This window comes from Epilithonimonas zeae (genome assembly GCF_023278365.1).
Classification (GTDB): Bacteria; Bacteroidota; Bacteroidia; order Flavobacteriales; family Weeksellaceae; genus Epilithonimonas; species Epilithonimonas zeae_A.
On sequence record NZ_CP075338.1, the window covers coordinates 3,574,721 to 3,690,063 of the forward strand.

Sequence of the window (115,343 nt, forward strand, 5' to 3'; positions counted from 1 at the left end):
TTTGGGTCAATCAGTATCACGCTTACCCTGCCGGAGCACCTTTCGGAGGTTACAAGCAGTCCGGAGTTGGTAGGGAAAATCACAAAATGATGCTCGACCACTACCGTCAAACCAAAAATATGTTGATATCCTACAACAAAAACAAATTAGGATTCTTCTAATAAGATTAGAATATTATTTCTCTCGCAGATTTGACAGATTTAGCAAATGAATGTCTCAGAATCTGCGCAATTTGCTTAATCTGCGAGAAATTATAAAAATAGTTGTGTTTTTTAAGGGCGTGCCCGCTTGCCTTGGCTTTGTCCGGGGCGGCGGTCGGGCTTTTTAGGGCTCCTCCGCCGCAGGCGTATCCGGTGCTCCGCTGCGCTGCGCACTCTCGCCTGCGGCGAGACCCTTACAATCCCTCACACAAATGACACATTGATAGAAATTTGGAACATCAAATAACAATAAAAACAACAATAATTAACCATTTAAAAAGCAAATTATGATTCCAAAAACAATGAAAGCGGCCGTTGTACAAGGTTACGGACAGCCATTGAAAATTATGGAAGTTCCGGTAAGAGAACCCGGACGTTATGAAGTATTAGTAAAAGTAATTACCTGTGGTGTTTGCCATACAGACTTACACGCTGTGGACGGCGACTGGCCTGCAAAACCAAAAATGCCATTGATTCCAGGACACGAAGGTGTCGGAATTGTAGTGGCTTGCGGTCCGGAAGCGATGGTGAAAGAGGGCGATGCAGTTGGGGTTCCTTGGTTGTATTCGGCTTGTGGATGCTGCGATTATTGTATCACGGGTTGGGAAACATTGTGTGAAGCTCAGCAAAACGGAGGTTATAGCGTAGATGGCGGATTTGCAGAATATGTGATTGCAGATTCCAGATATGTAGGACATTTGAAAGATAATGTGAACTTTCTGGAAATTGCTCCGATTCTTTGCGCTGGTGTAACTGTTTATAAAGGTCTGAAAGAAACCGAAACAAAACCCGGTGAATGGGTTGCCATTTCCGGAATCGGTGGATTAGGACACGTTGCTGTACAATATGCAAAAGCAATGGGAATGCACGTTGCAGCGATAGATGTTGCAGATGATAAATTGGAACTGGCTAAAAAACTTGGTGCAGATTTGGTTGTGAATGCAAAAGAAACTGATCCTGGAACTTATCTTCACAAAGAAGTTGGAGGAATGCACGGTGCGTTGATTACCGCTGTTTCTCCAATTGCTTTTAAGCAGGGGATAGATGTTCTTAGAAGAAAAGGGACTATTGCACTCAATGGACTTCCGCCAGGTTCTTTTGAACTTCCGATTTTCGAAACCGTTCTTAAGAGAATTACAGTGAGAGGTTCTATTGTTGGAACCAGAAAAGATCTTCAGGAAGCGCTTGATTTTGCAAACGAAGGTTTGGTAAAAGCTACCGTTACTTCTGCAAAACTGGAAGATATCAACGATGTTTTTGACAAGATGAAGGCAGGACAAATCGACGGACGTATCGTTCTGGATATTGCTGGACAAAATTAATTTATTGTTATTTGTGTTTTTGAGCCCGGCAGATTTTGTTTGTCGGGTTTTGTTAACTTAATGACTTGATTATAAATTGGGAATTAACACAAAGGCACAAAGCTTTCATTATAAATGGTTGTGTTTTAAGGCACAAAGTTTTTAACTTCGTTAACATTGAAAAATCTTTGATTTTTAGTGCCTTAAAACGAGTTTGAATAAATTAATCGTTGTTCCTTTGTGTTAAATTATCAATTAAAAAATAGAAAATATGGAAACCAAAGATAAAATCTCAAGACTTTCCGTAACCGAAAAAGCTTTGGAAGTTATTTGGGAACTGGAAAAAAAACACGGTGAACTAATGTTCTATCAGGCCGGTGGCTGTTGCGAAGGAACCCAGCCACAATGTTTCGAGAAAGGTGGTTATTTTCCGAGAATGAATGACGCTATGATTGGAACCATCAATGGACACGAGTTTTGGATAGACCGCGACTTATTCGAATATTGGAAGTACTCTCATTTCACTCTGGATGTTCTGGAAGGTTGGGGACCTGGTGGTTTTTCTTTGGAAACTCCTTTGGGCAAAACATTTAAAGTTCAGTATAGATTGTTTACGCCGGAAGAATTGCAGAATCTGGAACCAGTGAAGCGGAGTGAATAGTTTGCTAAAGATTTAGGAAGACACAAAGTGGCGAAATGTTGGTAGAAATATATATTTGCTATCAAAAGGTGCGAAGCACCGACATCAAAAAAATCCAGCGAATTGCTAACTAGCCCCGATGGGAACGGCATCCTTTTTTGTTTTCTGATTCTCATTTCTATCGGATTGACAAATGTTATGAAAACAAAAAAGATATAGTGGACAGCGGGATTTAGCTTCTAAAAAATTATACGATTTCAGTTTTCACAAATTTCGAGACAATCATACTGGCGAGAATATTCCCAACCGAGTTGAGAACAGTTGCTAGTGGGTCTACCAAAGTTCCGATAATAATAACTGCGGGGACAACATCGGGCGGGATTTTGTAAACCGAAATCATCAACATCTCGCCAATATAGCCGCCATTTGGGATTCCGCCGGCGACGGCGCTTACGAAAACTGTGATTCCGAGAGCCATTATGAGATTCATTGGTTCGAAGAAGTTCCAGCCAAGTAATTGGAAAGCAACATAAATCTTGATAATTGATGAAATGGAAGAACCATTTTTGTGAATGGTTGTTCCAATCGGAATGACGACATTAGCGATAGATGCAGGAATCCCCATTCTTTTGGCAGCCTCAATCGCGACAGGCATTGTTGCGAGACTGCTACAAGTACTAATAGCGGTTGCAGTTGGTAAAAGACTTTCTTTCCAAAAGGCTTTTACGCCATTTCCTGATTTCCAAATAAAAGCATAAAGACTAAAAAATACGATGAAGTAAATAGTTCCGGCGATGTAATATAACCCTAAAGGTTTGGCATAAAATCCGAACAGCTGAGGTCCGATGGTTCCTACTTGATAAGCGAAATAAGCGCCTAATCCAATTGGAGCGACTTTCATTATCAGTAACAAAAGCTGTTTCATTACTTCGTTGCCGGAAAGGATGAAGTTTTGGAATAGTTTTCCTTTTTCTCCCGACTTTCTGATGGATATTCCGACTAAAAACGAAAATACCAGCAATGCTAACATATTCTGTCTCGAGAACAAATGATAGAACTCGCTGACAGTGAAGAATCCTACAATCTGATCATTGATATTGGCATTGTTCTGGAGATTTTCTGATATGGTTTCGCTGATGTTTTTCGGTGTTTCGGTTGGAAAAAAGTAAACCATTATGATACAAAACGTAGCGGAAATCAAAATGAAACTTAAAAAAGTCAAAGCCATTGTTCCGATGATCTTGCCCAGTTGATTTTGTTGTTCGATGCCGGAAATGGCTGAGACAATCGCAAAAAATACCAATGGAATTACCGTTACGAATAACAAATTCAGGAAAATATCGCCAATAGGTTTCAAGTAGGTTACAAAATCAGGAGCGAAAATCCCGACAAGACTTCCAATGAAAATCCCAATGAGAAGCAGAATAATGTTGCTGTAGTTGTTCCAGAAAGATGATTTCATTCCCCAATTTTAATCAAAGATAATTATAAAATTGTTTGGAAATCAAATTGAGTTTGCTGGCCTGAGAATTAATGAAAATTGGAATGTTTTGTAATCCTCAGATAATCTTCTAAAACCTTCATTTGGTCTTTATTTCCTTTTTTGATTCTGCTTTCTCGGCTCAGGAGTTTGTCGTAGATTTTATTAATCAGTCTTTTGGTATTGGGAAAGGCATTTCTAAAGTGAACTTGTGGTATTTCCAGTCTTTTGCAAACTTCATCATCTAATAAAAACCAAGTACAGCTGATGTGCAGAGATCGTAGTATTTTCCTCTGAAAATTGAATTTAAGAATAGGATTTTCCAATGATTCATTCAAAAGAGAATGGGCTAGTAAAACTGAATCTTTATCAGAAGGCGGTTGGATTGCTGTCCACAAATAGAAATATTCGGTTGCTTGTTTTTTGTCGTCAGGTAAAAGGTTTTCGGGAATTCCCAGAAGATAACCCACGTATTTCCAAAGATGAAAAAGACCTTTTTCTTCCTCGTCAGAAACAATATTTTCCAATTTTTGAAGACTGTGAAGAAAAACCAAACTGAAACCAATGTAAGTCGCCATCATATCCCAGGAATTGATAGGCTCTCCCCAATTTTCTGTATCCCAATTTGTATAATGCTTTTTGATGGAAAGCCTGGCGTAAGAATGGATTAATCGTGTTTTTATTGCAAATTCGTAACCCTTTTTATGGGTTTCCAAAGCATTGTATCTGGTGACATTGACCCAGAAATCTAATGTTTCCGAAAGTCGTTTTACAGCTCCTTTTTTCAAAGCTTCTGTTACGATGAGAGGTTTGTTGAGGTAAGCATAATCGTAACCACCAATCAAACAATAATCCCGCAGAGAAATAAGAGAATCTACATTACTTCGCATACACAATTCTGCACCATATTTCAGAAGATTGGTATCTAACCATTTTGGAATGGTTTGCGTCTGTTGAAAAAGGTTTTGTACACTTTCCGGAACATCATCAGTTTCCGAAACTCCTTTCCTTATATACTGTTCAATTTCTCTGGATGCTTCCTGAAATGTTTTCGTGAAATAAACGTCTTTCACAACATTATCTCCAATTTGGTCAACGTGATAAAAGTAATTTGAGAATTTTTCAAAATCCTTAAAACTAACTTCAGCCCCGGAAAGATCAATCAGTTGTTTTCCGTTGCCTTTGGTCCAGAAATCTTTGAAATGGGGAAAATCTTTAAATCTAGGTTCTAAAATTGTATTTCTCATCGATATAAAATTACGGATTTTAAGACGATAAATAGTCGTAAGTGAATTATATCATAAGATTTTGAATTGAAATTTTCGATTTGATAAAAATGATAAATTCTTGATTAACTAATTGAATTATTTCCGAGATTTGTCTCTATGAAAACAGCAGTTCTGATTACTATCGGCGATGAAATCCTTTCTGGAAATACCGTGGATACCAACTCCAATTTTATTGCGACACAACTCAAAGAAATTGGAATAAAAGTGCTTTCTATTTTTACAATTCCGGATGAGGAGAAGGCGATTGTTTCCACCTTAGGAAAGGCTTTCGAGATGGCTGACGTCATTTTTACAACCGGCGGTCTGGGACCAACCAAAGATGACATTACTAAAAAGGCTTATGCAGAATTCTTTGAAGATGAAATGATTTTCTCTGACGAAATCTATGAACATCTACGAGCTTACCTAGAAAAAAGAAACCGACTCTGGATATTGGAACATAACAAAGACCAGGCAATGGTTTTGTCCAAGGCAAAGATCTTCCTCAACTATTTCGGAACTGCACCTTGTATGATTTTGGAAAAGAATGGAACTTATTGTTTTAGTCTGCCGGGTGTCCCTTACGAGGTAAAACCTTTGGTCAAAGACCAGATCGTTCCTTTCCTGAAAGAAAAATTATCACTTGACCATATCGTAACCAGAATAGTTTCTGTGGTTGATATCCCGGAAAGTATTTTGTCAGAAACGATTGAAGAATGGGAATTGGCTTTACCAAAACACATCAGCTTATCTTACCTGCCAGTTGGAACAAGAGTGAAATTGAGATTGACAGCTTCCGGAACTTCTCAGGAATTGCTGAATGCAGAACTGGAAAACGAAATCACAAAGCTGTTTCCTTTAATCGGAGAAAATATCATTGCTACACAGGAAGATAAAATCGAAAAAATCCTTGGCGAATTATTAGCGGACAAAAATTTGACAATCTCAGTTGCGGAAAGTTGCACAGGCGGAGAATTAGCTCATTTGATAACGTCGGTTTCCGGAAGTTCCAATTATTTCTTGGGAAGTGTTGTGACTTATGCCACCCAAAAGAAAATTGATCTTTTGAATGTCAATCCAAAAACGATTGAAGAATTCACGGTCGTAAGTGAACAAGTTGCTTCTGAAATGGCAATGGGTTGTCAGGATTTATTCAAAACCAATATTGCAGTTTCTACAACGGGAGTTGCTGGCCCATCAAAAGGCGAAGATGGAAAAGATGTCGGAACGGTTTTTTATACGATTAGAATCGGAAATGAAGAAGTAACTTCTAAGTTATTTCTGCCACATTTGGAACGGCTGGATTTTATGCATTTTATTTCGCAGAAAGTAATTCAGGATATTGTTTCATTATTGATCAAAAAATAAAAAAAAGACAGCTCAAAGGCTGTCTTTCTAATATCTGATTTCTATTTCAAAATTTCTTTCAAAAAAGTCAAAGTATGATTCCAGGCGCGTTTTGCCATTACTTCGTTGTAATCCGGAGATTCCGGACTGGTGAACGTGTGTTTTGAATTGGCGTAGGTGATGATTTGAAAATCGGTTTTTCCGTTTTTAAGTTCAGCAAGCAGATTAGTCATATCCTCTGGTTTCACGCTTTCGTCATCGGCAGGGTTTTCGACCAGGACTTTGGTTTTTATTGGGACATTCAGCCTGTCATTTCCTTTTGCCAATCCGCCATGAATAGAGATGACGCCAGCCACTGGAAATCCAGCTCTTGCAGTTTCCAAAGCACCGGTTCCTCCGAAACAATAACCAATCACGGCAATTTTATCAACATTCGCTCCTTGTTTTTTTAATTCTTCCAAAGCAACGGAAATCCTCTGCTGATAAGCTTTATAGTCTTGTTTGTATTGTCCTGCGATTTTAGCGGCTGCAGCGTTGTCAGCAGGAATGTTACCTTCGCCATAGATGTCGGCCACAAAAGCAATGTAACCTTGTTTTTCCAATTCTATTGCAGCATTTTTTGCTTCATTATCGATGCCTTTCCAGGCTGGTAAAATCAAAACTCCGGAAAGTTTTTTTCCTGCATTGGATGTCACAAGTCCATTCAGTTTTTGGTTTCCGTCTTTATAATCTACGGATTTTAATTGCTGAGCTATTCCGGTCTGGATGCCTAACAATACTGTTAATACTGTCAATGAGATTTTCATAATATTCTTTATTATTGATTTGAGTTTGATTTAAATGTTTTAAAGATATTCATCAAAAATACGATTAAACTGAAGATGACCAACTGTAACCCAACATAATGCCATCCGCCAGTTTCCCAACATTTCAAACCGATAAAAGTTCCAATCGCACCGCCGGCAAAATAGGATGTCATATAAATCGTGTTGATTCGGCTGTTCGCTTTTTGGTCTAGTCTGTAAATCAGCGCCACATTCGTCACTTGAATTGATTGAACACCAACGTCGATAAAAATCACAGCTAAAATAATTGATATTAAATAATTGGGGAACAAAAAGATAATCACCGAACCTGCTAACAAAATAATACTTGCAATCAATTGCGTTTTGCTGGAACCGCCTTTGTCACTTGCTTTTCCAATCATTGGTGCAACTAGAGCTCCCGCAATTCCCAGCATTCCGAAAAGTCCAATCGTGTCGGAACTGTATTGGTAAGGTTTTTCTACCAACAAAAATGTCAAAGTTGTCCAGAATGAGCAAAAAATGGAGAACGCAATTCCTCCCATTATTGCATATAACCTCAGCTGTGGAAATCGTTTTAACTGATAAAATGATGACGAAATCAATTTAAGATAAGAATCACTGAAGCTTGGTTTGACACTTGGTAATTTGAAATAGACAAATCCTAGAGAAAAAATCGTGAATCCTGCCGAAATGTAATACACCATTTTCCAGTTGCTCCATTCAGAAATATAACCGCTGAAAACTCTTGCCATCAAGATTCCGACAAGAATTCCTGTGAAAATAATCCCGACGTTTTTTCCTTTTTCATTACCTGATAATTCCGCTGCCATTGGTAAGATAACTTGTGCCGCTACAGCAGTCAAACCCAACAACAAACTGAATACGAAAATGAAATAGTAATTGGAAACGATTCCTATTCCTGCCAAAATACAGAATAAAATGGCTAATAAAATCAGGATTAATTTTTTACGATTGACTTTATCACCTAAAGGAACTAAGGTCAATAATCCCGCACCATAACCAACTTGTCCCAAACCAACCATAATTCCCATTTTACTTTCGGAAACTTTGAAAGTCTCTGCAATCTGATGCAGAATCGGCTGTGCGTAATAAATATTGGAAACACAAATCCCTGCTACGACTGCCATTCCGAGAACCTGAGCTTTGCTCAGCTTCGATTGTTCTTCTACCATTGATTATTTTGAAGCTTGATTAAGAATTTCCAAATCTTCCGGATCCAATTCCAACTTTGGCGCATCGAATATTGTCTGCAATTGTCTTTCGCTGGTTGCACTTACGATTGGAGCCGTAATCAATGGATTAGCTAATAACCAAGCCAAAGCTACAGTTGCAGGTTGAGATTGATGTTTCTCTGAAACTTTATCCAACGCAGCCAAAACTGCTCTTCCTTTGTCATCAAAATATTTCTTGATGCCGCCACCTCTTGTTGTGTTTTCAAAATCGGCTTCAGTTCTGTATTTTCCGGTTAAGAATCCTGCAGCTAAAGACCAATATGGAAATACACTCAAGCCAAATTTTTCAACCAACGGTGCATATTCCGTCTCGAATTTTTCTCTTTCCACCAGATTATAATGGGGCTGGAGCGCCACATATTTTGGAAAATTATTTTTCTCGGCCACCTCAAAAGATTCAATCAGTCTTTCAGGAGAAACATTGGAAGCCGCAATATATCTTACTTTTCCGGCTTTTACGATTTCGTCATAAGCTGATAAGGTTTCCTCAACAGGTGTTTTATTATCATCAAAATGCGTATAGTACAAATCGATATAGTCTGTTCCCAAACGTTGAAGAGATTCATCAACAGATTTCAGAATGTGTCTTTTGCTAATGTCAAAACCGTGTTCTTTGGTTTCTGAACCTACTTTTGTTGCCAGAACGATACCTTGGCGGTTTTTCCTTTCCTTCATCCATTTTCCGATGATTTCCTCAGATTGTCCGCCTTTTCCATTGACCCACCAAGAGTAGGTATCGGCTGTATCAATAAAATTGAATCCGCCTTCTGCGAATTTGTTCAGAATATTGAATGATTCTTTTTCATCCAAAGTCCATCCGAATACATTTCCTCCAAAATTAATTGGAGCGATTTCTAAGTCTGTATTTTTAATTAATCGTTTTTTCATTTTAAATAATCTAAATTAATTTGTTTTGTTGAACACAAATCGAAGATTCGACGTAGTCAAAGTCCGCAAGGTTTTTATTTAATTCAAAGTTTTTAGGTTCACAAAGGCGTAAACTTAGCAATTGGCTGACATTCTTATCGAAGCGAAGCGTCTTTGTGAGCCTAGATTTGGCATTAAATGATTAATTCTTTGTGAGCTCCGTGTTCAATACTTTTATTTTATGGTTTAAAAAATTCTGTGACAGGTTTGATGAATTGCTCAAAAACCTCGATGTGTGGAAGATGTCCCACATTCTCTATTTCTACCAATTTCGAACCTTTTATTTTTTGCTGAGTGGCTTTGCCTAATAAGTCGTAACGTCCCATCGATTCGGCTAATTTTTTATCTTTCACATTGGCTTTTCCAATCGCTGTTCTGTCTCTTGTTCCGATGATTAATAAAGTTGGAACATTCAGATTTTGAAATTCATAAACGACTGGCTGTGTGAAAATCATATCCGAAGTTTTGGCATTGACCAGAGCGACTTTTGGATAATCGGGAGATTTTGTCCAGCCTGTCAGCAGATAAACCCATTCGTCATATTCTGGTTTCCATTGGTTGTCATAATAGAAATTACTTTGATATTTTTTAGTGGATTCGTAATCGGCTTTAAGTTCGGGTTGGTAATTTTGGTCAATTGAACTGTAAGGCGCAACCAATTTCCAGTCTTCTAGCCCGATTGGATTTTCGAGGATTAATTTCTCAACCGTTTCGGGATACATCAAAGCAAATCTTGTCGCCAACATTCCACCCATCGAATGTCCCAAAAGATAAATTTTTTCTAGTTTTAATTCATCCAAAATCGCTTTGGTATTCTGAGCTAATTGCTGAAAACTGAATTGATATTCTGTAGGTTTTGAAGATTTTCCAAATCCAATCTGGTCAGGAACAATCACCCGAAATCCTTCTTTGCTCAAAGCCTGAATCGTTGTTTTCCAATACGCACCGTTGAAGTTTTTGCCGTGAAGCAGAACAACCGTTTTACCATTAGATTTTTCCGGCTTCACATCCATATAAGCCATTTTCAAATCCTGATTCTGACTTTTTAAATCAAGAAAATGAACATCATAAGGATATTGATAATTGGTCAACATTATATCCAAGACAGGACGATTCTGAGCCGATAAATAATTAAAGGATAAAATTAAAAAAGCGATTATTTTTAAAAACTTCATAATTTATTTTTAGAAATTAATGATTTGGAACAGGCTTATACTTTTCATAAAACCAAAGCAATCCACCCAAATAGACTGAATGCAACAATTGTGCTTCTATTGCACTCCAGTTTTCTATAGATGCACTTCCCAATATCAATAAGCTCATCAAAACCAATCCTGAATAAATCGCGTATTTAGTTTGGAATCCAATTAATAAAGCCAATCCAATTAGAAATTCTGCAATCGGTAAAAGATAACTGAAAGGTACAATCAGGAAACTCGGAATTGCAGATTTTTCCATTGTTGTTAGCATCCAATTACTGAATATTGCTAGCTTTGGCAATCGTACCAAGCCGTGTCCTAATAAGGAAATAGCTATTGGCAATCTTAAGAAGAAATACGTCGTTTTGAAATCTTTCATAACTTTTCTTTTATTTTAATAGCGAATTATTTTCTCGCTGATTTAAAAAAAATTGTAGATTTTTATAAGTTTAAGATCTTCGCTATCTGCAAAATCTTCGAGATTATTCTATCGTTACTTCAGATGACTATAAAAATCAGGCGTCGGATTCAGACTTTTATTTTTCCATTGATGCCAATAAGGATAAGTTGGTGGGACTTCGCTGGCTTTATCAAGTTTTTCGACTTGTTCACGGGTTAGATTCCAGCCGACAGCTTCCAGGTTTTGTTTTAATTGTTCCTCGTTTCTTGCACCAATAATAATGCTGGAAACGGTAGGACGCTGCAAAAGCCAATTCAATGCAACCTGAGCGACAGTTTTTCTAACTTCGCCAGCCACTTCTTCCAATGCATCAATCGTATTGTAAAAAATCTCTTCCTGAACAACGGCTTCCGGAACCGGACTTCCGCCTTGCGCAATTCTGCCATCTTGCGGAACAGGTTTGTTTCTGCCGTGTTTTCCACTTAATCTTCCCGAAGCCAATGGCGACCAGATAATCGAACCGACATTTTGGTCGAGTCCGAGCGGCATCAATTCCCATTCGTAATCGCGGTTGGCTAAAGAATAATAAACCTGATGCGCTACATATTTGCTCCAACCGTATTTTTCAGAAATCCCAAGAGACTTCATCAGATGCCATCCAGAGAAATTGGAAGCTGCTATATAACGGACTTTTCCGCTGGTTACCAATTCATCCAGAACTTTCAAAGTCTCATCAACAGGTGTATTACCGTCGAAGCCGTGCATATGGTAAATGTCGATGTAATCTGTGCCGAGCCGTTTCAGACTGCCTTCGATTTGTTTCAAAATATGAAGTCGGGAAGAACCTTGATTGTTTGGACCTTCGCCAAAAGTGAAAGTCGCTTTTGTAGAAAGAATCAATTGATCTCGCGAAATCCCTTCAATTGCTTTTCCCAAAACTTCTTCTGATTTTCCATCAGAATAAATATCAGCTGTGTCAAATAAATTAACACCTGCATCCAAACAAATATTGATGAGCTTTTTGGCTTCCTCTACCTGTGTGTTTCCCCAAGCTTTGAAGAAATCGCCTTCACCACCAAAAGTAGCCGTCCCGAAACTAAGAACAGGAACTTTCAGTCCCGATTTTCCTAAAAATCTATATTCCATTTTTTTTTCTTTTTTAATTAAATTTTTGTGATTATTATTTCGAAACACTTCGACATAGTTTATCTTGAGCGAAGTCAAAATGTTCAGTATGACAACTCTTGTTAGTCTGAGGCTCTCGAAGACTTTTATTTTACTGACTTTTCAGCTTCTTCATAAACTCCACAATCGCAGGTCTCAGTTCTTCAAACAAAGGATGTTGTTTATTCTTCAGCATCACTTCCGTGAAAAGTTTCAATCCTAAAGCAAATTCGGTGGATGTATTGTCGTCTTCGAAGATTTTCTTGGACTTGATTATTTCAAAAATATTAAACAAATCATCGTGATTATCAAATTCAAAACTTAATGTTTTTGTGCCTTCGGAGCCGTCTTTCAGTTTTATTTCTTTCAAATCTAATTGATAAGAATTGTTTCTTTTTTCCATTGTTTTTAATTCTAAGTAAAAGTCGCTATTTATATTATAAATCAGTGTGTAATATTTTGATAGATTATTGTAATTTTGGGTTATGAAGAAAAAACAGTTTAGCCCTTTGGAAATCGATTGTTTTGAGACTGAAGAATATCCTTTGCCGAGACACAGTCATACATACTATGAGTTGGTTTATATCTTCAAAGGCTGTGGGAATCATCATTTGAACAATTTGATAATGCCTTACAAAGCTGGAGATTTGTATTTGATTTCTCCCGAAGATGAACATTATTTCGATATCAAAAAACAGACGAAATTTGCTTTTATCAAATTCAATGACAGTTTTTTCGAAAGCAACAAACATCTTGCGCCGGATACTTTGATGACCGCTTCTCCGATGGATATTATGAGAAATCCAATGCTGAAGGAAATAAAACTCTGTTTCGATGAACCTTGCAAAACGATTCTGAGAAAAACGGTGGAAAATATCGTTGATTATGATAAAATCTGCGATGTGACGACTTCTCCGATTATGTTTTTCCAAGTGTTATCCTTATTTGGATTGATTCGTGAAGCATCTGCCAAGCTGAATGTCAGAATTGATAATGGTGTTCCGAGTCAGGAAGATTTGATTTCGTACATTCATCAGAATATCTATCGTCCGGAAACGATTAGGATCAAAACGATTGCTTCGCATTTTAATATTTCACCGACTTATTTCAGTGCTTATTTCAAACGAAATTTCGAGATGTCTTATCGCAATTACATCAACAATTACCGATTGGCTTTAATCGAAAAACGAATAGAATCAGGAAAAAATACCATTAAGCAAATTGCTTATGAGTTTGGGTTTACGGACGAAAGTCATCTTTCCCATTATTTCAAAAATAAGAAAAGCAAAACGCTAGGTTCTTATAAAGTGAAAAGTAAAAACTTAACTCAAAGCCTCGATACACAACTCACGAACATTCCATAATGTCAAAAATCTATTTATTTGTCATTGTAATGTCCCCAAAAAGAAAGCACCAAAACGATTATTTTTTCATCTTGGATTCTGTAAATTAGTCTATGTTTGTCGGAGATTCTTCTAGACCAAGTTTCGATTTTATAGTGTTTTAGCTTTTCTGGTTTTCCAGTTCCCGAGGTTGGATGTTCCCTTAATTCATCCAAAAGTTTATTGATTTTTAGAAGCGTTTTTTTATCTCCTGCTTTTTTGTGTTTTTGAATATCAGAGTGAGCATCATCAGTTAACTCTATTTCGTAACTCATAATCCTAAAAGCTCTTTTTGCTTATCTTTTGACAAGATTTGGGTTTTACCAGCTTCGGATTGTGCTATTGATTTATCAATTTTCGCATAAAAATCTTCTTCAGAAAGTTTTGGATTTTCTATTTCCGCAACTTCAAAACGAACTTTTAATTCTTCTAATAAAGATTTGAGCAAAGATTTTTGCTTCTCATTTTTTGGGTAAATAGTGATGCTTTCCATAATTCAATATTAAATTCTGATGATGTAGTTACAAAATTAATAAAATTAGATTCAAAACAATCATAATTAAATTCGGTATGATAAAAGATAATCGATGTCAGTATGAGCGGAGTCGAAGACTTTACACATTGTCAGATTGAATAACTTATAAAATACGCATTGTCAGGCTGAGGCTCTCGAAGCCTCCAGACAAATCACTTGTTAGACCTCATCGCTTTGACTTTTTTAACAAAACCATCTTTCAATAATTCTTGATATTCTTCCGACTCAGCGGGAACCAATTGAACTTTCGAATCCTGATTATGGAAAATCCCGAATCCATTTTTCTTCACCAAAGGCGAAGTCCGCAAACAAGCTTGACCTTTTGAGAAAAAATTTTGTTTCTCTTCTTCCAATTCTGAAGGCGAAATATCATTTCGTTCCGCAAAAATTTCGAAAAGCAATTCGTCAGAAGTATATTTCAGAGGATGTTTGGAAAGTTTCTCGTATTGATAATTGGCAATCGTCTTTTTATCATTCTTCACAGCCGGAATTACTGATGCAGAAACCGGAGAATCTTCAGCAATTTCTATCAAGGTGTTGGTGTAATTGGTGGTGTGGGTTTTCATCAGACTAATTTCAAACTTCTAGCCTTCACCAACCACAACCCAACAAAAGTCAAAAACCCATTCAGGATAATCAGTTCCACACCAATTCTGTAATCTGTGTTATTCGTTACCAGATAATTAATCAGATAAGTCACAACAGGCGCCAAAATCGTCACTGCCAAAATGGAATATTTCTTCGTGATTTGATATTTCGTCAAAATTCCGAAAGCAAATAATCCCAATAACGGACCGTAAGTATAACCCGCCACTTCCATTATCAAATAAACAATCGACTTGTCATTGATGGCTTTGAAAACCATTATCAAAACAAAGAAAATCACAGTGAAAGTCAAATGAACCTTCATTCTTAGATGTTTCTTTTGTTTCTCGGTTTTTTGCTGGTCTTCGTTCAGGTTTAATAAATCTACGCAATAAGAACTCGTCACCGCCGTCAAAGCACCATCAGCAGAAGGGAACAGAGCGGAAATCAAACCGATGATGAAAATCACGGAAAGTGCCATCGGGAAATGACCTTGAAGCGATAGAGCAGGGAAGAGGTCGTCGCCCATTATATTTTTGATTTGACCCGCAGAATCTTTGAAACCAAAAGTATTCGTAATCACTTCTTTTCCATCAACCATAGTTGATATTTGTCCATAATCTGCGCCGTGCTGTATTGCAAAAAGATAAAGCAAACCACCTAAAAATAAGAATGCTAGGTTCACGAAAAGCAAAGTTCCGGCAAAGGTCAGCATATTCTTTTTCGAGTTTTTCAGATTGTCAACCGAGATGTTTTTCTGCATCATTTCCTGATCCAGACCCGTCATTGCAATCGTGATAAACATTCCACCCAGAATCGTTTTCAGGAAGAAGGTTTTAGAATTCACATCCGTATTGATAAAGTGTGTGTATTGCTTCTGTTCAAGAATAGAAAATGCTTCTCCAAAAGACAGATTAAGATTTGATAAAATATATACAATGCAGGCAATCAGACTGATAATCATAAACGACGTCTGCAACGTATCAGTAATCACAATCGTTTTCACACCACCTTCAAACGTGTAAAGCAAAATCATTAATAACAATATAAAAGCCGTTACCCAAAACGGAACACCAAGCGCTTCCAATAGGAAAATCTGAAGAATATTCACCACCAGATACAATCTCGCCGTCGCACCAATCGCTCTAGAAATAATGAAAAATACGGACCCGATTTTATGCGCCTCCACATTGAAGCGTTTCCCGAGATAAGTGTAAATCGAGGTCAGATTCATCCGGTAATAAAGTGGGAGCAAAATCCCCGCAACTATGAAATAACCGATGAAAAACCCAATCACCATCATATAATATTCGAAGCCGCCAAACGCATAATCGCCCGCCGTCATCTTGCCCACCGTTCCCGGAACCGAAATAAACGTCACACCCGAAAGCGATGTTCCGATCATCCCAAACGCCACCAGCCACCATTTACTTTTTTTGTTTCCGATGAAAAAAGACTGATTGTCCGAGTTACGGCTTGTAAAATAAGAAATGACCAAAAGCCCGATAAAATAGGCAAAAACGAATAAAAGTAGAATAGTTCCCGGATTCATTGTTCAAATTTGAGTTGAACAAAAATAGTTTTTTTATTGGTTTGTGAGGGAATTAATTATTTGGGCAGCTATTTCCGCCTTCCGCTCCCAATCTTTTTTGCAGACCATTTCAAATTAAATAGAATTTCTGTACACGCAAAAAAGGATTTCCGCTCAAGTCGGGCTGCACATTCGGTATAAAAAAAAGATTACCCTAAAAACGCAATTTTGTCATTCCGTAGGAAGCCTAACGAAGTGGTTAGACGAAGTCAATCTCAATCTCGTAGCTGTTCAAATAAAAAAGTCAAAAAGTAAAGATGTAATTTGATATTCTTACGATGTGATTGGATATTGTTAAGATGTAGAAGAATATTTTTACGTTGTGCTTGGATATTCTTGAGATGTTGCTGAATATTTTCGCATTGTTGAGGAATATTCTCGCGATGTGAAATTATATTCTTACAATATGAAAGTATATTCTAGCTCCTGTAGGTTACATTCTCCAACCTATTAGACATATTCCCGACAAACTAGCTCCAGCGGAGCGTGCTGTTAATAGATTCCAAATATACCTTGTAACGAAGTGTCATAGGTGCGACCTGTTAACAATACAACTTCCAAAAAATTCTTATTCAAATCCCGATAATCTACTTCATTACAATCATTCTCTTAACAACCACATAAATAAGAATCGCTGACAAAGCCAAAACCGTAAACGAACCAACCCAAAGACTATCAAACCCAAAGTGGCTCACAACATAAGTCCCCAAAAACGGCGTGAAAATAAAGGAGAACGAAAATGCAATACCGTTCAGTCCCATATAAGCACCTTTGTTTCCTTTCTCAGCACGTAAAGCCGTAACGGTTGACATAAACGGAAGCACCCAAATCTCTGCAATAGACAAAATCGACATCGATAACAAAAGCAACGGAATGTTACTTCCAAAAAGTAGCAGCAGATAAGAAAAACCTGACATTATAATCCCAATGGACAAGATTTGCGGAATCTTCAAAACCCGTTCTGCTAGACTTACCAAAGGCATTTCCAACAATACGATAATGAATCCACTGTATCCTAAAATAAAACCAATCGTACTTTGATCCAATTTCGCAACGTCTTTATAAAACAACGGAATCGTATTGAAAAACTGGAAAAAACAAACAGCGAAAACTGCACACAAAAAGCTGTAAAGCAAAAATGGATAATCTTTGTAAGGCGATTTTGTAACCGCCTTTTCAACAGGTTTTATAGGTTCTAATTTCTTTTTCTCTCGGAAGATTTTATTTCTTCTTCGGAAAAATATAACGTAGATAATCCCTGCAATAACGGCTCCGATTGCATTCACAATGAAAAGGAAATTATAAGAAATCCCCGACAAAATTCCGCCCAAAGCAGGACCAATCGAAAAACCTAAATTAACGGCCATTCTGTTGAGAGAGAAAGCTTTAGTCAGATTCTCGGGTCTTGCATATTTTGTAATCGCCACCGAATTCGCAGGTCGAAACGTATCACTGATTGTACTTTGCAGAAAAATTAATAAAGCCATCATTTCCACACTTGAGAAAAACGGCATAATGATAAATATCGGCGCACTAAGAAACAGACTCCAACTTTGGATATAATATTCTCCAAATTTATCTGTCAAAAAACCGCCCAGCCAAGAACCTAAAACAGAACCGATTCCGTAAAAGCTTAAAACAATTCCTGTATTTTCCAAAGAAAACTTCAAATGGTCTGTCATATAAACACCCAAAAATGGTAAAACCATCGAACCGGAACGATTGATGAGCATCACGATGGACAACATCCAGGCTTCTCTGGACAGTCCTTTGAAAGTGTTGATATAGGAATTGAAAAGTTTCACAGGAATTTTTAGACTGCAAAAATATTGTTTTGTTTTCGAGATTCAGAATGAATTTTAAATTAAATAAAAAAGACTTATCAATTTTGATAAGCCTTTTCTAAATTAAAATTAGTTTTTAGGAATTGTTTTTTTGATCTCAGCAAGAGTCGCGGTATTTGGTAAACCTTGTACTTGTTTTTTGTTGCTCACTTGCTTTTTATTATTTACCGTTCTGCCAGGAATGCTTGCTTTCACAGCATAAATATCAGAAGTTCCAGGAATCGTTTTGCCAGAAGGAGCCGAAGCTTTATTCTGAGTTTTTGATTTTTGAAGACCTTCTTCCGATGCCAGACCAGTTCTCTCAACTTTCTTTTCTGCAGCTTTATCTTTGTAAGCTTTGGCATTGGCTTCTGTTACTTCTTTGGGAATTTCTTGTTTTTCCTCAGTAGTTTTGCTTTCCTGTGCCATAGCGAAAGATGTTCCTGCAATCATTAGAATTGCGATATATAAATTTTTCATTTTGTTTAAATTTTAAAATTATTTGATACTGATTAAAACATTGATTTTACCGATCTCTTTACCATCATAAGATTGCAAAGCCTTTCCAAGAACTTGTCCTACTTTTACTTTATTGATATCGGCCTTCATTGCTACTCCAGCTGTAGATGAGGTTACTAATAAATCTCCTCTTTTGATGGCGCCGCCTTCCAGACAAACTTTTGTAGGGATGACACCAATGACACCCATTGGAACTTTATCAGAAATATCCGTGTCGATATTTTCTTCTGTCAAAAGTACACCAGGTTTTGTAGCATAGACACCAGCTACAAGATTGGAATAAGGTGATGAGGATTTTTCTACAGTTCTGTCAGAATCGGTCGAAATTACAAGAATGTCTCCGGTTTCGTACTGTGAAATATGACCTTCCACATCAAATGCTTCGGCAATATCAGCTCCACTATTTTGAGTTCCTCCATTGAAAAAACCTCTTCCTGCTTTATTGATCCGGGCTACATTGGTACTACCGCTTTGGAATGTAGCGAGATTTCCAGACGCTCCAGTATGATTGATCAAGAGAGTTGATCCAGTTCCTGTTGTAGTAATATGTACAGTAGGTTGTCCATTGGAGTTGTTATAATTAGCAAATCTTCCTGCTTTTCCTGTTCCGAAGTTAGGCGTGAATCCTGATATTGCATTTCCTGCGCCATCCGCACTTGCTTCTATACCATCGCCACTTCCTCCTGCGTTTGCAGTAATTCCATTTCCATTACCTTCTGTAAGTGCTAATAGCGCAGGTCCATTTCCAGATGCGTTGCTTGCATAAAATAATCCGGCATATCCACCAGTCCCAGAAGAGAGTCCATAGATACCAGCAGTTCCGAAGTTGGCGAATTGAGAATTTACTTCACCTTTTACTGCTGGGGATGTTCCTGTTACCCGATCTACTTTAAAATTTCCTGCTGTTCCATTTCCAACAGTAGTAACAGTGATTACATCGCTCTCGTTATCTTCGTTAAAGTTATTAAATCTCCCTGCGCGACCTTCGGAAAAAGAAGGTACCCAAGCATACAGAGCGTTTCCAGTACCATCAACATTGGTTTCTATCCCGTTTCCGTCTTTTCCGGCGTTGGCTGTTATAGCATTTCCGTTCCCATCTGTTAAAGCAACCAAAGCGTGTCCATTTCCAGCTGGATTGGAAGCATAAAATAAACCGGCTCTACCGCCAGTTCCAGAAGATACACCGAAGATTCCTGCTGCACCAAAATTGCCGAAAATAGTATTCACCTCTCCTCGTACAGCGGCAGCAACGCTATTTGTATTATTAACTAAGAAAGATGCTGCATTTCCTTCTGTATTATCGGGAATATTGCCATTGCTATTGGTTTCTACTTCAAATGTGTTTCTTTCATTATTTGTATTTAGATTTTCAAATCTTCCTGCGCGACCTTCACTACCAGCGAGACCTACTTGACCGTAAACACCCACTCCTGTTCCTGAAGTATTTGTGGCAATAAATCCACGTACGCCATAACCGCCGCCATCGTTACGTCCAACAACAGCTCCAGCAATGTCACTCGTTGTTCTACCGACTATGGCTTCACCTGCTCCATTGTTATCTCCAACAATCCCCGCAGAGGTTAGCTGGCTTGTGATACCGTGGATAGCAAAGCCATTTCCTGTGCTGCTTTTGACACCATTACCATTTCCTGCTGTATTTACATTAATAACATCACCATTTCCGACGGTGTTGGCATTCAAAACATTGTTGTTGTTGGAATTACTGAATATTGAAATATTGGCAGGAATGCCTGCGCTGCTCGTTGCTGTAAGTCCTGTTCCGGTATTACTATTAGCATATACCCCTGTTCCATTGGCTGATGAGTTACCATAAACACCCAAACCATTTGGTGTAGAACCATAAACGCCCCAGCCTGATCCTGCCTGAGATCCCCAAACGCCAATGCCTAAGCCGCCAGTGCCACTGTTAATCCCTTTTACAGCGGTTGAAAATCCACCTGGAGTAGTATTGGTTACAATACCTCTTACAGCTGCAATATTAGAAGTAGTTGTGCTATTAGTTCCTTCGAGAGAAGTGCCGTCTCCATCATTGTTTATCGAAAATAGAATTGATGCATTGTTTTGTGTTGCTATGAAAGGCAGTGTCAAACTTCCGCTTCCTCCACTTCCGGAAGATTTTGCATACAAAGCATATGGAACACTTAACAATTGACTCGTTCCTGCGATAGTATAATTAGTTCCACCAGCTGGATCTGTTTCGGTTTTAAGATAATAAGAGTTTCCGCCCCAGTTGATGGTGTTGAATGTTCCGCTAAGAACTGTTCCTGAACCTATTTCCAAACTTACCAAACCATTAACATTAGTTGTTCCCGTGATTCTTTCGGAATAAACAGATGCTCCCGCTGCTGAACCTTGTAGAACGCTGACTCTCACAGCGACATTTTGATTAGCCAAGAGTTGTCCGGTATTATTTCTGATAATTGCCTGATAGCTCATTTTTTCAGGAGCTTGTGCAGAAACCATATAAGTTCCCAAGGCAAACGCTGCAATTAATACAATTCTTTTCATAAGTATTATTTTTTGATGATTTTAAATGTTCTGATGTTTTGGTTGTTTTGGAAAATCTGAATGATATAAACAGAAGTAGGCAAAAGAGAAAAATCCAGTTCGCTTTTCTGCTGATTGAGATTCCCTTTTTTTATCAATTTTCCTTGCGAGTCAAATAAGACGTAATTTGAATCCTGATAATTTTCTTTATTGAAATCAATAGACAAGAAATCTTTCACAGGATTGGGATACAAGAGGATATTCTTTGCTTTGTTATCCAAATCTTCTACAGCAAGGGTTATGATTTCATAAGCGTGCTGTACACCTTCCATTACCTGAGCATTGGCTCCTTTTTGCTGGTAATCTATTTGCCCGACAGTATAAGATGTGCTGCCACCACTTCCGCTGGCGGTTATCCCTGTTGATGCAATTGTCTTTTGCGCTTTCAATAATCCTGTTGGAGCAATGGATAGAATCAAAAGCTGAATGAGTATTTTATTTTTCATAGGGTGAATTTTTCTATTCCAAAGTTAGAATTACAACTCCTGATAAAAACTTATAATAGATAAACGACAATTTTAATAGACCAATGACATTTTATAATTAAATTAGTAGAAATTAAAGTGTTATGATTAAAAAACTACTTTTTTTTGTTTCATTTCTACCACTTCTTCTGTCTTGTCAGGAGTTTTCAAAACTTGAATTCTATAAGCAGGAGTTGAAGAAAAATCAATCTGATGAAAAACGGTTTCAATTACAACAAAATCTTGTTAATATTTATAGGGTTTACAATCCAGATAGTTGCTTTCTCTATACTGTAAAAAATTTTGAGCTTATCAAGAAAAATAAATGGTACTTGAGAAAAGGAAAATCACTTCTAGGGCTTGTAGGTTATTACGCAGAGAAAAATAACATCAAATCTGCTTTTAAATATAATCAGGAATCTTTCAAAATCAATACAAAAAACAATGACCAATATGCTTTGGCAGATAATTATTATATGTTCGGCAGGCTCTACCACCAGAAAGGTGAACATGCGCAAGCAGTCAAAAATTATTTGAAATCAATAGATATTGGAAACAAAAGCAAAAATCTTTGGATTGTAAGTTCAGCATACAGAAGTTTGGCTTTTTTATATCTTGATGAATCTAATAAAGAGAAATCTTACGAAAACATCAATAAGGGTCTAAAGATTGCGAAAGAGTCCAAGTCTCTCGAAGCTTCAGGTTTTTGTTATGGTGTTTTAGCAGAAATTGATAGAACTTTAGGAAAGCAAAAAGAAGCCCAAATTAATTTTATAAAGGCATACGAATATTTCAAAAAAACTCAAAATGAATATGGACAGGCTTGGCTTTATACCAACTGGTCGCTTTTGGATACAGACAAATTGGTTGAAAGCTATCTTATGCAGCTCAAAGCTCAGGACATATGGAACAAGATTTCTCCTAATCATTATATGTCAGTTGTCAATCATTACAATATGGCTTATTCCTACATGGATTTTTATAAACAATTTGGTAAATATCAAAAGCAATTACAATGGAATAAAAAACAGCTATTAGAAAAAGCCCAGAAAGAATTTGAAACCAGTAAAAATATTGCTGAAGCTAATAACAACAAACAATGGGTAATGTTTAATTATTTAGGAATGTCTGAGTTAAGTATGTTGAAAAGAAATCTTGATGATTATGCCAAATATACTCAGGAATATTACACCACAAGAGACTCTATTTATTCCCAAAGCCGAAAAAATGAAATTGCAAAAACCGAAAGCCGAAAAATTGTAGAACAAAAAAACAGAGAGATAGAATTCAATAAATTGATTATAAGAAATAAAGAGAAAGAAAGAGTATATTATATTTTGGGCCTTGTTGCACTTTTAGTAATTGGGTTCTTGCTTTTTTATCTTTACAAGCAATCAAAAAATAACAATAATCGGCTTCAAAAATTAAATGTTGAACTCGAAAAAGCCAACAAAACCAAAATGCAGTTTTTTGGAATCCTGAATCACGATCTCAGAAGTCCGGTTATTTCATTGATTAATTTTCTACATCTTCAAAAAGAGGCACCGGAGATGATGGATATAGAAACTAAAAATCGTCTTGAATTACAAACGACAATGGTAACCGAGCAACTTCTGGAACAGATGGAAGATCTCCTGCTTTGGAGCAAAGGACAGATGGAAAATTTTGTTCCATCGTTCAAAAATTATAAAGTAGAAGAGATTTTTTCTGATGTTAAGAGAGAATTCGTTTGGGTTAGTGATATTCAGATGTCATTTAATTATTCAGAAAATATGGTGGTTTTCACGGATAAAGAATATATGAAAACGATTATCAGGAATCTCATTAATAATAGTATAAAAGTGTTACAAGGAAAATCGGGAGCTCAAATAATTTGCAAAGCTTGGGAAGAAAAAAGTGAAAGTTTGATTGAAATCTCAGATAATGGAGGAGGAGCGAATATTGAAAAATTCAGAGCGTTGTATGATGATCATACAAGTATTGGAATTACAAAAGGTTTGGGATTGCACGTGATTCGAGACCTTTGCAAATCTATCAATTGTAATATCGAGGTTAAAAGCAATCAGATAATTGGTGAAACTCAAATCATTTTAAGAATCAAAAAAGCTTAAGTTTTCTTTGTAAGCTCTGCCAATTGGCAAATTGATATTACTATTGATAACCACTTCATAGCTGTTTTTTTTAGTAATAAGATGCTTTGGAACAGCATAGCTTTTATGAATTCTGATAAAATTTGAGAAATGGTTTTCTTTCAGGATTTGACCAATTGATGATAAAACACAATGTTTTTTTTGCAAAGTAATCAGTCTTGTATAATCTTTCAGAGCTTCCAGATAAATAATATCAGAAATTTTTATTTGTATGGTATTATGACCTTCTTTTATTTTTAGAAATTGAGATCCGGAGAGAATGTCAAAATATTCAGACTTTTCTTTCATACTGAAAAAATCTATCAATTTATGAATGGAATAATCAAAACGATCCTTTTTCAAAGGCTTTGAGATAAAGTCTAATGTATCAATTTCAAACGTTTCTATCGCATATTCCGGATGTGAGCTTATAAAAATACAAGCAGGGATATTTACATTCTTTTTCCTGAATTCTATTCCATTCATTCCTGGCAAATCAATATCCAGAAACAAAACATCTATATCAGAACTCAAATGATTAAGTGCTGCTTCCGCATTATTGAAATAAGCGACCAATTCAAGACTGTCACTTTGATTAATCAAATGCTGGAGAAGAAGTCTATCGACTTCTTGATCTTCTATGATTATGCATTTTAACTTTTTCATTTTCAAATGTGATTCTAACAAAATTACAAAAAAAATAAGCTTAAAATATTTATACTTTAATAAGATTTAAACGAAAAAAAACCTTTCCAAATTTTGGAAAGGTTTTTTTGATAAATTAAAATTCTTTTTTTACTGTAATTTAAAACCTCTTGTAGTAATTCTTCCGTAAGCATCTACATATTTCACCTGAACATTTCCTTTGTAGCCATTCAAGATTTTTTCAACATCTTTTTGAGAGTTAACCGGTTTTCCATTGATTTCCATTACGATATAATTATCCACAACACCAATTTTGTCCATTTCGCTTCCTTCAGTTACGTTTTTAGCAATTACACCACTTTCCAGACCATAATCAGTTTTTACTCTTTCGCTCAATGGTTCGAACTCAGAACCTATTTTTTCAGTTACAGTTAAGTCGTCTTTGCTTCTGGAAGAAGTTCCGCCTTTTTGGTCTTTCAGTGTTACACTTACGTTGTTAATTTTACCATTTCTGGAGTAAGTTACATTCACTTTATCACCAGGTCTTCTGCTTCCAATCGCAAGAGAAAGGTCAGAGAATCCGGAAATATCCGTGTTATCGATTTTTGTAATGATATCTCCAACCTGGATTCCAGCGTCCTCAGCACCACTTTTTTTCGTGATTTCTGTAACGTAGATTCCGTCTCCTGCTTTCAGATTTTTCTTTTCTCTTTGGTTATAAGCTGCAACTTGCATCTCGTTGGACAAATCAAGACTTCCTACACCAAGGAAACCTCTCTGTACCAATCCAAATTTCTTAATATCTTCAACAATTTTTCTTGCCAAGTTAGATGGAACTGCAAATCCGTAACCTTCATAATATCCGGTTTTTGACTGGATTGCTGTATTGATTCCAATCAAATCTCCATTTACATTCACCAATGCACCACCACTGTTTCCTGGATTAATTGCCGCATCTGTCTGAATAAAACTTTCAATCGGGGTTCTGGATTGTTGACTAAGGATATCGATACTTCTACCTTTTGCGGAAATAATTCCCGCAGTTACAGTAGAATTAAGTCCAAGCGGATTACCAACTGCTAAAACCCATTGTCCAACTTCTGTCAAATCTGAGTTAGCAAAGTTCAAATAAGGCAAACCTTTTTCTTCAATTTTAAGAAGAGAGATATCTGTATTGGGGTCAGTTCCGACTAAAGTTGCGATGTAAGATTTTTTATTACTCAAAACAACTTCTAGTTTATTAGCTCCGGCAACCACGTGATTGTTGGAAATAATGTAACCGTCCGGCGAAATAATAACGCCAGAACCTAAACCAGAAGGCATATTTTTAGGAGGTTGCTGTTGTTGTCTTTGCTGACCGCCGCCAAAAGGACTGTTGCCTGGACCAAAAAAGAAATCGAACATATCAGATTCTTGTGGTCTTTGTGTAGCTCTGTCCTGATAATTTTTGATAGTTACCACAGCCGGAACCGTAGCTTTAGAAGCTTTTACAAAGTCGTCTCCCACTGCTGTTCCCATTCCTACGAATGCAGATTTTTTGGAAGCTGTAGTGAAATATGAGAAATCTTCTCCATTATTTTCGTGGCTAAAGTATTGACTAGCTCCGAAAACCGTTGCACCAGATATAACTCCGGTCAATGCAAAAGGCATTAGTTTTTTTAATGTATTCTTCATCTTAATATTCATTTCTTTTTTGAGATTATTGTTAGACAAATTTAATGCTAAATTAGTATGAACTAAAAACTTAGTGTTACACTTTTAACGAAGTTTAACCATATTTAAAAAATCATTAATAAAATTCTTGATTTAATTACTCAAAGCTATTAGGCTAAATTATTGATAATTATTTGAAAATATTTGCTGTATTATGTTGATTACCAATTTTATTATGAAGTTTATGTTGAGTTAATTTCTTAGAAATCTCTATAGTGACTTTTTGTCATATTCTGTTTGTCATCATTTCCAATTTAATCTCTTTAGGAATCATTTCTTAAAATTTGGATAAAACTTTTTGGCAAAACTTTTGTTTTCTATATTGAAAATGAAAGAATATGAACAACAATGTAAAAATAGCTTTAGGAATTATCGCAGGCGGAAGTTTGGTTTTGGCAACTCAATTACTAAAATCAAAAAAGAGTAAAACTAAAGTTTTTACTGCACCAGATGGAAATTCTTACAAAGAAAATCAAATGTATAGAACTGCGCACGGAGAGATTTTCCAAAATGGGAAACAATTGCATTTTGAAACTCCCGAACTTCTTGCGGAAGCTAATCAATCTTTAGATTCTAATTATGGCAATGATAACTTTTCGAGAAGTAATCAAACTGTTCCGAGAAATACCAATTATCATCAAAAAGGTGTAAGACATCATTGATTTTCTAATTTTCAGAAAGTATTTAAAATAGTATTTAACAAAAGAATAAATTATGGAATCAGAGAATATAGTAGAAAGACTTACCAAATATGGATTTGATCATAGTAATCTTTATACGGGATTTAAGTCTGTAGGTGAGGCACGAAAATTTGCTGAAGAACGCAACGGAAGATTGGTTGAGGTTGGATTTTTGGATGGAAATGATAATCCAGTCGAAGATTCTTCCCAAAATCTCATCAATGAAAATAAATATTATAAAGCATTTGCCGGTCCAGATTATAGAATTCTACATTCTGCGGATGAAGGTTTTCAGGATATAGCGGAAAAGTTGAAAGAAAGAAAAAATGAGATTACTGAAAAAAGTCCCGATGAGAAATATTTTTCAGATTCAGACCCTTTATTAGAGGAAGATGCAGTGATTGTTCTTTTTAAAGATGAGGTACAGGAAGTCACTTCTCGTGAAAGGTCAAAATATCTGATGCACACCAAAGTTTATGAGTTGGCAGTTGAAGTTCCAAAAACATCAGAATAAATTATGGCAACGAAAAAATATTCAGACAAAGCGCAGGACAAAGTTGGAAAAGTAATGAAAGAGTTCAAAGAAGGAAAACTAAAGTCCGGCTCGGGTGACAAAGTCACAAGTAGAAAACAAGCCATTGCGATCGGAATCTCCGAAGCAAAAGAAGAAGGATTGAAAGTCCCGAAACAGAAAAAATCTAAATAAAAATAATCCGGCTCAGGTCGGATTTTTTGATGTTTGAAAGTTAAGTTTTAGAAAAATCCTTCATTTGGAATGATTTGGATTTTATTAATAACTTTGCAGACTTATGTCAAATGTCAATTCACAACCCAAAACCGTTGCTTTTCATACACTTGGCTGCAAACTGAATTTTGCAGAAACCTCGACTATTGCAAGGCAATTGACGGATGCTGGCTATCAGAAGGTCAATTTTGATGAACCTGCAAAAGTTTATATTATCAATACTTGTTCTGTTACAGAAAATGCAGATAAAGAATGTAAACTTCACGTCAAGCGCGCTACGAAAGCTAACCCAGAAGGTTTGGTAGCAATTATCGGTTGCTATGCGCAGTTGAAACCGGAAGAAATTTCCTCTATCACTGGAGTAGATTTGGTTTTAGGAGCTAAGGAAAAATTCAATATTCTGAGTTATCTGGATGATTTGGAAAAGTCTGAAAATTATGCTCAGATTCATTCTTGTGAGATTGATGAAGCCGATTTCTTCGTTGGTTCCTATTCTATTGGTGACAGAACCAGAGCTTTTTTGAAAGTTCAGGATGGTTGTGATTACAAATGTACTTATTGCACAATTCCTTTAGCACGAGGGATTTCTCGTTCCGATACCATTGATAATGTGGTTGCCAATGCCAAAGAAATTGCAGCGAAAGATATTAAAGAGATTGTTTTGACGGGCGTTAATATCGGAGATTACGGAAAAGGAGAATTCGGGAATAAAAAACACGAGCATACTTTTCTCGATTTGATTTCTGAATTAGATAAAGTTGAAGGTATTGAAAGAATCAGAATTTCTTCCATCGAACCCAATCTTTTGAAAGACGAAAGCATCGAGTTGGTTTCCAAAAGCAGAAGCTTTGTGCCACATTTTCATATTCCGCTTCAATCTGGAAGTGATGAATTGTTGAAGAAGATGAAGCGCCGCTATTTAACGAAGTTATATAATGACAGAGTTAATAAAATCCGAGAAGTAATGCCAGACGCAGCGATTGGTGTTGATGTAATTGTCGGATTTCCTGGGGAAACGGAAGAGTTGTTTATGGAAACTTATAATTTCTTGAATGATTTGCCAATCAGTTATCTTCACGTTTTCACTTATTCTGAAAGAGAAAATACGGAAGCAGCTGATATGCAAGGAGCGGTCCCTATTCCCGAAAGAAAAAGACGTAACAAGATGCTGAGAATCCTTTCCGAAAAAAAGAAAATGGAATTCTACAGAAATCAATTAGGGAAAAAACTGCCAGTTCTTTGGGAACACGAGAATAAGAACGGAATGATGTATGGCTTTACTGAAAATTATGTCAGAGTTTCAAAACCATTTGATGAAAAATCAATCAATCAAATAGAAATGATTGTCTTAGATAAAATAACAGAAGAAGGTAATGTTTCTATAAGAGAAATGCAGTTTGAAGATTTTTTGGCGAAAATTTAAACAAATATTATAATAAAAAGCCGCAAATCAAATTTGCGGCTTTTTATTTATCCTAAACCAAGACTATATTAGTCGTCTTTCGGTAATCTTGTTTCAGTTTTATAAAGCTGGAAGTTGAAAACAAAACTTCTGTCTTTGTATAAAGTTCCGTAGATGGTATTATCTCTTGCATAAGCAGCTCTTGACGGCACAATAATTACACCTTGCATATTATAATCTACGGCATTATCTTGGTTGAATGATTTAAAATATTTTAAACCTTCTCTTAATCCTTCAATCTCATAAAAATCTCTGCCTACAGTTGTATTATTTGCTTTGTTGTAAGCATCTAAAACTGATTGTTTAACATAATAGTACGCAGGATCAGGACTTGGATTTCCTGACGAGATACTATTTACAAAAGGTGATGAGGAACCAAAGTTAATTTTACCATCAGTATTTGTAGCAATATAGCTGTAAGTAGAATGGAAAAAGGTTAAAATGTCTTTTTCTCCAACTATTGTTCCTGGATCAGGTTGAGCGCCTGTTCTAATAATATAGATAACTCCAGACGGCAATGTTTCGTGAGGATAAGAAGATAATTTAGGGTAATTATCATCTGTAGTCACTGTATCATCAAATGCTGTAATTACACCTTTATCGTTGAAGTAATTAGAATCCATAAACTTTATTGCAGCAGCATCATCGTAAGCATTTTGATCTTCTATAGGAATAACTACAATTTCTTCCTCATCATGATCTTTTTTACAGCTTTGTAATACAGCTAAAGAAAGAGCAATTCCTAAAAGTATTTTCTTCATTTTTTATTTAGTGTTAAATTGCGATTAATTTTTAACGAGACAAAAGTATAAAAAATTATGAGAATAGATAAATTTTTATGGAGTGTGAGATTTTACAAAACTAGAACTCTTGCGGCAGATGAAATAAAAAAGAATAGAGTAAGTATTGGAGAAAATGCTGTGAAATCTTCCAAAGAAGTGAAAAATGGAGATATTATAAAAATCAGAAAAAATCAAATCGATTATAAAATCAAAGTTATAGATATACCGAAAAGCAGAGTAGGAGCCAAATTAGTTTCTATCTATGTAATTGATATGACGGAGAAAGACCAATATGAAATTCTCGCTATGAGAAAATCCTCAAAAGATTATTACAGACAAAAAGGCATCGGGCGACCTACCAAAAAGGACAGAAGAGATATGGATGATTATTCAGCGGGCGATTCTACCGAAGATATGGATAATGATGATTGGGATGTATTTTTCAATGAGAATAAAGACGATGAAGATTAAATTTTTAGAAGTGATATGATTTCGTCCGAAATCAAACTGGCACTTTTAGAATCTGTATCTACAGTAAAATGAGCTTGAGAATAATAAGGATTTCTCTCAAAAAGATGTTTAGCAATAAACTCGGGAACGTCAGAATCTTCTAATTTAGAAATCAAAGGTCTGGTATGTTTTTGTAAAAGGACACGTTCTGTCAAAGTTTTCACAGAGCCTCTTAAAAAAATACTTTTAGATTTCTCATTGATGATTTCCATATTATTATAGTAAACAGGAGTTCCTCCGCCAAGACTTAAAATAATGTTGTCTTCTGAATTTAAAATTTCTTCCAAAATCCTTTTTTCCTCTTTTCGAAAGAAGATTTCACCCTTGTTTTGGAAGATTTCTGGGATTGTTTGCTGGTGCTCTTCAGAAATCTTTTGGTCAAGGTCAATTAATGTGAAATTTATTTTTTGGCTCAAGTTTTTGGAAATGTGAGATTTACCACTACCCATATATCCCAATAGAGAAATAATCATAATTTTATTTTAAACAAAGTTCGAAAAAAATTTTGAGATTTTAAAAAAAGCCCTATCTTTGCACCACTCTAAACGGAACAACATATGTTGCTAAGTTTAAGAAGTGGCCGACCTGGTAGCTCAGCTGGTAGAGCAATACACTTTTAATGTATGGGTCCTGGGTTCGAATCCCAGCCAGGTCACTAGCAAATAAATCCGTAGCGATACGGTTTTTTTTTGCCTGCGTGGTGAAATTGGTAGACACGCCATCTTGAGGGGGTGGTTTCCTAAGGATGTGCTGGTTCGAGTCCAGTCGCAGGCACTGCAAAAATAATCGATAAAAGATAAGTCGGTAATTGATTTGTAATTTCTAATCATTTATCTCTCATCAATTATCATTCATCAAAGACCGACCTGGTAGCTCAGCTGGTAGAGCAATACACTTTTAATGTATGGGTCCTGGGTTCGAATCCCAGCCAGGTCACAATTTACGCAAGTAAATTTTTTTCATATTAATATTTTGTGATTTGGTGTAGAAGCTTCTTGTAAAAGAAGCTTCTTTTTTTGTTTTAAATCTTAATGTTAGTCCAGATGAAGGTTATCAATTAATCTTACGCTTCCAACGTTCACAACTATAAAAGCTCTGTAGTTTTTGTTTTCTGATAAAGAGTCAACCTCTTTTAAAGTTTCTTCGTCTGCAATTATAAAATATTCCAAATCCATTTCTCCCTGGTTGAAGATCTTTTCAACCCTTTCCTTAATTTCATAAACATTTAAAGTTTTTGTCCAGTCATTAACCTGCTTCAAAGACTTATATATAAGAGAGGAAGTTTCTTTTTCAGTTTCAGAAAGTCTCATATTGCGGGAACTCATAGCAAGGCCATTTTCTTCTCTATGAATTTTTACGCCGTGAATTTTAATTTTCAAATCCAAAACTTCAACCAGTTTTTCGATGATTTTCAATTGCTGAAAATCCTTTTCTCCAAAATACGCATTGTCTGGTTGTACTTGTCGGAATAATTCTTCTACGACTGTTCCAACTCCATCGAAGTGTCCTGGTCTGGCAGCTCCTTCCATTTCGTTTTCGATTCCTCCAAAATTGTAGCGTTTTCTCTCCATTCCGTTAGGGTAGATATCTTCAACTCTCGGAATATATACTGCATCTACAAGCTTAGAGTTTTCTAGTTTTTTAATATCGTCTTCAATAGTTCGAGGATATTTTTCAAGATCTTCAGGATTGTTAAACTGAGTAGGATTAACAAAAATAGAAGATATAACAATGTTATTCTCTTTTCTTGCTTCCTCATAAAGTGAAATATGTCCTGCGTGTAAAGCGCCCATTGTCGGCGCGAAACCTATTGATTTGCCTTGTTTTTTTTGAGTATTAATATAATTGGAAAATGAATTGTAGTCGTAGAAAACCTGCATTATTATATTGATGTTTATAGTTCAAAGGTAATAGTTTTTTTGGATTGATATTATTAGAATCTAGATAGTTTCATTCAAATCTAAAAAACATTTATAGAGTAAAATTGTAATTGAGTGACTTATAATGTTTAATAAACCCATTGTTTCATTTAGAAATTAACATTTGGTTATAATTAACTTGTTGATATATAATATGTTTGAATGTTAAGTATTAATATTAAGGAAAATAAATGTTTTGATTTAATTTTTTGTAATTTTGCAAAATGAAGTTTTTGTACTTCGTTTAAAGTAAATTTTATGCCTAATCAAAAGATTTTATACGTTACTACGGAAATGTTTCCCTACCAAGAGGAGACAAATATCGGGAGCTTGGTACACAAAATGGCGCTGAAAATGCACGGCGGAGGTAACGATGTAAGGGTTTTTATGCCTAGATTCGGACAAATCAGTGAAAGAAAATTCCAATTACACGAGGTAATCAGACTTTCTGGGATGAACATCATTATTAATGATCTGGATCAACCATTGATTATTAAAGTTGCTTCTTTACCTGGTGAGCGTCTGCAGGTTTATTTCATTGATAATGAAGAGTACTTCAAAAGAAAACAATATTATTTTGATGACGAAGGAGCACCATTTGAAGATAACAACGAGAGAGCTGTTTTCTTTGCAAGAGGTGTTATAGAAACTATCAAAAAACTAAATTGGGTTCCAGATGTTATCCATTTAAATGGATGGATGTCAGCTTTAATCCCGATTTATTTAAAAACTTATTACAAAGACGATACTTATTTCAAAGATACCAAAATTGTTCTTTCTGTGTATAATGAGGATGATATTCCGTTGAATGAAAATACCAAAGAAATTTTGGAATTCGATAATATTTCTGGTCTACAATCGTTAGATAAACCAAGCTTCTTGAATTTTGTTAATGCAAGTATGGATTATGTAGATGTCATCGTAAAAGGAAATGAATTTCTTGAAGAAAAACTTGAGGAGGCTTATGGGAAAGCAGATGCTGAAAAATCAGACTATCTGAATGCAGATTCTATAGCTCAGGTTTATTAATTACTATTGTTCATAAAATAATGATAAAAATAAAAACATTAATGAAGTTGCTTCCGTTCTTGTTGATGGGAGTAATTGTATTAAATTCTTGTGAAGGAGATTTAGATGATCTAGGGTCTCAATTGGTGGAAGGAGCAGATGGTGCGGATCAAGCATATAGTATTATCGCTTACAATATTAATAATAATGATGTTATCCAATCAGATGCTTCTAAACTGGATAGTGTTAGAATAGGTAATTTTGAAGAGGATGTTTTCGGAAGTCAGAAAGTATCATACCTTACTCAGCTAAGATTGGATACTTATAATCCTGATTTTGGAAAAAACCCTGTTATCGACTCTGTAGTGCTTACTTTGAAACCGAGATATGCAACAGCTACGGATTCTATTACAACTACTACTAATGAAGATTATGTTTATCCAGATGGTTCAGTTGCTGCTAAAAAGGTAGTTACGACATATCCTGTAAGCAAATACGGAAGAACCAAAAACGGAAAAGATAAATTAATAGTTAATATAAAAGTGAATGAAGTCACCGACTTTATGGGCGGAGCTTCAGATTCATTATCTTCTAATAAAGCTTTTGCGATAGGTTCGCAGATTGGATCTAAGTCTTTCAATGGGACTGTGAATTCAGTTGTAATTACTAAAGATTCAGATGGTTCAGAATTGTTGAACCGAAGCGTTTCTATGAGAATAAAACTGGATAGTGCATTTTTCCAAAATAAAATTATCGCTAAACAAGGTAATCAGGTTTTAAAGGATGCGGCTTCTTTTATCAGGTATTTTAAGGGAATCAGCATTTCTGTTGATGAGCCAAAAGGTTACCTTTTTTCTATGGCACCTAACGATGCAGGAATTGTAATTTATTATAAGAATGATGTTACTGCAACAGATGGAACCGTTACAAGGACAAAAGCACAAACTACTTTGAATTTAGGATCTGGTAATACTCATTTTAGTCATATTGTTTTTAATAAATCCTCAGATTATAGCAATGCTATGACTGCAGCAACCAATGTCAAAGATTTGGATAATCCTTTAGTACCACAGTATACAGTAAATCCTGCATCTAAAATATATATGCAAGGAATGGGAGGAAGTAGTATTGGTTTGAGAATTCCTGCTGGTACTATTTTAGCGCTTAAAAAACTATATAAGGAGAATAAAGTAGGAATCGTTTCTGCAAAACTTCGTTTATTCAATGATGATATAACTTGGAAAAATTCTTACAGAAAACCAAGCAGTTTAATCGTTCGTCAAAATAATGAAACTGGATTTTTACCAGATATGACAGAGTTGGCTAGTGCAGGCTATTCATTAATAAAAACAGCTAATCTTTCTACGGAAAATGCATCTTATGATATAGGAATTACTGCTTCTTTAAAGAAAATTATCGAAGATGAGACCTATGATGTTACAAAAGGAAAAGACTTTATTGTTAATGTCGGAAGTTATTTAAGTGATGCCTCTACTGGTCTTTTATTAGGACAAGCATATAATGACAGAGCTTATAACCCGTACCGTATCGTGCTTAAAGGAACAGATATAAATAATCTGGGTAATGCGGGTGAAAAAATATTAAATACTTCTAAGGTAGCTCAGCTTAGAATAATATATACTAAAAAATAAAAACATAAACTATGTGTGGAATTGTTGGATATACAGGTTTTAGAGATGCATATGATATAGTAATCAACGGGTTGCGTCGTCTGGAATATCGTGGTTATGACAGCGCTGGGATTATTTTAGAATCTCAAAAAGGAGATTTAGAAGTTAAAAAAACCAAAGGAAAAGTAGACGATCTTGTCGCAATTTCCAAAGGTTTGAAAGAAACTGCCAAATTGGGAATGGGTCACACAAGATGGGCTACACACGGTATTCCTAGTGATAACAATTCTCATCCACACCTTTCTAATAATGGTAAAATAGCGATTGTTCATAATGGTATTATAGAAAATTATGATACGATTAAAACAATGCTTATCAATAAAGAATACGAATTTAAATCCGAAACTGATACAGAAGTTTTAGTAAATCTTATCCAGTATTTTATGGATAAAGAGCCTACTTTAGACTTTCCAGAAGCCGTAAGATATGCTTTGAACGAAGTTTATGGCGCTTATGCGGTTTCTGTGATGCACGAAGATTTTCCGGGACAGTTAGTAGTTGCAAGATTAGGTTCTCCTTTAGCTGTTGGTATTGGTGAAAACGAATATTTTGTTGCTTCTGATGCTTCACCTTTTGTTGAATTTACAAAGGAAGCAGTGTATTTGGAAGAAGGTCACATGGCTACAATCTCTTTAGAATCTGGAATTGACATCAGAACTATTAAAGAAAATGCTAAAATCGAACCTGCTATTCAAGAGCTAAGACTTAATCTTGAACAAATAGAGAAAGGTGGGTATGACCATTTTATGTTAAAAGAAATCTTTGAGCAGCCAAAGTCTATTCATGATACAATGAGAGGCCGTCTTTTGGTTGATGAAGGAATCATTAAAATGGCTGGGATCTGGGATCATTTAGATAGATTAACTAATGCGGAAAGAATTATCATCATTGCTTGTGGTACTTCTTGGCACGCTGGATTAATTGGTGAATATCTAATTGAAGAATTTGCAAGAGTTCCAGTAGAAGTAGAATATGCTTCAGAGTTCAGATACAGAAACCCAATTATTAGTTCGAAAGATGTTGTAATTGCAATTTCGCAATCGGGTGAAACTGCTGATACAATGGCTGCTATCAAATTGGCTAAAGAAAAAGGAGCTTTCGTTTTTGGAATTTGCAATGTTGTAGATTCTTCAATTGCTCGTTACACAGATGCTGGTGCTTATACACACGCTGGACCAGAAATTGGTGTAGCTTCTACAAAAGCTTTCACAGCACAATTAACAATATTATCATTAATTGCAATTAAGTTAGGAAACCATAATGGAAATCTTGGAAAAGCAGATTTCATGAGATTAATTACCGAATTGGATGCTATTCCGAAAAAAGTAGAAGATGTTCTTAATTCTGTAGATGAAACAGTGAAAACAATTGCTTCCAAATTTGTTGATGCTACCAATTTCTTGTATTTAGGTAGAGGTTACAATTTCCCTGCGGCTTTGGAAGGAGCTCTTAAACTAAAAGAGATTTCTTATATCCACGCAGAAGGGTATCCTGCTGCTGAAATGAAGCACGGACCTATTGCTTTAATTGATGAAAATATGCCAATCGTTATTATTGCTCCGAAAGTTGGGCATTATGATAAGATTGTAAGCAATGTACAAGAAATCAAAGCTAGAAAAGGAAAAGTAATTGCAATTGTTAACAAAGGCGATACACAAGTTTCTGCAATGGCGGACTATATTATAGAGATTCCTGAGACTTCAGAATGTTTCTCTCCAATCTTAGCATCTATACCTTTGCAGCTGTTGTCATATTATATTGCTGTGGCTAGAGGAGCTAATGTAGATCAGCCTAGAAACCTGGCAAAATCAGTTACTGTAGAATAATTTTGTAGTTTGTGAAATATTCTTTAACAAATTACGTTTTCAATTAAAATTGATAATTATTCATAAAAAAAATTATATATTTACCGCTTAATTTCTTTAAAATAGGATGAAAAGGATATTATTTATATTGTTGTCAACTTCGGTTATCATTTCTTGTTCCAAAGGTGGAGGGAAAGGTATTACAGGTAACCCCGGAATCAAGGGTGAACTTGTTCCAAGAGGATCTTCAAAATCATTTATAGCAGAAAGACCTTATGGGATGGTTCCAATTCCTGGTGGATCTTTTGTAATGGGTATGGCAGATCAGGACTTTGCGAGTACACCGGAAAAAGCAATGCCAAAAACAGTGACCGTTTCTTCCTTTTTTATGGATGAGACAGAAGTTACAAACGCAGAATATCGTGTTTTTATCAATGCTGTTAGAGATTCAATTGCCAGAGGCTTATTAGCTGAAGCTGCTGGAGAAGGTGGAGGAGAAGAAGGCGGAAACGGCGGGTCTATTGCTGACTATGCTTATGCTTCTAAAAAAACTGGAGAAGATGCAAGTCCTTATCAGAAATTTTTGGAATCTCAGGGTGGTAGAGATGGTTACGATGAATCTAAAAAATTAGATAAAAAAGTACCATTAACTTATAATACTTCAGCTTATCCGGATGAGAAGTATGCAGAGGTTTTAGAATCTATGTATTTACCTGCTGAAAAGAGAATCAATAATGAAAGAATCATTGATTGGTCCAAGATTAAATATAATTATCAGTGGGAAGATGTTGCTTCTGCGGTAAAAGATAAAGATAGAGGAACAAAATATCTTAAAAAAGAAAGTATTGCCGTTTATCCAGACACCACAGTTTGGGTTAAGGATTTTAACTACGCTTATAACGAACCTTTGTTTGATCAATATTTTTGGCATAATGCTTATAAAGAATATCCTGTTGTTGGTGTAACTTGGGATCAGGCTAGAGCTTATTGTGATTTCAAAACTAAAATCAAAACAGATTATAACAACAGCCTTAAAAAGAAAAAGCAAAAAGCTATGAGATTCCGTCTTCCAACAGAATCTGAATGGGAATATGCTGCAAAAGGGGGAATCCAAAATGCTACTTATCCTTGGGGAGGACCTTATTTGCAAGATGACAGAGGTTGCTACTTAGCCAACTTCAAACCTAAAAGAGGTACTTATATTGAAGATGAGAAAAAAGGAACTTATACTTACACAGGTCCTGTGAAAAAATTCCCTAAAAATGGATACGGATTGTATGATATGGCAGGAAATGTTGCAGAATGGACAGAGTCTCCTTACAACAACTCAACTTACGAATTCTCATCAACTTTAAATCCATATTTATCTAACCAGGCTTACAGAGAAGTTAAGAAAACTGTAAGAGGTGGTTCTTGGAAAGATGTAGGTTATCTATTGATGACTGGATACAGAGATTGGGAAAGAAAAGATTCTGCAAGAAGTTATATCGGGTTCAGAACAATCCAGGATATTCCAGCTGGAGCAGGTAAATTCACGAGAAAAACAAAATAAATTATAAAATAAACTAACTTTTACTAACTAACTAAAAATTGAAAAAATGTTTAAAACTAAAGAATCAATAACTAACTTTGTTTATTCGTTTGGTGCAGCTATCGTAATCTTAGGTGCTTTATTCAAAATGACGCACTGGCACGTAGGACCTATTACTGGTAACGTAGCACTTGCTGCAGGTTTGATTACTGAAGCAATCATCTTCTTGTTCTTCGCATTCGATCCACCAGTAAAAGAAGAGCATTATGCTTGGGAAAACGTTTACCCAGAATTATTGGATGAGTCTGCTGAGAGACAACCAAGAAAAGTTGTTGCTAAAGTAGAAAATAAAGAATTGGAAGTTTCATTATCCGACAAGCTTGACAAAATGTTAGTTGATGCTAAATTAGACGTAAGCTTATTCGAAAGATTAAGAGGTGGAATTGATAAATTTTCTTCTTCTGTAGATCAAATCAACCAAACTGTAGATGTTTCTGCTTCTACTCACAAATATAACGAGCAATTGAATCTTGCCGCTTCTCACCTAGAGAGCATGAATGCTTTATATGCTTTACAATTGGAACAAGGACAAAAGCAGTCTGAGTTCAGCAAAAAATATGTTGAAGATATCCAGAAATCTGCAGCACAATCAGAAAAATTCAATGAGGAATTACAAGGTTTAACTTCTAATCTTAATAGCCTTAACAGAGTTTACGGTGGTATGCTTAGCGCAATGAAGTCTTAATCCCTATCATTTTAATTATTGTTTAACATTTAAATTATTGTATTAAAATGGCAGGAGGTAAACAGACACCACGTCAGAAGATGATTAACCTGATGTATTTGGTTTTCATTGCGATGCTTGCAATGCAGATCGATCAGGAAATCATCAGATCATATAAAGATACCAATCAATCATTAACTGATACCAGACTTACAGTTCAGGACAAGAATGATAAGATTTTCAAAAAGACTTTAGAGGCTAAAGCTGTTTCTTCACCAGAAACATATGGTCCATTGTTAGACCAGTATAAAGGCTTAGAAGGAAAAACTAACGAACTAGTTAATTTTATCGAAGACCTTAAAACTAAAATGAGCACCGAAGCTGAGTATAATCCTACTCTGGCTGTTGAAGAAAGTTTTACTGCTCTTAACAATACTGAGCCGGCTACTAATAATTTCTTTAAAGATGGTGATGAAAAAAATCCATCTAAAACAGCTACAGATCTTCAAGCTAAGATTAATGGCTTAAGAGATTTTATTGTAAGTTCTTTCGGAGCTAATCCTCAATTGAAAGATGTTGCTGAAAGAGCTAAGAAAACACTTGTCGCAGATTTTCCTAAGGGAGATAAAAGAGCTGCAAAAGGGTGGATCCAGTATAAATTTTATAACCAACCATTAGTTGCTGCACTTTCTAACTTAGAAGTTATACAGTCAGAAGCTAGAAACTTGCAGTCAGATGCAATCACTTCTATGCTTCAGGAGAAAGTGGATGCTGATATCAAATTTGATGCTTACGAAGCTTTAGTATCTGGACCAAGTTCAGTTATGAAAGGTGAACCAGCTCAAATTAAAGTGGCGATCGGAACTTTTGCTAGTTCAGTTCCTGGTTTATCAATCACTGGAGCGCAGGTTGTAAATGGACAAGGGGTTATTACTCCTAATACAGGTTCTACTGGAGAGCAGAAGTTCCAGGGAACTATTACATTCAATGACAAAAACGGAAAAGCACATTCACTTCCATATGCTCATACACTTAATGTCGTTTCTGGTGCAGAAGCACTTAAAGAGCAAAGTGGTGCAATCTTAGCAGCTGATAAGATGAATGTTCTTTATAGAGGACTTTCTAACCCTGTTTCGGGGTCAATCCTGGGTGCAGATCTTAGTGCAACTACTTTATCAGCAGCGGGTGCATCTGTAAGCGGAAGTAGTGGAAAATGGAATGTTACACCTGGTGCTGGTAATGAGGTTACACTTACAATTGCTGGAAAATCACCAAGTGGAAAAACAATTTCTCAGCCTTTCAAATTTAGAGTTAAAAATATCCCTCCGCCAAGAGGTGAAATTAGAGGTAAGGGTTATGATGTAATGCCTGCCAACATGATTTCAAAACAAACTTTAACAGCTACACTTAAAGATTTTGATTTCCCAGTTTCGTTTAATGTGGTAAGCTTTAAAGTTAAAGTACCTGGTAAGGCAGTAATGTCTGTAAACGGAAGTTCATTAGCACCAGTAGAGTCCTTAACAAAAGGTCTAAGATCTGGAGATAACGTAGCAATCTTTGATGTTCAGGCAACAGCTCAAGGATTAAGCGGAGTAGTACTTCCTAATATCAGCGGTGTAGTTATTAGTGTACTATAATTAAAAAAAGTTTTATCTGATTGATTTTATATTTCAATACTTATTATGAAAAAGATTATATATAGTTTAATTTGTCTTTCCTCAGCAATGGCTTTTGGACAAAACAGCATTCTGAATGCTAATTCTCCTCAGACATTCAGAGAAGATCGTGAGATCAAGAAAGATAGTATAACACCTCTTAAATATGGATTTATAGAAGATAAAGACATTTTGAGAAGTATGGTTGTATGGGAAATTATTGATATGAACGATAAAATCAATCAGCCTTTCTATCATAATGCTGATGGCTTGGTTTCTCAAAACAAGTCTCTTTATCAAATCTTATTAGATGCTGTTAATTCAGGTAAAATAAAAGAAGTTTATTCTGGTGATGATTTTACAACTAGATTAACCCCGGAAGGTATTGCAGCTGCTACATCTGTTCCAATGGTCGATGATTATTTCACAGAAATAATGAATGCCAATAAGATTGAAGATGCAGAAGCTCAAAGACTTTTAAAATATTTTACTTCTCTTAAAGGTGCTGGTAATAAGCAAGTTGATGGGATGTTTATGAAATATTCTACCAGACTTGCCGATGTTTTGGAGTATAACGGAGCTGCTCAGCCTGCCGCTACTGAAGAAACTGTAACTACAGGAAAAGGTAAAAAGAAAAAAACGGTTAAGAAAACAACCAAGGCTCCTTCTATAGAACCTGGAACGATGCTTGTTAACTTAGACGGTTCTTGGTATAAAATCAAAAAAAGTGATGTTGAAGCTAACGTTGGTTTTTCTGAAACTAAAACTGAGAAAGTTAAAGCGCTTAAGCTAATGGGAATGTGGTATATCGATAAAAGAGATACTCAGTTAAGATATAGACTTCTTGGAATTGCTGCTATGGGTGAAGATCCTAACTCCGCGATTTTGAAAGCTGAAAGAGCTAGACAAATGCAGGAATCAGGCGCTCCGGTTGATCCATCTATCCTAAATGAAGCTAGTGATTTAATCGATCTTTTCTGGATCTATTATCCGGATGCTAGACAGGTTTTAAGCAGTAATTATATCTTTAATGCTAAAAACTCTACATCTGATATCACTTTTGATGATGTTCTTAATGCAAGAAGATTTTCATCAGTAATCTACAAAGCGGATAATGGCTTAGGAAGAGGTGGAAGTGGTATTATTGACGAATACATTCCAAATGATGCAGAAGGACAATTGGAAGAAAGCGACAGAATCAAAGCACAGATTCTTCAAATGGAAAATGATATGTGGAATTACTAATATTTCTCATAGCCCAAATAAAAAAACCTGAGTATCTTTACTCAGGTTTTTTATTTTATGGAACACGTAGATTATATCATCGTTGGAGCTGGATATGCGGGAGTTTTTTTTGCTCATCAATTGATTAAGGAAAAGAAATCTTTCAAGATTTTTTATGATGAAAATATCTCCGCTTCTCAGATTTCTGCCGGCGTTTGTAATCCTGTTATTCTGAAGAGATTTAATACATTTTGGAAGTCTCAACAACAAATTGATTATCTGAATGTCATCTTCAAAGAAATTGAAGCTTATACTTCCAAAAATTATTTGATTGATGAAAATGTTGTTCGGATTTTTCATAATGATTCCGAGAAAGTGCAATGGACCAAAAATTCTCAGAAAGAAGATTTGAGGTCTTATCTTAACCCGGATTTTATAAAATTAGTGTCTGTTGAAAATTCTTTCGGAGCTGGAAAGGTCAATCAATCCTGCAGAATTGATGTTTCTAGTTTCTTTACAGATATATTGAATTATTTAGAAGACAACAATTATTTAATCAAAGAAAAATTCGATCATCAATTAATTGATACTGCAAACAATTCGTATAAAAATTTCACATTTAAAAATCTTATTTTCTGCGAAGGTATTGCAAGCAACACTAATCCATTTTTTAGTAATGTTCCAATTCAACCCAATAAAGGCCATTGTTTGAAAGTTAAGTTAAATAAAGTTCCAGACTCATACATTATTAAGAAAAAGCATTTCTTATTTAATCTTCAGAATGATGACTATTACTACGGTGGAACTTATGACCGTTTTGATAAAACTAATAATATCAATGATGAATCAGTCGAAGAATTAAAATCAGGACTTCAGGAAATTTATAAAAATGACTTTGAAATTCAGGATATCAATGTAGCCTTTCGTGCGACGGTTGCGGACAGAAGACCAATTTTAGGAAGGCATCAGAAATATCAGAATTTCTACATCTTTAATGGGTTGGGAGCAAGAGGTGTTTACAACGGAAGTTATTTTTCTAAAGTACTGTTTGATTTTATAGAGAATAATTTGAATCTTGAATCTGAAATTGATGTTAAAAGATTCTATTAATTTTTTAACGTATTTTAAATTATACTAATTTGGTCAAAATTGAATGAATTGTTAAATTTGTACCTGATTACATTGAATGATGGAGAACGAACTAAAAAAAACTTACCAGAAACTTATAGATGAAAATATTGAATCAAAATCGATAGAAGAAGTTCTGGAGATTCTGACAAATACTTTTCCCAATGAAGTTTGCTTTTCAACAAGCTTTAGTTTCGAAGACCAGGTTATCACAGACTTTGTCAAAAATTCTAGAATCCAGGTTTTCACACTAGACACAGGTCGACTATTCGAAGATACTTATAACACTTGGAATTTAACCAAATCTAAGTATCAACTACCTATCAAAGCCTTTTATCCAAATCCGGAAGAATTAGAACCTTTCATCCAGGAAAATGGACCGGATTCTTTTTACAGGTCTGTAGAGAATCGTAAAACTTGCTGTGAGATAAGAAAAGTTCATCCACTGAAAAGAGCTCTGAAAGGCAACAAAATCTGGATTACGGGACTCAGAGCAGAGCATTCAGTCGCAAGAGAAAATCTTTCTCAATTCGAATGGGATGAGTCGAACCAGATCATCAAGTATCATCCAATCCTATTCTGGACAACGGAACAAGTAAGAGATTACATTAAAAAAAATAATATTCCTTATAATGTTTTGCACGACAAAGGGTTCGTCAGCATTGGTTGTGCGCCTTGTACGCGTGCTATTCAACCAGGCGAAGATTTTCGTGCGGGTCGCTGGTGGTGGGAAGATGCCAGCAAAAAAGAGTGTGGTCTCCACGTTCACAAATAACAATTAATAAAAATTAAAATGTCAAAATATCATTTGGATTATCTGGAGCAGTTAGAATCCGAAGCCATCCATATTTTCAGAGAAGTCGCTGGTCAGTTCGAACGTCCAGCTTTACTTTTCAGTGGAGGGAAGGATAGTATTACGCTCGTTCATTTGGCACTAAAAGCTTTTCGCCCGGGTAAATTTCCTTTTCCATTGGTTCACATCGATACAGGTCATAATTTTCCCGAAGTTCTGGAATTTCGTGACCAATTAGCTGAGCAGATTGGAGAAAAACTAATTGTAAGAAAAGTAGAAGACACTATTAAAGAAAAGGGTTTGAGAGAACCAAAAGGAAAATTGCCGAGCAGAAACGCATTGCAAACTTTTACACTTTTGGACACGATAGAAGAATTCGAATTCGATTGCTGCATCGGCGGCGGAAGACGCGATGAGGAAAAAGCCAGAGCCAAAGAACGTATTTTCTCTGTTCGTGATGATTTTGGGCAATGGGATCCAAAACTTCAGCGCCCAGAACTTTGGAATACCTACAACGGGAAAATCCACAAAGGAGAACAGGTACGCGCTTTCCCAATCAGCAACTGGACAGAATTGGATGTCTGGAATTATATCTTGAAAGAGAATATCCAATTACCTTCAATTTACTTCTCACACGAGCGTGAGGTTCTTAATTTTGATAACCAATTCATCGCAATGAACGAGTTTGTTAATCTTGATGAAAACGATGTCGTAACCAAAGAAAAAGTTCGCTACAGAACGGTTGGTGATATGACTTGTACCGCAGCAGTATTATCTGAAGCGACCAATCTGGAACAAGTGATTGCCGAAATTATCACGACCAAAACCAGCGAACGAGGCGAAACAAGAATAGACGACAGAACTTCGGAAGCCGCAATGGAGGACAGAAAAAAAGCAGGTTATTTTTAATTATTAATGATGAATTATGAATGATGAATGATGAGATTGGGAAAAGTTTCTCAAAATCATTTATCAAGTATCAATTATCGATTATCAAAACAATGGACATATTAAGATTCATCACTGCAGGAAGTGTAGACGACGGAAAAAGCACACTGATAGGCAGATTATTATACGACAGCAAAAATATTCTGATAGACCAATTAGAAGCTGTAGAACGCGCAAGCAAATTCAAAAATGATGGCGAGCTGGATTTGGCTTTGCTGACAGACGGTTTAAGAGCCGAACGCGAACAAGGAATCACCATCGATGTGGCTTACAAATATTTCTCGACGCCGAAACGTAAATTCATTATCGCAGATGCGCCTGGACACGTTCAGTACACCCGAAATATGATTACAGGAGCCAGCAATTCCGATTTGATTATTATCCTGATTGACGCCAGAAACGGAATCATCGAACAAACCAAAAGACATTCGATTATTGCATCATTACTCAATATTCCGAATGTTGTAGTGGCGATTAACAAACTGGATTTGGTTAATTATTCCGAAGACATTTTTAACAATATAAAAAATGACTATTCAAAAATGGCAGAACAGCTGTCTTTGAATAATGTCGTTTATATTCCAATTTCGGCTTTAGATGGTGACAATATCGTTGATAAATCTGAAAACCTGAATTGGTACGACGGAAAAACTTTATTGGATTATCTGGAGTCTGTTGAATTAGAAAACAACATCAATCTGGATAAAGCTAGATTTCCTGTTCAGTACGTGATTCGCCCTCAGACAGAAGAACTCCACGATTATCGTGGTTATGCAGGGAAAATCTCCAGTGGAATCTACAAAGTTGGAGATTCGGTGACGATTTTACCTTCCGGAACCGAGAGTAAGATTTCATCCATTGAAATCAACCAGCAAAAAGTAGAAGAAGCTTTTGCGCCTCAAAGTGTGATTTTGCATTTGGAAGACGATGTAGATATCAGCCGTGGCGATTTGATTGTAAAATCCGACGACCTTCCAAAAATTGAACAGGAATTAGAAGTTCTCGTTTGTTGGATGGGTGACAAACCTTTGAAATCCAGTTCAAAATATCTGATTCAAAATAATACGACGCAAGTCAAAGTGGTTATCAAAGAAATTGACTATAAACTCGATGTCAATACTTTGGAAAAACAAGAAGTTGAGCAAGTTTCCCTAAACGAAATTGTAAAATTAAAATTGAAAACCGCAAAACCTTTGGCTTACGATTCTTACAAAGATTTGGCTTCCAATGGTGGAATTATTTTCATCGATGAATCGAGTTTTGTAACAGTTGGCGCAGGATTGATTCAATAATTTTAAATAAAAAAGACTTTGACATCAAAAATTTCACTTCCGGTTTTCATCAACGCATCGACTAACAAAATCCTGATTGTCGGCGGTGGAAAATTAGCTTCTGAACAGCTCAATGATTTGATGCAGAATATTCCGGATGCTAATATCAGCGTTCTTGCCAAGAGACTTTCTGATGATATCAAAAACCTTTTGCTGGAAAATACGTCGGTCAGGATTATTAATGAGGATTTTGATGATTCATATTTAGAAATTGCAGATTTGTTCATTGTGGCTACAGAAGATTCTGCGCAGGACCAGCTGATAATCAATAAAATCAAAGAGAGAAAAAATTTATATTTCGCTCCGAGTCTTCCTTCGGATAACGATTTTTTCTTTCGGGGGAATAATGATTCGCAAGAGAGAAAATCTCTTTTCATTATTAATGGCGAAAAGAAATGGCGAAGAATCGCAACTATATTTTTCTGGGCATTTGTCGTTTTGCTGATAGGAAATATAGTGTCATTTTATATGGGATTCAAAGATTTAGAAGTTGCTTATCAATATCTAAATGCCAACACAGACGAACGATTTTTCTGGTTGTTTTTGGTCGGATTTTTAGCACAATTGATTGATGGAGCACTGGGAATGGGCTATGGTGTGACTTGTACAGCGGCATTGTTGTATATCGGGATTCCTTTGCCGGCAATCAGCAGTAGTATTCATACAGCAGAAATGTTTTCCAGCGGCGCTTCCGGATTTAGTCACTATAAATTTGGGAATATCAATAAGAAATTATTCAAGAATATTTTGATTCCGGGTGTAATAGGTGCAATTTTAGGAGCATTATTGCTAGCTTATTTCGGAGAAAAATATTCCGGAATTATCAAACCGATTTTAGCCACCTACACCTTCATTCTTGGAATAAGAATTTTGTTTAATGCATTCAAGAAAAATAAAAAACGCAAAAAGACGAAGAGAGTCGGCTGGTTAGCTGGTGCAGGCGGTTTCTTGGATTCCTTTGGAGGTGGCGGTTGGGGACCATTGGTAACATCAACTTTAATTTCAAAAGGAAAAACGCCACGTTACATCATCGGAACTGTGAGCCTTACTGAGTTTTTCGTAACCTTTGCCAGCGCTCTGACATTCTTTTCAGTTATCGGAATCAGCCATTGGCAATTGATTACCGCTTTGATTTTAGGTGGTATTCTTGCAGCTCCAATTGCAGCAAAACTAGCAGGAAAATTACCTTTGAAGGCAATGTTTATCGGAGTAGGATTAATGGTAATTATCTGGAGTCTCAATGTTTTGTTGAAAGCTCTGCATCTTATCTGATTCTTTAGATAAATGTCAAAACCAAAGCAATTACCAATCCAATCGCTGTGAAAACCATTCCGCGTTTGAAAGCTTTGGTCTTAGGATTAAACATCCAGAAACTAGAAATTACAAAGAAAAATAATGAAATTCCGAAGAATGTATTCAGTGGAGATAGTGTGTCTTTGGATTGAGACTTGTGAAGTTTCGTCATTTTGTCTAAAACGAATGGTAATTCTTTCTTAGAATATTTTGCTTCACCAGTTTTGATATTATAAGTTCCTTGTTTGAAAAACATTACATCGCCTTCAGTTTTTTCAACCTCAAAACCCTTGATTTTGATTTCTTTTCCTAATTTTTTCTCATCCAGATTAGCCTCGAATTTCTTCTCATAACTTTTTTCTTTTTTCAAAAAATCTGTATCTCTGTAAACCAACAAAACGCCACTGATAGCATAAACAGCCATTATTCCAGCCAAGAAATACCCCAGATATCGGTGTGTGATTCTCATAAACGTTTTTGTATCCTTGATTTTATCCATTTTTATATTTGTTTTTTTTAATTTGAAAAAGTGGAGACAAATGTATGACTCCACTTTTATTTTTAGAAATTTGATTTGATATTTATTAAAGTTTATATGTCAAAGTCATATAATAGTTTCTTGGCATAATCGGATTCACTGAATAATTCTCGTGAACATTATAATTTAAAACATTGAATGCGTTAGCTAATTTACCTTGGATAAGGAATTTTTTGTAGTGATAAGCAATGCTAAAATCTACTTGAGTGAAACCTGTCAATGGAATCATTCTATCTGTTTTCTGATTTCCGTTCTCATCTTTTTGGTTGTTCCATCCTCCAAACCTACTTCCGGTATAAAATGCAGTTGCACCGATTTTAAGACCTTTCACATATTTGTCAAAAGTATAGAATACAGAAGCGTTTGCAGTATTGAGAGGCGTTCTTACAATTCTTTCACCTTCGATAAAGCTGTTGAGTGTATTCGGAGTTTTCTGGTAAGTCATATAATTATAAGAATAGCCTGCTATAACAGATAGATTGGCAAGAGGATTTCCAGTGATGTCCACTTCCACACCTTGGCTTCTCGTTTTTCCAGTCAGTTCTTTGATATTGGTGTTTGTGTTTACTCTTCCATATTCATCGAATGGTGCTGTCTGAGCCAGATTACTGTTGTCGATTTGATAAGCAGTAACATTAAAAGCTAACGTGTTGTCCAAAAGATTCTTCTTCAATCCTACTTCCCATTGATCAATGATAGATGCTGGAAGAGCTTTGTTATTGATGTCATTTCCAGTATTCGGCGTAAAGGAATTAGAATAACTGGCAAATGTTGTAAAACTGTTATTCCATTCGTAGACAAGACCAAATCTAGGAGAAAATGCACTCTGTGAAAATAATTGTCCACCAGATTTTTTATGGTCATAATAAGTCGTCGTCAAAACAGGTCTGTTCTCTAGATAAGACCATCTTACACCCACCAGAACTTTGAATTTTTCTGTTACCGAAATCAAGTCCTGAAGATAGAATCCAATTCTTCTCGTTGGTGTTCTTATCAGGTCTCTTTTTTTAGTTTCCAAAACATTGCCGCTTGCCCAGCTTGCTTCGTTACTTAGATATATTTTATTGTCTTCGGTATTACCATTGGTTCCATATTTTACCGTTGAATCTTTATCTGGTGTCCAGATACCATCATTTTTCAAATAAGAAAATGTATAGACATCGGCTTGCAGATAATCAGCATCACCACCAAATAATAATTTATGTTTCAATCGTCCTGTATTGAACTCACCGTTAAGATTGATTTGTACGGAAGCATAATTTTGTTCCTGATAATTTTTAGCAGCTGTTCTTTCCCAGTAATAATCACTCTTTGTCGTGTCATACATCCACTGCATTCTTTCGCCTCCAAAAAAGTCTCTTGTGTAATTCTGGTAAGAAGCCACGGCATTCAGCGCCCATTTTTGATTGAAAGAGTGATTTAACGTTACTGTAGACGTTGCCATTTGGTTGATTTGATTCTGCCAGCTAATGCCTGGGTTTTCTTTGATGCCCAGCAAATTGTTGATGATAGACTTGGATGTCTTTGGGACAAGAACTAAGGTTCCGATTCCAAAATCAGGCGTGAATTCCTGTTTCAAGTAATCACCTTCTACAATCAACTGTGTTTTATCTGATAGGTTGAAAAGAAAACTTGGATTGAAATAATACTTTTCGCCAGTAACACCGTTTCTGAAACTCTCCTTGTTTTCATAAGCGCCATTAACACGAAAAGCCGCTGTTCTACTTAGAGAGTCGTAATAATCTATTGCTGTTTTATAATTGTTCCAGCTTCCGACACTAGCTGCAATGGTTCCGCCTTCTTTAAAGAGTGGTTTTTTAGTAATCATATTCAATATACCGCCTGGCGCAATATTTCCATATAAAATAGCCGCACTTCCTTTCAGCACTTCAACTCTTTCCATTCCCGAAACTTCTGGAAAAATACCGCTGTTGACACGAGAACCATTTTTATAAATATTCTCATTACCAAATGTATAGCCTCTTGCTCCAAAACTGTCCTGTGAGCCACCTCTAGCGGAAGTAATATACATTCCGTTAACATTTCTCACGACATCTGATAATTGCTGTGCTTGTTGTTGCTCGATGATTTCGTGGGTCACAATAGCTGTGGCCTGCGGATTTTCCATCACATCGAGGTTGGACTTGGTAGTGAATGTCTTTGCCTTATTAGGATTTCCTGCTTTATGGAGCTTGACATCTTCTATGGTTCTTACATTCAAAGAATCAGTTTTTGCCTCCTGAGCGTAACCAAAAACAGATAGTGTGATAAGACCTAGTACAACAACATTTTTTCTCATAGTTTATTTAGAATATTTAAAAACTGGGCAAAAGTATAAAATGTATCATTACCTACTCAGTATTATTTTAAATAATTCTAAATAATGAAGTCTGATTGATTTAATTATATGTAAATCAATGTTTTATAATATTATGATATTTATCAATTATTCCTGAAGCTCCAACCAACGCATTTCAAATTCTTCAAGTTTTTCTGATATTGTTTCAAGTTCCGAAGATAGTTTTGAGATTTTATCGTAATCAGATTCGTTGTTGAGTTGCTCTAGAATCTCAGCTCTTTTTTCTTCCAATTTTGGCATTTCTTTCTCGATAGTTTCCAGCTCACGTTGCTCTTTGAAAGATAATTTCTTTTTACTTGGTTGAGTTGTAGCAATAGTAGGCGTTTCTATTTCTTTCGGAGCTTCAACCTTTTCAACTTTCAGAGTTTCTGCTTTTGGATTTTTATCCTCTGATTTCAAATGTTCACGATATTCAGAAAAATTCCCGACAAACTCTTTGATTTTTCCTTCACCTTCAAAGGCCAAAACGTGACCCACAATTCTGTCCATAAAATAACGGTCGTGCGAAACAATAATCAAACTGCCTTGAAAATTCTGTAAAAAGTTTTCTAAAACTGTCAACGTTGGCAAATCCAGATCATTTGTGGGCTCATCAAAAATCAGGAAATTCGGATTTTGATAAAGAATATACATTAAATGCAGACGACGTTTTTCTCCCCCAGACAATTTGGAAATCGGAGAATATTGCGTCTGGTCATCAAACAAGAATAATCTCAAGAACTGAGAGGCCGATATGGTTTTTCCATTAGCCAAAGGAAAATTTTCTCCAATTTCTTTGATGAAATCAATCACTCTTTCGTCTTCTTTGTATTGCAAACCTTTCTGAGTAAAATATCCGAATTTAATCGTTTCCCCAGTTTCAATTTCTCCTGAATCTTTTGGCTCAAAACCTTGGATGATATTCAGTAAAGTGGACTTTCCAGCACCATTTTTTCCAACAATTCCAACTTTTTCACCTCTTTGAAATTGATAAGAAAAATCTTTGAAAAGGACTTTTTCACCAAAGCTTTTGTTGATGTTTTTCAATTCAAGAATTTTATTTCCCAATCTTTTCATCTCGAAATCCAATTCTAGAGCTTGTTTTCGGGTATCGGTTTTCGCGATTTTTTCGGTTTCGTAAAAATCATCTTGTCTCGATTTGGACTTTGTAGTTCTCGCTTTCGGTTGTCTACGCATCCATTCCAGCTCCTTTCTGTATAGGTTTTGCGCTTTATCAATCGTTGAGTTCAGATTGTCCTCACGAATCATTTTGTTCTCAAGATAAGTCGCATAACTTCCGTTGTGGAGGTAGAGATTTCCGTCTTCCATTTCCCATATTTTGTCACAAACGGCATCTAAAAAATAACGGTCGTGCGTTACCAAAAGCAATGTAATTTTCGCTTTACTCAGATAGTTTTCCAGCCATTCTACCATTTCCACATCCAAGTGGTTGGTCGGTTCATCCATAATCAATAAGGTATGGCGATGTTCAGCTCTGGTTTCTGTCAAAAGTTTTGCCAATGCAATTCTCTTGATTTGTCCACCGGAGAGCGTTCCCATTTTCGCTTTCAAATCTGTGATTTTAAGCTGAGAAAGGATTTGTTCCATTTCGTTTTCCAAATCCCAAGCCTTATGGATTTCCATCTCTGCCAAAGCCGCTTCCATATCATCCGGGTTTTCAGAAGTCAATGCATGATGGTATTTTTTCAAAGCTAAAATTGGAGCAGAATCCAAAGTCATCATAAATTCCTCGACAGACAATTTCGGGTCAAAATCAATTTCCTGGTCAAACAAAACGACCTGAATATCTTTGTTGATAACCGTAGTTCCACTATCCGCGATTTCCTTTCCCATCAGGATTTTCAGAAGTGTAGACTTCCCGCTTCCGTTTTTGGCAACAATTGCGATTTTGTCACCTTCGTTCACGTGGAAACTGATATTTTTAAATAAAACTTTGACGCCGTAAGATTTGCTCAGATTTTCTGCAGAAACGTAATTCATTGTATGGTTTATAACGATTGGCGAAAATACGAAATTGAAAACCGAATATCCCATAAACTCCATTAATAAAACAATTTTTTGGGCAGCTTTATCCGTCTTCCGCTCCCAATCTTTTCACTCCACTTCGTTGCGTAAAAAGGATTTCCGCTCAAGCCGGGCTGCTGCGATTCAGTGTTCAGTTATAATTGTTTATTATTAGAAATCATTTTTAACTTTTGTTTAGATTATTAAAAAAAAATTCAGAAGTTTGTTTTTCAATTAAACCTATGAAAAAACTCAACTTTCTTTTCGTATTTTTTATTTACGTAGTTTCTCAAGCGCAACTTATTTCAGGAACAGTTTTATCCAAAGGTGACAATCAACCAATTCCTTATGCTAAAATCGGAATCCTGAATAGTAATTATGGTGTTCAGGCGGATGAAAACGGAAAATTCGAAATTCAGTTGGAGAAAGTCAGTAAAGACAAAGAGCTGATAGTTGTTGTGGGCGGATACAAACAGTTCAGAAGCTCTGTAGAAGACTTCGTCAAAAGCAATCCTCACAATATTTATTTGTACGAAAAGGTAACCAATATCCAGGAAGTTGTGTTGACGCCTCAAAATTATAAAGAGAAAAATCTAGGAGTCAACGCTAAATCAAAATCCTTAATGTTCACGCCAAATATGGAGAAAGGGAATTCGGTGGTAGAGGAAACTGCGGTAGAGTTCAGTTCCAACAAGCGATTGAAAATTAATAAAATCAATATGAATTTTTCCAGATTCGAATCCACGATGCCTATCAAAGTCCGTTACACGATTTACGATGAAAAAGATGGAAAACCGAATAATCTGATTTTGGAAAATGATATTATAGCCACAATTGGAAAAGAAAATTTGAAGGATTCTACATTTTCTCTGGATGTTAGCAAAGAATCGATTTGGTTGGAGGGCAAGTTCTTCGTAGGAATTCAATTCATCGGACAATCCAATGGGAAAGTGGCTTTGAGTGGTGCTTTGTTCAGGTCAGGGTACTACCGTTCTTTCTATGGAAATTGGGAAAAAATTGGTATGGCAGCACCAGCTATCAATATTGATGTGAAAGTTAAAAAGTAGTTTGATTTATTTTTACATTTGACTGAAAATAATTTGTCGTAGGTTTTGCGGATTAAGCAGATTTTGGCGTTTTTAATCTTCTATATCTGTATAATCAGTTAAATACTCTTAAATCAAATGAAAAAAATAATTTCTTTATTAATTCTGTTTGTTTCCACAATATCTTTTGCTCAGGTTTATGATTTTGGTAAAAATCCGGAAGCCGGTAAAGTTCTTCATTTGAAAGACGCAGATATTTATTATGAAGTTTACGGAAAAGGTGAACCACTCTTCTTGCTACACGGCAATGGCGGAAGCATTGATGCTTTTTCCAAAGAAATTCCGGAGCTTTCCAAACATTTTACGGTTGTTGCGATGGACACAAGAGCTCAGGGAAAAAGTACAGACATTTCTAAAGAACCTTTAACTTACATAAAATTTGCAGATGATGTGAAAGCGTTAGCAGACGAATTGAAATTCAAAAAAATTAATATTCTCGGTTGGAGCGACGGCGGAAATACCGGAATTGAGTTCGCTATCAAATATCCGAAAATGGCCAATAAAATCATCACAAGTGGTGCTAATGTTTTTCCTAATGGAGTTGGTGAAAATGAAGTGGAAAATATGAAAAAGGATGCTGATAAAATGAAAGTGGAAAACAAACCAGAACGTGATATCAGATTACTTCAATTGATGATTGATGAACCAAAAATCACCAAAAAACAACTCAATAAAATCAAAGCGAAAGTTTTTGTTGTGGCTGGAGAAAATGATTTAATTCTCCGTTCTCACACCGAATATATCGCAAAAGAAATCCCAAACTCTAAACTAAAAATCTTCAAAGGTGCTTCTCACGGCGTTCCTGTTGAAAGAGCAGAGGAGTTGAGTAAAGATGTGATTGAGTTTATTAAGAAGTAAAAGTAGTAAACGCAAAGACACAATTTTTCTTTACAAATAAATCATAAAAGTCGCAAAGTTATTCAGAGTGAAAAATTTTGTGACTTTTTTATTATTGAAATAAATTCTGTTTGCGACTTTACGATAAAATTAATCTAATCAATCGTCAACATTTTCAACGACCAAAGATTCCCATTATAAATATCCAAATCTACTTTTGAATTAATTCCGTAAACAATTCCGTTTTCTGAAAATTGCCAGAATTGCCATTCATCATCTGGTGAAGGCGTCGGAACATCATTGTAATTGGCTAACCAAAGTGGATATTCATCAAATTCGCCTTCCAGATAATCCTTGTAATAATGATAGTAAGTGTAGATAATCGGTTTTTCGCCGTACGTGTCTTCCATTATTTTTATCCAGACTTTGAGGTCAGAAATCAATTGTTCTTTAGTCTTTTTTCTGGGATTTTTCTCAATGTCAAGAATTGGAGGAAGGTCGCCGGATTCTAACTTCGCAACAGAAAGAAAAGAATTAGCCTGCATCACAGGATCTTCATCAGGACGGTAAAAATGATAAGCACCACGAATCAAATTGTGTTTTTTGGCAGTTTCCCAAAAATGATCGAAGTTTTTATCTAGTTTTCGGTTTCCCATACTTGCCCTTAGAACCACAAATTTCAGAGGAATTGTTCTGTTTCCAATACTCAAGCTGTCCCATTGGATATCTTCTTTTCTTTGATAATGAGAAATATCAAAACCAAAAGTTTGGTTGGCATAAAGTCCAGTAATTTTTTCAATTCTTGTAGCTTCTGCTTCGGTATTCGAAAGTTTTTTGTGTTCAAAGTGCTTTCCAAGATAGTAAGCGAAGTAATAATTGATTTTTTGTCTTAGATAATATCCTGTTCCCAGCAAAGAAATACAAAGTATAATCAAAAGAATCCAACGTTTTTTCATAAAAACGCCTTTCCTTTTTTGATGAATTTTCTTCTTTGTACTGAGATTTGCCTTTGCCATAAGTTTTGCAAAAATATTATTTTTCCTCATCGAAAAGAACGGAAAAATTTATTTTTAAAAATTAAAATATGAATGAATTTTTTTGGCTTATTTTATGCTAATATTGTATTATTAATTTTAAAAACATTCAAAAAATGAAAAAAGGAATTTTGTCATTGTCAGCTGTAATGTTTGTAGCAGTAGCAATGAACGCTCAAACCGTAAAACAAGAAGTTAAAAAAGATGCTAAGGCTGTTGGAAATGCTGTTGAGAAAGGTGCAAAAGCTACAGGAGAAGGTGTAGAAGATGCTGCAAAATGGACTGGAAAAACAGTGAAAAAAGGAGCTAAGGCTACGAAAAGAGGTGTAAAGAAAGGTGCAAAATGGACTGGGAAAACGGTTAAAAAAGGTGCCAACGCAACTGCTGAAGGTGTGAAAGATGGCGCTAAATGGACTGGGAAAACAGCTGAGAAAGGAGCTAAAGCAGTGAGCGATACTTATAAAGATGTGAAAGACGATATCAAGAAAAAAGATTAATCTTCGCAAAAAAGAATTAGAACAACTTCAGCATTTGGAGTTGTTTTTTTGTAACAAAAATGTTCTATTACGAACTAATGATAAAAGATAATCTTAATATTTAACTATCTTCGTTGATATAAATTAAAAATTAAATGAAAAAATTGATTTTGACATTTGCTCTTTCTGTTGCGACAGTAGCAAATCTTTCTGCTCAGACAGCTAAGCAAGTGATTGATAATTATGTAACTGCTTTGGGCGGGAAACAAAAATTAGAATCTGTAAAAACACTTTCTATGAAAAATACCATCAGTGTGATGGGAATGGAAATGGAAGGTAAGACAGTAAAAAAAGATAACAAATTCAAGTCTACGCAAAGCATGATGGGGCAGGAGATGTCTCAGGTTTTTGACGGAGAAAAGGGTTTTGCTAACCAAATGGGACAAAAAATAGATTTCCCTGCTGACCAAGTTGCAAAATTGAAAGATGCAAAATTGATGGATGCACTTGGGCTGAATCCTGAGAAAATGAAAACTGTTGAAAAAAAGCAAATCGATGGAAAAGATTATATCATTTTGTCTTCTGATGACAGCAAGTATTACTTTGATGCAAAAACCAATTTGCTTTGGAAAACAGAAGGCGATAAAGGAACAATGATTATTTCAAAATATGCAGATATTGACGGAATCAAATTTGTGGAAGAAATGTCTATTGATGCAGCCGGACAACAGGTTTCGGTGAAAAATTCTGATATCAAAATCAATCAGCCGGTTTCTGATGACGAATTCAAATAATGGAATTTAACAACAAAATAAAAAAAGGATTCAAAATTAATTTTTGAATCCTTTTTTTATGAAATATTTTTGAGATTTGAAGCTTCAAATCTTAATTAAGAATTATATTCTTTTTCCCATTCTTCGGCAGCTTCACAAAGTGTTTTATAAAAATCTTCTCCGTATTTTCTAATGAGCGGCTCTTTCAGGAATTGATAAATTCTAACCTGTAATTCTTTTCCTAAAGTACAAGCATCATTACAGATTTCCCATTCGTGATAATTCAAAGCAACAAAAGTTTTGTAATCGTTCACACGTATTGGATAAAGATGACAAGAAATTGGTTTTTTCCAATCCACAACGCCGTCTTCATAAGCTTTTTCAATGCCACATTTTGTGGTTCCTTTTTCGTCAAAAATCACATAAGCACATTCGCTGCCGTTGACCAAAGTCGTTACATAGCCACCATCATAAGGATCAATCACCCAAGTTCCTTGTTCCTCGATAGCTTTCACGCCTTCTGGTCTTAGATAAGATTTGATTTTCGGAAAAATTTCGTCAAGAATTGGCAATTCATCCTTATCTAAAGGGGCACCTGTGTCTCCATCTACACAACAAACACCTTTACATTTGGCAAGATTGCAGACAAAACTTTCTGCGAAAACATCTTCTGAAATTAATTTATCATCTATCTGAATCATTCTTCATCCATTTTAATATTGTGCAAAATTAGCAATTTTAAATGCTGCCAAGCAAAAAACAATTATCCAAAGTCCAAATTCCTGCATCCAGTATTTGGGCAAGAAACGTAACATTCTGCTGATAATAATGCTAGAAGGTAAAGCCAGAAGCAAAAGATATTCATAATCTTTGCCCATATAAAAAATGATGGTTATCAATTGAGCAAGGGAAAAAACGAGTACAAAAGTATATTTGTATCTGCTGATAGGGCTTTTTTCATTATAATGTTTGAAGTGGTCAGACAATGAGTATAATAACATCAATGCGATCGGAATCAAAATATATAAAGGATAATAGGAATCCATCATTTCAAACTTTCCATAAAAAGGCAGATAAGTTTTGTCCCAAGTCGTGTAATGAATCAAATACATCAATCCAAAATAACTTAAAACAACCAAAATGATCCCGAATAACAAACGAAAAATATTAAGTCCAATTCTTCCCGATGTTCCAATAATATGAAAAACTACAAAAACTCCCAAAGGCCAGCTCGCAGGAAAAACCAGATAATTAAATGCTAAAATAGAACCAACAAGCATAAAAGAACTTTTTCTAAGTTGGTCGTTTTGGCTTGTTAAAATCAATAAAATAATAGCACTTGTCAAAAATGTAAATGCCAATCCCAGATCAATTGTTCCATCATAAAATGAAGCTACGAAAATCGTGTAAAGAAAAAGTGGAAGATGCGAAAACTGATTGAGTGCAATAGCATTGAATAAAAAATATCCTAAACTGATTCCCATAAATGTAATTATCGATGGGAATATGTCTATGTATTTGAAATCTAAAAGGTTAAGTGATAGAAATATCAAAAACAGGAAACCAATGTAAACCGGAACCGAAAAAATATTGCTTTCTTTAGAAAGTAATCGAAACATTTTTTATAAATTTGTGCAAAGTTAATTTAAAAAAAGAAAAAGATGACATCTTTCTGGTTAGCATTAAGCGCAGCTTTCAAATGGTCTTTCGGTTTTTTTGACCTTACGGCTAATGTTCTGAATTGGATTTTATTCCTAGTAGCTACAGGATTTTTCTGCTATTGGTGTTATATTTTGGTAGTAACGTTGGGAGCCCAAAAAGATAAAGAATATCACTCTCCTACAGAAGGGAAGCACCCTTATTATGACCCAAAAATCTACAAAAACGAAGGTTAAATAAATTGATTATATTTATAAAAAACCCGTCTTGTTATTGCAACGAGACGGGTTCTTTTATTTTTAATCTTTTCTAAATCTCTTGATTCTTAAATATTGTTTATTGTTTCTTGAAAAATTATTCCTCATCGTGACAAGGAACCACCAAAACCGGGATTTTGGATTTTTTGGTAATTTCTTTTGTCAGACTTCCTATGAAAACGTCATAAACACCGCTTCTGCCGTGCGAACCAACTACGATATAATCTGCATTTTTTTCGTCAGCAAATTCCAAAATGGTATCACCAGCAATGCCTTGCTTCAAAATATGGGTGCAGTTTACACCTTGAGAAATCACTTGTTGTTCAAGTCTATTCAATTCTTTTAGCTCATATTTTATTTCGTTTTCTTCCACTTCCGGAAAATATTGGAAACCCATATCGCCAATTACAAAACCAATATCAGAGGCAGCCACGTGAATCAAAGCGATTTCTGCGTTCACATCTTTCGCAAAACTCACGGCGTAATCTACCAATTTATTAGAGCTATCAGAAAAATCTACAGGTAAAATAATTTTTTTCATAATCCTAGGTTTATAGTTTGTTTAAAGCAAATATTTAGCCATTAATAGAATAGGTTGGCTTGATTTTTATCTATTGAATCTTAAGTGAAAATAATTTCTCATTTTCCAGATAAGCTTCCAAAATATCATTTTCAGAAACTTTTCCAACACCTTTAGGAGTTCCTGTGAAAATCAAATCACCAACTCTCAAAGTAAAATACTGTGATGCAAAAGCAATAATATCATCAAAACTGAAAATCATTTCGCTAGTGTTCCCATCTTGAACTTTGTCATTGTTTTTTGTCAATGAGAAATTCAAATTCTGCAAATCATAATTATCTTTTGATACAAAATCCGAAACAACAGCTGAACCATCAAAACCTTTTGCCAATTCCCAAGGCAAACCTTTACCTTTCAATTTTGACTGTAAATCTCGCGCTGTAAAATCTATTCCAAGACCAACCTCGTCATAATGTTTTCCAGCATTTTCTTTCTGGATATATTTTCCGCCTTTCGAGATTTTCAAAACCACTTCCAATTCATAATGAACATCATCAGAAAATTCCGGAATATAAAAATCCGAACCTTTTTTCAACACCGCCGTATCAGGCTTCATAAATATTACAGGGTCCTCAGGAATTTCGTTTCCTAATTCTTTGGCGTGTTCGCCGTAATTTCTTCCTATGCAGATTATTTTCATTAGTTTAAATTTAATTTTAAAACTTAGACTTCAACTGGATTTTAGTAAAAATCTTCTTCGTATAAAGTGGAAAATCTGCGCTTTGAAGCCAACCATAATAACCCAAATCTTTTTGGAAAACTTCTTTCACAATCTGACCTTTGTATTTTCCGAAAGCAAAAATCTCCTGTTCTTTTTCATTAAAATGAATCATTCCAGCCAAATCAGCAAATTTATTCTGAGAAGAAAAATCACTTAACTCGGCAATTTCATTGGGGACATCTTCATATTTTCTAACTTGAGCATCCAGAACTTCGAAAGTTGCCATTACGTCAGCTTCAGCAGAATGCGCATTTTCCAAAGTTTTTCCACAATAGAATTGATAAGCAGCGCCCAGATTTCTAGGTTCTTTTTTGAAGAAAATCGTTTGCGCATCTACGAAACGATGTTTGCTAAGGTCAAAATCTACATCGGCTCTCAACATTTCCTCAGCTAAAACAGGAATATCGAATCTGTTAGAATTGAAACCTCCCAAATCCGAATCCTTAATCATTGCCATTACTTTAGGTGCAATGTCTCGGAAGGTTGGCGCTTCTGCAACATCAGCATCATAAATTCCGTGGATTGCCGAAGATTCTTTTGGAATTGGCATTTCCGGATTCACGCGCCAAGTTTTACTTTCTCGGGAAGAATCAGGATTGACTTTTAGAATACAAATTTCTACGATTCTGTCTTTTCCGATGTTGGTTCCAGTTGTTTCCAAATCGAAAACGCAAAGTGGTTTATGGAGTTTTAAATTCATTTTTTATAGTTTATGATTTTGAATGATAAATTAAATCACTAATAATTTATCATTCATCATTTATAATTAATTAAGTTGTTTTTGGAATATCAGTGAAATCAAAATATAATAGATAATGATTAACGGAATTCCTACTGTTTTAAAAATTAATAAAATCAAAATTCCACCAATTAATAAAGCCAGTTTTGGATAATTATCTTTTAATTGTTTTGATTTGAATTTCATTGCGATCATTTTGATTGGTGAAACCAGCAACCAAGAAGAAATGACGGTGAAAATCAATAAATAGATTTCGTTCTCAAAAAGAAAACTGAAATTTCCGGATTCTTTATAGGCATAAAATAATCCGAAGATTAAAATCGTATTACTTGGTGTATTCAGACCTTTGAAATAATATTTCTGTTCTTCATCCAGATTGAAAATGGCTAATCTTAAACAAGAAAAAAGAGTAACAAAAAAACCTAAATATTTTATCCAAGGAGTAAATTCCGGAAGACCTGTAAAAGTCAAGTGTTCCAATGCGGTAAAAACCGTAAAGCCAGGCAAAAAACCAAAACTCACCATATCCGCCAAAGAATCCAGTTGTCCTCCAAGATTACTGCTGGAGTTCATTGCTCTTGCAATAAAACCATCAAAAAAATCAAGAATCAAGGAAATAATAATACAAATTGCCGTAGTCTGATAATCGCCGGAAAATAAATGAACAATCCCAACACAACCGGAAAAAAGATTCCCTAAAGTAAATGCGTTGGCGAGGTTATTTTTTATGAAATTCATATCACAAAAATAGGAAATTTGTTGGATGATGGGCGACGAAAGCCTGAAGTTTTCATAGTCTTATGAAAAACTTCCATCTTCCAACTTCTGACTTCGAACTTTTCTTAATTTTGCAAAATGAAGAATTTGAGAGGGCAAGAAATTTTTGCCTTGATTTACAGACTTTTTTTAGTTTTTTTCTTTTATCAGATAGCGAGACTTTTATTTTGGATCTTCAACAAAGATCTGATAAAAGTTGAAGGGCTATCAGAATATTTTAAATTATCATATTACGGAACTGCATTTGACACGACTGCAATTCTTTATGTGAATGCGGTTTTTATCCTATTAAGTATTATTCCGATTACAATCAATACAAAGAAAAGCTATCAGAAATTTTTGTTCTATTGGTATTTTATTACAAACGGAATTACTTATTCTTTTAATTTCGGAGATATTATTTATTATAGATTCAGTCAGGCAAGATTGACTTCTGCAGCGATAGAAGTTGGTAAGAATGAAAATAATCTTGGCAGAATTTTTTGGAATGCATTGTTACAACATCCATTTGTTTTTATTTGGTTTGTCATCATCATTTTCGTCTGGATTTTCCTTTACAAAAAAGTGAAAGTCCAGGAAGAAAAACCAAAACAATTGGTTTCTTATTTTATTTCGTCAATTGTTATTCTTTGCATTACTGCAACATTGGTTGTTGGGGGGATTCGTGGCGATTTTAAACATTCTACAAGACCAATTAATTTGGTGGATGCAAATAAACACGTCAGCAATCCGTTGCAAGGGAATCTGGTTCTGAATAGTGTTTTCTCTTTTTTCAGAACATTAAATACTAATAATTTTAAATTGGTTCATTTTGTTGATGAGAAGTTTATTGATAAAGAAATTCAACCATACAAATTATACAATCGCGAGGTTGAACCCAAACCCAACGTCGTAATTTTCATTATGGAAAGTTTTGGGAAAGAATATTCAGGTGCTTTTAATAGAAATACAAATATTAAAGACTTTGTTTCTTACACGCCGTTTTTGGATAGTTTAGCTAATCAAAGTTTGATTTTCACCAATGCTTTTGCCAACGGAAGACAATCTATCCACGGGATGAGTTCTGTTTTGGCCGGAATTCCGAGTTTGACTGATGCTTTTACAAGTTCGCCTTATTCTAATCAAAAAATCCAATCTATTGTTTCGGTTTGTAATGATATGGGTTATCATACAAGCTTCTATCACGGCGCGCCAAATGGTTCAATGGGATTTCAAGGGTTTGGAAATATTTTAGGCTTCAAACATTATTTCGGAAAAACCGAATATAATAATGATAACGATTTTGATGGGATTTGGGCAATTTGGGATGAACCATTTTTTCAATATTTTGCTAAAAATTTAGGAAAGAAGCAGCCGTTTATGTCAACTTTATTTTCCGCTTCTTCTCACGATCCTTTTAAAGTTCCTGAAAAATATCATAATAAGTTCAAATCTGGACCACTACAAATTCACGTTCCGATTCAGTATACAGATTATGCTTTGAAACAATTCTTTGAAACAGCGAGCAAACGACCTTGGTATCAGAACACGATTTTTGTGATAACGGCAGATCATACCAATCAAACTTATTATCCGGAATATCAAAAAGCAATCAACCGATTTGCGATTCCATTATTGTTTTTCTCACCTAACCCAAAATATAATTTGAAAGGTGTGGATGATAGGTTTGCACAACAGATGGACATTTATCCAACATTGGTAGATTTATTAGGTTATAATAAAAAAATCAGAAGTTGGGGGAGAAGTTTGGTTTCAGATCAAAATGAAGATTATATGATTGTCAATTCAGATTCTATCCAAGAGCAACTGATTATTGGAAATTACATTTATATCTTCAATGGGAAAGAAGTAACTGGTATTTATGACAAAACAGATTTGGGATTATTAAAGAATCTTATTAAAAAGAATTTGAATGCTGAGCAAAAACTCGGGATTGAAAAAACCAAAGCTTGGTATCAGGATTATATGGATAGAGTTATTAACAGAAAACTCAGTTAGAATCGTTGTTTAAGTTTTGAAAAATGTACAAGGACGCTTTATTTATGCTTCGGATAGTAAATAATTCTTGTTTGTTTAAAATTAATTTATATTTTTAACAATATTAATTTAACGTTAACAATTTAACATAATCAAACAACAAACAACTTAAAATAAAGACAATGAAAAGATTAATTTTAGCATTTGCCTTATCATTTATCGGAGTTATATCATTTGCTCAAATCGAAGGAAAATGGAAAACCATCGATGACGAAACAGGAAAAGCCAAATCTATCGTAGAAATTTGGAAAAAATCAGACGGTAAATATTACGGAAAGATATCTCAGTTGTTAATTAAGCCAGAAAATGCCAACTGTGTAGCATGTAAAGATGATCGTAAAAATAAGCCTTTGGTTGGTTTGGAGATTATCAGAGGCCTTTCAAAAGATGGTAATGAGTTTACTGGAGGGACAATTACTGATCCTAAAAAAGGAAAAACTTATAAATGTACAATTACAAGAGATGGAGATAAATTGAATGTAAGAGGTTATTTAGGTATTTCTTTATTAGGTAGAGATCAAACTTGGCTTAAAGCTGACTAACTGAAAATTATGATAAATCGCAGGCTCCCATTTGGGAGCCTTTTTTGTTATGCAGATAATAAAAAAATTAATACTTTTGTAGTTCGAAATTTTAAACAAAGAACATTTTCATAATCTTTATATCAAATGAAAGAACATACATTTCGTGAAGTAATCGCTCAGGCTATGAGCGAAGAAATGCGTAAAGACGAATCCATTTTTCTTATAGGAGAAGAAGTTGCAGAATATAACGGAGCTTACAAAGCTTCGAAAGGAATGTTAGACGAATTTGGAGAAAAAAGAATCATAGATGCGCCTATTGCAGAACTTGGTTTTACAGGTATTTCTGTAGGAGCTGCAATGAACGGGAATCGTCCGATTGTAGAGTTTATGACTTTCAACTTCTCGATGGTTGCGATTGATCAGATTATCAACAACGCGGCAAAAATCTATCAGATGAGCGGTGGACAATGGAACTGTCCAATTGTTTTCCGTGGACCAACAGGTTCTGCAGGACAATTGGGAGCAACGCACTCTCAGGCTTTCGAAAGCTGGTATGCAAACTGCCCAGGTCTTAAAGTAATCGTTCCTTCCAATCCTTACGATGCGAAAGGACTTTTGAAATCAGCGATCCAGGATAACGACCCTGTTATTTTTATGGAGTCTGAGCAGATGTATGGCGACAAAATGGAAATTCCGGAGGAAGAATATTACATTCCAATCGGGAAGGCAGACATCAAGAAAGAAGGAAAAGATGTGACTTTAGTTTCTTTCGGGAAGATTATGAAAGTAGCTTTACAAGCGGCTGAGGATTTGGAAAAAGAAGGGATTTCGGTAGAAGTTATCGACCTTAGAACCATCCGTCCTTTGGATTACGATACAATCCTGGAGTCTGTGAAGAAAACCAACAGATTGGTAATTTTGGAAGAATCTTGGCCATTCGCTTCTATTTCTACAGAGATTACTTATATGGTTCAGCAAAAAGCGTTCGATTATTTGGATGCGCCAATCAAGAGAATCACGACGCCGGATGCTTCGGCACCATATTCGGCACCATTATTTGCAGAATGGTTCCCAAAAGTGGACAAGGTGAAAGAAGAAATCAAAAACGCATTGTACATCAAAGCATAAAACAAACTAACTCCCGGATTTATTCGGGAGTTTTTATTTGATTAAAGATTTTTTTTGGAGCTTAATCCCGCTATCCACTATATCTTTTTTGTCATTGCGAACGAAGTGAAGCAATCTTTAGAAATTACTCAGCGCAATAACAAAAAAGGATGCCGTTACTATCGGGGCTAGGGATTTTGTCGTCCAAATCAAAAGTCAACATCAAAACATAATATTATCATTCCGTAAGAATCTAAACCGTTGAGATTCCTACACAATGACAAACTTACTTCTGAGCGCAAGTGCCTTTGCGAGCCTTAAAAATATTTTCAATAATGTCAAAAACTTTGTGGACTTTGCATTTCGAATGATATTCAATATGAATTTTTAAAATAAAAATCATAAAAATTTGTAGGTTAATAAATTATTTATATTTTTGCACCTCAAAATGAGATGTAAATTATGTTAATAATACCAGTAAAAGACGGAGAGTCTATCGACAGAGCTTTAAAAAAGTACAAAAGAAAATTTGATAAAACTAGAGTTGTAAGAGAACTTAGATCTAGACAGCAATTTATTAAGCCTTCTGTAACTTTGAGACAAGCTAAACTAAAAGCAGCTCACAAGCAAAGAAACTTAAGCAAAGAAGAGCAAGCTTAAGCTCTTTTTAGCAAAACATAATAAAAATCACTTCCGAATTTCTATATTTGGAAGTGATTTTGCATTTATAGACTTATGGTAGAAAGATTTCTGGATTATATAACAGTGGAAAAAAGATATTCTCCACATACATTGACCAACTACAAAAAAGATTTGTCAGATTTTTCGGACTTTGTTTTGAAGACAGAAGCTTCAGAAGATATTGTTCACGTTCATAAGAAAGTAATTAAGAATTTTATTGTGAATTTGAGTAACTCAGGTTTGAGTAAAAGAAGTATTAATAGAAAACTTTCATCATTGCGTAGTTTCTATGTTTTTATGCTTCGTTTGGAGGAGATAAAGGTTTCTCCTATGGAAACAATTGATTCTTTGAAATTCTATGCAGAAAAAAGGATTCCTTTCTCTGTAGAAGAAATGGGTCAAATGAAAACAGAAGTAGAGGAGAAGGGTAATATGACGCTTCTTGATAAATTGATTATAGAAACCTTATATCAAACCGGAATCAGGAAAGCGGAACTATGTGGGCTTTTATTGGAGAATGTGGATTTCTCGAAAAAAGAAATTTTGGTTATTGGTAAAGGAAACAAAGCCAGAATAATTCCAATTGCGGATGAGTTGCTTGCAGATTTTCAATTATATCTCAATATCCGTAATGCCAATAAGGAAAATGAGCATTATTTTTTCGTTAATAAAAATGGAAAAAAACTGGGTGAAAAGTTTGTTTATTTGGTCGTTAATAAGTACTTTAGTATAGTTACTTCTAAGCAGAAAAGGAGTCCACATATTCTGAGGCATACTTTTGCTACCCACGTTTTAAACCAGGGTGCAGAGATATCCAAGGTTCAAAAAATATTGGGACATGCTAGTTTAGCAAGTACACAAGTCTATACAAGTGCGAATATAGAAAAACTGAAAGAAGTTTATAAAAACGCCCATCCAAGAGAAACTAAGAATAAACAAAACGATATGGAGTAAAATTTACTATTTAATTGTTTAACCATTAAAATCAGACGTTATGAAGATTACAATTCAGACTGTAGGTGTAACACCTCACGAACCATTAAAAGAAAGAATTGAAAAAAAATTAGCCAAGCTTGAAACTTTTTATGACAAAATTGTAGAAGCTGCGGTTTACCTTAAAGTAGAAAATACATCAGAAAAAGAAAATAAAACCACGGAGCTTGTTGTGAAGATTCCGGGGAATGATATAGTAGTAAAGAAAACTTGCACTAGTTTTGAGGAAAGTTTAGATGATGCTGTGGAAACAGCTAAGAAACTGCTAATCAAGAAAAAAGAATTAGCTTAGAAAAAAAATGCGTTTTTTTGTAAAAAAAGACTTGTAGGTTTCAAAAAAGAGTCTCATATTTGCACTCGCAAAACGGAAACAACCGCGACGCAGAAATATGATCTTTAATTTGAAACCTACTTTGTATAAACTAAAAGTTTAGAAGATGTCGAAAAAATATTTTTAAAAAATATTTGCAAGATTCAAAAAAAAATTATCATATTTGCACTCGCAAAAAGGAAGTAACCGGAATGCAAGATTAGCGATCTTTATTTTAAAACATAAATGCCTCCATAGCTCAGTTGGCCAGAGCACGTGATTTGTAATCTCGGGGTCGTGGGTTCGAATCCCTCTGGAGGCTCAATTTATAAAAAGTACTGGGGAGATACCAGAGCGGTCAAATGGGGCTGACTGTAACTCAGCTGCTTCGGCTACGTAGGTTCGAATCCTGCTCTCCCCACTTTTTTATAATTTATTTTAGTTGCATAATTCAAAATTTATTTTTAGATTTGCACACGTTTACCAACAATTTAGGAAACAAAAATTGCGAAAGTAGCTCAGTTGGTAGAGCGTCAGCCTTCCAAGCTGAATGTCGCGGGTTCGACCCCCGTCTTTCGCTCAAAAAATCACAAACCCTCGGGAATGTGATTTTTTTTTAAGCCGACTTAGCTCAGGGGTAGAGTGCTTCCTTGGTAAGGAAGAGGTCACGGGTTCAAATCCCGTAGTTGGCTCAAAAGATTCTTTTTTAGAATTTTTTTGGAATGGGTTTTATGTTTTTTAATGTAAATTTGCGTTCCGATTGAGGAGTGTATTTGATGGATTGTTTTAAGTTATTTTAAATTGAAAATCATATTATTATTTTTTATTCAAAATAATTTTTGATATTCAAAAATTCATTATATTTGCAGACCGAAAAAAACAATATTAAATAAATTAAATATTAAAATCATGGCAAAGGAAACGTTTAATCGTTCAAAACCACACTTGAACATTGGTACTATTGGTCACGTTGACCATGGTAAAACTACTCTTACAGCTGCTATTTCTGCTGTATTAGCAAGCAAAGGTCTTGCTGAGAAAAAAGACTTCTCTGCAATTGACTCTGCTCCTGAAGAAAAAGAAAGAGGTATTACTATCAATACTGCTCACATCGAGTACGAAACTGAAAAAAGACACTACGCTCACGTTGACTGCCCAGGTCACGCGGATTATGTAAAGAACATGGTAACGGGTGCTGCTCAGATGGACGGTGCTATCGTTGTATGTGCTGCTACAGACGGACCTATGCCTCAAACTAGAGAGCACATCCTACTTTGCCGTCAGGTAAACGTACCTAGAATTGTTGTTTTCATGAACAAAGTAGATATGGTGGATGATCCAGAATTGTTAGAGCTTGTTGAAATGGAATTGAGAGACTTGTTGTCTACTTACGATTTTGACGGTGATAACTCTCCAGTAATCCAAGGTTCTGCATTAGGAGCTCTTACTGCTGCTACTGCTGCTACAGTTGATACTGAAGACAAATGGTTCAAATCTGTTGAAGAATTGATGGATGCTGTTGATACTTGGATCGAGCAACCACCAAGAGATACTGATAAGCCTTTCTTGATGCCAATCGAAGACGTATTCTCTATTACAGGTAGAGGTACTGTTGCAACTGGTAGAATCGAGGCTGGTGTTATCAACACTGGAGATCCAGTTGATATTGTTGGTATGGGTGATGAGAAATTGACTTCTACAATTACAGGAGTTGAGATGTTCAGAAAAATCCTAGATAGAGGTGAAGCTGGAGATAACGTAGGTCTATTGTTGAGAGGTATTGAAAAAACTGACATCAAGAGAGGTATGGTTATCGCTAAGAAAGATTCAGTTAAGCCACACAAAAAATTCAAAGCTTCTGTTTATATCCTTTCTAAAGAAGAAGGTGGACGTCACACTCCATTCCACAACAAATATCGTCCTCAGTTCTACGTAAGAACTACAGACGTTACAGGTGAGATCTTCTTGCCAGAAGGTGTAGAAATGGTAATGCCTGGTGATAACTTAGAGATCACTGTAGAATTGTTACAACCAATCGCTCTTAACGTAGGTCTTAGATTTGCGATCAGAGAAGGTGGTAGAACAGTTGGTTCAGGTCAGGTTACTGAAATCTTAGACTAATCGTCTTACAATAATATAAAGCTTCCGTAAGGAACTCTTGCGGAGCTTTTTAATCTACGGGCATCGTCCAATGGTAGGATACCGGTCTCCAACACCGTTGATCTGGGTTCGAATCCTAGTGCCCGTGCAAAAATAAAATAATGAGCTCATTAGTTAATTTTTTAAAAGGTTCTTATACAGAATTTAAAGATAAAGTGGAGTGGCCAAAATGGCCAGACTTGCAGTCGTCTACAATTGTTGTAGCGGTGACTACTGTTATCCTTGCTTTATTTACATTTGGAGTAGATTCTTTGTTTAGTGTAACTATCAAGAATTTTATTGCGACGTTTATTAATCTATTTAACTAATTCAAAATTACTTTCCTCATGAGCGAATCGAAATGGTATGTGCTGAAAGCTATTAGCGGACAGGAAAATAAAGTGAAGAATTACATTGAGAACGAAATCCAACGTTTAGGTATGGATGCTTATGTTACTCAAGTTGTAATTCCTATGGAAAAAGTTATCCAGATTAGAAATGGTAAAAAAGTTCCAAAAGAGAAACCTTATTATCCTGGTTACCTTATGGTAGAAGCTGATCTTGTTGGGGAGGTTCCTCACGTGATCAAAAACATTCCAGGGGTTATTTCTTTCTTGAGTCTTACAAAAGGAGGTGAGCCTGTTCCGATGAGAAAATCTGAGGTTAACAGAATGCTTGGAAGAATGGATGAGCTTTCAGAATTTGCAACAGATGTCGAGATTCCTTTCATTGTTGGAGAAAATGTGAAGGTAATCGATGGTCCTTTCAACGGTTTCAATGGAACTATTGAAAAAATTCTTGAAGACAAAAAGAAAATCGAAGTTTCGGTTCTTATCTTCGGAAGAAAGACACCTATGGAACTTAGCTTTATGCAAGTAGAAAAAGTATAATTACTTTCATTAAAATATAAAAAAGCTTTTCAATTTTTTGGAAAGCTTTTTTATTTGTATTAATTTTTAATAAATCATTGCGGATTTAAAAAATATTCTTATTTTTGCAAACTGAAAAGTGAGATTTTGTTTATGAGGACAATAACTTACTGAATAATAAATGCTTCCACATTCATTATTTATTAATTTAATCAAACATTAAAATGGCTAAAAAAGTCTTTAAAATGGTAAAGCTTCAGGTGAAAGGTGGCGCTGCTAACCCTTCTCCACCAGTAGGTCCAGCTTTGGGTTCTGCGGGTGTGAACATCATGGAGTTTTGTAAACAATTCAACGGTAGAACTCAGGATAAGCCTGGTCAAGTTTTGCCAGTTGTTATTACGGTGTATGAAGACAAATCTTTTGAATTCATCATCAAAACACCTCCGGTTGCTATCCAATTATTGGATGCTGCAAAACTGAAAGGTGGATCTGGAGAACCTAACAGAAATAAAGTAGGTGCTGTATCTTGGGCTCAAGTTCAGAAAATTGCTGAGGACAAAATGGGAGATCTTAACTGTTTCTCACTAGAACCTGCAATTTCTATGGTAGCTGGTACTGCTAGATCTATGGGATTGAGAGTAACAGGAACTAAACCAACTAACGCTTAAAACTTAAAGAAATGGCAAAATTGACAAAAAAGCAAAAAGAAGCTTTAAGCAAAGTGGAAAAAAATAAAATTTACAATCTTGACGAAGCGTCTGCTTTGGTAAAAGAGGTAAATTTTGCAAAATTTGATGCGTCTGTAGATATCGCTGTTAGATTGGGTGTAGATCCAAGAAAAGCAAACCAAATGGTAAGAGGTGTTGTATCTCTTCCTCACGGAACTGGTAAAGATATCAAGGTTTTGGCTTTGGTAACTCCAGACAAAGAAGCAGAAGCTAAAGAAGCTGGTGCAGACTATGTAGGTCTTGATGAATATTTGACTCAAATCAAAAATGGTTGGACAGATGTTGACGTTATCGTTACTATGCCAGCTGTTATGGGTAAACTAGGACCATTGGGTAGAGTTTTAGGACCAAGAGGTCTTATGCCAAACCCTAAATCTGGTACTGTAACTATGGAAATCGGAAAAGCTGTAGCTGAAGTGAAAGCTGGTAAAATCGATTTCAAAGTAGATAAATATGGTATTATCCACGCAGGTATTGGTAAAGTATCTTTTGATGCTGCTAAACTTAAAGAAAATGCTCAGGAATTAATCTCGACATTGATCAAGTTGAAACCAACTGCTGCTAAAGGAACTTATGTAAAGAGCATTTATTTGTCTTCTACAATGAGTCCTGGAATTGCTGTTGATACAAAATCTGTTAACTAATTATAATCCTAAACAATGACAAAAGACCAAAAAGTTGTAGCAATACAAGAGATCAAAGATTTGCTTCAGGATGCAAAAGTAGTTTACGTAGCAGATCTTACAGGATTGAACGCTTCCAAATCTTCTGACTTCAGAAGACAAGCTTTCAAACAAAATATCAAAATCAAAGTTGTGAAGAATACATTGCTTCAAAAAGCAATGGAACAGATCGAAGGTGTAGATTACGCTGAGATGTTCGAAACTTTCAAAGGAAACTCTGCATTAATGATTGCTGATACAGCTAACGCTCCAGCAAAACTGATCAAAGATTTCAGAAAGAAAGAAGAGAAACCAGCTCTAAAATCGGCTTTCGTTCAAGAAACTTTCTATGTTGGTGACGAAAATCTTGATACTTTAGTAAGCATCAAGTCTAGAGAAGAAATGATCGGTGAAATCATCGGATTGCTTCAGTCTCCAATCCAAAGAGTTGTTTCTGCTCTTCAAAACAAATCTGAAGCTGGAGAAGCTACAACTGAAGAAGTTGCTGCTCCTGCAGTAGAAGAAACTCCTGCTGAGGCGGCTCCAGAAGCTCCTGCAGCAGAAAGCACTGACGAAGCGCCAGCTGCTGAATAATACACTCAAAAAAATAGATAATTAATCAACAAAAAACATTACAACAATGTCAGATTTAAAAAATTTAGCTGAAACGCTAGTAAACTTAACAGTAAAAGACGTAAATGAATTAGCTACTATCCTTAAGGATGAGTACGGAATCGAGCCAGCTGCTGCTGCTGTAGTAGTTGCTGCAGGTGGTGCAGGTGATGCTGCTGAAGAAAAAACAGAATTCGATGTAATTCTTAAATCAGCTGGTGCATCTAAATTAGCTGTTGTTAAATTGGTAAAAGATTTAACTGGTGCTGGTCTTAAAGAAGCTAAAGATATCGTAGACGGTGCTCCTGCTCCATTGAAGCAAGGTGTTTCTAAAGACGAAGCTGAAGCTCTTAAGAAGCAATTAGAAGAAGCTGGTGCTGAAGTAGAATTGAAGTAATCATTTACTCAATAATATTATAAAGCGGTAAGTCCTAGACTTACCGCTTTTTTTACGTTTATGTTAATTTTGCATATATTGTTTTCATAAGTTGTTATTTTTACTAATTTTGCAAAGTGAAAAAAAGTTTATTGCCTTCCTTTGCGAATGTAAAAGATTATGCTAGTTTTTTATCTAAATTCTGGCAATTTTCTATTATACTTTTATTTCTTTTTCTAAATTCTCTTTCTGCTCAAGAAATACAGACACAAGATCCTGTTTCGTCTGGACTTATTATTACTGCCGGAGATGCGGTAATCTATTCTAAAGATGCTTCTTTTAATGAACAGATTTCCAAAAGTAAAACTATACAGCAATACTCGAAAGTCATTAAAATCAATAATGATGAATTAAAAATTGTTGCTAAGAACTCTGATGAACCAACGAAGAAACTCCAGCCTAAGATTAAGGAAGAGGTTGATTTGTTGGCTGCTAAAAAATTAAAAGATAGTAGGAAAGTAGATCTTCCTAAAAAGAAAATCGATCTGCACATTTCTAAAGGTTATAGTGATGGTAAATTCCTTGCTGGCGTTAGTTCAATAAATGGTTCATTTGTACCGCCGAGTAACGATTATCACTATTCTAAATATTTTTTGAGTTCTTCTGTTATCCCAAAAAATACTTCATTAGAATTCTTACATTTTACAGATTGTTTTTATAAAAATGATAATTCAAAATTACAGGTAAACGTTTCTAGTTTTTCTGTAAGACCTCCACCTTCTGATTTAATTTAATCATTAATTTTTTACAATCTTATTTCTTGAGAAATCCTTTTTCTCAAAGGAATCTTATTTTCAATAATAATAAATTTTTTATGAAAAAATTAAATCTACTTTTTACAGTAGTGTTTCTGCTTGTTGCAAATCAAATGCTATTTTCGCAAGTAGTGGATAGATTATATCTTTCGTTGTCAGCTACTGGAAGAGTTTATGATATTACCGGAGTGCCTGCAGTACTTCCAACTCCACTGACGGCACCTAATTATTCTGCAGGTAACCAGAATTTTATAAGTAATCTTGCTGTTGGTTATGATACTCCTGGGGGAAATCCTACAAGTTTAGCTTTTTTGCACTCTAATACAGCTGCTGGTAGTACAATATTTAAATATTTACCAGCTACAGGATCACAATCGACAGGTCAGGTAACCCCAGCAGGCAATCTTATTGGAGGAATCGGGACAAATAATGTTCCAAAGGCAAATGGTGATCCGTCTGGGCTTGCATATGGGTTTAGCACAACAAGTAAAAATTTGTACCAAGTTTATCCTACGAGTACAGATTTGGGAGCTGTAACAGCTCCTGCTAGTGATGCTATTTGGAATAATACAGGTGGTAATACATCTACAATATGGGCAACAGATACATTTTTTGATTATCAAAACTTCATCTATGTGATTGTACAGAATACAAACGGAGCTACAATTACAAGGCACTTATATAAGATTGATCCAACTACAAGAGTTGCTACTCGTGTTGTACAACTAACCGGTCCTATAGGGACTTCTAGTGGTGATAATACCGTTAGTAACAGTACTACAGTAGGAAACGTGAGAGGTATTGCATATCTAAACGGATTGGTTTATGCTGTTTCTGTAAATGGTAATCCAGGAACAGAATTGGCGGTTTATACTATTAATATATCTACCGGTGTTTCGACATATATTAGAACATATACCGGAATAGCAGGTGGTTTATGGGCAACTAACCAAGATTTGGCTTCAGTTCCATATTACATACCCTTCATTTTTAATTGTGGAGGAGCGACAATACAAGAAACAACGCCATTTGTTGCTGGTGTAGGTTCTACAAAAACACTTAGAGCGCCTATTTCTACAGTTTATGGTCCTGGAACATATAGAATAAATGTATCTGGGACAGATTTTGCATCTACATTTACAGATGTTACAATAACTTCCACCACGACATACATAGATATTCCTGTTACCTATAATGGGACTGGCTCAAGTGGTACTAGAACTATTACCTATAATATCAACGGAAGTACAACGACTTGTACATTTAATGCGGTTATTGAGCGTGACTTGGACGGTGATGGAATTCCTGATATATTGGATTTGGATTCTGATAATGATGGTATATTGGATATTTTCGAATGTCCAGAAAGTGTGGTGGATGTTAATTACAATATTGCTGATGGTAATACAGTTACGTTTAATGCGCCAGCTGCTGATTTAGGTTTTATTTTCGATGTTTATACACTTGATAATTCATTTAACTTAAATATTAATGGAGTTAACCTTTCGACCTCCAAATTAGAATTCCAGCCGGATCAAACTGACAATGTCAGATTTGTAGACGGAAATACTTATGGTAATGGAACTGTACCTCAAATATATAATATGACAGGAACAGCAGCTAATCCTTTGGTTAGAATTATTATTCATAAAAATGGATCTGTAAGTATGTATGGCAGCAAAAGTAGTGGTGGTCAATTGTTTCCTTTGCAGTTATACAATGGTAATACATTCAATTCAATTACATGGAATAGAACAGGAGCTAATACTGTAATTTTAAGTCAATTGGTTGTAGGTCCTACTTACATCACTGGCCGGGGAAATGGTGTCAAAAATGGTTTCTGTGATCCGGATAATGATGGTGTTTCTAATCAATTTGATGTAGATAGTGATGGCGACGGTTGTCCTGATGCTATCGAAGGTAGTGAGGCTGTACGCTTTGATCAGGTTCATTCTATGACATTGCCGGCTGGAGATGCTAATTATGCTTACCGCGGTCAAATAAAAACTATTTATAATGGTGTCACTACAGGTACACCAGCACAGATCATAAGTACATCTCCTTCGGCAAGCGGCGTTCCGCAATTGGTTAACTATGCAGGCTTTAATTTAAATACTGGTACAAACCCTTCTAATCTTGCAGGTCTTGTGGATAATACAGATGGAACAGCAGATATTGGACAAGGTGTAGGAACTTCTCAAAATGCAACAACTACAGATCCTGAGTGTTCTAGATGTTTCCGCCCTGCTACAACAGCTGGAACTACTTTAGTAACTAATCATGGTATTACAGCTTTGGCTAGAGCGGGAGGCGCAACTACAGACTGGCCGGGTAAGATAAAAGGTGCATATACGGCTTTGGATGCAAAAACTAAAGGTTTTGTAATCAACAGAGTTCCAACGTCTGCTTTAAGTTCTATTACTGGAGTTACTGGTATGATGGTGTATGATACAACTGTCAACTGTCTTAAAATATATGATGGAACAGCGTGGAATTGCTACTCTAAACAAACCTGTGATAATTTTAACCAATAAAAGTAAGATGAAAACATATATAATATCATTAGTAATTTTAATTTCTAGCCTCAGTTTTGCTCAGGTGACTATTGGGAAAGCAAGCCCATATACAGCGGCTAATGCAACAGTATCTTTAGAATTTGGTAATGCTTCAGGCGGAACAAGAGGTATTGTTTTACCTTGGGTAACTTCCGCGGCAAGTGTGACTTCTGCGGTTCCCGGAACTTTGATTTTTGATAGTACAGATCAGAAAGTTAAATTTGGCACAGCTGCTACAACCAATGCAACAGCTGTTACTAGCTGGACCGATTTGTCTGCTGGAGCTTATGCGCCAACAACGGCAAACGTTCCAGATGCCAATACAGAAAATACAACAGCAAAAACTTTGATTGGTGGAACGCCAGCCACAGATACGACTTCAGGGATTTTAGTCTTAGGAGATGCGAATAAAGCGATGATTCTGCCAAGAGTGTCTTCCTATACTGATATTGTAAATCCAAGTGCAGGAATGATGGTTTATGTTACCGGAACTCAGCAATTGGCTTTGTACAACGGTAGAGAATGGTCTTTCTGGACTAAACCTTAATATTTTTTAATCTAAATATTTCTAAACCACTTCTTTGTGAAGTGGTTTTTTTGTATATGTCAATTATTTTATATAAATTTGCAAATCTTTTGGCGCTAATAATTTCATATACTGTAATCAATTTATAACTCTTTCATTTTATGAAAGGGGGATTTCTTGTTTATATATACTTTATTTCGTTATTTGATATAAAAATATTTTGCACTACGTCGTGAAAAGATATACCGGCGTTGCAGTTAGAAAAGATTGATAAATAAGGGTTTAAGTTTATTCTGATAGCGCCAAAAATCAAAAAAACTGATTCTTTATTTTTTTAATCTAGTCTGATATTTTTTAAAACAAAATATTTTTTAACCCTTTTTCTTATAATTTTATGAGTAAAACACAGGCCGCTCCTAAAGTTCAAGGTACAGAGAGGATCAACTTTTCGTCAGCGAAAGGTAGAATCGATACACCTGACTTTTTGGACATCCAAATCCAGTCTTTCAAGGAGTTTTTCCAGCTAGACACGCTTCCTGAGCAACGTTTGAATGAATCACTTTACAAAACGTTCCAGGAAAATTTCCCAATTACAGATTCTAGAAACCAATTTGTTTTAGAATTTCTAGATTATCTGGTAGATTCTCCACGTTATTCTATAGATGAGTGCGTAGAGAGAGGTTTAACGTATAACGTTCCTCTAAAGGCTAGACTTAAATTATATTGTACAGATCCGGAGCACGAAGATTTCCAGACTGTTGTACAGGATGTATATTTAGGTCCGGTTCCTTATATGACTCCGTCTGGTTCATTCATTATCAATGGAGCAGAGCGTGTTATCGTAACTCAGTTACACAGATCTCCGGGTGTATTCTTCGGACAGACTTACCACGCCAACGGAACTAAGCTTTACTATTCAAGAATTATCCCTTTCAAAGGATCTTGGATGGAATTTACAACAGATATCAACAGCGTAATGTACGCGTATATCGACCGTAAGAAAAAATTACCTTTAACAACATTACTAAGAGCGATTGGTTATGAGTCTGATAAAGAGATTCTTCAGATTTTTGACTTGGCAGAAGAAGTGAAAGTTTCTAAAGCGGCTCTTAAAAAAGTAGAAGGTAGGACTTTAGCTGCGAGAGTATTGAACACTTGGTTCGAGGATTTCGTAGACGAGGATACAGGTGAGGTTGTTTCTATCGAAAGAAACGAAATCATCTTGGATAGAGAAACAATTCTTGAAAAAGAACACCTAGATGTTATCTTGGATTCTGGAGTTAAGTCCATCTTAATTCACAAAGAAAATTCTAACGAGTTCTCTATTATCCAAAATACACTACAAAAAGATCCAACCAACTCAGAAAAAGAAGCGGTTGAATATATCTATCGTCAGTTAAGAAATGCTGATGCGCCGGATGAAGAAACTGCAAGAGGAATTATTGAAAAATTATTCTTCTCGGAGCAGAGATATTCATTAGGTGAAGTTGGTCGTTACAGATTGAACAAAAAATTAGGGCTTAATATTTCTGAGGATAATCAGGTTTTGACGAAAGAAGATATCATCTCTATCGTAAAACACTTGATCGAGTTAGTTAATTCTAAGGCTGAAGTTGATGATATCGATCACTTATCAAACAGAAGAATCAAGACTGTTGGTGAGCAATTATCAGGACAGTTTGGTGTTGGTCTTTCTAGAATTGCCAGAACGATCAAAGAAAGAATGAACGTTAGAGATAACGAGATTTTTACACCTGTTGATTTGGTTAATGCTAAGACTTTAACGTCTGTTATCAACTCATTCTTTGGTACCAACCAGCTTTCTCAGTTTATGGATCAAACCAACCCACTATCAGAAATCACGCACAAGCGTAGACTTTCTGCGTTAGGACCTGGTGGTTTATCTAGAGAAAGAGCAGGTTTCGAGGTTCGTGACGTTCACCATACACACTATGGTCGTATCTGTCCAATTGAAACTCCGGAAGGACCAAACATTGGTTTGATTTCTTCTTTAGGTATGTATGCGAAAATCAATACTTTAGGTTTCATCGAAACGCCTTATAGAAAAGTTGAAAACGGTAAAGTAGATTTACAAGCTGCACCAACTTATCTGAATGCTGAGGATGAGGAATACAAAGTAATTGCTCAGGCGAACGTTGATATGAATGACGACGGTAGCATCAATACAGATAGAGTTATTGCTCGTTTGGACGGAGATTACCCAGTTGTTGAGCCTCAGCAAGTAGATTTGATTGATGTTGCACCAAACCAGATTTCTGGTATTTCTGCATCATTGATTCCTTTCCTAGAGCACGATGATGCGAACAGAGCATTGATGGGATCGAATATGATGCGTCAGGCTGTTCCGTTATTGAAACCTCAGGCACCTATCGTAGGTACAGGTTTGGAAAAACAAGTAGCTAGAGATTCTAGAATCTTGATTAATGCTGAAGGTACTGGAGTTGTAGAATACGTAGATGCTGAAAGAATTGTTATTAAGTACGAAAGAAGCGAGGAAGACGATTTAGTTAACTTCGATTCTGCTACTAAAACTTATAAACTGACTAAGTTCAGAAAAACAAACCAGAGTACGACTATCACATTGAGACCAAACGTAAGAGTAGGTGATACAGTGGAAAAAGGTCAGGTTCTTTGTGACGGTTATGCAACTGAAAACGGAGAATTGGCTCTTGGTAGAAACTTGGTAGTTGCGTTTATGCCTTGGAAAGGTTATAATTTCGAGGATGCGATTGTAATTAATGAAAAAGTAGTTCGTGAGGACTGGTTTACTTCAATCCACGTAGATGAATATTCTCTAGAAGTTCGTGATACCAAATTAGGTATGGAAGAATTGACAGCTGATATTCCAAACGTTTCTGAAGAAGCTACTAAAGATCTTGATGAGAACGGTATGATCCGTATCGGAGCAGAAGTTAAGCCTGGTGATATCCTTATCGGAAAAATCACGCCAAAAGGTGAGTCTGATCCAACACCGGAAGAAAAACTTCTTAGAGCTATCTTCGGAGATAAAGCTGGTGATGTAAAAGATGCTTCATTGAAAGCAGATTCTTCTCTAAGAGGAGTTGTAATCAACAAAAAATTGTTCTCTAGAAATATCAAGGACAAAAAGAAAAGAAGTGAGGAGAAAATCAAGTTGGAAGAAATCGAAAATACTTACAAAAATAAGTTTGACGATTTAAGAAATACTTTGATTGACAAATTGAATACTCTAGTTTCTGGTAAAACTTCTCAAGGTGTGAAAAATGACCTGGAAGAAGAAGTTATCGGTAAAGGAACTAAGTTCACTTTGAAATTGCTTCAGTCTGTTGAAGATTATGTAAACATCAGTGGTGCGGATTGGACTGTTGATGCTGACAAAAATGAATGGATCAAACAATTGATTCACAATTATAAGATTAAATACAATGATCTTTCGGGAGTTAAAAACCGTGAGAAATTTGCATTGTCAATCGGAGACGAGTTGCCAGCAGGTATTATCAAACTAGCTAAAGTTTACATCGCTAAGAAACGTAAACTGAACGTAGGAGATAAAATGGCGGGTCGTCACGGTAACAAAGGTATCGTTTCAAGAATCGTTCGTGAAGAAGATATGCCATTCCTGGAAGATGGAACACCTGTAGATATCGTATTGAATCCACTTGGGGTACCTTCTCGTATGAACATTGGTCAGATCTACGAAACTGTTCTTGGATGGGCTGGTAGAAAATTAGGATTGAAATTCGCTACGCCAATCTTTGATGGAGCTAGTCTAGAGCAGATTACAGAATATACAGACGAAGCTGGTCTTCCTAAATTCGGTCACACTCACCTTTATGATGGTGGTACTGGAGAGAGATTTACTCAGGCGGCAACAGTTGGTATTATCTATATGTTGAAACTAGGACACATGGTAGATGACAAAATGCACGCACGTTCTATCGGACCATATTCATTAATTACGCAACAGCCATTAGGAGGTAAAGCGCAATTTGGAGGTCAGAGATTTGGAGAGATGGAGGTTTGGGCTCTTGAAGCATTCGGAGCATCGAATATCCTTAGAGAAATCCTGACTGTGAAGTCGGATGACGTGATTGGTAGAGCAAAAACTTACGAAGCAATTGCGAAAGGAGAAGCAATGCCAGAACCTGGTATTCCGGAATCTTTCAACGTATTACTTCACGAGTTACAAGGTCTTGGACTTGATGTAAGATTAGAGGAATAATTTATTTATAATTAAGAAATTATCACTCTAAAATTAAGAGCGAAACTCAATTTGAGTTTTCAATCTTTTTAATCTTTAAATCAAAATAAAAAATGTCAAATAAAAATAAAACAAGTCGATTTAATAAAATCACTATTGGTTTAGCTTCACCAGAATCTATTCTTCAGGAATCGAGAGGGGAAGTTCTTAAGCCAGAAACGATCAACTATCGTACGCACAAACCGGAAAGAGATGGTTTGTTCTGCGAGAAGATCTTCGGTCCTGTAAAAGACTACGAGTGTGCTTGTGGAAAATACAAAAGAATCCGTTACAAAGGGATTGTTTGTGATAGATGTGGTGTAGAAGTTACAGAGAAAAAAGTACGTAGAGAAAGAATCGGACACATTGGTTTGGTTGTTCCTGTGGCGCACATCTGGTATTTCCGTTCTTTGCCAAACAAAATTGGTTATTTATTAGGTATCCCGTCCAAGAAATTGGATATGATTATCTATTACGAGAGATATGTTGTGATCCAACAAGGTATTGCTAAGAAAGCAGACGGTTCAGATTTCGATGACAAAGAATTCCTTACAGAAGAAGAATATTTGGATGTTTTGGAAACACTTCCTATCGAGAACCAATATCTTGATGATTCTGACCCGAACAAATTCGTAGCGAAAATGGGAGCAGAAGCTGTTGAAGAATTGTTGAAGAGAATCGACCTAGATTCTTTATCATTCGATCTTCGTCACAAAGCTCACAACGAGTCTTCTAAACAAAGAAGAACAGAAGCGCTTAAGAGATTGAACGTTGTAGAAGCATTGAGAGGTGCTAATACAAGAATGATCAATAAGCCAGAATGGATGATTATGAGAGTTCTTCCTATTATACCACCAGAACTAAGACCATTGGTTCCATTGGATGGAGGACGTTTCGCAACTTCCGATCTTAATGATCTTTACAGAAGGGTTATTATCAGAAACAACCGTTTGAAGAGACTATTGGAGATCAAAGCTCCGGAAGTAATCTTAAGAAACGAGAAGCGTATGCTTCAGGAATCTGTAGATTCATTATTCGATAATACAAGAAAATCTTCTGCTGTAAAATCTGAATCAAACAGACCATTGAAATCTCTTTCAGATTCATTGAAAGGTAAGCAAGGTCGTTTCCGTCAGAACTTATTAGGAAAAAGGGTAGATTACTCAGCTCGTTCGGTTATTGTTGTAGGTCCTAGCTTACAATTGCACGAGTGTGGTCTTCCAAAAGATATGGCTGCAGAGCTTTACAAACCGTTTATCATTAGAAAACTAATCGAGAGAGGAATTGTAAAAACTGTAAAATCAGCTAAAAGAATCATCGATAGAAAAGAGCCTGTAGTTTATGATATCCTAGAAGGTGTGATGAAAGGTCACCCTGTTCTTTTGAACAGAGCACCTACTTTGCACAGATTAGGTATCCAAGCATTCCAGCCTAAGATGATCGAAGGTAAAGCGATCCAACTTCACCCATTGGTAACAACGGCTTTCAACGCCGATTTTGATGGGGATCAGATGGCGGTTCACTTACCATTAGGTCCAGAAGCTATTTTGGAAGCTCAACTATTGATGCTAGGTTCTCAGAATATCTTGAACCCTGCGAATGGTTCTCCAATTACGGTACCATCTCAGGACATGGTTTTGGGTCTGTATTTTATGACCAAAGAAGCTCATTCTACTGACGAGAAGAAAATTCAAGGTGAAGGTCTTGCTTTCTATTCTCCGGAAGAAGTGGAAATTGCTTATGCAGAAGGAAAAGTTTCTCTTAACGCAAAAGTAAGATGTCGTCTTCCAGTAAAAGAGAATGGAGAAATCGTAACAAGATTATTGAACACAACTGTAGGAAGAATTTTGTTCAATCAGATTGTACCAGCACAAGTTGGATACGTTGACGAGTTATTGACTAAGAAATCTCTTAGAAATGTAATTGGTCAGATCTTGGCAGATACAGATTTCCCAACTACTGTTAAGTTCTTGGATGATATGAAAAACCTTGGATATGCAAACGCATTCAAAGGAGGTCTTTCATTCTCTCTGGGAGATATCGTAATTCCTGCTGAGAAAAAAGGAATGATTGCTACAGCAGTAGAAAACGTAGATGAAATTAAGGCTAACTATAACATGGGTCTTATTACAGATACAGAGCGTTATAATCAGGTAATCGACGTTTGGACTAATACCAACGCTGGTCTTACGGAAATGATTATGAGTAGAATGAAGTCTGACCAAGGTGGATTCAACTCTGTATTTATGATGCTAGATTCTGGTGCGAGGGGTTCTAAGGAGCAGATCCGTCAGTTATCTGGTATGAGAGGTTTGATGGCAAAACCACAAAAAGCTGGTTCTGTTGGAGCTGAGATTATTGAAAACCCGATTGTCGCAAACTTTAAAGAAGGTTTGTCAATCTTGGAGTACTTTATCTCTACCCACGGTGCTCGTAAGGGTCTTGCGGATACCGCTCTTAAAACTGCCGATGCTGGTTACTTAACTAGAAGATTGGTAGACGTTGCACAGGATGTTATCATTACAGAGGATGATTGTGGAACTTTGAGAGGTACAGAAATTACTGCACTTAAGAAAAATGATGATATCGTTGAAAAAATCTCTGACAGAATTCTTGGTAGAGTTTCTCTTCACAACGTTTATCACCCAGAAACTGATGAGTTGTTGGCTAATGCAGATGAGTTAATCGTTGAAGCTGTTGCTAAACAAATAGAAGACGCTGGAATCGAAGCTGTAGAAGTTCGTTCTCCATTAACTTGTGAAACCAAAAAAGGTATCTGTGCAAAATGTTACGGTCGTAACCTTGCAACAGGTAAAGGAATCCATATGGGAGAAGCTGTAGGTGTTATCGCTGCACAGTCTATTGGTGAGCCGGGAACTCAGTTAACATTGAGAACTTTCCACCAAGGGGGTACTGCAAGTAACATTTCAGAAAATCCAAGTATCGTTGCAAAACGTGATGGTATTGTTGAGATGGATGAGGTTAGAACAATTAAGTCTGAAGGCGAAGAAGGACAAACTGCGGATATCGTTGTGTCCCGTTCAACAGAATTTAGATTGGTTGCTGATAACGAAGCTAGAACACCAATCATGGTTGCGAACGTTCCTTATGGTTCCGAACTATTTGTGAAACCAGGCGATAAAGTGAAAAAAGGAGATCTTATTGCAAAATGGGATGCCTATAATGCCGTAATCATTGCAGAAACTTCTGGTAAGGTAGAGTATGAGGATATTATCCAAGGTATCTCTTTCGTATTGGAGATTGATGAGCAGACTGGTTTCGAAGAGAAAGTAATCTCTGAATCTAGAAATAAAAAAGCGGTTCCAACTTTGAAGGTTGTAGATGCAAAAGGCGTAGAGCAAAAAGCTTACAACTTACCGGTAGGCGCCCACTTGATGGTTAACGATGGTGAGAAAATTAAGGCTGGTAAAGTCCTAATCAAGATCCCAAGAAAATCTGCAAAAGCAGGGGATATCACCGGAGGTCTTCCAAGAGTTACCGAATTATTCGAAGCCAGAAACCCTTCAAACCCAGCTGTAGTTACAGAGATTGATGGTGTAGTTTCTTACGGTAAAATCAAGAGAGGTAACCGTGAGCTTATCGTTGAGGCTAAAACTGGAGAAATCAAGAAGTATTTGGTTAAATTATCAAACCAGATCTTGGTTCAGGAGAATGACTTCGTTTATGCTGGTGGTCCACTTTCAGACGGTTCTATCACACCGGACGATATCTTAAGAATCAAAGGTCCAACTGCGGTTCAGGAATATTTGGTTAATGAGATTCAGGAAGTTTACCGTCTTCAAGGGGTGAAGATTGATGACAAACACTTCGAGATTATTGTTCGTCAGATGATGACAAAAGTATCGATTGTGGATGGAGGAGATACTCAGTTCCTGGAAGGAGCATTGGAGCACAAATTCGATTTCTTGGAAGAGAACAACAGAGTTTTCGGACTGAAAGTTGTTACCGAGCCGGGAGATTCTAAAGTATTCAAGGCAGGTCAGATGATTACAGCAAGAGAACTTAGAGATGAGAACTCGAAGCTTAAGAGAGAAGATCAGGCTTTGGTACAAGTTAGAGAAGCGCTTCCTGCAACTGCAACACCTGTTTTACAAGGTATTACAAGAGCAGCGTTACAGACAAAATCATTTATGTCTGCAGCGTCATTCCAGGAAACAACTAAGGTTCTTAACGAAGCAGCAGTATCTGGAAAAATCGACTTCTTGACAGGTCTTAAAGAAAATGTAATTGTAGGACACAGAATCCCTGCAGGTACAGGTCTTAAAGATTACCAAAACGTAATCGTAGGTTCTAGAAAAGAATTCGAAGATATTAACTAAAAAAAGATATTATAGATTATGAATTTAAATTTTAAATGATTTATATTCGTAATCTATAATTTTAACAAAATAATTAAACAAAAAAATGGACAATAATCAAAACCAAGATCCAAACAACATTAACATCGAACTTAATGAAGTTGTAGCAGCAGGAGTTTATGTGAACTTAGCTTTAGTAAATCACTCTCCATCAGAATTCGTATTGGATTTCATCCAATTGATGCCAGGTGTACAACAAGCGAAAGTAAGATCTAGAGTTATCGTAGCACCTCTTCACGCAAAAAGAGTTTTAGCTGCACTTCAGCAAAATGTTGCTAACTATGAGCAGCAGTTTGGTGAGATCAAAGAAGTTGAACCTTTCGTATTAGGAGGTAACAACGTTCAAGCTTAAGATATTTCTCTTAACATATCAATCCCGATTCTTCTAGAGTCGGGATTTTTTATTTAGGTTTAATATTTTATTAACTCAACATTTTTTTAAGTTGAAATCTCACCAACTACCTTTGTCAAAATTTTTTATAATGAAGAAGCTATTAGTATTTCTGCAGCTATTTTTATCATTAATGATATTCTCCCAGAAAGGAATTGTAGATACAGCTCAGGTTGTAATTCCGAACCGGTTCAATAGTACAGAAGCAATGCAGAAACCTTATGTGATTATGATTTCCACCGATGGTTTCAGAAGTGATTATACTAAGAAATACAATGCTGAGAATCTTCTGAGATATTCGGATGAAGGTGTTCAGGCAAAAGCAATGTTGCCAAGTTATCCAAGTATTACTTTTCCTAATCACTGGACTTTAATTACAGGTTTATATCCTTCTCATCACGGTCTCATAGATAACTTTTTCTACGATTATAAAAGAAAAGAACCTTATGCAATGAGCAATCGCAAGAATGCTGAAGATGGTTCTTGGTACGGCGGTATTCCTTTGTGGAGTCTGGCGGAGAAACAAAATATGGTGAGTGCTTCTTTACAATGGGTAGGTTCTGCAAGCGATGCAGGCGGAATTAGACCAACTTACTATTATTCTTATCACGAGAAATTTTCGCCCTCAGAAAAAGTCAATAAAGTGATTAATTGGTTGAAGCTTCCGGAAGAGAAACGCCCGCATTTTATCTCTTTATATTTTCCTGAAGTGGATGGTGCAGGACATCATTACGGACCAGAAGCAAAGGAAACTGAAACGGCTGTTCATTTGATTGATAATGCTATTGGAGAATTAGTTCAAAGAGTCAGTGATTTAGGATTGAAGAATGTCAATTTTGTTTTTGTTTCAGACCACGGGATGATACAGGTTGATGGAGGAAACCCGCTTGAGATCCCTTCGATTTTATTGGATAAGCATAGATTTGATTATTATAATTCTCAGACGTTGCTAAGAGTTTATGTTAAAAATCCTGATGAGGTTAGATCTGTTTACAAGGAACTGAAAGCCAATAAAACTGATGATTATGAAGTTTATCTCGACAAAAAACTTCCAAAATATCTTCACTTCTCCACTAGAGATGATAAGTACAATAGAATCGGGCAGATTATACTAATTCCAAAAGCACCTAAAATATTCTTAGAAAAAGGAAGAAAAATATCAGTCGGAAAGCACGGATATGACCCACGAGTTGTTCCTGAAATGAAAGCGACTTTCTTCGCTTGGGGACCAGCGTTCAAGAATGATTTGGTAATTGATGAGTTTGAGAATATTAATGTTTATCCTTTGGTTGCTGAGGTTTTAGGTTTGAAAATCAATGAAAAGATTGATGGAAAATTGAAAATTTTGAAACCAATTTTGAGGCGGAAAAAGTGAGTTTTCTGAGTCGATTTTTACATCAAAAAAGGCCTTCTACAAGTCCGATGGATAGGGCATTTGCAGAGGTGGTTAAAAAGTCTTGATGTTTTAACAAAAGCAACTTGATGTTTTGAGTAAAAGGACTTGATGTTTTTATAAGAGCATCAAGAGGCTTTTGAAAAACTTTAATCTTGTCTAAATTTTCATCTTAGAAATCCCTAAAACAAAAAGAGAGAACATCAGCAGATATCCTCTCTTTTATTTTGAATTGAATAAAACTAATTCTTCAAACTCTTCATATCGATTACGAATCGGTATTTCACATCACTTTTCAGCATTCTTTCGTAAGCATCATTGATGTCCTGGATATTGATAATTTCGATGTCGGAAACAATGTTTTTCTCACCACAGAAATCCAGCATCTCCTGAGTTTCTTTGATTCCTCCAATTAATGAACCAGCGATAGAACGTCTTTTATAAATCATAGGTCTTGTACTTACAGCATCATTCTCAAACTCTCCAATAAAGCCAACTAGAACCAAAGTTCCGTTCACAGCCAAAGTCTGCATATAAGGGTTGATGTCGTGTTCGTAAGGAACAGTATCGATAATCAAATCAAACTTGTTGGAAACGGATTTCATCTGCTCTTCGTCTGTAGAAATAACAACATGGTCTGTTCCAAGTGCTTTAGCATCTTCTGTTTTCCCAGGAGTTCTGGAAAATAGAGTAACTTCTGCGCCCAAACCTTTTGCTAGTTTGATTGCCATATGACCTAAACCGCCCAAACCTACAACTGCAACTTTAGAGTTTTCAGTCACATTCCAGTGTTTAAGAGGCGACCAAGTGGTAATCCCTGCACAAAGTAGCGGTGCGGCAGCAGCCATATCCAGATTCTCAGGAAGTCTTAAAACAAAATGTTCATCAACAATCACAGACTCAGAATAACCCCCGAATGTTCTGGTTTCTTCAAAGTATTTATCTTTTCCATTGTAAGTTCCTGTAAAACCTTTTTCACAGAATTGTTCCAAATCCTGCTCACAACTATGGCAAGTTCTGCAAGAATCTACCATACAACCTACAGCAACCAAGTCTCCAACTTTAAATTTGGTAACATCGCTTCCCACTTGCAACACTTTTCCCACAATCTCGTGACCGAGAACTGCCGGGTAAACCGTTCCGCCCCAATCGTTTCTTGCGGTGTGAAGGTCTGAGTGGCACACGCCGCAGTAATAGATATCGATTTCGATGTCTTTTGGCTGGACTTCTCTTCTCTCGATGGTTAATAATTCCAGATCATTTTCGGCAGCTTGTGTTCCGAAAGCTTTTATTGTACTTGTTTTCATTTTTTTTTCAATAATTTTAGGGTAAAATTTATTTTAATGAGGTTGTTTGTTAATAGGTATTATCCTGTTTTTATTAATGTTTATACGATAGGCACTTTATATTTATTGTATTTTGGTGAAGCTCGTGACTTTCCGGATAGTCCTTTTAAGATTAATTATATACCTTTCCAGACAATAATAGAGTACGTTACTTTGGTTCTACCATATCGTCCTTTTGAGTTTTCTCAAAACATACTTGGTAATATTATTCTATTTATCCCTTATGGTTTTTTAGGGATTCTTTATCCGAAGCTTAATCAATTTAAATGGCTGCTTCTTGTTTTTTTTATCATAATCAACATCATCGAATTTTCTCAATATTATTTCAAACGAGGTTTTGCGGATATCGATGATGTTATACTAAATACTATTGGCGTTACAATAGGTTATTTTATATACAAAAAATGGTTTTTCATCAAGGACAAATAACCTTCATCTCTGTTCTTCTGTTTAACTGATGCTGCGATTCTGCACAATCTATACCATTACTGCATTTGTTCAGAAGTTTTGTCTCTCCATAGCCAATTGGTTTTAATCGCGATTTATTAATTCCTTTCAAAACCAAATAATCTACTGCTGCATTGGCTCGATTCTGAGAAAGCGTTTTATTGTAATCATCAGAAGCTCTCGAGTCTGTGTGAGAAGATAATTCTACATTGATTTTTGGATTATCTTTCATAAACTGAACCAGTTTATGAAGCTCGGCTTTTGCCTCTTCACGGATAAAATATTTATCCAAATCATAATGGATATTCTTTAGGTTAATTGGCTTTCCACAAGTGGTTTCTTCCATACAAACCTGAAGATTTAAGAAAAGTATATTCGTTCTATCGACTTTTTTCGAAGTGACGGTTTCTGTCTGGGAAAAGTAATTTCCTTTCTTACCATAGATATTATAAGTCGAATTCTTATCTGCTTTGAAATAGAATTTTCCATCAGCATCAGTTTTTATTTCGTGATAGATTTCAGTTTCATTGTTTTTTATAACAACAGTTACATCTCGCAAAGGGTTTTTAGAATTGCAAATATTCACCTGACCTTTCACAAAGAACATTTCAGCATCGGTTGATATCTCTTTCTTGATCGTCGAGTTCCTTACGAATTCATCTTTGTCCGCTTTGTTTGAGATTAGATCAATGTTATAAAGACTTCCCTTGATTTCATAATTATCTGGTTTGATATTTTTAAAGAAAGCCACACCCTGCGAATTGGTTCTTGCAAAATACACTCGTTTTCCATTTTTAAAAAGCTCAACAAAAGTATCGGGAAGAATTAATCCCGTTTCCTTATCTCTTGCTATCACTGATAATCCATAATTTGGTCCAGAACTGCCGGTCGGAATTCTAAAAGTCAATCCAGCGAAAACGCCAGCTGAATGAATCTCATGTTCAAAACTGTTATTTCTGATCTCAGCATTCGATGGATTGATATTATATTGATTATTATTTTCCGTAAAAGGAATGTTTCCTGCAACAGAACTATTTTTAACTTGGTCACTAGCGTTAAAATGCTGAATATAATAGCCTCCGACATTCAGCCCAACATACTCTGAAAAAAACCAATTCAATTCAATCTGTCCTTTTCCGGTTAGGATATTTTTTTCATTATACCCATTGTGAAAATTAAGATTGTAATTGTTTGCCGTTAATGATGTTTCACCGCCTTTGATATTGGAAATTCCACCTTTTAATTTGAAAGCTAGACTCAGATTATCATTAATAACATATCGGAAGTTAGGCCCAATTCCAAGAAACAATCGTTCAACTTTATTCTCATTTAAGCTGATATTGGAAAGTGGAGTAGTTCCGTTATATAAATTCTCCGTTGGATAAGTGTTTTTCGGCGTATTTTTAAGATAATCCAAATCAATTCCTAATCCAATCCAGTTGAAATAATAATCAACGGAAGTCCCAAGGTTTAGATTGTATTTGTAATCGATAAATTTGGTTTGATTATCATAAGAAGGAAAATCCAATCCGCCTCTCAGAGAAACATTCAACTGATTGTTATCGTATAAAGAATTCCTGAATTGACAATTGATAATCTGGAACAAAATGATAAAAACTAAAGTAATTAATTTCCTCATAATTTAATTTTCTTGGTTAAGGCAAATTTACGCATCTGAAAGATGAAATAAAAAATGCCGGCTAAAAAACCGGCAATATATTTTAAAAACTAAACTTACTGTTTGATAATCTGAGTGATTTTCTGAGTATTGTCATCCAATACATATCTCATCAGATATTTCCCTGGGCGAAGTTTATCTAATCTTAATTCTGCATTATTGTTATTAATAGCATATTCCGCAACCTGAACTCCCAAGATAGAGAAAAAAGTTACGGTTTTTATTTTCGCTGAATTATCCTTTGATTTCAAAATCAAAACATCCTTAGTAGGATTAGGGAAGGCAACCAAAACACCATCGTCGGTCTTTTGTCCTTCAAATGCACGAGTAGATTGCGCCTTCATTTCTCCTGAAAATCCAACTGAAACTACCGTAAATATAATAAAGAATAGAAATTTTTTCATTCGCTTTAGTCTGTACTTAAACAATTACAACAAATATATTTTAAATAATTTTCATATGCAATAGCCTATCCGTAAAAGTATAAGTAAATTTGCATAAATAATTTTTATCAAGATGATTTCAAGAAACAGAAGACTAAGAACCAACGATTCCATAAGAAGTCTTGTTCGTGAAACAACCCTTACAACAAACGATTTGGTATTGCCTATGTTTGTTATGGAGGGTAACAACAAAAAAGAAGCCATTTCCTCAATGCCAGGCGTTTTTAGGCAAAGTTTAGATTTAACAGTGCAAACTGTTAAAGAAAATTATGATTTGGGAATAAAAGCGGTCAATCTTTATATGAAGGTTTCCGATAATCTGAAAGACAACACAGGCAAAGAAGCTTGGAATCCAAACGGATTGATGCAAAATACCATAAAAGCTATCAAAGATGCAGTTCCAGGAGTTGTGATAATGCCGGATGTTGCTTTGGATCCCTATTCAATTTATGGCCACGACGGAATTATAAAAAACGGAAAAATCGACAACGATTCTACAGTAGAGGCACTTGTAAAAATGGGAATTTCTTTGGCAGAAGCCGGAGCTGACATTTTGGCACCCAGTGATATGATGGATGGTCGCGTTTTGGCAATGCGAGAAGGCTTGGAGGAGAATGGATTTACGGATGTCGGGATTTTATCTTATGCAGCCAAATATGCAAGTGCTTTTTATGGACCCTTCAGAAGTGCCTTAGATAGTGCGCCGGTGGATGCTCAGGAAATTCCAGCTGACAAAAAAACTTACCAAATGGATTTTCATAATTCCCGCGAAGCTATCGATGAAGCCTTGAGAGACGTAGAAGAAGGGGCAGATATTATTATGATAAAACCCGGAATGCCGTATCTGGACATCGTTTCCAAAATCCGTGAACTCATCACGCAACCCATCGCAGTTTATCAAGTTAGCGGCGAATATGCAATGCTGAAAGCTGCAGCACAGAATGGTTGGTTGGATAACGATAAAGTACTGATAGAAAGTTTAACCAGCATCAAACGCGCCGGAGCAGATATGGTTTTCACTTACGCAGCACCAGAAGTTGCAAAACTTTTGAATAAATAAAATTTTTAAGGAGCTTAATCCCGCTTTCCGTTGCAATCTTTTGCTTTTTCATAGGTGAAAAAAAAGCAAAAGGATTTCCACTACAATCGGGGCTAGGGATTTTGTCAGTCCAATAAAATTATTAGAAAAAATACTTAGAATAAAACTTAAAATTAATAACAAATGAAATCATACATTTTAACTCTCAGCTTTTTACTATTTAATTTGGTAAATGGACAAGAGAAACAACATCTGTCAATTAAAAAAGGAGATTTTCCGGAGGGAGTTTATATGACATTAGAAGATGTTTTGAATAAAAAGCCAACTTCTACAGACGAAGTTTATTTCAAACCTGCTGATCAAAAAGATTCTTCTGATTCTCCGGAAAAAGTGTTTTTCTATTTCAAAGAAAAAGACAAAAGAGTAAGGATACCATTAGCCGTTTCCTATAAAGGTGAATTATATTTTCAAACTTACAGAAAGTATACCAACAAAAAAGATAAAGGATATGATCCAGATCAATACTCCAGATTCTGTAAAGTAACAAACTATGGAAGATTTATCTATTTTGAAGAAAATATGAGAGGTATGTGGTCAAAAGCATTATTGGGGAACTTAAGTCCGATGACTTATTTGATGAATGGAAATATAAAAGGTATAGTCTTAGATCTTGATATCAGAGAATTTAATATGCTGAGAGATTGTGTTGATTTGAACGATTTTTTAAAACAACATCAAATTCCGGAAATCATATGTGACTCAGATAAATTTACAATTGGAGAATTAAGAACTACAATTGATGAAATTAATAAACCTTATCGCTAATAATTACAAATCTTCCTCACCCAAACCTTGAGGAAGATTTTTTTTATTCTTAATCCCCAAATTCTTCAACTTCTGAGTCTGAACAATCAAATTATCATTTCCCGAACTCAACTGTTTGAAAGCGTCATTGTAAGAATTCTTAGCTTGGTCGATGTTTTTTCCGATACGTTCCAGGTTTTCTACAAATCCAACAAATTTATCATACAACTTAGCACCTCTATCCGCAATTTCCATCGCATTTCTATTTTGGTGCTCCCGTTTCCAAAGATCTTGAATAAGTTTGAGAGAAGTAATCAAATTGGTTGGACTTAATAGCAGAATTCTTTTGTCATAAGCGAAATTCCAAAGATTAGGCTCGGCTTGTAAAGCAGCGATGTAAGCTGCTTCACTTGGGATGAACATCATCACAAAATCCAATGATTTATCAAAATCATCATAAGCTTTCTGACTCAATTGATTGATGTGATTTTTCACAGACTGCAGATGCTGATTCTGTTTCACGAGCAATATTTCAGGATTACTTTCATCCGTCATTTCTACAAAAGAGGTGAGAGAAACTTTACTGTCGATGATGACATTTCTATTGTCAGGATATTTTACAACGGCATCAGGACGCATTTTTTTGCCGGAAAATTCAGAAAAAATAGCTTTGTTATTTTCATCTTTCAGTTCGTGTTCTAAAAAATATTCCTGATTTTTTCTTAATCCGGATTTTTCCAGAATACTTTCCAGAATCATTTCGCCCCAATTTCCTTGTGTTTTACTTTCGCCTTTCAAAGCTCGGGTTAATTGTTTCGCATCTTCAGAGATTTGTTGGTTGAGGTCTTTCAGTTCACGGACTTTTTCACCAAGAGAGAAACGTTCTTTAGCTTCTTTGTCGTACGTTTCGTTAACCGTATTTTTCAGCTCATTGATTTTCTCCTGAAAAGGCTCGAGAATGGTTTTTAGCTGATTTTGATTCAGTTGTGTGAATTTTTCAGACTTTTCTTCCAAAATCTGATTAGCAGTTTTCTCAAATTGAAGGCGAGTTGTTTCCTGAAGTTTCAGAAATTCATCTTTTTGATTTTCGAGTTGGTCTTGCAGGTTTTTGTAATGCGCATTCAATTCTGCATTGGTGAAAAGCAGTTCTTCTTTACTTTTTTGTATTGATGAAATCTCTTTTGTTAGATCAAAGTTTAACAGCTTTACTTCCTCAATTTTCTGTTGATAATGATTCTCATTTTCCTGTGAACGGATTAATTGTTCATTCAGAATTTCAACTGTTTTTTTACTCACATACAGAGATTTCATCAAAAGAAAAACAATAATTCCTCCGATGAATCCTCCAACAAATACATAAATAATCTCCATTTAATTTTCGTTATTTTTTTACAATTTTAAAATAACTTTCGTTTAAAAAATTAAGGTTTTCCGTAATTTACTCGTTTTCCAATTTGGCTTTTGATTCAGTTAATTCGTCTTTATCTTTTTCAGATAGTTCCGGGAATTTCAAGTTCATCTCTTCCATTGCATCAATAATAATTTGGATTGCTGCAACTCTCGAAAACCATTTTTGATCAGCAGGTATCACAAACCATGGTGCAGAATCTGTTGAGGTTTCATCTATCGCTTGCTCATAGGCTTTTTGATAATCGTCCCAAAAGCCACGTTCTGTAATATCTGCTGAAGAAAATTTCCAATTTTTATTGTCTTCATCGATTCTGTCCAGAAAACGTTGTTTTTGTTCTTCTTTGGAAACATTCAGGAAAATTTTAACGATTTTGGTTCCGTTGTTGGCTAAATGCTTTTCAAAATTTCTAATACTTTCGTATCGGTTTTCCCAGAATTTTTTATCAAATTGTTTTACATCTGTCCATACTTTTTCGCTAAGGTTATACTCTGGATGAACTTTACAAACCAAAACACTTTCATAATGTGAACGGTTAAAAATTCCGATTTTGCCCTTAGCCGGAAGCGCTAAATAATGACGCCAGATAAAATCGTGAGAATATTCTTTTGTACTTGGACCTTTGAAACTTGTTACCTCACAACCTTGCGGATTTACGCCGCCGAAAACGTGTTCTATCAAACTGTCTTTTCCCGCAGCATCCATCGCTTGTAGAACAATTAGCAATGACTGACTTCCATCCGCATATAGTTTTTCTTGTAGCAAACGAAGTTTTTCTTTTTCAATTTCGAGAAGTTCTTTCGCTTCGTCTTTATTGATTTTTCCTTTATAGCTTGTATTATGTTTTTTGATCTCGAATTTTGAATTTTCTTTGATCAAAAAGTCGTCTGAAAAATTGTAATCCATAAAAATTGATTTATTGTAAAGATAAAAAAACCGCCTCGTTAAAAAACGAGACGGTTTTATAAAATTTGTAAATTTTTATTATTGAGCAGCAGTTTCTGCTTTTTTCGCTACTTTTTTTGCATTAGCTCTTGCTGGTACGGGCTGAGCTTTTGCAGTAGCCGTTACAGTACTAGGAGCAGCAACAAGTTTAGCTTCTTGGTTTACACCTTGCAAATCTTCTACATTTCCTTTGATGTAAAGTACAGATCTGTTGTTTGCTGGGTCATTAGAATAAACTTCGATCAATTTGTTGAAAGGCCCTTTGATGCCTGTATTATATCCAACTTTGATTTGAGCAGATTTTCCTGGCAAGATTGGATCTTTGCTCCACTCTGGCGTTGTACATCCGCAAGAAGGTTTTACTTCACTAAGGATAAGTGGTTTGTCTCCTGTATTTTTTACAGTGAAAAATCTGTGACCATCTGATCCGGCTTTTACATTTCCGTAGTCAAAAGTTGTTTTATCAAATGAGATTGTTTGAGCAGATGCAAAAGCGATAGCTCCTGTCATAAATAATCCTGCAAGAATCTTTTTCATATTTTTTTGTTTTAAATAATTAAATTTTTGAATAACAAAGTTATAAATAATTTGAATATGTGCTGTTAATTTTTTCACATTGTCTTATTTTTGCAAATTACAAGCTTAAAAATATTTTTAAAATGCAGATTGCTGATAAATACAATCCACAGGAAACTGAACAAAAATGGTATGACTTCTGGTTAGAAAACAAATTTTTTCACTCAGAGCCAGATGACAGACCGCCTTATACGATTGTAATTCCACCACCAAATGTGACAGGAATTCTTCATATGGGGCATATGTTGAACAACACCATTCAGGATGTATTGGTCAGAAGAGCAAGAATGCAAGGCTTTAACGCTTGTTGGGTTCCGGGTACAGATCACGCATCGATTGCTACAGAAGCGAAAGTTGTAGCAAAATTGAAGGCTGAAGGCATCAATAAAAAAGATATCACAAGAGAAGAATTCCTAAAGCACGCTTGGGAATGGACTGATAAATATGGCGGAACAATTCTTGAGCAATTGAAGAAATTAGGTTGTTCCTGTGATTGGGACAGAACCAGATTTACTTTGGAAGATAATCTGTCCAAATCCGTAATCAAGGTTTTTGTCGATCTTTATAATAAAGGATTGATTTATCGCGGTTACAAAGTTGTCAATTGGGATCCGGAAGCGCAAACGAATATTTCTGATGAAGAGGTAATTTTCAAAGAACAGAATGGGAAATTATTCTATTTAAAATATAAAATCGAAGGTTCAGAAGATTTCTTAACCGTTGCAACTACACGTCCGGAAACTATTTTTGGAGATGTTGCAGTTTGTGTAAATCCGAATGATGAAAGATACCAGCATCTGAAAGGTAAAAACGTAATCGTTCCAATCGTAAATCGTGTAATTCCAATTATCGAAGACGATTATGTTGATATTGAATTCGGGACTGGAGCGTTGAAAATTACACCAGCTCACGATATTAATGACTACGAAATCGGGCAAAGACATAATTTACCAATCATCGATTCTATGGATAATGACGCAGTTCTTAACGAACACGGAATGCATTATCAAGGAATGGGAAGATTCACTGTAAGAAAAGAAATAGCTAAAGAATTAGAAAAAAATGATCTTCTTCTGAAAGCAGAAGATTATGTGAATAAGGTTGGAACTTCTGAGAGAACAGGCGCTGTTATTGAACCGAAAATTTCTGTTCAATGGTTCCTGAAAATGTCAGAAATGTCAAAACCAGCTTTGGATGTTGTGATGGATAATACCATCAAATTCCATCCTGAGAAATTCAAAAATACATACCGTCATTGGATGGAAAATGTTCACGATTGGAACATTTCGCGTCAGCTTTGGTGGGGACAGCAGATTCCGGCTTTCTATTATGGAGCTGGAGAAAATGATTTTGTAGTAGCTGAAAATATCGAAGACGCGGTAAAATTAGCTCAAGAAAAAACTTCCAACTTCCAACTTCAAGCTTCTGACCTTAAACAGGACGAGGATGCATTGGACACTTGGTTTTCTTCTTGGTTATGGCCAATGTCGGTTTTCGAAGGGATTTTAGATCCGGAAAATAAAGATATCAACTATTATTATCCAACCTCGGATTTGGTAACAGGTCCGGATATTATTTTCTTCTGGGTTGCCAGAATGATTATGGCCGGCTTGGAGTACAGAAAAGACGTTCCTTTCAAAAATGTTTATTTCACAGGAATCGTGAGAGATAAGCAAAGACGAAAAATGTCTAAGCAGTTAGGTAATTCACCCGATCCAATCGATTTGATTGAAAAGTATGGAGCAGATGGCGTTCGTGTAGGAAGTTTGTTGAGCTCTGCTGCAGGAAACGATCTGTTGTTTGATGAAGATCTGATGTTGCAAGGAAGAAATTTCGCAACAAAAATCTGGAATGCTTACAAATTGATTCAAGGTTGGAAACGTGACGAAAATATCAAAGCTAAAGAATTTGATACACAGACAATCAATTGGTTTGGGGAACAACTGAACAAAACAATTGGCGAAATCGAAGATCAATTCTCAAAGTTCAGAATTTCTGATGCATTGCATTTGGTTTATAAACTGATTTGGGACGATTTCTGTGCTTGGTATTTGGAAGCTATCAAACCAAATTTCGGAGAAGCAATCAGCGAAGAAGTTTATCAAAAAACAATTGCTTATTTTGAGGAATTGATGAAATTACTTCATCCATTCATGCCTTTCTTATCAGAAGAACTTTGGCAGAATATTTCGAAAAGAAGTATTTCTGAAGCTTTGGTAGTTGCACAACAGAAAAAATCAGAACCTTATAATGAAGATAAAATTAAGGATTTCGATTATGCTAAGGAAGTGATTTCCGGTGTTAGAAACTACCGTCAGTCCAAAGGAATTTCGCCAAGAGAAACCGTTGAAGTTTTCACGAATGTTTCTGAATTGGCAAATGCTGAGGTGATTCAGAAATTGGCAAATATTTCAGAAATCAATTTTAATCAAAAAACGGATAAGCCAAGTTTTACATTCTTAGTTGGAGCAAATGAATTTTCAATCCCATTAAGTGAAAATCTTGATCTGGTCGAAGAAAAAGAAAAAACCGAAGAAGAAATCAAATATCTGAAAGGTTTCTTGATTTCTGTTGATAAGAAATTATCGAATGAGAAATTTGTTGCGAACGCAAAACCAGAAGTGGTAGAAAACGAGCGTAAAAAACAAAAAGATGCTCAGGATAAAATTGCACTTCTTGAAGAAAAACTAAAGACATTGTAAAGTGCTGAAAGCTAGAAGGAGAGTGTTTTTAGATTTGCCGGAAACATCTATCTTCCATCATCAAACATCCATCAACAGATGACTCACATAGAAAATATTAAAAATTTATTCTCCCGCGACTTCGTAGAAAATCCATTGTTGGAAACCTACGAAGTTGGGAAAATTCATATATCATCAGGGAAAATTGTAGCTAGTGATGCTTTGATTTCGCCCGATCATTCAGCTTTTAATCAAGAATTTCCGAAAGGTGATTTTCAGGTTTTGGTTCATAAAGAAAGAGAATCCAACTGTATTGCTTATGCAGAAATCGTTTTTGATAAAAATCAATTGGCTGAAAATTGGTCTTTGGCTCTTTGTGATAATCAAAATATTAATGATCTGAAAGAAGAAGAAATCTACGGTTATCTTGTAGAATCCGGAATGGGAACTTTTATGGATAAGGAAGCTCAAATTTCCCTAAATGCTTTAGAGCAAGATCTTTTCCACAAAAAAGGAGCTGACTTTATGGGAATCTATGAAGAGTTTTTCCATGCCCATTTTTTTGATGAGAAAGGTGCAATCGATCAGTTTGCAGTTTTGAAACCTTATGATAACAATCCGGAAAATATTGTTGCATTTGAAACCGGTTATGGTGAAGGATTTTATGCAACGTATATAGGTTATTCTAAAGATAATCAACCAGTTAAATTAATTTCTGAATTTATAGAAATAGGAAACGATTAATTGATTACATTAGCTTCCGATGAAATTGTAACTATACGATTTCGTTACATCTTTGAAAACAATGAATGTTAGCAAATGAAACTTAGAAATACAAAACCTCAAATAGTCGTTGTAGGCAGTTCTTCTATAGATATTGTTCTGAAAACTTCTAAAATTCCTACGGCAAATAACACGGTTCTGGCTCAGAATCTGAGAAGTTTTTTGGGAGGAAAAGGTGCCAATCAGGCGATTGCCACATCGCGTTTGGGTGCTCAGACTTCTTTGGTTAGCCGGATTGGGATGGATCCTTATGGACAGCAGGTTTTGAGAAATCTCAATGATGAAGATGTGAACGTAGCTTATGTTTTTGAAGACGAAGAGGAGGAAACTGGCACAGCTTATGTGAATGCTTCTGACGAAGGAAATGCAATCACAGTTGTCCCGGCTGCCAATTACAATCTTTCTCCATTGGATATAGATGAAGCAGAAAAATTTTTACTGACTGCAGATTTGATTTTAACTCAACTGGAAATTCCGTCAAAAACTGTAGAATATCTTTTTAAAAAAGCAAAAAGTCTTGGCAAGAAAATCGGGATTTATGCTGCTCCGGCAAGCAGACTTTCAGATGATATTATAGATTACGCTTCTTTTATTGTGGCTAAAAGTACAGATTTGGAAACGATTTTCGGAGAAGGCAATCATGAAGACATTATCAAACATTTGCCAAACAAATTATTTGTGAGAGACGGCGCCAACAGTACAAGTTTCTTCGATGGTTCTGAGATGAAATACTTCAGAAATAATCCTCAGACAGAAGCGCACAGTATGGGATTGGGCGATGCTTTCACTTCAGGCTTTTCTATTGCTTTACTTCACGGGAATACAGTTGAAGATTGCGTGATTTTTGGAAATCAAGTGGCTTTGAAAGCGGCCGACTATAGAGGTTCTCAAAAAGGTTTGCCATATTTGGACGACCTTCAAAATTAATATTTTCAGCATATCGAAAAATAATTTTCAAGGGACTGAATTTTTTTACTTTTATAAAGTGATTCTCTTAAATCATTTTCAATGCAAAGTATTAATATTTTAACCGAGGATAATTACAGTTTATCTACACATCTTTTTGAACCCGAAAACTCCAATGGAAAATTATTGTTGATTAATTCTGCAACAGGTGTCAAGCAGCAGATTTATTTTTCTTTTGCTCAATTTTTTTCGGAGCAAGGATTTACAGTTATGACTTATGATTACAGGGGGATTGGACAATCGAAGCCTGATAAAATGAAAGGTTTTGAAGCTTCGATGAGGATTTGGGGAACCAAGGATTACAAAGCTGTTACCAGTTATATTAAAACCAGTTTTCCAGATTGTCAAAAATTTTGTCTCGGTCATTCAGTTGGTGCATTGCTTTTAGGAATGAATGAAGACTCGGCATTGTTTGATGAGTTTATTTTTGTGGGGACTCAGAATGCTTTTGTCGGAAATCTGAAATTCAAAACAAAAATTGAAGCTTATCTCGGATTCGGAATTGCTCAGCCATTATCAACACGATTATTAGGCTATTTTCCAGCTAATTGGTTTGGACTCGGAGAAAGTCTACCTTTAGGAACTGCTTTCGATTGGCGAACTTTGATTTTAAATAAAAAATCTACCAACAAATTATTAGAGAAAGTCGATGATTTTTCCCGAAATTTGACACAAAAAGTTTTCGTTATTCGTGCAGAAGATGACGTTTGGCTTACGGAAAAAGGCGTAAAATCTTTATTGGAAAATACTTATCCCAATCTTAAACCAACTTATCGAATCATCAAAACTTCGGAATCGGAAAAGGGAGAAATTGGACATATTAATTTTTTCAGGAGCTATAACAAAAAGCTTTGGAATATTATTTTAAAAGAACTGAATTAATGGAATTGATTAACAGAACAATAGAACTCGTTAAAGAAAAATTAGAAGGGACAGAATCCGGTCACGACTGGTTTCACATAGAACGTGTTTGGAAACTGAGTTTGAAGATACAAGAAAAAGAAGGAGGTGATAAATTGATTATAGAATTAGCGGCATTATTACACGATATCGCTGACCCAAAATTCCATAACGGAGACGAAACGATTGCCTCAAGAATTGTCAAAGAATTTCTAACAGAACAAAAAGTAGATTCCGAAACGATTGAAAAAGTCATTTTCATCATCGAAAATATGTCGTTTAAAAACCGAAACGATGCGCCTCAAAATTTACCTTTGGAGCTGAAAATAGTTCAGGATGCAGATAGGCTGGACGCAATCGGAGCAATTGGAATTGCGCGAACTTTCAACTTTGGCGGTTACAAAAACAATCTGATGTATCATCCGGATATCGAACCAAAACTCAATCAATCCAAAGAAGAATATAAGAAGTCCAATGGAACTACAATCAATCATTTTTATGAAAAATTGTTGCTTCTGAAAGATTTACTCAATACAGAAACAGCTAAAGAAATTGCTGAACACAGGCATCAATTTATGCTTCAGTTCCTAGACGAGTTCTACAAAGAATGGAATGTCACTTTCTAATTAAGGATAAACCGCTATCTTTGTTTTAATGATAATCATTTTAATCCTTATTTTTCTGATAATCGCTCTGTTTCTGTCCGGTTTTCGTTCAGGAAAATGGAGTTTGTGGAACAAAATTACCAGAACGGTTATTACCATTTCCGCTGCTGCCTATTTTACATTTTGGTTTGTAGAAAGGAGTTTGTCGCAGTTTTTGGAAAATTCTTTGGCCATTCAGGTAATTAATTATTTGCCGCAACCGGTCGATTTTTATATCATCAGAGTTCAGGATGGGAATGAGAATCAGAAGTTCAGTTCCAAACACGTTGGGCAGATTCGTCCGGAATATTTCAGGATAGAATATCTTAACATGCAGAAATCCAATGAGTTTTGGGTCGTTGGTTACATCGGGAAAAACAAGTTGGTTTACTTTTCTCAGGTTGCTGTTCCTAACAAAAACGAAGACCAAATCATTGAAGTCAGAAATTACATCAATCACAGTCTCAAGCTTTCCGCCATTGCCACAGAGAAAATAGAAGAGTTGAAGTATGACAATATCAAGCTCAGCATTTGGGTGACATTGGATTTGTTGTTGATTTTTCTCAACTCGGTTCTGCTTTTCAGAAGCAGCAAAAAACATTAAAATAATAATTGGGGCGCCTTTATCCGCCCTCCGTTCCCGCTTTTTTCTTTTTTTTGAAAAAAAGAAAAAGAGCTCCACTCAGGTCGGGGCGCGTGCAATTCTTTGTTTTAAAATTACTTCTAAAATTGCATTGCATTATTCATAAAAATTAATGACAAAATTTAAATAAAATATCAAAATAGATGTTGAGATTCTAATCAACCTTGTAAATTTAGCCACGTAAAAATTGGTACAATTACTGCAACCCTAATCAATTAAAATGAAAGTAAAAATGGATTTATCAAAACATATAGATTCTGCGCACCAAGCATTCTCGGATTGGAAAAAAGTTCCATTTCAGGATCGTCAAAAGTTACTTTTGAAGCTCGCAGAAGTTCTTGAAAAGAATAAAGAAAAATACGCCAAAATCATTACCACAGAAATGCACAAGCCGATTTCACAATCCACAGCAGAAATCGAAAAAAGTGCGGGAATGATAAAATTTTATACACAAGTAGAAAATGTTCTGGAACCTGAACACATTAAAACCGAATTCAATGTAAGCGAAGTACATTACGATGCTTTGGGAATTATTCTTGGTGTAATGCCTTGGAATTTTCCTTTCTGGCAGGTTTTAAGGTTTGCTGTTCCTGCGATTCTGGCGGGAAATGTTGTAGTTTTAAAGCACGCATCCATTTGTTTCGGAAGTGGTGATGAAATCGAATCAGCTTTTACAGAAGCTGGTTTTCCAAAATTTATTTTCCAAAATCTTAGAATCGGACATAACGAAATCAAAGAAATTCTGGAAAATCCTTTGGTAAGAGGAGTAAGTCTTACAGGAAGCGAAAAAGCAGGAAGCGAAGTGGCTTCTCTTGCCGGAAAAAATATTAAAAAATCAATTTTGGAGTTAGGCGGAAGCGATGCGTTTATTGTCTTGGAAGATTCGGATTTTGAAAAAGCGGCGAAAGATGGACCATTGGCCAAACTCTCTAACACTGGACAAATCTGTAATGCTGCCAAAAGATTTATCATCCACGAAAAAATTGAAAAGGATTTTCTGCCTTTATTTATAGAGGAATATAATTCTTTCCAACCGGCTGATCCGTTTAAAACGGAAACAAAGTTGAGCAAATTGGCAAGACCTGATTTGGCAGATGAATTGGAGAATCAATATAAAAAAGCTTTGAAAAATGGAGCAGAAGTAGTTTTGGCATTGGAACGAATTTCGGAAAGTGAGTTTCGCCCCGGAATTATCTCTGTCAAAGAAGGTAACCCGATTTTGCAGGAAGAATTATTTGGACCTCTAGCAATTCTGATGGTTGGAAAAGATGATGAAGAAATCCTAAAATTAGCGAATGATATTCCGTTTGGATTAGGAAATTCGGTTTGGACTAAGGATAAAAAACGTGCGCAATTTTTCATCGATAATCTGGAATCCGGAACAGTTTCTATCAATAAAACTACAAGCTCTGATACACGATTGCCTTTTGGTGGTGCAAAATCTTCTGGTTATGGCGTAGAGTTGTCTCTACACGCTATTAAAGAATTTACTCAAGTAAAAACTGTGGTTGGAAATATTTAAAATATTGACTTAGCTGATAAAAATAAAACCCGCTCAAATTATTTTGAGCGGGTTTCTATTTGTTAACAAATCTTTTTTTATGTCGAATCCCATAGCCCCGATAGTAGCGGTTACCCCGCAGTGGAGTGAGAGAGTTGGAGGGTTTGGTGTTGCCAAGCGCTGGAACGAGGAGTATGAGCGGATAGCGGGATTAAGCTCCTAAAATTATTTCAGATTGTTAGAAGCCAGTGTCTTAGCTGAAGCCAAAGAATCTGCTTTTGCTTTTTTCTCTTGCTCCACCTGCTGAATCACCGCATCACGATTCTCCTGCTCTTTCATAATTTCGGCCAATTGTGGTTGGATGATTTGGTTCATCTCGTCTTCAGAAATATTGTTGGCTTCCGGTGATTCTAAAAGTTTTTTCCAAGGTCTGCGCTGTCCCCAAGGATAATCGCCATAGACAATCAATGGAGTTCCTTTGGCTCTGGTGGTTGCTCCACCTTTGTTAAGAATCCAGGTGTCTACCCAGGTGTACATCCATTTGGCGTCCTCTTCCAACATGCGCAAGCAAGAGTGCGACGCAGGATAGCCAGGCATTGCGTACTGATGCCAGCCGATGCCGTCAAAATTGGCAACATTCACGTTCCAACGAAGTTTCCACTCGTCACTAACTGTTGAGATGGCGACTTCTTTTTTCCAGTTGGCGAACATCAAACCGGTTTTGGTTTTGGTTGCTTTTTTCCCCATACTTGTTGGACCCCATTTGATAAGATTTCCATATTCATAAACGCCAAAAGCCTGAATAGGGTAGGAAAAGAAAACGAATTTTTTGACATTTTCCAAAGTCGTAACATGGCCAGGAAACGGAGAATATCTCAGAAAATCTTCTTCTATTTTTGCAGGAACAACCAATGTGTCAGCAGCTCCGATATTAGCTCTGTCCAATCTATTAAGTGCCAAAATGGTGTAAAGTGCTTTTCCCGTAAATTCTTTTTTGTTCTTCTGAGAAACAGAATCTGTGTTTTTGTAAACCCACGGGAAATATCCAAAATCCTTTCTTGGAATAACTACATCGGGAACATTTGGTCTTTCTTCTTCTTTTACACTATCCTCTTTTTTCTCATCAGAAGTCACAATATCTGATGAGGATGTGCTTTTTGAGTCAGAAGATGAAATAGCTTCATCCTTTTTACATTGGATCAAGCTTAAAGAAATAACGATAAATAAAGGAAATAATTTGGAAATTGTGTTTCTGTTCATAGTTTTTAATTGTCGTCCTATAAATTACAAAAAGAATACCAATTAATCTAGAAAATTGTAGTTTGAAAAATAATTTATAAATTTGTGAAACAAAAGGAAATGGTGTTCTTCCTTGCCCAACCGTCTCGTTACCTTCGAGTCTGATGACGCCTGATTAAAATAAGATTCATCTTTATTATCAGGAAAAGTATGTCAAAAAATCAACAAAAATCAAATCGTCGAAAAAGTTTAATTATTCTGAAGGTCTTCTTTAGACATTATCCTTCTCTTCCTTATATTACTAAATGGCTTCTGATAAGTCTGCTGATTGGAGCTATAATAGGAAGTGCATCTGCATTTTTTCTGCAAACATTGGATTGGGTAACCAATTTCCGTGAAGCACATATTTGGATAATTGCTTTGTTGCCTTTAGCAGGACTTTTTGTAGGTCTGATGTATCATAAAATAGGCAAAAGTGTTGAGGCTGGAAATAATCTTTTGATTGATACGATTCATAATCCAAAAGAAATTATTCCTTTCAGGATGGCGCCTTTGGTTTATCTGGGAACGATGATTACGCATTTGTTTGGAGGTTCTGCAGGAAGGGAAGGAACAGCAATCCAAATGGCCGGTTCTATTGCGGACCAATTTACGAAACTTTTAAGATTGACTTCTGAAGAAAGAAAAATCTTAATTATTTCTGCAATAGCGGCTGGGTTTGGTTCTGTTTTCGGGACACCTTTGGCTGGAGCAATTTTCGGGTTGGAAGTTTTTTTGATTGGCCGATTAAAATACAATGCAATTTTTCCTGCTTTTTTAGCTTCGATTATTGCTGATTTGGTGACCAAATTATGGAATACACATCACACTCATTATCAAATCAATCTTATTCCAGAACTATCTTTTCAAAATATTTTTTATGCTTTGATTGCCGGAATCTGTTTTGGGATTTGTGCGGCTTTGTTCAGCAAAACCATACATAAAGCTGGAACTTTTTTCAAATCAAAAATCAAGTATCCGCCACTAAGACCTTTTGTTGGTGGAATTATTGTGGTTATTGGCGTTTGGCTTTTGGGAACAACCAAATTCATTGGTTTGGGAATTCCGACGATTCAGGATTCTTTTCAAGAGCAATTGATGCCTTATGATTTTGTATTGAAAATGATTTTTACAATCGTGACTTTAGCATCTGGATTCAAAGGAGGTGAGGTTACGCCGTTATTCTTTATTGGAGCAACTTTGGGAAATGCTATAAGTTATTTCATTCCGCTTCCAACCGCACTTTTGGCAGGAATGGGATTTGTGGCCGTTTTCGCAGGAGCGACTAATACACCGCTGGCTTGCAGTGTGATGGCAATAGAATTATTCGGTGCAGAATGTGGTGTTTATGTGGCGATTGCTTGCGTAGTTTCTTACTTGTTTTCCGGAATATCTACGATTTATAACCGACAAATGATTGGCGAGGCAAAGCATCAGCGATTCCAAAATAATTCTGGGAAAAGGTTTAATGAGCTTTAATTATTTATTCTTAGAAACAATATCCTGAATGATTTGTTTTGCGTGAATTCTGGAATTCTCTATAAACCAAAGATGTGTATCTTTTCCGCCGCAAACTACGCCAGCGAGATAAATTCCTTTCACATTACTTTCCATCGTTTCTTTATCGTAATGAGGATTGAGACAATTACCTTTCAAATTGATTCCGATGTTTTTCAGGAATTCAAAGTCGGGTAGATAACCGGTCATTGCGAGAACGAAATCATTTTCAATTTCCTTGATTTCTCTTTTACTCGTTTTGAAAACTGCAGAGTGTGGTTTGATTTCCAAAAGTTCAGCCCCAAAAAAAGCTTTGATACTTCCTTCTTTAATTCGGTTTTCGATGTCTGGCTTTACCCAATATTTTACACTTTTAGAAATCTCGTTGTTGCGGATAATCATCGTTACGTTGCCGCCTTTTCTGTAAATTTCCAAAGCTGCATCTACAGAAGAATTGCTGGATCCAATAACTACAACATTCTGAAACGCATAAGGATAGGGTTCGGTGTAATAATGCCTGACTTTTGGCAAATCTTCCCCAGGAATATTCATCATATTCGGAATATCATAAAAGCCAGTCGCAATAATCACATTCTTTGCAAAATAAATCTGCTTGCTGGTTTCTATTTGGAAAAAAGTAGATTTCTGAATATTAATCACTTTTTCATAAGGTCGGATGTTGATTTCTTTTGCTCGTGCAATTCCCTGATAATATTCGAGAGCGTCTTGTCTGCCAGGTTTCGGTTTGGTTGTAATGAAGGGGATGTCGTCAATTTCCAATCGGTCGGCTGTCGAAAAAAAAGTCATATACAACGGATAATTGTAAAGACTATTTGCCACCGTTCCTTTTTCGATAACGATGTATTTCAGGTTATTTTTTTTCGCTTCCAAAGCGCTCGCTAGACCAATTGGACCGCCGCCAACAATAAGAACATCGTATAACTCCATCTCACAAATTTACAAAGAAAATCGGCTAAAAATCTGCATCCTCCCACGTTTCGAATCTTGTAACATTCTGCAGTAGCTTTCGGTTTTCATTTCTCAGCTCTTCCATTTGATTCAGAAGTTTATGAATGATTTCAATTCCAGGCAGATTAACTTCCAGATCGTAATGCCAGTTTGCAAAGCGTTCCAGATGCGGCAATTCCTCGTAAATAATATAGCGTACACTATCCTCTGTCTCTGGATGCAGCAATTCCGAATCGATGAGCTGGTCCAGAAAGCTATAATCGATTTTATACAGTCGGATGACTTCTTCTATGGAGATTCTTTCGTTCATTGCTATGAATTTTTGAGTTGTTGAAACAGTCCTTTCTGTTTTTCTGTAAGATTGGTCGGGATTTTTATATTGTAAGTAACATATAAATCACCGAATTCACCTTCTTTTTTGTAAACCGGAAAACCTTTGCCTTTCAGTCTTACGGTTGTGCCGTTTTGTGTTTCTGGTTTTACTTTCAGACTTACAGAACCATCAAGCGTTTGTATCGTGACATCGCCACCCAAAACGGCTGTGTATAAATCAATATCTAGGGAAGTTCTGAGGTTATCACCTTCCCGTTTAAAGTCTTTGTCTTCTGCAATGTTGAATGTGATGTATAGGTCGCCGTTCGGACCTCCATTAATGCCGGGATTGCCGTGACCTTTCAGCTTGATTTGCTGTCCGTCGTAGACACCGGCCGGAATTGTTATGCGTACCTTTTTGCCATTAATGTCGAAAATTTGCTGATGTGTTTTGGCTGCGTCTTTCAGACCAAGTGTCAACTCTGCAGAAACATCCTGGCCTTTGAATTTTCCGCTCGCACTACCTCTCGCACTTCTCCCAAAACCGTTGCTGCCACCGAACATCGATTGGAAAAAATCTGAAAAATCTTCGCCTTCGCCAAAATCTGCTCCTGAAAATCCGCCGCCAAAATTTCCGGAATATTGTTGTTGTTGCCTCTGCTGTTGTTGGGCACGCTCATATTCTTCACCGTGTTTCCAATGTTCACCATATTTGTCGTACTTCGCACGGTTTTCCGAATTGCTCAGCACCTCATTCGCTTCATTGATTTCCTTGAATTTTTTTTCTGCTTCCTTGTCAGTCGGATTCATATCCGGATGATATTTCCTTGCCAGCTTTCTGTAGGCTTTTTTGATGTCGTCCGCAGTCGCATTTTTTTCAAGTCCAAGAATTTTATAATAGTCTATAAATGCCATTTTATCAGTTGGTTTTTATCAAAATTTGCCTTCCTAAGTTAGCAATTATTATCACAAAATAAAAGATTAATTCGAAGATTTTTTAGGTGTATCAGGTTTCAGGTTCCGATCATCTTTACACTGTTTTCTGCTGTATTTTTTTGTTGACGCTCAGTCGACTTTGTTCCGCCTTGCAACAACTTTGCAAACCCCTGCTATTTCTGTTCCACCCAAATCAATTGAGAGGTTTCATAACCAATGGCTCTTGCTTTTTCCAAAAATCTATTTTTGATATTATCTGGAATCGTTTTTTCGCGAGACAGAATCCACAGGTAATCCAGATTCTTTCCTGCAACCAAAGCATATTTGTAATCATCATCCAAATCAACCACATTATAACCTGCCCAAAAAGGTTTGAAGAAAGAAACCTTCAGTCTTGCTTCATTTTCAGAATTCACAAACTTCGCTTCACCTGTACTTTGCTTCCATTCGTTCTTTACGTAATCGTAACCTTTGTTTTCAACTTTAATTGTTCCGTCAGCATTTTTAGAATAAGTCGCTGTGACCTGATTCATATTTTTCTCAAATCGATAATCGAATCTTGCAATCTCATACCATCTTCCAAGGTACTTCTCCGAATCAAAATTCTGAATGGCTGCCGCTTTTTCTGGTATTCCGGCAGAACAAGAATTAAGAAGGAAAATTCCTAAAACACCTAATGAAACTGGTATTGCTAGTTTTATAAATGATTTTTTCATTTTTTATTTTTCAGTCATTATTCAAAAATGATTCCATCAAAAATTGATTTAATATTTAACTTCAATCAAAATGATAATCAATTCAATATTTTATTAAGGAATTTGATTATTTTTACAGAAATAAAAGTTAAATAATTAATAATCCATGAAACTAAAATTACTTTCTATATTTTCTTTGGTTTTGTTCAGTCAGGCTTTTGCTCAGTCGGATAAATTCTATGCTACAACAGACTCAGAAAATGCAAAAGAGTTAAAAGATAAATTTCCGGAAGAAATTGAAATTTTTGGTGCAACAGGCAATCAATCTGCTGTTTTCCTAACTAAAAAAGCTGCAGAATTTCTTCATCACAATGTGATCACACACGGTCCTGGTTATGTTTACAAATCTTCGAAAGAAGAAGCGTTATCAGCAATCAACAAAGCCAAAAAATCGAATAAAATTTTAGCATTTACGATTGACCAAGATGCTGCTGTAAATTCTGCTATTGCAAAAGTAAGCGCGGATAATATCAAAGCTCATATTCAGGTTTTGGAAAATTATGGCACGCGTCATCATACCACGGCAAAGGCTCAAACGGCTGTTCAGGATTTGAAAGCGAAATGGGAAGGTTTGATTGCGACTTCCGGAAGAACAGATGTTTCTGTAAGAATTGTAAATCACGTTGGAACGCCAATGCCTTCTTTGGTTTTTACAATCAATGGAACAACTGCGCCTAATGATTTTATCATTGTTGGAGCGCATATGGATTCTATTACTAATAATGTGAATAACGCGCCAGGAGCGGATGATGATGCTTCTGGAATTGCAACTATTACGGAAATGATCAGAGTTCTTTTGGATGTCAATTATAAACCATCAAAAACGGTTGAATTTATGGCGTTTGCTGCGGAAGAAATCGGTTTGGTTGGCTCGTCCGAGATTGCTCAGGATTATGCAAGTAATAATAAAAATGTAGTTTCTTTTGTTCAGTTTGATATGACAAATTATAAAGGTTCTACAAGAGATATTTATTTAACAACTGACCCTTACAACAGTAATGACCTTAATTTATTTTTGATTGAATTAATGGAGCATTACAACAAAACCGGAACTCACGCTTTCACTTACGGAAATACGATTTGTAACTATGGCTGTTCTGACCATTTTAGTTGGGCAGATAATGGTTATGATGCGTCTTTTCCTTTCGAAGCTTCTTTTTCACAGTATAATCCAAGTATCCATACAACCAATGATAAATTGTCTAATATGGGGAACAGTGCAACACACGCTGCGAAATTTGCAAAACTCGGGTTGGAGTTCATTGTAGAAACTGCAAAAGGTTCTGTATTGGCTGTTTCCGATGTTACCAACAATTCGGTTAATATTTTCGTGAAAGATAAGTTTCTGAATTATCAGTTAGGAAAAGAAACCATAGAATCTGTGGTAATTGTTGATACAAGCGGAAGACAATTATTGGAATCTAAAAATCTTCTGTCCTTCGGGAAAATCGATTTGAATAAAATTAATAATGGTTTTTACTTAGCGGTTTTCAAGACTAAGGCAGGAAAGATTGTTACGAAGAAATTTATCTTAGAATAATCATCAATCAAATAATAAAAAAAGCGAAAATAGGATTCTACTTTCGCTTTTTATTTTGATAAATTCTGAATTTAATATTCCGGAGCAAGTTCAATAATTAGTCCTTCCAATTCTGGAGTCACAGGAATTTGACAACCTAATCTGCTGTTAGGTTTGACATTGAAAGCTTCTGCAAGCATTGCGTCTTCATCCGGCAACATTTCCGGAAGAGGAATATCCTCACTCAAAACATAACATTGGCAAGAGGCACACATCGCCATTCCGCCGCAGATTCCGATAGTTCCTTCTTCAGCTAACTCGTACGCACGGACAACTTCCATTAAGCTCATTGCCATATCTGTTGGTGCAGGAATTGTGTGAGAAACCCCGTTTCTGTCTATGATTGTAATATTAACGTCTGACATTTTGCAAAGATAAGAGATAGATTTTACACAAAAGATGTCAGATGTTAGATTTTTCGATTTTACGCAAAAAAAGAGAATTGTAAAAAACTCTCTTTTTTATTAAATATGAAATTAAATTTTATTCTAATCTCTAACTTCTGAAATCTAATATCTGTTTTAATCAATAGATTTTACAACTGCTTTTTCAGCTTCTTTTCTGGTTCCGTCGAAACCGTCAACACCGCTTACAGTTGTATATTTCAGAACGAATTTTTTTCCAGGATTCAGTCTGTTGTAAACACTTTGAACCATCAAAGTAGCTTCGTGGAAACCGCAAAGAATTAACTTCAATTTTCCGGGATATGTATTGATGTCACCAATAGCGTAGATACCTTCAACATTAGTTTGGTAATCTAAGGCATTGTTTACTTTGATTGCATTTTTCTCGATTTCTAATCCCCAATCTGATAAAGGGCCTAATTTAGGTGTCAATCCAAATAGTGGAATCAAATAATCGGTTTCGATGATTGATTTCTCTCCGGCTTTCTCGATTTCGATTGCAGATAAAGTTTCATCGCCAATCAAACCTGTAACTTCTGCTGGTGTAATCAGGTTAATTTTTCCCTGATGTTTCAACTCTGTAACTTTTTCTACAGAATCCAAAGCGCCACGGAACTCATTTCTTCTGTGAATCAAAGTGACTGAAGAAGCTACATCAGCCAGGAAAACAGACCAATCTAACGCAGAGTCTCCACCTCCGGCAATCACGATTTTTTTGTCACGGAACATTTCCGGTTCTCTTACGAAATATTCAACACCTTTTTCTTCAAACTTATCGATGTTTTCTAGCTCTGGTTTTCTAGGGTCGAAACTTCCCAAGCCACCTGCAATCGCAATCGCTTTACCTTTAACTTTTACACCGCGACTTGTCGTTACGATGAAATCACCTTCTTCTGTTTTCTCATAACTTACAGCCTTTTGAGCTAATGAAAATTGAGGCTCGAATTGCTTGATTTGTTCCATCAAATTATCCACTAGAGCACCAGCATCTACACTTGGAAATCCTGGAATATCAAAGATTGGTTTTTTAGGATAAAGTTCTGTTAATTGTCCTCCAGGTTGCGGAAGCGCATCTATCAAATGACATCTTAATTTTAATAATCCGGCTTCGAAAACGGTAAAAAGTCCAGTTGGACCAGCACCTATTATAATGATATCTGTTTCAAACATTTATATAAATTTTGGAAATGCAAATTTAATCATTAAATCTGACTTTAGAATGATTCTAAAATATGAGATAAATTATATCTGCTAATAAAAAATTAAAAGCTTCGTAAAGAAGCATTGGCTGGTGGTTTACATTAATCTAAAATAAAAAAAGCGATTCAATTGAATCGCTTTTTTTTATGCTGAAAATTTAAAAAATTCTGTTTTCTTACCAAATGATAAGATTTTTTAAAAAAATAAACCGTAATTTTGTCCTTTCATCATTTGTGTTTTTAATTCCTGCGAATATTCGATTATTCCAGGAATTTTTTTATCCATTACGCTTAATAAGTGCCATGTAAAATCCGTCGTAACCTTCGCTAGGCATAATTTTTTCATCTTTAATCAAAGAAAAACCTGGATTATTGTTTAAGAAGGTTTTTACCTGCTCATTGTTTTCTGAAGGCAGAATAGAACAAGTCGCATAAATCATTTGTCCGCCTTTTTTCAAAATTTTAGAATAATCTTGCAAGATTTGCTGTTGCTCACCTTTGATTCTATCAATAAAATCTTGATCAATTTTCCATTTAGAATCAGGATTTCTTTTCAGAACTCCAAGACCAGAACAAGGCGCATCAATCAATAATCTATCTGCTTTTTCGTGAAGTCTTTTGATGACTTTGTTATCAGAAATTACTCTGGTTTCTATGTTGTGAGCTCCGGCTCTTTTTGCTCGTCTTTTCAGTTCTGCCAATTTCCATTCGTAGATATCGAGAGCGATAATCTGACCTTTGTTTTTCATCAATGCTGCTAAATGCAAGGTTTTTCCACCAGCACCAGCACATGCATCTACAACACGCATTCCTTCTTTTACATCAAGTAACTCTCCAATTTTTTGAGAACTTGCATCCTGAACTTCGAACAATCCATCTTTGAAGGCAGAAGTTAAAAACACATTTTTCTTTTCAGCTAATTGCACAGCATCCGGATAATTCTTGATTGTGAACGCTTCAACATTTTCGTCATTCAAATCAGCAATCAGTTCTCTTGGTGTTGTTTTAAGGGAGTTAGTTCGCAAAACGGTTGGCGCCTGCTCATTAAGAGCAAGCATTTCTCTTTCCCAGTTTTTTCCCAATTCTTTTTCAAGAGTTTCGGCTAACCAATCTGGAATCGAATATTCTATAGCTTTTGTAGGAACGGTTCCTTTTTTCAGTTTTGTTAAGATGTCTGCAACTTTGATTCCGTCAAACTCTTCAAATTTTTTATAATGCGTTTTGCTCCAAAGAAGGTAAGCAATAATCATTTTATAGACATTTGTAGGTTTCACACCTTCACCCATATAATATTCCAGACGTTTTTTCCAACGGATGATATTATAGAAGATTTCAGAAACAACTTTCCTGTCTTCGCTTCCCCATTTTCTGTGAGATTTCAGAAGTCTTTCTATGACTTTGTCAGCATATTTCCTGTCTTCGAAAAATGTTTCCTGTAAAGAATCATGAATCCCGATCAACAGGTTACGATGTATTAGTTCCATTAAATTTTAATAAGCGTTATGAATGATTAAGATTCCCATTTTAGGATTTGATATTATTTGGAAACCTATTTTATCGATTTTGCAAAGTTACTGTTTTTAAGTTTATGATAGAGTGTAATTCTTGTCTTAAGAGAAGTATTGATAAAACAACTAATATTAATTTTATATGAATTTTATCATTTTAGTTTAATTTTATTGTTTAACAATTTTGTCAAAACATTTGATTGATTTACATTTGCACAAAATTGTTTAACAAAAATGTCAAAACAAGAAAAAAAAGACCAAACACAAGAGTTAATCAAAGAAACTACAAAGAATTTGTTCTTTGTTAAAGGGAAATTTGATGCTACAACTCAAGAGATTGCGGACGAAGCAGGCGTTAATAGAACACTGATTAACTATTACTTCCGGTCAAGAGATAATCTGGTACAGATTGTTTTTGATGAAGCGCATAGAGTGGAAAAGGAGAAGTCTGAAATCATTATGAGATCCGATTTGCCTTTCAAAGAGAAGATTTCTCAGTTTATTGATGGAAGTTTACAAACCAGCTTACAATATCCTTATTTGGAAACTTACATCGTGTCACAAATCAATAAAGGAAATTGCCATAAAAGAGATGTGGAAGAAGAGGATCTTAATAAATTCTATAGTGATATAGAACAAGAAATGAAATTAGGCAACATTGAAAAAATGGAACCCATGCAGTTTATCTTAAATATGATTTCTCTGTTGGTATTTCCAAGCGCTGTGAGACCTCTTATTATGGAAAATATGATGATTGATGATAAAGAATTTGACCGATTGATCTCTCAAAGAAAAGATATCATCCTAAATATACTTTTTAAGAATTAATTAAATAATTAAAAATTGTTAAAGTATTTATAAAATCGGATCGTCCTTAAGGAGTAAAGAGTTATACAAGAAAAATTAAAAATAAACGAAGTAATAAATTATGAATAGAAAACTTAAAACTGCAAATCGCCTCAAGTTTGGCATAGCTGCAGCATTTATGATTTTCGGCTCTTCTTCTGCATTTGCGCAGCAGCAAGTGTCTTTGCAGGAAGCTATAACACAAGCATTGCAAAATAAAGCAGAAGCTAAAAAAGCAGCGCTTGAAGTTAAAAGAGCAGAACTGAAAATTACTGAAGCCAAAGCTGGAGCATTACCACAGATCAGTGCCACTGCAGGATTAACTTATAATCCAATCATTCAGGAATCGTTGCTTAAATTTGGTGGACAAAGTACAAGAGCACAATTGGGACAACCTTGGGTTTCTAGCGCAACTGTCACTTTGAATCAGGCCATTTTTGACCAAAGAGTTTTTATAGGTCTTAAAGCGGCAAAATCTACCAGAGAGTTTTATGTTCTGAATGCTCAGCTTTCCAATGAGCAGATTATCGAAAATGTTGCAACAGCCTATTATCAGGTTTTTGTACAGGAAGAAAATCTTAAAACTTTAAATGTAAGTTATGCCAATACTGAGAAAGTAAGAAACGTAATCAAAAGTTTGGTGGACAATGGTTTGGCAAAAGGAATAGACTTGGATCGTACCAACGTTCAGTTGACAAATATCAGTGCCAACCGACAGCAATTGGTAAATGCAGTGGAGCTTTCCAAAAACTCTTTGAAGTTTTATATGGGTGTTCCGATTGATAAGCAAATTGAGCTCGAAGAAAAATCAATCGAGCCAAGACCAGAATTGATTACAGGAAATGTAAATCTAGACGAGCGTACGCAAATCAAAGTTCTGAATAAAAACAG

At 35.7% G+C, this 115,343-nt stretch carries 108 protein-coding genes, 8 tRNA genes and 1 riboswitch (2 of these 117 running past the window's edge); of the genes, 70 read left to right on the forward strand and 46 right to left on the reverse strand.

Translation table 11 applies throughout. The annotated features are described in order from the left end of the window. The 3 genes from KI430_RS16330 to KI430_RS16340 form a co-directional block, all read left to right on the forward strand. Positions 1-161 carry the end of an aldehyde dehydrogenase family protein gene (locus tag KI430_RS16330; RefSeq protein WP_248875966.1) on the forward strand. Its footprint begins 1,366 nt before the window's first position, so only the last 161 of its 1,527 coding nucleotides appear in the window; its start codon lies beyond the left edge, outside the window; the stop codon is at positions 159-161. A gap of 326 nt (positions 162-487) precedes the next feature. Beyond that, positions 488-1,522, forward strand: coding sequence for an alcohol dehydrogenase AdhP (adhP, locus tag KI430_RS16335; RefSeq protein ID WP_248875967.1), 1,035 nt, complete (start codon positions 488-490; stop codon positions 1,520-1,522). A 250-nt stretch (positions 1,523-1,772) separates the two neighbouring features. Further along, positions 1,773-2,162 (forward strand): DUF779 domain-containing protein, encoded by a 390-nt coding sequence (locus KI430_RS16340; RefSeq protein ID WP_248875968.1) that lies wholly within the window; start codon positions 1,773-1,775, stop codon positions 2,160-2,162. Between the two features lie 226 nt (positions 2,163-2,388). Here the strand turns inward: KI430_RS16340 and KI430_RS16345 are convergent, their stop codons facing one another. Together KI430_RS16345 and KI430_RS16350 are read right to left on the reverse strand one after the other, a co-directional pair. Continuing rightward, a complete protein-coding gene (locus KI430_RS16345; protein WP_248875969.1) occupies positions 2,389-3,603 on the reverse strand; it encodes a dicarboxylate/amino acid:cation symporter in 1,215 nt (404 codons plus the stop codon). A 68-nt stretch (positions 3,604-3,671) separates the two neighbouring features. Continuing rightward, positions 3,672-4,868 (reverse strand): oxygenase MpaB family protein, encoded by a 1,197-nt coding sequence (locus KI430_RS16350; RefSeq protein ID WP_248875970.1) that lies wholly within the window; start codon positions 4,866-4,868, stop codon positions 3,672-3,674. A 138-nt stretch (positions 4,869-5,006) separates the two neighbouring features. On the opposite strand from KI430_RS16350, the gene KI430_RS16355 reads away from it, so the two are divergent. Next, a complete protein-coding gene (locus KI430_RS16355; RefSeq protein WP_248875971.1) occupies positions 5,007-6,257 on the forward strand; it encodes a CinA family nicotinamide mononucleotide deamidase-related protein in 1,251 nt (416 codons plus the stop codon). A gap of 41 nt (positions 6,258-6,298) precedes the next feature. Here the strand turns inward: KI430_RS16355 and KI430_RS16360 are convergent, their stop codons facing one another. From KI430_RS16360 to KI430_RS16390, 7 genes are all read right to left on the reverse strand, one after another. Next, a complete protein-coding gene (locus KI430_RS16360; protein ID WP_248875972.1) occupies positions 6,299-7,042 on the reverse strand; it encodes a dienelactone hydrolase family protein in 744 nt (247 codons plus the stop codon). A gap of 11 nt (positions 7,043-7,053) precedes the next feature. Then, positions 7,054-8,235, reverse strand: coding sequence for an MFS transporter (locus KI430_RS16365; RefSeq protein WP_248875973.1), 1,182 nt, complete (start codon positions 8,233-8,235; stop codon positions 7,054-7,056). A gap of 3 nt (positions 8,236-8,238) precedes the next feature. After that, positions 8,239-9,183: an aldo/keto reductase gene (locus tag KI430_RS16370; RefSeq protein ID WP_248875974.1), complete on the reverse strand. Its 945-nt coding sequence runs from the start codon at positions 9,181-9,183 to the stop codon at positions 8,239-8,241. Positions 9,184-9,401: 218 nt separating this feature from the next. Next, positions 9,402-10,397, reverse strand: coding sequence for an alpha/beta fold hydrolase (locus tag KI430_RS16375; protein ID WP_248875975.1), 996 nt, complete (start codon positions 10,395-10,397; stop codon positions 9,402-9,404). A gap of 16 nt (positions 10,398-10,413) precedes the next feature. Next, positions 10,414-10,800: a DoxX family membrane protein gene (locus tag KI430_RS16380; RefSeq protein WP_248875976.1), complete on the reverse strand. Its 387-nt coding sequence runs from the start codon at positions 10,798-10,800 to the stop codon at positions 10,414-10,416. Between the two features lie 114 nt (positions 10,801-10,914). Beyond that, positions 10,915-11,967, reverse strand: coding sequence for an aldo/keto reductase (locus KI430_RS16385; RefSeq protein WP_248875977.1), 1,053 nt, complete (start codon positions 11,965-11,967; stop codon positions 10,915-10,917). Positions 11,968-12,097: 130 nt separating this feature from the next. Further along, positions 12,098-12,388 carry a DUF3861 domain-containing protein gene (locus KI430_RS16390; RefSeq protein WP_248875978.1) on the reverse strand — a complete coding sequence of 97 codons (291 nt, stop codon included), beginning with the start codon at positions 12,386-12,388 and terminating at the stop codon, positions 12,098-12,100. Between the two features lie 82 nt (positions 12,389-12,470). On the opposite strand from KI430_RS16390, the gene KI430_RS16395 reads away from it, so the two are divergent. Continuing rightward, complete coding sequence (locus tag KI430_RS16395; protein ID WP_248875979.1) at positions 12,471-13,349, forward strand: AraC family transcriptional regulator; 879 nt, start codon at positions 12,471-12,473, stop codon at positions 13,347-13,349. A 14-nt stretch (positions 13,350-13,363) separates the two neighbouring features. Here the strand turns inward: KI430_RS16395 and KI430_RS16400 are convergent, their stop codons facing one another. The 8 genes from KI430_RS16400 to KI430_RS16435 form a co-directional block, all read right to left on the reverse strand. Further along, complete coding sequence (locus KI430_RS16400; protein ID WP_248875980.1) at positions 13,364-13,642, reverse strand: Txe/YoeB family addiction module toxin; 279 nt, start codon at positions 13,640-13,642, stop codon at positions 13,364-13,366. Further along, a complete protein-coding gene (locus KI430_RS16405) occupies positions 13,639-13,860 on the reverse strand; it encodes a DUF2683 family protein (protein ID WP_248875981.1) in 222 nt (73 codons plus the stop codon). The genes KI430_RS16400 and KI430_RS16405 overlap by 4 nt, the downstream gene beginning before the upstream one ends. 194 nt (positions 13,861-14,054) lie before the next feature. Further along, positions 14,055-14,468: a DUF6157 family protein gene (locus tag KI430_RS16410; RefSeq protein ID WP_248875982.1), complete on the reverse strand. Its 414-nt coding sequence runs from the start codon at positions 14,466-14,468 to the stop codon at positions 14,055-14,057. Continuing rightward, a complete protein-coding gene (locus KI430_RS16415; protein ID WP_248875983.1) occupies positions 14,468-16,039 on the reverse strand; it encodes a sodium:solute symporter in 1,572 nt (523 codons plus the stop codon). The genes KI430_RS16410 and KI430_RS16415 overlap by 1 nt, the downstream gene beginning before the upstream one ends. 626 nt (positions 16,040-16,665) lie before the next feature. After that, positions 16,666-17,826 carry an MFS transporter gene (locus KI430_RS16420; RefSeq protein ID WP_248878365.1) on the reverse strand — a complete coding sequence of 387 codons (1,161 nt, stop codon included), beginning with the start codon at positions 17,824-17,826 and terminating at the stop codon, positions 16,666-16,668. A gap of 165 nt (positions 17,827-17,991) precedes the next feature. Continuing rightward, on the reverse strand, positions 17,992-18,381 hold the full coding sequence (locus KI430_RS16425) for a hypothetical protein (RefSeq protein ID WP_248875984.1): 390 nt from the start codon (positions 18,379-18,381) through the stop codon (positions 17,992-17,994). 18 nt (positions 18,382-18,399) lie between these two features. Then, entirely contained in the window at positions 18,400-20,949 is a 2,550-nt protein-coding gene (locus KI430_RS16430; RefSeq protein ID WP_248875985.1) for a beta strand repeat-containing protein, read from the reverse strand. Positions 20,950-20,954: 5 nt separating this feature from the next. Then, complete coding sequence (locus KI430_RS16435; protein ID WP_248875986.1) at positions 20,955-21,434, reverse strand: T9SS type A sorting domain-containing protein; 480 nt, start codon at positions 21,432-21,434, stop codon at positions 20,955-20,957. Between the two features lie 122 nt (positions 21,435-21,556). On the opposite strand from KI430_RS16435, the gene KI430_RS16440 reads away from it, so the two are divergent. After that, entirely contained in the window at positions 21,557-23,563 is a 2,007-nt protein-coding gene (locus KI430_RS16440) for a tetratricopeptide repeat-containing sensor histidine kinase (RefSeq protein WP_248875987.1), read from the forward strand. Here the strand turns inward: KI430_RS16440 and KI430_RS16445 are convergent. Both KI430_RS16445 and KI430_RS16450 read right to left on the reverse strand, forming a co-directional pair. Then, entirely contained in the window at positions 23,543-24,247 is a 705-nt protein-coding gene (locus KI430_RS16445; RefSeq protein ID WP_248875988.1) for a LytR/AlgR family response regulator transcription factor, read from the reverse strand. The genes KI430_RS16440 and KI430_RS16445 overlap by 21 nt on opposite strands. Before the next feature lie 129 nt (positions 24,248-24,376). Beyond that, positions 24,377-25,900: a trypsin-like peptidase domain-containing protein gene (locus tag KI430_RS16450; RefSeq protein ID WP_248875989.1), complete on the reverse strand. Its 1,524-nt coding sequence runs from the start codon at positions 25,898-25,900 to the stop codon at positions 24,377-24,379. 377 nt (positions 25,901-26,277) lie between these two features. Here KI430_RS16450 and KI430_RS16455 point away from each other — a divergent pair, with 377 nt between their 5' ends. The 4 genes from KI430_RS16455 to mtaB all read left to right on the forward strand — a co-directional run bounded on the left by KI430_RS16455 (position 26,278) and on the right by mtaB (position 28,787). Continuing rightward, a complete protein-coding gene (locus KI430_RS16455) occupies positions 26,278-26,601 on the forward strand; it encodes a hypothetical protein (RefSeq protein ID WP_248875990.1) in 324 nt (107 codons plus the stop codon). Between the two features lie 52 nt (positions 26,602-26,653). After that, positions 26,654-27,133 (forward strand): hypothetical protein, encoded by a 480-nt coding sequence (locus KI430_RS16460; RefSeq protein WP_248875991.1) that lies wholly within the window; start codon positions 26,654-26,656, stop codon positions 27,131-27,133. A 3-nt stretch (positions 27,134-27,136) separates the two neighbouring features. Further along, the gene (locus KI430_RS16465) at positions 27,137-27,325 is read left to right on the forward strand and encodes a DUF6496 domain-containing protein (RefSeq protein WP_074236691.1); all 189 of its coding nucleotides are present in this window, start codon (positions 27,137-27,139) and stop codon (positions 27,323-27,325) included. 103 nt (positions 27,326-27,428) lie between these two features. Then, entirely contained in the window at positions 27,429-28,787 is a 1,359-nt protein-coding gene (mtaB, locus tag KI430_RS16470) for a tRNA (N(6)-L-threonylcarbamoyladenosine(37)-C(2))-methylthiotransferase MtaB (protein ID WP_248875992.1), read from the forward strand. A 68-nt stretch (positions 28,788-28,855) separates the two neighbouring features. Here the strand turns inward: mtaB and KI430_RS16475 are convergent, their stop codons facing one another. Beyond that, entirely contained in the window at positions 28,856-29,587 is a 732-nt protein-coding gene (locus KI430_RS16475; protein WP_248875993.1) for a hypothetical protein, read from the reverse strand. Positions 29,588-29,644: 57 nt separating this feature from the next. Between KI430_RS16475 and KI430_RS16480 the strand changes: the two genes are divergently transcribed. Beyond that, positions 29,645-30,079 carry an RNA-binding S4 domain-containing protein gene (locus KI430_RS16480; RefSeq protein ID WP_248875994.1) on the forward strand — a complete coding sequence of 145 codons (435 nt, stop codon included), beginning with the start codon at positions 29,645-29,647 and terminating at the stop codon, positions 30,077-30,079. Here the strand turns inward: KI430_RS16480 and KI430_RS16485 are convergent. Next, complete coding sequence (locus tag KI430_RS16485) at positions 30,076-30,591, reverse strand: shikimate kinase (protein ID WP_248875995.1); 516 nt, start codon at positions 30,589-30,591, stop codon at positions 30,076-30,078. The genes KI430_RS16480 and KI430_RS16485 overlap by 4 nt on opposite strands. Before the next feature lie 109 nt (positions 30,592-30,700). Between KI430_RS16485 and KI430_RS16490 the strand changes: the two genes are divergently transcribed. The 3 genes from KI430_RS16490 (at position 30,701) to KI430_RS16500 (ending at position 31,054) form a co-directional block, all read left to right on the forward strand. Then, a tRNA-Lys gene (locus tag KI430_RS16490) sits at positions 30,701-30,773 on the forward strand. 36 nt (positions 30,774-30,809) lie between these two features. Next, positions 30,810-30,892: transfer RNA gene (locus KI430_RS16495), tRNA-Leu, on the forward strand. An 89-nt stretch (positions 30,893-30,981) separates the two neighbouring features. Then, positions 30,982-31,054 (forward strand) — tRNA-Lys (locus tag KI430_RS16500). A 98-nt stretch (positions 31,055-31,152) separates the two neighbouring features. Here KI430_RS16500 and panC read toward each other — a convergent pair. Beyond that, positions 31,153-31,998, reverse strand: coding sequence for a pantoate--beta-alanine ligase (gene panC, locus KI430_RS16505; protein WP_248875996.1), 846 nt, complete (start codon positions 31,996-31,998; stop codon positions 31,153-31,155). A gap of 297 nt (positions 31,999-32,295) precedes the next feature. Between panC and KI430_RS16510 the strand changes: the two genes are divergently transcribed. The 12 genes from KI430_RS16510 to KI430_RS16565 all read left to right on the forward strand — a co-directional run bounded on the left by KI430_RS16510 (position 32,296) and on the right by KI430_RS16565 (position 47,147). After that, positions 32,296-33,066: a glycogen/starch synthase gene (locus KI430_RS16510; protein WP_074236681.1), complete on the forward strand. Its 771-nt coding sequence runs from the start codon at positions 32,296-32,298 to the stop codon at positions 33,064-33,066. Between the two features lie 20 nt (positions 33,067-33,086). Continuing rightward, positions 33,087-34,697, forward strand: a complete 1,611-nt coding sequence (locus KI430_RS16515) for a DUF4270 family protein (RefSeq protein WP_248875997.1) — start codon at positions 33,087-33,089, stop codon at positions 34,695-34,697. Between the two features lie 11 nt (positions 34,698-34,708). Continuing rightward, entirely contained in the window at positions 34,709-36,562 is a 1,854-nt protein-coding gene (gene glmS / locus KI430_RS16520; RefSeq protein ID WP_248875998.1) for a glutamine--fructose-6-phosphate transaminase (isomerizing), read from the forward strand. A 106-nt stretch (positions 36,563-36,668) separates the two neighbouring features. Continuing rightward, positions 36,669-38,093 (forward strand): gliding motility lipoprotein GldK, encoded by a 1,425-nt coding sequence (gene gldK / locus KI430_RS16525; RefSeq protein WP_248875999.1) that lies wholly within the window; start codon positions 36,669-36,671, stop codon positions 38,091-38,093. A gap of 46 nt (positions 38,094-38,139) precedes the next feature. After that, the gene (gene gldL, locus KI430_RS16530) at positions 38,140-38,817 is read left to right on the forward strand and encodes a gliding motility protein GldL (RefSeq protein WP_248876000.1); all 678 of its coding nucleotides are present in this window, start codon (positions 38,140-38,142) and stop codon (positions 38,815-38,817) included. A gap of 47 nt (positions 38,818-38,864) precedes the next feature. Beyond that, positions 38,865-40,433, forward strand: a complete 1,569-nt coding sequence (gene gldM, locus KI430_RS16535; RefSeq protein WP_248876001.1) for a gliding motility protein GldM — start codon at positions 38,865-38,867, stop codon at positions 40,431-40,433. 45 nt (positions 40,434-40,478) lie between these two features. Continuing rightward, a complete protein-coding gene (gldN, locus tag KI430_RS16540; RefSeq protein WP_248876002.1) occupies positions 40,479-41,696 on the forward strand; it encodes a gliding motility protein GldN in 1,218 nt (405 codons plus the stop codon). 57 nt (positions 41,697-41,753) lie between these two features. Continuing rightward, the gene (locus KI430_RS16545; RefSeq protein WP_248876003.1) at positions 41,754-42,785 is read left to right on the forward strand and encodes an NAD(P)/FAD-dependent oxidoreductase; all 1,032 of its coding nucleotides are present in this window, start codon (positions 41,754-41,756) and stop codon (positions 42,783-42,785) included. Positions 42,786-42,864: 79 nt separating this feature from the next. Beyond that, positions 42,865-43,578, forward strand: coding sequence for a phosphoadenylyl-sulfate reductase (locus tag KI430_RS16550; protein ID WP_248876004.1), 714 nt, complete (start codon positions 42,865-42,867; stop codon positions 43,576-43,578). Between the two features lie 18 nt (positions 43,579-43,596). Next, positions 43,597-44,505 carry a sulfate adenylyltransferase subunit CysD gene (gene cysD / locus KI430_RS16555; RefSeq protein ID WP_248876005.1) on the forward strand — a complete coding sequence of 303 codons (909 nt, stop codon included), beginning with the start codon at positions 43,597-43,599 and terminating at the stop codon, positions 44,503-44,505. Between the two features lie 92 nt (positions 44,506-44,597). Continuing rightward, a complete protein-coding gene (locus KI430_RS16560) occupies positions 44,598-45,836 on the forward strand; it encodes a sulfate adenylyltransferase subunit 1 (RefSeq protein ID WP_248876006.1) in 1,239 nt (412 codons plus the stop codon). Between the two features lie 18 nt (positions 45,837-45,854). Beyond that, positions 45,855-47,147 carry a TSUP family transporter gene (locus tag KI430_RS16565; protein ID WP_248876007.1) on the forward strand — a complete coding sequence of 431 codons (1,293 nt, stop codon included), beginning with the start codon at positions 45,855-45,857 and terminating at the stop codon, positions 47,145-47,147. A gap of 4 nt (positions 47,148-47,151) precedes the next feature. On the opposite strand, the gene KI430_RS16570 is transcribed toward KI430_RS16565, so the two are convergent. The 3 genes from KI430_RS16570 to KI430_RS16580 all read right to left on the reverse strand — a co-directional run bounded on the left by KI430_RS16570 (position 47,152) and on the right by KI430_RS16580 (position 52,045). Beyond that, on the reverse strand, positions 47,152-47,667 hold the full coding sequence (locus KI430_RS16570; RefSeq protein WP_248876008.1) for a hypothetical protein: 516 nt from the start codon (positions 47,665-47,667) through the stop codon (positions 47,152-47,154). Between the two features lie 85 nt (positions 47,668-47,752). Further along, a complete protein-coding gene (locus KI430_RS16575; protein ID WP_248876009.1) occupies positions 47,753-50,005 on the reverse strand; it encodes a TonB-dependent siderophore receptor in 2,253 nt (750 codons plus the stop codon). A gap of 147 nt (positions 50,006-50,152) precedes the next feature. Then, positions 50,153-52,045 (reverse strand): ABC-F family ATP-binding cassette domain-containing protein, encoded by a 1,893-nt coding sequence (locus KI430_RS16580; RefSeq protein ID WP_248878366.1) that lies wholly within the window; start codon positions 52,043-52,045, stop codon positions 50,153-50,155. Between the two features lie 266 nt (positions 52,046-52,311). Between KI430_RS16580 and KI430_RS16585 the strand changes: the two genes are divergently transcribed. Next, positions 52,312-53,136: a carboxypeptidase-like regulatory domain-containing protein gene (locus tag KI430_RS16585; protein WP_248876010.1), complete on the forward strand. Its 825-nt coding sequence runs from the start codon at positions 52,312-52,314 to the stop codon at positions 53,134-53,136. A 117-nt stretch (positions 53,137-53,253) separates the two neighbouring features. After that, complete coding sequence (locus KI430_RS16590; RefSeq protein ID WP_248876011.1) at positions 53,254-54,033, forward strand: alpha/beta fold hydrolase; 780 nt, start codon at positions 53,254-53,256, stop codon at positions 54,031-54,033. A 134-nt stretch (positions 54,034-54,167) separates the two neighbouring features. Here the strand turns inward: KI430_RS16590 and KI430_RS16595 are convergent, their stop codons facing one another. Beyond that, on the reverse strand, positions 54,168-55,028 hold the full coding sequence (locus tag KI430_RS16595) for a GH25 family lysozyme (protein ID WP_248876012.1): 861 nt from the start codon (positions 55,026-55,028) through the stop codon (positions 54,168-54,170). A gap of 134 nt (positions 55,029-55,162) precedes the next feature. Here KI430_RS16595 and KI430_RS16600 point away from each other — a divergent pair, with 134 nt between their 5' ends. Then, positions 55,163-55,543, forward strand: coding sequence for a hypothetical protein (locus tag KI430_RS16600; RefSeq protein ID WP_248876013.1), 381 nt, complete (start codon positions 55,163-55,165; stop codon positions 55,541-55,543). A 134-nt stretch (positions 55,544-55,677) separates the two neighbouring features. Beyond that, positions 55,678-56,316: a LolA family protein gene (locus KI430_RS16605; RefSeq protein WP_248876014.1), complete on the forward strand. Its 639-nt coding sequence runs from the start codon at positions 55,678-55,680 to the stop codon at positions 56,314-56,316. 95 nt (positions 56,317-56,411) lie between these two features. On the opposite strand, the gene KI430_RS16610 is transcribed toward KI430_RS16605, so the two are convergent. Both KI430_RS16610 and KI430_RS16615 read right to left on the reverse strand, forming a co-directional pair. Next, positions 56,412-56,996, reverse strand: a complete 585-nt coding sequence (locus KI430_RS16610) for a DUF3109 family protein (RefSeq protein ID WP_074236650.1) — start codon at positions 56,994-56,996, stop codon at positions 56,412-56,414. Positions 56,997-57,008: 12 nt separating this feature from the next. Next, the gene (locus KI430_RS16615) at positions 57,009-57,914 is read right to left on the reverse strand and encodes a DUF6427 family protein (RefSeq protein ID WP_248876015.1); all 906 of its coding nucleotides are present in this window, start codon (positions 57,912-57,914) and stop codon (positions 57,009-57,011) included. 42 nt (positions 57,915-57,956) lie between these two features. On the opposite strand from KI430_RS16615, the gene KI430_RS16620 reads away from it, so the two are divergent. Continuing rightward, a complete protein-coding gene (locus KI430_RS16620; RefSeq protein ID WP_248876016.1) occupies positions 57,957-58,190 on the forward strand; it encodes a DUF6341 family protein in 234 nt (77 codons plus the stop codon). A gap of 118 nt (positions 58,191-58,308) precedes the next feature. Here KI430_RS16620 and KI430_RS16625 read toward each other — a convergent pair whose 3' ends face one another. The 4 genes from KI430_RS16625 to KI430_RS16640 all read right to left on the reverse strand — a co-directional run bounded on the left by KI430_RS16625 (position 58,309) and on the right by KI430_RS16640 (position 60,989). After that, positions 58,309-58,752, reverse strand: coding sequence for a universal stress protein (locus KI430_RS16625; protein ID WP_074236647.1), 444 nt, complete (start codon positions 58,750-58,752; stop codon positions 58,309-58,311). 70 nt (positions 58,753-58,822) lie between these two features. Beyond that, on the reverse strand, positions 58,823-59,431 hold the full coding sequence (locus KI430_RS16630; RefSeq protein WP_248876017.1) for a fumarylacetoacetate hydrolase family protein: 609 nt from the start codon (positions 59,429-59,431) through the stop codon (positions 58,823-58,825). Positions 59,432-59,447: 16 nt separating this feature from the next. Next, positions 59,448-60,212: a 3'-5' exonuclease gene (locus KI430_RS16635; protein WP_248876018.1), complete on the reverse strand. Its 765-nt coding sequence runs from the start codon at positions 60,210-60,212 to the stop codon at positions 59,448-59,450. A 66-nt stretch (positions 60,213-60,278) separates the two neighbouring features. Then, a complete protein-coding gene (locus KI430_RS16640; RefSeq protein WP_248876019.1) occupies positions 60,279-60,989 on the reverse strand; it encodes a CDP-alcohol phosphatidyltransferase family protein in 711 nt (236 codons plus the stop codon). Between the two features lie 117 nt (positions 60,990-61,106). Between KI430_RS16640 and KI430_RS16645 the strand changes: the two genes are divergently transcribed. The 25 genes from KI430_RS16645 to KI430_RS16765 all read left to right on the forward strand — a co-directional run bounded on the left by KI430_RS16645 (position 61,107) and on the right by KI430_RS16765 (position 86,347). Then, entirely contained in the window at positions 61,107-63,026 is a 1,920-nt protein-coding gene (locus tag KI430_RS16645; protein ID WP_248876020.1) for an LTA synthase family protein, read from the forward strand. A gap of 161 nt (positions 63,027-63,187) precedes the next feature. Then, entirely contained in the window at positions 63,188-63,607 is a 420-nt protein-coding gene (locus tag KI430_RS16650) for a DUF2147 domain-containing protein (RefSeq protein ID WP_248876021.1), read from the forward strand. 126 nt (positions 63,608-63,733) lie between these two features. After that, on the forward strand, positions 63,734-64,717 hold the full coding sequence (locus tag KI430_RS16655) for a pyruvate dehydrogenase complex E1 component subunit beta (RefSeq protein WP_248876022.1): 984 nt from the start codon (positions 63,734-63,736) through the stop codon (positions 64,715-64,717). Positions 64,718-65,158: 441 nt separating this feature from the next. Then, the gene (rpsU, locus tag KI430_RS16660; RefSeq protein WP_027384137.1) at positions 65,159-65,356 is read left to right on the forward strand and encodes a 30S ribosomal protein S21; all 198 of its coding nucleotides are present in this window, start codon (positions 65,159-65,161) and stop codon (positions 65,354-65,356) included. A 75-nt stretch (positions 65,357-65,431) separates the two neighbouring features. Beyond that, positions 65,432-66,331, forward strand: a complete 900-nt coding sequence (locus tag KI430_RS16665) for a tyrosine-type recombinase/integrase (protein ID WP_248876023.1) — start codon at positions 65,432-65,434, stop codon at positions 66,329-66,331. A 40-nt stretch (positions 66,332-66,371) separates the two neighbouring features. Then, complete coding sequence (hpf, locus tag KI430_RS16670) at positions 66,372-66,662, forward strand: ribosome hibernation-promoting factor, HPF/YfiA family (RefSeq protein WP_248876024.1); 291 nt, start codon at positions 66,372-66,374, stop codon at positions 66,660-66,662. Between the two features lie 266 nt (positions 66,663-66,928). Further along, positions 66,929-67,002, forward strand: a tRNA-Thr gene (locus KI430_RS16675). 18 nt (positions 67,003-67,020) lie between these two features. After that, positions 67,021-67,101 (forward strand) — tRNA-Tyr (locus KI430_RS16680). 86 nt (positions 67,102-67,187) lie between these two features. After that, a tRNA-Gly gene (locus KI430_RS16685) sits at positions 67,188-67,260 on the forward strand. A 40-nt stretch (positions 67,261-67,300) separates the two neighbouring features. Further along, positions 67,301-67,372 (forward strand) — tRNA-Thr (locus tag KI430_RS16690). A gap of 217 nt (positions 67,373-67,589) precedes the next feature. Then, the gene (gene tuf / locus KI430_RS16695; RefSeq protein ID WP_027384134.1) at positions 67,590-68,801 is read left to right on the forward strand and encodes an elongation factor Tu; all 1,212 of its coding nucleotides are present in this window, start codon (positions 67,590-67,592) and stop codon (positions 68,799-68,801) included. A 56-nt stretch (positions 68,802-68,857) separates the two neighbouring features. Then, positions 68,858-68,928 (forward strand) — tRNA-Trp (locus KI430_RS16700). Positions 68,929-68,941: 13 nt separating this feature from the next. Further along, positions 68,942-69,148 carry a preprotein translocase subunit SecE gene (gene secE, locus KI430_RS16705; RefSeq protein WP_074236638.1) on the forward strand — a complete coding sequence of 69 codons (207 nt, stop codon included), beginning with the start codon at positions 68,942-68,944 and terminating at the stop codon, positions 69,146-69,148. 18 nt (positions 69,149-69,166) lie between these two features. Beyond that, positions 69,167-69,709, forward strand: a complete 543-nt coding sequence (nusG, locus tag KI430_RS16710; protein ID WP_074236637.1) for a transcription termination/antitermination protein NusG — start codon at positions 69,167-69,169, stop codon at positions 69,707-69,709. 203 nt (positions 69,710-69,912) lie between these two features. Then, positions 69,913-70,356 carry a 50S ribosomal protein L11 gene (gene rplK / locus KI430_RS16715; RefSeq protein ID WP_074236636.1) on the forward strand — a complete coding sequence of 148 codons (444 nt, stop codon included), beginning with the start codon at positions 69,913-69,915 and terminating at the stop codon, positions 70,354-70,356. Between the two features lie 11 nt (positions 70,357-70,367). Beyond that, a complete protein-coding gene (gene rplA / locus KI430_RS16720; protein ID WP_074236635.1) occupies positions 70,368-71,060 on the forward strand; it encodes a 50S ribosomal protein L1 in 693 nt (230 codons plus the stop codon). Positions 71,061-71,075: 15 nt separating this feature from the next. Next, a complete protein-coding gene (gene rplJ / locus KI430_RS16725; protein ID WP_248876025.1) occupies positions 71,076-71,672 on the forward strand; it encodes a 50S ribosomal protein L10 in 597 nt (198 codons plus the stop codon). Between the two features lie 46 nt (positions 71,673-71,718). Further along, a complete protein-coding gene (gene rplL / locus KI430_RS16730) occupies positions 71,719-72,087 on the forward strand; it encodes a 50S ribosomal protein L7/L12 (protein ID WP_074236633.1) in 369 nt (122 codons plus the stop codon). A gap of 116 nt (positions 72,088-72,203) precedes the next feature. Further along, the gene (locus tag KI430_RS16735) at positions 72,204-72,860 is read left to right on the forward strand and encodes a hypothetical protein (protein WP_248876026.1); all 657 of its coding nucleotides are present in this window, start codon (positions 72,204-72,206) and stop codon (positions 72,858-72,860) included. Between the two features lie 80 nt (positions 72,861-72,940). Then, complete coding sequence (locus KI430_RS16740; protein WP_248876027.1) at positions 72,941-75,415, forward strand: thrombospondin type 3 repeat-containing protein; 2,475 nt, start codon at positions 72,941-72,943, stop codon at positions 75,413-75,415. Between the two features lie 7 nt (positions 75,416-75,422). After that, positions 75,423-75,983, forward strand: a complete 561-nt coding sequence (locus KI430_RS16745; RefSeq protein ID WP_248876028.1) for a hypothetical protein — start codon at positions 75,423-75,425, stop codon at positions 75,981-75,983. 373 nt (positions 75,984-76,356) lie between these two features. Continuing rightward, a complete protein-coding gene (gene rpoB, locus KI430_RS16750; RefSeq protein WP_248876029.1) occupies positions 76,357-80,184 on the forward strand; it encodes a DNA-directed RNA polymerase subunit beta in 3,828 nt (1,275 codons plus the stop codon). A gap of 92 nt (positions 80,185-80,276) precedes the next feature. Then, positions 80,277-84,542 carry a DNA-directed RNA polymerase subunit beta' gene (gene rpoC, locus KI430_RS16755; RefSeq protein WP_248876030.1) on the forward strand — a complete coding sequence of 1,422 codons (4,266 nt, stop codon included), beginning with the start codon at positions 80,277-80,279 and terminating at the stop codon, positions 84,540-84,542. Between the two features lie 85 nt (positions 84,543-84,627). Continuing rightward, positions 84,628-84,933 (forward strand): DUF3467 domain-containing protein, encoded by a 306-nt coding sequence (locus tag KI430_RS16760; protein WP_027384121.1) that lies wholly within the window; start codon positions 84,628-84,630, stop codon positions 84,931-84,933. A gap of 130 nt (positions 84,934-85,063) precedes the next feature. Beyond that, positions 85,064-86,347, forward strand: coding sequence for an ectonucleotide pyrophosphatase/phosphodiesterase (locus tag KI430_RS16765; RefSeq protein ID WP_248876031.1), 1,284 nt, complete (start codon positions 85,064-85,066; stop codon positions 86,345-86,347). Positions 86,348-86,607: 260 nt separating this feature from the next. Here the strand turns inward: KI430_RS16765 and KI430_RS16770 are convergent, their stop codons facing one another. Further along, entirely contained in the window at positions 86,608-87,672 is a 1,065-nt protein-coding gene (locus KI430_RS16770; protein ID WP_248876032.1) for an NAD(P)-dependent alcohol dehydrogenase, read from the reverse strand. 36 nt (positions 87,673-87,708) lie between these two features. Between KI430_RS16770 and KI430_RS16775 the strand changes: the two genes are divergently transcribed. Next, a complete protein-coding gene (locus KI430_RS16775) occupies positions 87,709-88,140 on the forward strand; it encodes a VanZ family protein (RefSeq protein WP_248876033.1) in 432 nt (143 codons plus the stop codon). Here KI430_RS16775 and KI430_RS16780 read toward each other — a convergent pair. Together KI430_RS16780 and KI430_RS16785 are read right to left on the reverse strand one after the other, a co-directional pair. Beyond that, entirely contained in the window at positions 88,127-89,797 is a 1,671-nt protein-coding gene (locus tag KI430_RS16780) for an OmpA family protein (protein ID WP_248876034.1), read from the reverse strand. The two genes, KI430_RS16775 and KI430_RS16780, sit on opposite strands and share 14 nt — an antisense overlap. A gap of 95 nt (positions 89,798-89,892) precedes the next feature. After that, positions 89,893-90,240, reverse strand: a complete 348-nt coding sequence (locus KI430_RS16785) for a T9SS type A sorting domain-containing protein (RefSeq protein WP_248876035.1) — start codon at positions 90,238-90,240, stop codon at positions 89,893-89,895. A gap of 106 nt (positions 90,241-90,346) precedes the next feature. Here KI430_RS16785 and hemB point away from each other — a divergent pair, with 106 nt between their 5' ends. Further along, a complete protein-coding gene (gene hemB / locus KI430_RS16790) occupies positions 90,347-91,339 on the forward strand; it encodes a porphobilinogen synthase (RefSeq protein WP_248878367.1) in 993 nt (330 codons plus the stop codon). Positions 91,340-91,501: 162 nt separating this feature from the next. Beyond that, complete coding sequence (locus KI430_RS16795; protein ID WP_248876036.1) at positions 91,502-92,143, forward strand: hypothetical protein; 642 nt, start codon at positions 91,502-91,504, stop codon at positions 92,141-92,143. Between the two features lie 3 nt (positions 92,144-92,146). Here the strand turns inward: KI430_RS16795 and rmuC are convergent, their stop codons facing one another. From rmuC to KI430_RS16810, 3 genes are all read right to left on the reverse strand, one after another. Continuing rightward, positions 92,147-93,493, reverse strand: coding sequence for a DNA recombination protein RmuC (gene rmuC / locus KI430_RS16800; RefSeq protein WP_248876037.1), 1,347 nt, complete (start codon positions 93,491-93,493; stop codon positions 92,147-92,149). A 67-nt stretch (positions 93,494-93,560) separates the two neighbouring features. Continuing rightward, the gene (locus KI430_RS16805) at positions 93,561-94,436 is read right to left on the reverse strand and encodes a polyphosphate kinase 2 family protein (RefSeq protein WP_248876038.1); all 876 of its coding nucleotides are present in this window, start codon (positions 94,434-94,436) and stop codon (positions 93,561-93,563) included. 78 nt (positions 94,437-94,514) lie between these two features. Then, positions 94,515-95,012: a DUF1573 domain-containing protein gene (locus KI430_RS16810; RefSeq protein ID WP_248876039.1), complete on the reverse strand. Its 498-nt coding sequence runs from the start codon at positions 95,010-95,012 to the stop codon at positions 94,515-94,517. A gap of 122 nt (positions 95,013-95,134) precedes the next feature. On the opposite strand from KI430_RS16810, the gene KI430_RS16815 reads away from it, so the two are divergent. The 7 genes from KI430_RS16815 to KI430_RS16845 all read left to right on the forward strand — a co-directional run bounded on the left by KI430_RS16815 (position 95,135) and on the right by KI430_RS16845 (position 103,190). Beyond that, positions 95,135-97,753, forward strand: coding sequence for a valine--tRNA ligase (locus KI430_RS16815; RefSeq protein ID WP_248876040.1), 2,619 nt, complete (start codon positions 95,135-95,137; stop codon positions 97,751-97,753). 78 nt (positions 97,754-97,831) lie between these two features. Beyond that, on the forward strand, positions 97,832-98,476 hold the full coding sequence (locus KI430_RS16820; protein ID WP_248876041.1) for a DUF4241 domain-containing protein: 645 nt from the start codon (positions 97,832-97,834) through the stop codon (positions 98,474-98,476). A 75-nt stretch (positions 98,477-98,551) separates the two neighbouring features. Next, positions 98,552-99,442 (forward strand): PfkB family carbohydrate kinase, encoded by an 891-nt coding sequence (locus KI430_RS16825; RefSeq protein ID WP_248876042.1) that lies wholly within the window; start codon positions 98,552-98,554, stop codon positions 99,440-99,442. Between the two features lie 81 nt (positions 99,443-99,523). Next, positions 99,524-100,363 (forward strand): serine aminopeptidase domain-containing protein, encoded by an 840-nt coding sequence (locus tag KI430_RS16830; protein WP_248876043.1) that lies wholly within the window; start codon positions 99,524-99,526, stop codon positions 100,361-100,363. Then, entirely contained in the window at positions 100,363-101,007 is a 645-nt protein-coding gene (locus KI430_RS16835) for an HD domain-containing protein (protein WP_248876044.1), read from the forward strand. Before KI430_RS16830 ends, KI430_RS16835 begins: the two co-directional genes overlap by 1 nt. A 28-nt stretch (positions 101,008-101,035) precedes the next feature. After that, complete coding sequence (locus tag KI430_RS16840) at positions 101,036-101,629, forward strand: hypothetical protein (protein WP_175565928.1); 594 nt, start codon at positions 101,036-101,038, stop codon at positions 101,627-101,629. A 271-nt stretch (positions 101,630-101,900) separates the two neighbouring features. After that, entirely contained in the window at positions 101,901-103,190 is a 1,290-nt protein-coding gene (locus KI430_RS16845) for an aldehyde dehydrogenase family protein (RefSeq protein ID WP_248876045.1), read from the forward strand. Between the two features lie 204 nt (positions 103,191-103,394). Here KI430_RS16845 and KI430_RS16850 read toward each other — a convergent pair whose 3' ends face one another. Continuing rightward, entirely contained in the window at positions 103,395-104,429 is a 1,035-nt protein-coding gene (locus KI430_RS16850; RefSeq protein ID WP_248876046.1) for a L,D-transpeptidase, read from the reverse strand. A gap of 86 nt (positions 104,430-104,515) precedes the next feature. Next, a riboswitch (Fluoride riboswitch) is annotated at positions 104,516-104,589 on the forward strand. Between the two features lie 29 nt (positions 104,590-104,618). Between KI430_RS16850 and KI430_RS16855 the strand changes: the two genes are divergently transcribed. Next, positions 104,619-105,926 (forward strand): voltage-gated chloride channel family protein, encoded by a 1,308-nt coding sequence (locus KI430_RS16855; RefSeq protein ID WP_248876047.1) that lies wholly within the window; start codon positions 104,619-104,621, stop codon positions 105,924-105,926. Here KI430_RS16855 and KI430_RS16860 read toward each other — a convergent pair whose 3' ends face one another. From KI430_RS16860 to KI430_RS16875, 4 genes are all read right to left on the reverse strand, one after another. Further along, a complete protein-coding gene (locus KI430_RS16860) occupies positions 105,927-106,892 on the reverse strand; it encodes a YpdA family putative bacillithiol disulfide reductase (protein ID WP_248876048.1) in 966 nt (321 codons plus the stop codon). Between the two features lie 25 nt (positions 106,893-106,917). Continuing rightward, the gene (locus KI430_RS16865) at positions 106,918-107,223 is read right to left on the reverse strand and encodes a chaperone modulator CbpM (protein ID WP_248876049.1); all 306 of its coding nucleotides are present in this window, start codon (positions 107,221-107,223) and stop codon (positions 106,918-106,920) included. 2 nt (positions 107,224-107,225) lie between these two features. After that, positions 107,226-108,140, reverse strand: a complete 915-nt coding sequence (locus KI430_RS16870) for a DnaJ C-terminal domain-containing protein (RefSeq protein WP_248876050.1) — start codon at positions 108,138-108,140, stop codon at positions 107,226-107,228. Between the two features lie 194 nt (positions 108,141-108,334). Continuing rightward, complete coding sequence (locus KI430_RS16875) at positions 108,335-108,877, reverse strand: lipocalin family protein (RefSeq protein ID WP_248876051.1); 543 nt, start codon at positions 108,875-108,877, stop codon at positions 108,335-108,337. A gap of 145 nt (positions 108,878-109,022) precedes the next feature. Between KI430_RS16875 and KI430_RS16880 the strand changes: the two genes are divergently transcribed. Next, positions 109,023-110,456 (forward strand): M20/M25/M40 family metallo-hydrolase, encoded by a 1,434-nt coding sequence (locus KI430_RS16880; protein WP_248876052.1) that lies wholly within the window; start codon positions 109,023-109,025, stop codon positions 110,454-110,456. 71 nt (positions 110,457-110,527) lie between these two features. On the opposite strand, the gene KI430_RS16885 is transcribed toward KI430_RS16880, so the two are convergent. The 3 genes from KI430_RS16885 to KI430_RS16895 form a co-directional block, all read right to left on the reverse strand. Next, the gene (locus KI430_RS16885) at positions 110,528-110,860 is read right to left on the reverse strand and encodes a 2Fe-2S iron-sulfur cluster-binding protein (protein ID WP_248876053.1); all 333 of its coding nucleotides are present in this window, start codon (positions 110,858-110,860) and stop codon (positions 110,528-110,530) included. A 156-nt stretch (positions 110,861-111,016) separates the two neighbouring features. Next, a complete protein-coding gene (locus KI430_RS16890; RefSeq protein ID WP_248876054.1) occupies positions 111,017-112,069 on the reverse strand; it encodes an NAD(P)/FAD-dependent oxidoreductase in 1,053 nt (350 codons plus the stop codon). Positions 112,070-112,376: 307 nt separating this feature from the next. Beyond that, positions 112,377-113,582, reverse strand: a complete 1,206-nt coding sequence (locus tag KI430_RS16895; RefSeq protein WP_248876055.1) for an RsmB/NOP family class I SAM-dependent RNA methyltransferase — start codon at positions 113,580-113,582, stop codon at positions 112,377-112,379. A gap of 258 nt (positions 113,583-113,840) precedes the next feature. On the opposite strand from KI430_RS16895, the gene KI430_RS16900 reads away from it, so the two are divergent. Both KI430_RS16900 and KI430_RS16905 read left to right on the forward strand, forming a co-directional pair. Next, positions 113,841-114,434: a TetR/AcrR family transcriptional regulator gene (locus KI430_RS16900; protein ID WP_248876056.1), complete on the forward strand. Its 594-nt coding sequence runs from the start codon at positions 113,841-113,843 to the stop codon at positions 114,432-114,434. A gap of 100 nt (positions 114,435-114,534) precedes the next feature. Further along, on the forward strand, positions 114,535-115,343 hold the 5' portion of the coding sequence (locus KI430_RS16905) for a TolC family protein (RefSeq protein ID WP_248876057.1). Its footprint extends 544 nt past the window's final position; the window shows 809 of its 1,353 coding nt (coding positions 1-809); the start codon lies at positions 114,535-114,537; the stop codon falls past the right edge of the window.

Bases quoted from the DNA above. Each gene is read 5' to 3' on its own strand.
- adhP (WP_248875967.1), top strand. From the start codon at position 488: ATGATTCCAAAAACAATGAAAGCGGCCGTTGTACAAGGTTACGGACAG.
- KI430_RS16340 (WP_248875968.1), top strand. From the start codon at position 1,773: ATGGAAACCAAAGATAAAATCTCAAGACTTTCCGTAACCGAAAAAGCT.
- KI430_RS16345 (WP_248875969.1), bottom strand. From the start codon at position 3,603: ATGAAATCATCTTTCTGGAACAACTACAGCAACATTATTCTGCTTCTC.
- KI430_RS16350 (WP_248875970.1), bottom strand. From the start codon at position 4,868: ATGAGAAATACAATTTTAGAACCTAGATTTAAAGATTTTCCCCATTTC.
- KI430_RS16355 (WP_248875971.1), top strand. From the start codon at position 5,007: ATGAAAACAGCAGTTCTGATTACTATCGGCGATGAAATCCTTTCTGGA.
- KI430_RS16360 (WP_248875972.1), bottom strand. From the start codon at position 7,042: ATGAAAATCTCATTGACAGTATTAACAGTATTGTTAGGCATCCAGACC.
- KI430_RS16365 (WP_248875973.1), bottom strand. From the start codon at position 8,235: ATGGTAGAAGAACAATCGAAGCTGAGCAAAGCTCAGGTTCTCGGAATG.
- KI430_RS16370 (WP_248875974.1), bottom strand. From the start codon at position 9,183: ATGAAAAAACGATTAATTAAAAATACAGACTTAGAAATCGCTCCAATT.
- KI430_RS16375 (WP_248875975.1), bottom strand. From the start codon at position 10,397: ATGAAGTTTTTAAAAATAATCGCTTTTTTAATTTTATCCTTTAATTAT.
- KI430_RS16380 (WP_248875976.1), bottom strand. From the start codon at position 10,800: ATGAAAGATTTCAAAACGACGTATTTCTTCTTAAGATTGCCAATAGCT.
- KI430_RS16385 (WP_248875977.1), bottom strand. From the start codon at position 11,967: ATGGAATATAGATTTTTAGGAAAATCGGGACTGAAAGTTCCTGTTCTT.
- KI430_RS16390 (WP_248875978.1), bottom strand. From the start codon at position 12,388: ATGGAAAAAAGAAACAATTCTTATCAATTAGATTTGAAAGAAATAAAA.
- KI430_RS16395 (WP_248875979.1), top strand. From the start codon at position 12,471: ATGAAGAAAAAACAGTTTAGCCCTTTGGAAATCGATTGTTTTGAGACT.
- KI430_RS16400 (WP_248875980.1), bottom strand. From the start codon at position 13,642: ATGAGTTACGAAATAGAGTTAACTGATGATGCTCACTCTGATATTCAA.
- KI430_RS16405 (WP_248875981.1), bottom strand. From the start codon at position 13,860: ATGGAAAGCATCACTATTTACCCAAAAAATGAGAAGCAAAAATCTTTG.
- KI430_RS16410 (WP_248875982.1), bottom strand. From the start codon at position 14,468: ATGAAAACCCACACCACCAATTACACCAACACCTTGATAGAAATTGCT.
- KI430_RS16415 (WP_248875983.1), bottom strand. From the start codon at position 16,039: ATGAATCCGGGAACTATTCTACTTTTATTCGTTTTTGCCTATTTTATC.
- KI430_RS16420 (WP_248878365.1), bottom strand. From the start codon at position 17,826: ATGTTGTCCATCGTGATGCTCATCAATCGTTCCGGTTCGATGGTTTTA.
- KI430_RS16425 (WP_248875984.1), bottom strand. From the start codon at position 18,381: ATGAAAAATTTATATATCGCAATTCTAATGATTGCAGGAACATCTTTC.
- KI430_RS16430 (WP_248875985.1), bottom strand. From the start codon at position 20,949: ATGAAAAGAATTGTATTAATTGCAGCGTTTGCCTTGGGAACTTATATG.
- KI430_RS16435 (WP_248875986.1), bottom strand. From the start codon at position 21,434: ATGAAAAATAAAATACTCATTCAGCTTTTGATTCTATCCATTGCTCCA.
- KI430_RS16440 (WP_248875987.1), top strand. From the start codon at position 21,557: ATGATTAAAAAACTACTTTTTTTTGTTTCATTTCTACCACTTCTTCTG.
- KI430_RS16445 (WP_248875988.1), bottom strand. From the start codon at position 24,247: ATGAAAAAGTTAAAATGCATAATCATAGAAGATCAAGAAGTCGATAGA.
- KI430_RS16450 (WP_248875989.1), bottom strand. From the start codon at position 25,900: ATGAAGAATACATTAAAAAAACTAATGCCTTTTGCATTGACCGGAGTT.
- KI430_RS16455 (WP_248875990.1), top strand. From the start codon at position 26,278: ATGAACAACAATGTAAAAATAGCTTTAGGAATTATCGCAGGCGGAAGT.
- KI430_RS16460 (WP_248875991.1), top strand. From the start codon at position 26,654: ATGGAATCAGAGAATATAGTAGAAAGACTTACCAAATATGGATTTGAT.
- KI430_RS16465 (WP_074236691.1), top strand. From the start codon at position 27,137: ATGGCAACGAAAAAATATTCAGACAAAGCGCAGGACAAAGTTGGAAAA.
- mtaB (WP_248875992.1), top strand. From the start codon at position 27,429: ATGTCAAATGTCAATTCACAACCCAAAACCGTTGCTTTTCATACACTT.
- KI430_RS16475 (WP_248875993.1), bottom strand. From the start codon at position 29,587: ATGAAGAAAATACTTTTAGGAATTGCTCTTTCTTTAGCTGTATTACAA.
- KI430_RS16480 (WP_248875994.1), top strand. From the start codon at position 29,645: ATGAGAATAGATAAATTTTTATGGAGTGTGAGATTTTACAAAACTAGA.
- KI430_RS16485 (WP_248875995.1), bottom strand. From the start codon at position 30,591: ATGATTATTTCTCTATTGGGATATATGGGTAGTGGTAAATCTCACATT.
- panC (WP_248875996.1), bottom strand. From the start codon at position 31,998: ATGCAGGTTTTCTACGACTACAATTCATTTTCCAATTATATTAATACT.
- KI430_RS16510 (WP_074236681.1), top strand. From the start codon at position 32,296: ATGCCTAATCAAAAGATTTTATACGTTACTACGGAAATGTTTCCCTAC.
- KI430_RS16515 (WP_248875997.1), top strand. From the start codon at position 33,087: ATGATAAAAATAAAAACATTAATGAAGTTGCTTCCGTTCTTGTTGATG.
- glmS (WP_248875998.1), top strand. From the start codon at position 34,709: ATGTGTGGAATTGTTGGATATACAGGTTTTAGAGATGCATATGATATA.
- gldK (WP_248875999.1), top strand. From the start codon at position 36,669: ATGAAAAGGATATTATTTATATTGTTGTCAACTTCGGTTATCATTTCT.
- gldL (WP_248876000.1), top strand. From the start codon at position 38,140: ATGTTTAAAACTAAAGAATCAATAACTAACTTTGTTTATTCGTTTGGT.
- gldM (WP_248876001.1), top strand. From the start codon at position 38,865: ATGGCAGGAGGTAAACAGACACCACGTCAGAAGATGATTAACCTGATG.
- gldN (WP_248876002.1), top strand. From the start codon at position 40,479: ATGAAAAAGATTATATATAGTTTAATTTGTCTTTCCTCAGCAATGGCT.
- KI430_RS16545 (WP_248876003.1), top strand. From the start codon at position 41,754: ATGGAACACGTAGATTATATCATCGTTGGAGCTGGATATGCGGGAGTT.
- KI430_RS16550 (WP_248876004.1), top strand. From the start codon at position 42,865: ATGGAGAACGAACTAAAAAAAACTTACCAGAAACTTATAGATGAAAAT.
- cysD (WP_248876005.1), top strand. From the start codon at position 43,597: ATGTCAAAATATCATTTGGATTATCTGGAGCAGTTAGAATCCGAAGCC.
- KI430_RS16560 (WP_248876006.1), top strand. From the start codon at position 44,598: ATGGACATATTAAGATTCATCACTGCAGGAAGTGTAGACGACGGAAAA.
- KI430_RS16570 (WP_248876008.1), bottom strand. From the start codon at position 47,667: ATGGATAAAATCAAGGATACAAAAACGTTTATGAGAATCACACACCGA.
- KI430_RS16575 (WP_248876009.1), bottom strand. From the start codon at position 50,005: ATGAGAAAAAATGTTGTTGTACTAGGTCTTATCACACTATCTGTTTTT.
- KI430_RS16580 (WP_248878366.1), bottom strand. From the start codon at position 52,045: ATGAATTACGTTTCTGCAGAAAATCTGAGCAAATCTTACGGCGTCAAA.
- KI430_RS16585 (WP_248876010.1), top strand. From the start codon at position 52,312: ATGAAAAAACTCAACTTTCTTTTCGTATTTTTTATTTACGTAGTTTCT.
- KI430_RS16590 (WP_248876011.1), top strand. From the start codon at position 53,254: ATGAAAAAAATAATTTCTTTATTAATTCTGTTTGTTTCCACAATATCT.
- KI430_RS16595 (WP_248876012.1), bottom strand. From the start codon at position 55,028: ATGGCAAAGGCAAATCTCAGTACAAAGAAGAAAATTCATCAAAAAAGG.
- KI430_RS16600 (WP_248876013.1), top strand. From the start codon at position 55,163: ATGAAAAAAGGAATTTTGTCATTGTCAGCTGTAATGTTTGTAGCAGTA.
- KI430_RS16605 (WP_248876014.1), top strand. From the start codon at position 55,678: ATGAAAAAATTGATTTTGACATTTGCTCTTTCTGTTGCGACAGTAGCA.
- KI430_RS16610 (WP_074236650.1), bottom strand. From the start codon at position 56,996: ATGATTCAGATAGATGATAAATTAATTTCAGAAGATGTTTTCGCAGAA.
- KI430_RS16615 (WP_248876015.1), bottom strand. From the start codon at position 57,914: ATGTTTCGATTACTTTCTAAAGAAAGCAATATTTTTTCGGTTCCGGTT.
- KI430_RS16620 (WP_248876016.1), top strand. From the start codon at position 57,957: ATGACATCTTTCTGGTTAGCATTAAGCGCAGCTTTCAAATGGTCTTTC.
- KI430_RS16625 (WP_074236647.1), bottom strand. From the start codon at position 58,752: ATGAAAAAAATTATTTTACCTGTAGATTTTTCTGATAGCTCTAATAAA.
- KI430_RS16630 (WP_248876017.1), bottom strand. From the start codon at position 59,431: ATGAAAATAATCTGCATAGGAAGAAATTACGGCGAACACGCCAAAGAA.
- KI430_RS16635 (WP_248876018.1), bottom strand. From the start codon at position 60,212: ATGAATTTAAAACTCCATAAACCACTTTGCGTTTTCGATTTGGAAACA.
- KI430_RS16640 (WP_248876019.1), bottom strand. From the start codon at position 60,989: ATGAATTTCATAAAAAATAACCTCGCCAACGCATTTACTTTAGGGAAT.
- KI430_RS16645 (WP_248876020.1), top strand. From the start codon at position 61,107: ATGAAGAATTTGAGAGGGCAAGAAATTTTTGCCTTGATTTACAGACTT.
- KI430_RS16650 (WP_248876021.1), top strand. From the start codon at position 63,188: ATGAAAAGATTAATTTTAGCATTTGCCTTATCATTTATCGGAGTTATA.
- KI430_RS16655 (WP_248876022.1), top strand. From the start codon at position 63,734: ATGAAAGAACATACATTTCGTGAAGTAATCGCTCAGGCTATGAGCGAA.
- rpsU (WP_027384137.1), top strand. From the start codon at position 65,159: ATGTTAATAATACCAGTAAAAGACGGAGAGTCTATCGACAGAGCTTTA.
- KI430_RS16665 (WP_248876023.1), top strand. From the start codon at position 65,432: ATGGTAGAAAGATTTCTGGATTATATAACAGTGGAAAAAAGATATTCT.
- hpf (WP_248876024.1), top strand. From the start codon at position 66,372: ATGAAGATTACAATTCAGACTGTAGGTGTAACACCTCACGAACCATTA.
- tuf (WP_027384134.1), top strand. From the start codon at position 67,590: ATGGCAAAGGAAACGTTTAATCGTTCAAAACCACACTTGAACATTGGT.
- secE (WP_074236638.1), top strand. From the start codon at position 68,942: ATGAGCTCATTAGTTAATTTTTTAAAAGGTTCTTATACAGAATTTAAA.
- nusG (WP_074236637.1), top strand. From the start codon at position 69,167: ATGAGCGAATCGAAATGGTATGTGCTGAAAGCTATTAGCGGACAGGAA.
- rplK (WP_074236636.1), top strand. From the start codon at position 69,913: ATGGCTAAAAAAGTCTTTAAAATGGTAAAGCTTCAGGTGAAAGGTGGC.
- rplA (WP_074236635.1), top strand. From the start codon at position 70,368: ATGGCAAAATTGACAAAAAAGCAAAAAGAAGCTTTAAGCAAAGTGGAA.
- rplJ (WP_248876025.1), top strand. From the start codon at position 71,076: ATGACAAAAGACCAAAAAGTTGTAGCAATACAAGAGATCAAAGATTTG.
- rplL (WP_074236633.1), top strand. From the start codon at position 71,719: ATGTCAGATTTAAAAAATTTAGCTGAAACGCTAGTAAACTTAACAGTA.
- KI430_RS16740 (WP_248876027.1), top strand. From the start codon at position 72,941: ATGAAAAAATTAAATCTACTTTTTACAGTAGTGTTTCTGCTTGTTGCA.
- KI430_RS16745 (WP_248876028.1), top strand. From the start codon at position 75,423: ATGAAAACATATATAATATCATTAGTAATTTTAATTTCTAGCCTCAGT.
- rpoB (WP_248876029.1), top strand. From the start codon at position 76,357: ATGAGTAAAACACAGGCCGCTCCTAAAGTTCAAGGTACAGAGAGGATC.
- rpoC (WP_248876030.1), top strand. From the start codon at position 80,277: ATGTCAAATAAAAATAAAACAAGTCGATTTAATAAAATCACTATTGGT.
- KI430_RS16760 (WP_027384121.1), top strand. From the start codon at position 84,628: ATGGACAATAATCAAAACCAAGATCCAAACAACATTAACATCGAACTT.
- KI430_RS16765 (WP_248876031.1), top strand. From the start codon at position 85,064: ATGAAGAAGCTATTAGTATTTCTGCAGCTATTTTTATCATTAATGATA.
- KI430_RS16770 (WP_248876032.1), bottom strand. From the start codon at position 87,672: ATGAAAACAAGTACAATAAAAGCTTTCGGAACACAAGCTGCCGAAAAT.
- KI430_RS16775 (WP_248876033.1), top strand. From the start codon at position 87,709: ATGAGGTTGTTTGTTAATAGGTATTATCCTGTTTTTATTAATGTTTAT.
- KI430_RS16780 (WP_248876034.1), bottom strand. From the start codon at position 89,797: ATGAGGAAATTAATTACTTTAGTTTTTATCATTTTGTTCCAGATTATC.
- KI430_RS16785 (WP_248876035.1), bottom strand. From the start codon at position 90,240: ATGAAAAAATTTCTATTCTTTATTATATTTACGGTAGTTTCAGTTGGA.
- KI430_RS16795 (WP_248876036.1), top strand. From the start codon at position 91,502: ATGAAATCATACATTTTAACTCTCAGCTTTTTACTATTTAATTTGGTA.
- rmuC (WP_248876037.1), bottom strand. From the start codon at position 93,493: ATGGAGATTATTTATGTATTTGTTGGAGGATTCATCGGAGGAATTATT.
- KI430_RS16805 (WP_248876038.1), bottom strand. From the start codon at position 94,436: ATGGATTACAATTTTTCAGACGACTTTTTGATCAAAGAAAATTCAAAA.
- KI430_RS16810 (WP_248876039.1), bottom strand. From the start codon at position 95,012: ATGAAAAAGATTCTTGCAGGATTATTTATGACAGGAGCTATCGCTTTT.
- KI430_RS16815 (WP_248876040.1), top strand. From the start codon at position 95,135: ATGCAGATTGCTGATAAATACAATCCACAGGAAACTGAACAAAAATGG.
- KI430_RS16820 (WP_248876041.1), top strand. From the start codon at position 97,832: ATGACTCACATAGAAAATATTAAAAATTTATTCTCCCGCGACTTCGTA.
- KI430_RS16825 (WP_248876042.1), top strand. From the start codon at position 98,552: ATGAAACTTAGAAATACAAAACCTCAAATAGTCGTTGTAGGCAGTTCT.
- KI430_RS16830 (WP_248876043.1), top strand. From the start codon at position 99,524: ATGCAAAGTATTAATATTTTAACCGAGGATAATTACAGTTTATCTACA.
- KI430_RS16835 (WP_248876044.1), top strand. From the start codon at position 100,363: ATGGAATTGATTAACAGAACAATAGAACTCGTTAAAGAAAAATTAGAA.
- KI430_RS16840 (WP_175565928.1), top strand. From the start codon at position 101,036: ATGATAATCATTTTAATCCTTATTTTTCTGATAATCGCTCTGTTTCTG.
- KI430_RS16845 (WP_248876045.1), top strand. From the start codon at position 101,901: ATGGATTTATCAAAACATATAGATTCTGCGCACCAAGCATTCTCGGAT.
- KI430_RS16850 (WP_248876046.1), bottom strand. From the start codon at position 104,429: ATGAACAGAAACACAATTTCCAAATTATTTCCTTTATTTATCGTTATT.
- KI430_RS16855 (WP_248876047.1), top strand. From the start codon at position 104,619: ATGTCAAAAAATCAACAAAAATCAAATCGTCGAAAAAGTTTAATTATT.
- KI430_RS16860 (WP_248876048.1), bottom strand. From the start codon at position 106,892: ATGGAGTTATACGATGTTCTTATTGTTGGCGGCGGTCCAATTGGTCTA.
- KI430_RS16865 (WP_248876049.1), bottom strand. From the start codon at position 107,223: ATGAACGAAAGAATCTCCATAGAAGAAGTCATCCGACTGTATAAAATC.
- KI430_RS16870 (WP_248876050.1), bottom strand. From the start codon at position 108,140: ATGGCATTTATAGACTATTATAAAATTCTTGGACTTGAAAAAAATGCG.
- KI430_RS16875 (WP_248876051.1), bottom strand. From the start codon at position 108,877: ATGAAAAAATCATTTATAAAACTAGCAATACCAGTTTCATTAGGTGTT.
- KI430_RS16880 (WP_248876052.1), top strand. From the start codon at position 109,023: ATGAAACTAAAATTACTTTCTATATTTTCTTTGGTTTTGTTCAGTCAG.
- KI430_RS16885 (WP_248876053.1), bottom strand. From the start codon at position 110,860: ATGTCAGACGTTAATATTACAATCATAGACAGAAACGGGGTTTCTCAC.
- KI430_RS16890 (WP_248876054.1), bottom strand. From the start codon at position 112,069: ATGTTTGAAACAGATATCATTATAATAGGTGCTGGTCCAACTGGACTT.
- KI430_RS16895 (WP_248876055.1), bottom strand. From the start codon at position 113,582: ATGGAACTAATACATCGTAACCTGTTGATCGGGATTCATGATTCTTTA.
- KI430_RS16900 (WP_248876056.1), top strand. From the start codon at position 113,841: ATGTCAAAACAAGAAAAAAAAGACCAAACACAAGAGTTAATCAAAGAA.